Origin of the sequence: Limnohabitans sp. Jir72 (assembly GCF_003063575.1) — a bacterium.
GTDB lineage: Bacteria > Pseudomonadota > Gammaproteobacteria > Burkholderiales > Burkholderiaceae_C > Limnohabitans_A.
In genome coordinates this window covers 113,609-224,953 of sequence record NZ_NESC01000007.1, presented here as the reverse complement: position 1 = coordinate 224,953, position 111,345 = coordinate 113,609, and the positions used below count along the sequence as shown (strand labels likewise).

Below are 111,345 nucleotides of genomic sequence, written 5' to 3'. Positions count from 1 at the left end.
ACGACCGCTGGTTCCTGGACCGCATTGCAACCCACATCTTGGCTGCCGAAGGCGACAGCCAGTGGGTGTTCTTTGACGGCAACTACCAAGAATACGAAGCCGACAAGAAACGCCGTTTGGGCGAAGAAGGTGCCAAGCCCAAGCGCGTGCGCTTCAAGGCTTTGAAGTAATCAGCTGCTGTGCGCAAGACAACGGGCCCTTTGGGGCCCGTTCTCGTTGGTGGGGCTGTGCACGCACATGTCTTTGGGCGATCCCCAGTGGGCTACACGGCCAGAGTTGGTATTTGTAGGCGCCCACCCCGTGGGCGATAGGGTTTGTATTTGCAGGAGCCCACCCCGTGGGCGATAAGGTTGGTATTTGTAGGAGCCCACCCCGTGGGCGATAGGTTAGAAAGCCCAGTTAGGCATACGTCCCCCGAAAGCTGAGTGTCTGCGGAGGATCAGGCGGTGTGGGCGATGCTCGCTCTGGCTTTGTCCGCCCAGACCAGCAGGCTGTCCAGCAAGTCTTTCTGGCTGAATGAGCAGCTTTCTTCGCTGAACAGGGCGCTGGATTCCAGGCGGTCGAGCAGGTTGCCCAGCACCACGCCGAATTTGTCGGGCAAGCCCAACAGGGCCGCATCGTTTCGCCACTGTTGGATCAACACGTTTTGGGACACGGTGCCTTGCTTGCAGGCCGTGAGCGTGTTGTTCATGTGGGTCAGGGTGTCGAGTGCTGCGCTCATCGTCATGGGGCTCCTGCAAAGTCTGTGGCATTTCGAGGTGACAATCATGCCCCATGAAAACCAAATCCCTGAAACCCATGCGCCTGGAAGACATTTTGTTCAGCCAGGGTTTTGGCACCCGCCGTGTGTGTGCCGGTCTCGTTCAGCAAGGCTATGTCAAGGTGGCCGGTGAGGTGGTCACCGATGCGGGTGAATTCTTCGAACCCGAAGGTTTGATTTTCAACGTGCAGGGCACCGATTGGCCGTTCAAGGAGCACGCCTATGTGCTCCTGAACAAGCCCGCAGGCACCGAGTGTTCGCAAAAGCCATCGACTTGGCCGAGCATCTATACCTTGCTGCCTGCCCCTTTGCGCCAACGCCCACAAAAAGCCGCAGTGCAGGGCGTGCAGGCGGTGGGCAGGTTGGACCAAGACACCACGGGATTGCTGCTGCTGACCGATGACGGCAAGTTCATCCACAAGATGAGTTCACCCAAGCACCATGTGCCCAAGGTGTATGAAGTGACCACCAAACACCCGATCACCCCTGAGATGGTGGACAAACTTCTGAGCGGTGTGGTGCTGGACGATGACCCCCAGCCCGTCAAAGCCGCGGCTTGCGAAGCCGTGGGCGAGTTGCACCTGAGGCTGACCCTGACCGAAGGCAAATACCACCAAGTCAAACGCATGCTGGCGGCAGTGGGCAACCGGGTGGAAGGTTTGCACCGTTCACAAATTGGCGGCCTCGTGTTGAACGATTTGGCACCCGGGCAATGGCGCTGGTTGACCGAGGATGATCTGGCCTTGCTCAAGCCCTGATCGTTGGCACGAATGCCCCGATGGCGAGTGCTACGGCCTTGGGCGCGTCTTTGTGTGGTGAATGGCCGCAAGACGGTATCTTCAGCAATGTGGCGTGCGGCACTTTATCGGCGATGTCGTCGATTTGCGCCATGGTTCCATAGGGGTCGTCTTCGCCCTGAATGGCCAGCAATGGGGCCTGAATTCTTGTCAGTTCATCGCGGATGTCGAAAGCACGGAAAGCATCGCTCAGCCATACGTCGTTCCACTGCCAGAACGCGCAGTCCACGTTGGCGTGAAAAGGGGCCAAGCGCGTGCGCAACGGGCCGTGTTCATAGGCCTGGCGCGCAGCGGTGATGGCGCGCACTGAGATGTCTTCCACCATCACATGCGGCGCCATGACGATACAGCCTGACACGGGGTGATGGCTGGCATGGATCAAAGCGATGGTGCCGCCATCGGAGTGGCCTACCAGCAGGGGGCGAGCGATGCCCAAGGTGAGCAACAGCGTGGGCAGCACCTCCAGTGCTTCGCGGTGCATGTAGTCGGGCAGTAGCCGACCATGACGCAGGCCTTTTTCTCTGCGAGAAGGGCCGCGAACGTCCGGCGTGGCATCCGATTGACCATAACCTTGACGTGAATAGACCAATCCAGCCAAACCGAGATGCTGGCACAGCTGGGCGGGCCAATCGCGCCAAAGCGAGACACTGCCCAGACCTTCGTGCAAAAACACGAGGGTAGGTTCATGGCTTGTGGTTGGTGGCTGGATGGTTTGCGCCTCCAGTTTGATGCCGTGTACGTTGACGGTTTGATAAGAAATGACTTGCATCAGATGCCCTTGACGATGCCCGATTACACTTGAGCGCTTCTAGAAAGCTTATCGCGAGATTGTTTTGTACCGATTTTCCCGTTATCTGGGTCCACTGACCCTTTGTTTTTTCCAAATGGCCGCTTGGGCCAATTCCCCGGCACCCGTTTTCATTTTGAATTCTTTGGATGGCAATGTCAGCGTGATTGATCCGTCCACTTGGACCGAGACCAAACGCATTCCCACTGGTAAAGAGCCGCATCACCTGTACCTGACGCCCGATGAAAAGTCGGTCATTGTGGCCAATGCTTTGAGCGATTCACTGACGTTCATTGACCCGCGAACCGCACAGATTCAGCGCACGGTCACCGGCATTTTGGACCCTTACCAGTTGCGCTTTTCGCCCGATATGAAGTGGTTCGTGACGGCTGCCAACCGCTTGAACCATGTGGACGTTTACCGTTGGGATGGTCACAACGCCACTTTGGCCAAGCGCATTCAGACGGGTAAAACGCCCAGCCACATGTGGATCGACAGCAAAAGCACGACCCTTTGGGCCACGATGCAAGACAGCAACGAACTGGTGACGATTGATCTGGCGACGCAGACCCTCAAAAGCCGCGTCCAAACAGGGGCCATGCCTGCCGATGTATTCGGCATCCCTGATGACAAGACCTTGCTGGTCGGTCTCACCGGTGGCGAGGGTGTTGAGGTTTACGACGTCAGCAGCGGTACACCCCGCAAAATCAAATTGCTGCTCACTGGCAAAGGCGCTCATGCTTTTCGCGCCTTGGGCGATCGCCAGCATGTGTTGGTGAGCAACCGCGTGGCCAACACCATCAGCCAGATTGACTACAACAGCTTGCAAGTGGTGGCCGAGTTCCCGGGCCCGTCCGGCCCCGATTGCATGGACATCACGGCCGATGGCAAGTTCATTTTGCTGGCCTCGCGCTGGGCTCGCAAATTGACCGTGATCGACATCGCTTCGCGCAAAGTGGTCAAGCAGGTGCCGGTGGGCAAGTCGCCACACGGGGTGTGGACTTTGGACCATGCGCCGCGCCAATAATTGGGCGCTGGCAGCCCTGAGTTTGGCTGCCCTGAGCACGGCGGCGACGGCGCAAACCGCCGCTTGCCGTCAGCCGGTTTATTTGACGTTTGACACCGGCCACATGGGCGTGGCGCCTCTGATCGCGCAGGTGTTGCAGCGGCAGAACGTCAAGGTCACCTTCTTCGCCGCACAAGAGAAAACCCAGCAAGGCGACGGCACTTTAGGCCAGCACTGGGCGCCTTGGTGGCGCGACCGGGCGGCCGAAGGCCATGCCTTTGCATCGCACACCTGGGACCACGCGTATTGGCGTGCCGACCTTCAAGGTGCGCAGGCCGGTCATTTCAAGATTCGCCCCAGCTCGGGTGCGCAGGCCGGGCAAGACCTGCAGTGGACTGCGGCGCAGTATTGCGCCAACTTGCGCCAGGCCGCGCAGCGCTTGCAAGACATGACCGGGCAGCGGCCCTTGCCGCTGTTCAGGGCACCGGGCGGCAAGACATCGCCAGCCTTGTTGCAGGCAGCCCGCCAATGCGGTTATGCGCATGTGGGCTGGGCCGATGCCGGTTTTCTGGGCGATGAATTGCCCAGCGACAAGTTCCCCAGCGTGCAGCTCTTGCAAAAAGCTTTGTCGCGCATTCGTTCGGGCGACATTCTGATGGCGCATTTGGGCATCTGGTCGCGCCAGGATCCGTGGGCACCTGCGGTGCTGGAGCCGCTGATTGAAGGCCTCAAAGCCCGGGGCCTGTGTTTTGCCACTTTGCGCGAGCATCCGCAGTACAAGGACTGGATCGCGCAACACCCACTGCAACTCTCAGGGCATGCTGTTTCGGGACAATGACGCCCATGGAAGCATTGACCGACGCATTCGCTTTTTTGCAGCAATGGCTTTTTGAGACTGTGGTGCAGCCGCTGAGCTTTGCGCTGGGCCAAGGGAATTTGCTGGAGACGGCCTACGAAGGCACGGGCTGGTTGGTGGTCGGTTTGCTGCAGATCGCGGTCATGCTGGCGGTGATCGGGCCCATGCAAAAACGCTGGCCAGTGGAGCCGATGGCCGATGCGAGGGCGGTCAAGGTGGACATCCTCTACACCGTGATCCACCGTTTGGGGCTGTTCAAGCTGGTGATGTTCTTCACGCTGGAGACCTGGTTTGAAAACGTCTGGGGCCAGCTGCGCACAATGGGTTTGCCCACTTGGCATCTGGACCAGGTCTGGCCCGGTGTGACCGACCAGGCGGTGGTCAGCTTTGTCATTTATCTGGTGTTTTTTGATTTTGTGCATTACTGGCTGCACCGCGCTCAGCACCAGTCGGCGCCTTGGTGGGCTTTGCATGGTTTGCACCATGCGCAGCGGCAAATGACCATGTGGTCTGACAACCGCAACCACCTGCTGGACGACGTCATCACCAGCTTGCTGCTGGCCGCGGTGGCCATGTTGGTGGGTGTGGGGCCGGGCCAGTTTGTGGCGGTGGTGGCCGTGAGCCAGTTGAGCGAGAACTTCCAGCACGCCAATGTGCGCATGTGGTTTGGGCGGGTGGGCGAGCGCTTGTGGGTCAGCCCGCGCTTTCACCGCAGGCACCACAGCATCGGCATTGGCCACGAGTCCGAGTTGCAAGGGCGCAAAGTCCTGGGTGGCTGCAACTTCGGGGTGCTCTTGCCTTGGTGGGACATGCTGTTTGGCACAGCCGACTTTCAGCTGCGCTACGACGCCACGGGCGTGCGTGATCAGGTCGAGCAAGGCCGCGATTACGGCCAAGGCTTTTGGGCGCAACAGTGGCTGGGCGTGCTGCGGCTGCTGGGCTGGGCCTGATGGTTCAGTGAGCTGATAAGCTTGGCCTCATGAAGTTGTTGATCGATTCTTTTTGGCGTGCCGCCATGTATTGCCTGATGCCCCGCGTCATCGGCTTGTCTTTGCTGCCTTTGGTCCTGACGGTCGCGTTGTCGGGCTTTCTGGGCTACATGTATTGGGATGTTGCGGTCTTGACGGTTCAGCGCTGGCTCGAAGCGTCCAGTTGGCTCGAAGGCGTCTGGCGCTGGCTCGAAGGGGTGGGGTTTGCCAACCTCAAGACCGTGGTGGCACCCTTGATGGTGATTTTTTCGGTCACGCCTTTGGTGGTGGTCGTGTCTTTGCTGGCGGTCTCTGTGCTCATGACGCCGGCCTTGACCCGCATGGTCATGGACCGGCGCTTCCCGCAGATGCAGCGCAAGCAAGGCGCCAGCTTTTTGAGCAGTCTGGTCTGGTCTTTGGGCTCGGTTTTGTTGGCCCTGGGCGCGTTCTTGCTCACTTTGCCTTTGTGGCTGGTGCCGCCTTTGGCCATGTTGTTACCCGCCCTGGTCTGGGGCTGGCTGACTTACCGCGTGATGGCGTTTGACGTGTTGGCCGAATTTGCCAGCCAAGACGAGCGCCACACACTGATGGCACGCCACCGCATGCGCTTGCTGGCGATCGGCGTGATCACTGGCCTGATGGGCGCAGCGCCCAGCCTGGTGTGGGCATCGGGTGCTTTGTTTGCGGCGGCCTTTGTGATTTTGGTGCCTGTGGCGATCTGGATCTACACCTTGGTGTTTGCTTTTTCTTCATTGTGGTTTGCGCACTACGCGTTGGCCGCTTTGCAGGCCTTGCGCCACGAGCCTGTGCAGGCCCATGTAGACGAGGTTTTGCCCGCTGTGCCCTTGCACGCGTCGGCCCGTTTGGGGCTGAACCCCGATGGCGTCACGGACGTCGATCCGCGCCGCATTCCCTGATCCTTTTCAAAAAAGCATTGAACATGACGCCCACATTTGGTCTGATCATCATTGGTGACGAAATCATGTCCGGCAAACGCCAGGACAAGCACATGCCCAAAGTCATCGAGCTGATGACCGCACGCGGTCTGAGCCTGACTTGGGTGGAGTACGTGGGCGACTCGCCCGAGCGCATCACCGCCACGCTGGCCCGTGCCTTCGCCTCGGGCGATGTGGTGTTTTCTTGCGGCGGCATTGGTGCCACGCCGGACGACCACACCCGCCAGTGCGCGGGCAAAGCGCTGGGCGTGCCGCTGGCCTTGCACCCCGAGGCGGAAGGCCTTATCCGCGAGCGCATGCAAGACACCGCCAAAGAGCAGGGCGTGACCTACGAGCCTGACCGTGCAGACAATGTGCACCGCTTGAACATGGGCGTCTTTCCCCAGGGCTCAGACATCATCCGCAACCCTTACAACAAGATTCCGGGTTTCACCTGCACTGGTGCCCAAGGTGGTGCGGTGCATTTCGTGCCGGGCTTTCCGGTGATGGCCTGGCCCATGATCGAATCTGTGCTGGACAGCCGCTACGCGCAGCACTTTCAGAAAAACGTGCAGCTTGAAAAGTCGGTGATTATTTTGGGGGCCATGGAGTCCACGCTCACGCCTTTCATGGAATCCATCGAAGCGCAGCACCCAGGTGTCAAGGTGTTCAGTTTGCCCAGTGTGGATCACCCGCAGTGGGGGCGTCACATAGAGCTTGGCGTCAAAGGCGACCCTGCGCTGGCCGAGGTGGCCTATGTTCAGCTCAGGGGTTCACTGGAAAGCCTGAATTTATCGTACGGCCCAGAACTGGTGCGAAACATTTGAATGCACCAAAATGGATCATAATTGCACCATTTGAATGCATCGACTGTGCGGCTTTTTTCACAACAGGCCGCCAGAAGCCTCTCAGTCAGAGGCACAATTGAAAGCTGCTCGGATGCGGCAACTTGGGCCAAAGTTGGCACAGAAACTGCATAATCCGAACGTTCCTTGTTAACCCCTTTCCTACCAGGAGAATTTGATGGCCAAGACCGTCGCAGACGTGATGAAGATGGTGAAAGAGAACGAAGTCAAGTTCGTTGACTTCCGTTTCACCGATACCCGTGGCAAGTGGCAGCACATTACTGCGCCTGTGTCGCAGTTTGACGAAAGCAAGTTCGAAGACGGTCAAGCCTTCGACGGCTCTTCGATCGCCGGTTGGAAGGGCATTGAAGCCTCCGACATGCTGTTGATGCCCGATCCCAACAGCGCCATCATCGACCCCTTCTTCGAAGAAGTGACTTTGGTCATGATCTGCGACGTGATCGAGCCTACAGACGGCAAGGCCTACGAGCGTGACCCACGTTCGATCGCCAAGCGCGCTGAGACTTACCTCAAGCAATCTGGCTTGGGCGACACCGCTTACTTCGGTCCAGAACCCGAATTCTTCTTGTTTGACGAAGTGCGTTGGAGCACCGAGCCGAACAACACCTTCTACGCCATCGACGAAGGCGAAGCGCCTTGGAACAGCGGCACCAAAATGGAAGGCGGCAACTCCGGTCACCGCAACCGCGTCAAAGGCGGCTACTTCCCCGTGCCTCCCGTTGACAGCACGCACGACATGCGCAGCGAGATGTCCCTGATCCTCGAATCCGTGGGTATCCCGGTCGAAGTGCACCACCACGAAGTGGCTGGCGCAGGTCAGTGCGAAATCGGCACCAAGTTCTCGACTTTGGTGGAGCGCGCCGACTGGACACTGCTGCAAAAGTACGTGATCCACAATGTGGCCAACGCTTACGGCAAAACCGCCACTTTCATGCCCAAGCCCTACGCTGGCGACAACGGCTCTGGCATGCACGTTCACCAGTCCATCTGGAAAGACGGCAAGAACCTGTTCGCAGGCAACGGCTACGCTGGCTTGTCTGAGTTCGCTCTGTACTACATCGGCGGCATCATCAAGCACGCTCGCGCCCTGAACGCGATCACCAACCCCGGCACCAACAGCTACAAGCGTTTGGTTCCTCATTACGAAGCCCCTGTGAAATTGGCTTACTCTGCCAAGAACCGCTCGGCTTCGATCCGCATCCCCAACGTCGCCAGCGACAAGGGCCGCCGCGTGGAAGCCCGCTTCCCCGATCCATTGTGCAACCCTTACCTGGGCTTTGCGGCCTTGTTGATGGCTGGCTTGGACGGCATCGAAAACAAGATCCATCCCGGCGAAGCTGCGACCAAAGACCTGTACCACCTGCCTCCAGAAGAAGACAAGTTGGTGCCGACTGTTTGCTCCAGCCTGGACCAAGCTTTGGACGCACTCAACGCAGACCGCGCCTTCTTGACCAAAGGTGGTGTGTTCACCGATTCGTGGATCGACGCGTACATTGACTTGAAGATGATCGAAGTCAACCGCAATCGCGTGGAAGTGTCTCCAGTCGAGTACGACATGTACTACTCGCTGTAATCCACACCATGCGGACTGCACAGCTCAGTGCAAAAAAGGACGGCCTCGGCCGTCCTTTTTTTTGTGGCCGCAGTGCTTGGCGTGCGCCTGTCTGGGCTGCTCTCCTGTTGGGGCTGGCCACCACCAACTGTTTGTTTGCACAAGAGCGTATTTACCGGTGTGGTCACGAGTACACCAACGCCCCGCAGGGCAAGTCTGCGTGTGTGGCCATTGCATTGAGTCCAACCGTCACGGTGATTGAAGGGACGCGCCCCAACGGTGCGGTACAGGCGGTACGCACCGCTTCGGATGAGGGCACCGCCTTGGTGCCAGCCCTGCGCACCAAAACGGATGATGGGCATCTGCTGGCTTCCGTTCAGCGCGAGCGAGACGTGCAAGCCCGCGCCATCTTGATGCAAGAGCTGGATCAGGCCAAGCGCCAACAAGTGCAGTTGCAACAAGCGTACAAGGAACAGCAAGCGGGCCAGCAGACCGAAAAGTTCGTGGCGATGAAAGCCGCCATCGAGCGCAACCAGCGTGACATCGACAGCCTTCAGCGTGAGCTTTCCCGCCGACCCGTGGCGGCCAACCCTTGATCCAGAACATGTCTTCAACCGTTTCCCGTTTTCAGGCCTTTGATTTGTTGGCCACGCCCATCGCCGTGATCGAGGGCGAAGGGTGCATCAGTTTCGTCAATGCGGCACTTGAAGATGTCATGGGCATGTCGCGTCGCAGTTTGACGGGGGCTTATCTGCCCGATTTTTTTGCCGACCCACAGCCTCTGAAAAATGCGCTGATTGGCGCGCGATCGAACGAGTTTGCGGCGCTGCGCTACGAAGCCATGCTCAACCGCTTGCACCATGGTGACAGCTTGCCTGTGCACATGATCGTCGCGTCATCAGACCATGTCGATGAGGTGATCATCGAGCTGTTGCCCGTAGAGCAGCAAACCCGCCAGGAGCGCGAAGAGCGCTTGCTGGAGCAGGCCCAGGCCAACAAGGAGCTGATCCGTAACCTGGCCCACGAGATCAAGAACCCTCTGGGGGGTATTCGCGGCTCGGCTCAGTTGCTCGAGATGGAGCTGGACAACAAAGAGCTTACCGAATACACCCAGGTGATCATCCGGGAGGCCGATCGTCTGCAAACGCTGGTGGACCGGCTGTTGGCTCCCCATCGCCGGCCGCATGTGGTGGGCGATGTGAACATCCACGAAGTGTGTGAGCGCGTCCGCTCCCTCATCCTGGCCGAGTTCCCCAAGGGTTTGAAGGTTGTGCGTGATTACGACACGTCGATCCCCGAGTTTCGGGGTGACCGTGAACAGTTGATTCAGGCCGTGCTCAACATCTCGCACAACGCGGCGCAAGCCTTGGCAGAGCGCATCGCGCAAGGCGATGCACAGGTCACGTTCAAGAGCCGAATCTTGAGGCAAGTCACGTTTGGCAAGCAGCGTTATCGCCTGGCACTGGAATTGCATGTGATTGACAACGGGCCTGGTGTACCAGACTCGATCAAGGACCGCATTTTCTTCCCGCTCATTTCGGGACGCGAGGGCGGTTCAGGCCTTGGGCTGACGTTGGCGCAAACCTTTGTTCAGCAGCACCACGGCATGATCGAGTGTGACAGCGAGCCCGGTCGTACGGACTTCAAGATTTTGATTCCGTTGCCTTGAACCCAAGAAAGCCCCTCAAATGAAGCCGATCTGGATCGTAGACGATGACCAATCCATCCGCTTTGTGCTTGAGAAAGCATTGTTGCGCGAAGGCCTGCCCACGCGCAGTTTCACCAACCCCCGCGAGGTCCTGAAAGCGCTCGACTCGGAAGAAGGGCGCGATGGCCCGCAGGTGCTGGTCAGTGACATCCGCATGCCTGGCGGATCTGGCTTGGACTTGCTGACCAACATCAAGCAGCGCATGCCCGGTTTGCCCGTCATCATCATGACGGCCTTTTCCGACTTGGACAGTGCCGTCTCGGCCTTCCAAAGCGGTGCCTTTGAGTACCTGCCCAAGCCTTTTGATTTGCCCAAGGCCGTGGAGCTGATCCGCCGCGCCGTGGATGAAAGCCAGCGCGAAGACGTGGCGGAAGAAAAAATGACCGAAGCCCCCGAGATGCTCGGTCAGGCCCCGGCCATGCAGGATGTGTTTCGTGGCATTGGCCGCTTGGCGCAAAGCCATGTGACGGTGCTCATCACGGGCGAGTCGGGCTCGGGCAAAGAGCTGGTGGCGCATGCGCTGCACAAGCATTCGCCGCGGGCCAACCAGCCTTTTGTGGCCATCAACACCGCCGCCATCCCCAAGGATTTGCTCGAGAGTGAACTCTTCGGTCACGAGCGCGGTGCGTTCACCGGTGCACAGGCCTCTCGGCGCGGGCGCTTTGAGCAAGCCGATGGCGGCACCTTGTTTCTCGATGAAATCGGGGACATGCCTTTTGACCTGCAAACGCGTTTGCTGCGTGTCTTGTCGGACGGCCATTTCTACCGCGTGGGCGGGCACAGCGCGGTCAAGGCCAATGTGCGCGTGATTGCCGCTACCCACCAAGACCTCGAAGAGCGCGTCAAACAAGGGGTCTTCCGCGAAGACTTGTTTCACCGCCTGAACGTGATCCGTTTGCGTTTGCCGGCGCTGCGCGAACGCCGCGAAGACGTGCCCATGCTGGCGCGTTATTTCCTGCAGCGCAGTGCGCAGCAATTGGGTGTGGAGCCCAAGCGCATCGCAGAAGCGGCCATGGACAAACTGGGTCAGTTCCAGTTCCCGGGCAACGTGCGCCAGCTGGAGAACATTTGCCACTGGCTGACTGTGATGGCGCCATCGCAATTGATTGAGCTCAAGGATTTGCCGCCAGAGGTCTTGGCAGCGGGCTCGCCCACACCCGTGGCAGCCAGTGATGCGGCCATGGTGTCGGTGGCCCCATCGTCAGACGCAGGCGCAATGCCCGTCGTGAGTGCACCGGCGGCAGCGCCTGTGACCGCGCTTGTGACTGCCTCTGGGGGCGTGTGGGAGTCGGGTCTGGAGGAGGAGGCCTTGGCTTTGCTCCATGCTGGGCGCACCGATGTGTGGGATGTGCTCACGCGGCGTTTTGAAACCAGCTTGATTCAGGCGGCGCTGTCGACCACTCGGGGGCGGCGCATTGAAGCGGCTCAAAAGCTGGGCATCGGGCGCAACACCATCACCCGCAAGATCCAGGAGCTGGGCATCGACGAGTGATGCGCTGGCTGTGCCGCGACGAGGCGGATCAGTCCGAAAAAGGGTCTTTGAGCACCACGTCGCAGACGGGAAAAGCCACACAAGGCAGCACGCAGCCTTCGGCTTTTTCTTCGGCGGTCAGGCCAGGCCAGGCCATCTCGTAGCGCACCTGGCCTGAGGCCAATTGGCCGATGCAGGTGCGGCAGGTTCCCGCGCGACAAGAACTGGGCCATTTCAGGCCACCTTGCTCCAGCGAGTCCAGCAAAGTCTGCTCGCGCCAAGCGTCAAAGCTGCCACCATCGGGCGCAATGCGGGCGTTGAAAAACGGAGTTTCTTGGCCCATTGCGTTTCAGGTGGGGCCTTCGAAGACCAATTTCCATTGGCCCGCTTCTTTTTGCCAATAGGTGCGCAAGAAAGCTGGCTGGCGTTTGTCCTTGATGTTGGGGTCAGACATGGTCACGACCATCGTTTCTTCGCCATCGTTCCAATGCAAGACGGAGATCACATCGAGCGGCTTGGCATTTCGTTGCATGGACAGGGTTTGTGCCAGCCTTGGCCACCAATGGTCCAGATCCAGTGCATCACGCTCAAAGCGCTGGCTGTAGTAGGTTTTCAGTTTTTCGGCATCCGCGGTTTGTCGGTCTGCGATCCAACGGTCCAAGCTGGGCTTGAAATGGGTGTAGTCCGTAGGGACTTGTCCCGCAGCGATCCAGTCGAGTTTTTCGGCAATGATCACGGGGGTCATGCGCCAGCCTGGCAAGCTCAGCAGCTGCTCCATCACGGGGTTGGAGAGCACCACACAACCATCGGTGGCCTCTGGTGCCCGTGAATACTGCGCACTGGGTGTGCCGTGCAGCCAGATGCCCGAGCCGGTTTTGTTGCGCATGGCATCAACGGCATTGGGGTAATTCAGCGTCAGGGCACCAACACCAAACAGGTCGGGCAGTGATGCACCCGGCAAATTTTTCTGAATGAAATAAACGCCAACAGGCGTTTTGCCATCGCCTTCCTTGATCTTGCCGACACCGTTGATGCCGACAGAGACATAGGTTTCCTTGATCAGCTCCAATTTCAGTTGGCCATCTGAGCCCGTTCGGTTGGCGAACCAGTAAAGGCGCGAACGTGAAGCGTCGACCGCTGCAATGTACGGCTGCTGTGCAGCCAGATACGCGACTGAGGCCGGTATTTGGCTTTGCAACGCCTCTGGTGCGGGGCGCATGATGCGGCGTTTGGCTTCGAGAACCAACTCCTCCAGTCGACGCAAAGCCGATGGCCTTGCATCGGCCTCCAGGTCAACACCCTGTACGGGTTGCTGGCTGCTGATGTTCAGCAAATCGGCATAAAGCAGTTGGCCCAACTGGAAATTGGGAAATTGCAATGCCAAATTGCGGGCGGTGACCAAGGCCTGAGCGCGTTCTCCCTCGCCCAGATGCTGGTAAATTTGCCGCACCATGGTCTCTGGTTCCTTGGCGAGGACCATGCTGGGGGCGGTGTCTGGCTCGAATTGCAGCTTCCAGCGCATCGGCTCGGATGTTGACTGAAAGGTTTTTTCAACATCTGTTGGCGAATGTTCACGATCAGACATCCACCATATGGTCAGACTGAACGCGGTCACCAGCAAAGTGGGCATGGCCCACCGCAAATGCCAAGAGTCGCTGCGTTTGCGGGCAGATGGTGGCGTGGTTGAGCGTAGGAATTTCAATTCACCGTCTCACGCGTGATCAGCCACCGATCGCCTTGTTTGATCATTTCCAGTGTCTTGTGGCTATTGCCCTTGAAATTGTCGGATTCATAAACCTGCTGGAAACGGGCAGAGGCTTTGTTGCCAGAGACCTCGATTTTGAGGGCGTTGATCTCCACATTGATGGTCTTTTTGGAGACGATGCGAATTTGACGATCGCTTTCCCATTTGGCCCGTGACATTTTGTCGGGAGGGCTGAAGCTGCTGGCGTAGGCACCCAAATATCGGGCCATGTCTTTTTGACTCCAAGCCTTGGCCCACGCGGAAACGGCATTGCGGACATCGGTTTGGTCAGTTTTGGCGTGCTTTTGTTGCGCGTCCTCTTTCTTGGGCTCAGCCTTGGGGGCCTCTGCGGCTGCAGGCGTGGAGGGCTTGGCGGCGGCTACCTGCGCTGCAGGCGTGCTCGGTGTGGTTGGCGTGACCACTGCAGCGGGTACGGATGGGGACGTGGATGCTGCAGGCGCAGGTTTGGCCGATTCGATGCTGGATGCGCCCACAGGCGGCGCGGCTGACGTTGTTTGGACCTGTGCATAAACCGGGGCCCGTTTTTGCGGGTCAATGCTGCCTAACAAGGTCAATTGTGGCGCGCTGTTTTTGACTTTGCTGTCGATTTGCAAAGCCTTCGCATAGGTTTGCTTGGCGAGTTGACTTTGCACATCGGACAAATTGCGGTGTGCTGCGGCGTAACTGGGGTGTGTTTGCAGTGCTTTTTCAAGGTTGCTGCGAGACTCCTCCAGCTTGCCTTTCGCGGCGTAAAGCACGCCCAGATTGTTGTAAGCCTCCGACAAGTCCGGATTGGACTCTGTGAGCTTTTTAAAGGTTTCAATCGCTTTATCTGTTTGCCCTTGTTGGGCTTGAATCACACCTTCGAGGAAACGCAATGGCACGTCTTTGGGGGCAATTTGACGTTCTTGCTGTAGCAGTTTGAGCGCCTGTTCCAGTTGCCCAGCTTGAATGGCTTGTTTGATGTTGTCTTGTGGCGTTGGCTCGGCTCGAAGTGCAGATGAGCACGCCAAGCCTAAGACCATTTGAAACATCAAAAAAATGCTTGCAAATGAATTCTTTTGTGTCTTTTCAGGTGGTAAATTTTTATCAAACAACATAGCCAAATAAGCTTTTCTTAAACCAGAGAATTGTAGCCAGTCATTCGCCTGTTGCTTGGCAACAGTTCGCGCGCCTTCAGATTGTCAGATAAGGGCAAGAGGCAGACCATTTGGTGGGCGTTTGGAAAGCCATCCAAGTTTCTGTAAAGGGATGCGGGAAAGCCAACTCTTGTGCGTGCAGCATCAGGCGCGGGCTCAGCGCTTTGATCTCTGGCGGCGCATACAGCGAGTCGCCCAACATGGGGTGGCCAATGCTTTGCATGTGAACGCGCAACTGGTGGGTGCGGCCCGTCACGGGCTCCAGCTCGATCAAGGTGGCTGTCTGGCCCGTATCCAACACGCGCCAGCGGCTGCGGCTGGCTTTGCCGTCGGGGTGGATGATGTGGATCGGACGACGCTCCCAGTCCAGCAAGATGGGCCCGTCGATGGTGCGCCAGCCTTCTTCGTCGGGCGCTTGCTCGGCTTGCGTTTGGGCGGGGTGCCCTGCCACCACGGCCACGTAGCGCTTTTTGACCTGGCGGGTTTCAAACAAGCGGCTGAGGCGCCGTTGTGCCTCGATGCCACGCGCCATGAGCAGCAGGCCAGAAGTGTCCTGGTCGAGCCGGTGCACGATCAAGGCTTCGGGGTAAATGGCCTGCACGCGTTTGGACAGGCAGTCTTGCTTGTCTGGGCCGCGACCGGGCACAGAGAGCAGTCCGCTGGGTTTTTCGAGCACCAGCAGGTGCTCGTCTTCATGGATCGGTGTCATCGAAAACTCAAAGGGCCAGTGAGCCCGGGCCCATCAGGGCTGCAGGGTCAGGAGGGTTTGACTTTGCCGCGAGGAGCCACAAACGTACTGGGTGCCATAGGGCGGTCCGATGTGAAAGTCTTGGGCGGTGAGGTGTCTTTTTTTGGCTTCTTGGCCATTTTGTTGCTGCGTTGTTCGCCTTTGGCCATGATGCATCCTCGGTGGTCATCCCGGATTGGGAAGTCTCTGATGGTAAGGCACAAAGCCCATGAAAAATGGGGGCACGAGGCCCCCATTTGCGCAGATCAGCTCATCTGTGCGCGCAGTCAGGCCTTCACTTGACTTCGGTCACAAACTGCTCGCGTGGGCGGCGCACCTTTTTCAGGCCGACCAGCCAGTCGCCCTCGGCGCGGTAGCCCAGCGGCACGATGGCCACGCTGCGCAGGTGGCGGGCGGCCAGGCCCAAGATCTCGTCCACAGCGGCAGGTTCGAAGCCTTCCATGGGCGTGGCATCGACTTCTTCAAACGCAGCAGAAATCAAGGATGCGCCCAAGCCGATGTAGGCCTGGCGGGCAGCGTGCTCGAAATTCACCTTGGCATCGCGGCCCGGGTAATTGGCCAACAGCATCTTGCGGTAGTTTTCCCAGCCTTCGTTGGTGCCACCGCGCTCGGCGTTGGTGAAGTCAAAGTAGGTGTTGATGCGCTCGGCCGTGTAGTTGTCCCAGGCGGCAAACACCAGCAGGTGTGAGCCTTCGGTCACTTGGGCCTGGTTGTAGGCCTTGGGCTGGATCTGGGCGCGCACAGCGGCGCTGCTGACCACGATCACCTCAAACGGCTGCAAGCCGCTCGATGTCGGTGCCAGGCGGGCGGCTTCGACGATGCGGTCCACTTTGTCTTGTGGCACGACCTTGCTCGGGTCCATCTTCTTGCAGGCGTAGCGCCATTGCATTTTGTTCAGCAAATCGGACATGGTTTTTCCTTGTTGGTTTAGGAGGGATGCGTGATTGTGTCTGAAAGGCTATTCCACCTGCTGCCATGTGCCTGTTGGCAAGTCGCGCAGATGATACGGACCCACAGCAATGCGGATCAGCCGCAGTGTGGGCAAGCCCACAGCGGCGGTCATGCGGCGCACTTGGCGGTTGCGGCCCTCACGGATGGAGAGCTCGAGCCACGAGGTCGGGATGTTCTTGCGTTCGCGAATGGGCGGGTTGCGCGGCCACAGATCGGCTGGCGGTGTCACCGCTTGGGCTCGGGCGGGCAGTGTGGGGCCGTCGTTCAGCGTCACGCCCCGGGCCAGCGCCGTCATCGCTTTGTCGTCCACCACGCCCTCGACCTGCACCAAGTAAGTCTTTTCCATCTTGAAGCGCGGATCGGCAATGCGCGCTTGCAGCTGACCATCGTCGGTCAACAACAACAAGCCTTCGCTGTCGGCATCCAGCCGACCGGCCACGTACACGCCGGGCAGGTCGATGTGGTCCTTCAGGCCCTGCCAGCGACCTTCGGGGGTGAACTGGCTGAGCACGCCGTAAGGTTTGTTGAAACGTATCAGCATGTGAAAGAGTTGGCAGGTCAGAGGATGTGAGCGTAGCAGCTCATGTGGCCTGGTTTCTGCAACAAACGATTTCACCGGGGTCAGACTCAAACCACCGGGTCCTGCGGCGCAGGGCTTTGCAGCAACTGGTCGATCGGCCAGTTCAGCAGTTCACCCAGGCGGCAGACCACCCAACGCGCTTCCACGGGCGATACCACCGCAGGCTCGGCCAGCAGGCCCAGCTCGCATTGCGTCAGCACCAGCTCTTCGGTGATGCCCAAGGTGAACTGCATGTTGGCCGCTTTTTCCGTCAGCAAGTTGGCCAGGTCTTCGCACAGTTCGTAGCGCTCGGCCATCTCGCGGTGGCCAATGCTGGGTTTGATCTTGCCCGGCGGCACATACAGCGCTGTGAAGCTCTCGGGCAGGTAGATCTGGTTGCCTTCGTTCATGCCCGGCTCAGGCTTTTTTGACGAATTCGGTTTTCAGCTGCATGGGGCCAAAACCGTCGATCTTGCAGTCGATGTCGTGATCGCCTTCGATCAGGCGGATGTTCTTGACCTTGGTGCCGACCTTGACGACCGAGGAGGAGCCCTTGATCTTCAAATCCTTGACCAAAGTGACGGTGTCGCCGTCTTGCAGCACATTGCCGTTGGCGTCCTTCCAGACCTTGGCCAAGTCTGCCGCGGCGGCTTCGGCAGGGTTCCACTCGTGGCCGCAGCTGGGGCAGATCAGCAAGTTGCCGTCTTCGTAGGTGTATTCGTCGTGGCATTTCGGGCAGGCGGGCAGGGTGCTCATGGGGTTTCCTTTTCGGGCTGGAGGATACCCCATGCAGTGCCGCGCTCAGCCGTGGGGCGTGGCTTTCACGAATGCACCGCCTTGGTAGATGGCTGCGGGGTCTTTTGTATCGATCACCGGCTGGCGTGCCTCCACGGCGCTGCGGAACACGTCGGACGAGTCTTGCGGCCGGTAGCCGATGTGCTTGGCATGGGTGTTGTCCCACCAGGTGGTCTGGTTGTCCGACATGCCGTAGATGATGCTGTGGCCCACGATGGGGGCCGTCAGCGCTGCGACGATCAGGCGCTCCAAGTCGTCGTAGCTCAGGTAGGTGGCCAGCATGCGGCGGTCGCGCGGCTCGGTGAACGACGAGCCGATGCGGATGCTCACCGTCTCGATGCCCCAGCGGTCCCAGTACAGCTGGGCCAGGTCTTCGCCAAAGGCTTTGGACAGGCCGTAAAACCCATCGGGCTTGGGCGGCATGCGGGTGTTGACCACTTCGTCTTGCCGGTAAAAGCCGGTCACGTGGTTGGAGCTGGCGAACACAATGCGCTTGACGCCTTTCAGACGCGCCGCTTCGTACAGGTTGACCATGCCCACGATGTTGCCCGCCAGAATCGGTGCCCAGGGTTGCTCGGTGGACACGCCGCCCATGTGCACCACGGCGCTCACGCCGTCGAGCAAGGCCATCATCTGGTCGGCGTCTTCCAGCGCGGCGGTGTGCACCTCTTCGCCAGCGGCTGCAGCGCCCAGGTCGCGGCGGTGGCTCACGCGCAGCACATCGCAATAGACTTTCAGGCGCGGGCGCAGCTCTTGGCCCAGGTTGCCGCCTGCGCCCGTCAGCAGCAGGCGTGGGAACTTCAAAGGGGATGCGGGTGGATTGAGCATGGTGTTCTTGGCTTTCAGTCTTTGAATCGGTCGGCCAGGGCTTGTGCGCTGTCGCGCAGTACGTTCTGGTCGGCCCCCACGGCCACAAACAGGCAGCCTTGGGCGACATAGTGTTTGGCCAAGGCTTCGTCGCCCGTCAAGATGCCAGCGGCCTTGCCGCACGCTTGGATGCGGGCAATCGCTTCGTCGATGACCTTGAGCACTTCGGGGTGCTTGGGGTTGCCCAAGTGGCCCAAAGCCGCAGACAAGTCGCCGGGGCCAATGAAGACGCCATCCACGCCTTCGACGTTGGCGATCTCTTCGATGTTTTTGAGGCCCTCGATGGTCTCGACCTGCAGCAGCACGCAGATCTCTTCAGCGCTGCGCTGGGCATAGCCTTTGACACGGCCATAGTTGCTGGCGCGGGGCGCACCGGCATAACCGCGCACACCTTGCGGGGGGTAACGGGTGTATGACACCGCGTTGCGTGCCTCATCGGCGGTCTGGATGTAGGGCACCAAAAGCGTTTGCACGCCGATGTCGAGCAAGCGCTTGAAGGTCACCATGTCGTTCCACGGCGGGCGCACGATGGGCGTGGCCGTGCCGCCTTGCATGGCTTGCAGCTGGGCCAGCACATCGGGCACTTCGTTAGGCGAGTGCTCCATGTCCAGCAGCAGCCAGTCGTAGCCGCAGTGGGCCAAGATTTCGATGCTGATGGGGCTGCACAGGTGCGACCACAGGCCGATTTGTTTTTGGCCACTCAGGATGGCGTGCTTGAAACGGTTGATGGGGAAGTCCATGGGTGCTCCTTAAGCGGCAGAAGGATTGACGGGGGTCGGGCTGATTTGGAAATTGGCGGCGATTTCAAGGGCACGCACGATGCCGGAGTGGTCCCAGCCTGCGCCGCCGTGGGCCACGCAGCTGCTCATCAGCTGCTGGGTGCTGGCGGTGTTGGGCAGGCTCAGGCCCATGGCCTTGGCGCCTTCCAGCGCCAAGTTCAGGTCTTTTTGGTGCAGCTCGATGCGGAAACCCGGGTTGAAGGTGCGCTTGATCATGCGCTCGCCATGCAGCTCCAGAATGCGGCTGGTGGCCAAGCCGCCCATCAGGGCCTGACGCACTTTGGCCGGGTCGGCTCCGGCCTTGGCGGCGAACAGCAGAGCCTCGCCCACGGCCTCGATGTTGAGCGCCACGATGATCTGGTTGGCCACTTTGCAAGTCTGGCCGCTGCCGTTGTCGCCGATCAGTGTGATGTTCTTGCCCATCAGCGCAAACAGGGGCTGCACTGTGTTGAAGGTGGCCTCAGAGCCGCCCACCATGATGGTCAGGCTGGCCGCTTTGGCACCCACTTCGCCGCCCGATACAGGCGCGTCCAGGTAATCGCAGCCCAGCGCGTTGATCTTGGCCGCGAACTCTTTGGTGGCGATCGGCGAGATGGAGCTCATGTCCACCACGGTTTTGCCCACCCGGCCGTCAGGCCCGGCGGTCAATGTTTTGAGGCCTTGGGCGATGCCCCTCTCGCCAAACAACACATCGGCCACATGCGGGGTGTCGGGCACCATGGTGAAGATGATGTCGGCTTTTTGCGCGACTTCGGCGGGGCTGGCACAAGCCTGAGCGCCTTGCGCCACCACGCCTGCGGGCACGCCGCTGCGCGAAAAGGCAAAGACCTCGTGGCCACCGGCCAGCAAATGCCCGGCCATGGGCGCGCCCATGATGCCCAAGCCTATGAATCCGAGTTTCATGATGTGTCCTTTGGAGTGAATGGCCCGGGTGCTCAGCGCACCATGCAAGGCATCTTGTTGTTGAACTTCCAGCCGGGGATCAGGTACTGCATGGCGATGGCATCGTCGCGTGCGCCCAGGCCGTGCTGTTGGTAGAGCTGGTGGGCTTTCATCACCGCGTCCATGTCCACCACGATGCCCAAGCCTGGTTTGGCGGGCACATCGACGTAGCCGTCTTTGATTTGCAGCGGGTCTTTGGTGAGGAACTGGCCGTCTTGCCAGATCCAGTGCGTGTCGATGGCCGTGACCTTGCCCGGTGCTGCCGCTGCGCACTGGGTGAACATGGCCAGCGAAATGTCGAAGTGGTTGTTGGAGTGCGAGCCCCAGGTCAGGTCGTACATCTGGCACAGCTGCGCCACGCGCACCGAGCCTTGCAAGGTCCAAAAATGCGGGTCGGCCAGCGGAATGTCGACCGACTGCAGCTGGATGCTGTGGGCCATCTCGCGCCAATCGGTGGCCACCATGTTGGTGGCCGTCAGCAAGCCCGTGGCGCGGCGGAATTCGGCCATCACCTCGCGGCCCGAGAACACGCCTTCTGCGCCGCAGGGGTCTTCGGCATAGGCCATGGTGCTGCGGTGGTCACGCAGTAAGCGAATCGCGTCTTTGAGCAGCCAGCCACCGTTGGGGTCCAGCGTGATGCGCGCTTTGGGAAAACGCTCGTGCAGCGCCACCACGGCTTCGACTTCTTCTTCGCCGCGCAGCACGCCGCCTTTGAGCTTGAAGTCTTGAAAGCCATAGCGCGCCTGCGCGGCTTCGGCCAGGCGGACCACGGCCTCGGCCGTCATGGCTTTTTCGTGGCGCAGGCGCAGCCAGTCGTCGGCCTGGTCGGGTTCGCTCCTGTAGGCCAGGTCGGTTTGATTTCGGTCGCCCACATAAAACAAATAGCCCAGCATTTGCACCCGGCTGCGTTGCTGGCCTTCGCCCAGCAGGGCGCACACGGGCACGTTCAGGTGCTGGCCCAGCAGGTCGAGCAGGGCGCTTTCCACGGCCGTGACGGCATGGATGGTGATGCGCAGGTCAAAGGTCTGCTGGCCCCGGCCGCCGCTGTCGCGGTCGGCAAACTGCTGGCGCATGGCCTGCAGCATGGCGTTGTAGTGGCCAATCGGCTGGCCTTCGACCAGAGGGCGGGCGTCTTCCAAGGTCTGGCGGATTTTTTCGCCGCCGGGCACTTCGCCCACGCCGGTGTGGCCCGATGAGTCGGTCAGGATGACGATGTTGCGCGTGAAAAAGGGGCCGTGCGCGCCGCTGAGGTTCATCAGCATGCCGTCGTGGCCCGCCACGGGGATCACCTGCATGCGGGTGACGACAGGGGTGGAGGAAGGCTGGGACATGGGGTGGGATGGCTGTTGATTTGACAGACATCGTACAACCTAAACCCGCATCGGGTGATGCGTGTAAACCCTTGTCAGCGTCTTCAGTGGTGGCTGGAGGCGCCTTTTTTGTGCCGGTCGCGGCTGTTGGACAGGTGGGTGCGCATGGCCGCGCGGGCCGACTCGGCGTCTTGTGCGGCAACCGCGTTCAGGATGCTTTCGTGCTCTTGGTGCACGCGCCGCAAATAAGCCAATCGGGTGGCATCGACGACCGGCGTGGTCTCCAGTCGCGCGCGGGGAATCGACTGCGAACCCAGCGAATTCATCATGTCGGCGAAGTGGTTGTTTTGGGTGGCGCGGGCGATTTCGTGGTGAAACTGAAAGTCAGCGGCAATCGCGTCTCGGCCTTCTTCGATGGCGCTGGAAAACGCCGCCATGGCCTCTTGCATGACGCGCAAATTGGCTTCGGTGCGCCGTACAGCCGCCAAGGCTGCGGCTTCGGTCTCGATGCTGATGCGCAATTCCAGCAGGGCAATCACATCGTGCAGGGTGCTCAGTTGGCCCGGGTTGACCCGAAAAGACGGTGACTCCGATTGCGCCAGCACAAAGGTGCCGATGCCGTGGCGCGTCTCGACCAGGCCGGCCGCTTGCAGCTTGGAGATCGCTTCTCGCACCACGGTGCGGCTCACGCCAAAGCGCGCCATGATGGCCGCTTCGGTGGGCAACTTCTGGCCGCTTTGCAAACTGCCGTTTTGCATGTCGGCGCTCAACTGATCGACCAGCTCATAGGTCAAGCTGCGTGATTTGCGCTTTTCGGGGGCGGCTTGCGGGGTGTTCATCGGGTAAATACGCATTCCAGTTTGGATGGCAGGCTCTCACAATCAACTTGTACGACAACTGACCACATCGAGCCTTTGAGGCGAATGTAGCAGAACACCGCAGACCTTGGCCACTTTTTCATGAACGCCTACCAAACCATTGCCGATACACAAGACCGCGTGGGTGAATCCCCTGTGTGGGATGTCCGCGCCCAGCGCTTGTGGTGGGTGGACATCGAAGGCGCCTTCATCCGCAGCACCGTCTTGGGCCAAGCCGAAGCTGTGCAGTCGTGGTGCCTGCCAGAGCGCGTGGGTTGCATCGCGCTCACGGCGGTGCAGGGGCAATTGATCGCCGCCATGGAAACCGGCATCGCCCGTGTGACTTTGCAGGCAGATGGCCAGGTGGACATCGACTGGCTGGCCCGCATCCAACACCTCGCCCCCGGCATGCGTTTCAACGATGGGCGCTGCGACGCCAGTGGCCGCCTGTGGGTGGGCACCATGGTGATGGACATGTCTTTGGCCTCGCCACTTGGCGGCTTGTATTGCCTGGACGAGCGGGGCCTGACCGGTCCGCATGTCACGGGCTTGCTCACGCCCAATGGCTTGGGGCTCAGCCCCGATGGCCGCACTTTGTATTTGTCGGACTCGCACCCCAAGGTGCAAAAAATCTGGGCCTTTGATGTGGACGCCGCCACTGGCAGCTTGAGCCACAAGCGCTTGTTTGTGGACATGAACGATTGGCCCGGCCGCCCCGATGGCGCGGCCGTCGATGCGCGAGGGCATTACTGGATCTGTGGCAACGACGCCGGGCAGATCCACGACTTTGATGCGCAGGGCCAGTGGTGCCAATCGCTCACGCTGCCCATGCCCAAGCCGTCCATGTGTGCTTTTGGCGGTGCCGATCTGGACCAACTGTTGGTGACCTCGATCATCCCTGCACAAACCACACAAGCCACAGAAACCACGCGTGGCCGCAGTGGCGCTGTCATTGCCTTGCAGCCGGGCGTGCGTGGTTTGCCCGAGCCCGTGTTTTCCCGTTTTCCCGCAAGTGTGTGATGGTGTTTTGAAAACTTTTAACCCTGGAGACAACAACATGAAACTCAACAAATCTCTGATGGCCATGGCTGCTGCGCTGGCCTTGTCTGCGCAAGCGACCGAATTCCGCTCGGCCGACATCCACAACGCCGACGACTACCCCACCGTGGTGGCGGTCAAGCACATGAGCACCGTGCTCGACAAGTTGTCGGGTGGCAAGCACAAGATCAAGGTCTTCAACAAAGGCGCTTTGGGTTCCGAGAAAGAAACCATCGACCAGGTCAAGATCGGCGCGCTGGATTTGGTGCGTGTGAACGTGGCCCCCATGAACGGCATCTGCCCCATGACCATGGTGCCCACCATGCCGTTTTTGTTCCGCTCGGTGGACCACATGCGCAAATCGCTGGACGGCCCTGTGGGCGACGAGATCCTGAAAAGCTGCGAGTCGGCAGGCTATGTGGGCCTGGCCTTTTATGACAGCGGCGCACGCTCCATCTATGCCAAGAAAGCCATCAAATCCGTGGCCGACGCCAAGGGCCTGAAGATCCGCGTTCAGCAGTCTGACCTGTGGGTGGCCCTGGTCAGTGCCATGGGCGCCAACGCCACACCCATGCCTTATGGCGAGGTGTACACGGGCCTCAAGACCGGCCTGATCGACGCCGCAGAAAACAACATCCCCTCGTTTGACACGGCCAAACACGTGGAAGCCGTCAAGGTCTATTCCAAGACCGAGCACTCTATGGCGCCTGAAATTTTGGTCATGTCCAAAGTGGTGTGGGACAAGCTGCCCGCCAACGAGCAAGCCATGGTTCGTCAAGCCGCCAAAGAGTCTGTGGCGGTTCAGCGCAAGGCCTGGGACGAAGCCGAAGGCAAATCGCTGGCCAACGTGAAGGCCGCTGGTGCCGAGATCGTTGAAGTGGACAAGCGTTCCTTCCAGGCCGTGATGGGCCCGGTGTACGACAAGTTCATGACCACGCCTGAAATGAAGCGTGCGATCAAAGCGATCCAAGACACCAAGTAAGCGCGTCATTGGCCATCCTGATGCCCCCGGTGCAGAGCCGGGGGCTGGAGCTTTTCATGTTCACCAAATTTTGTGCAACCGTCTCCAAGCTCTGCTTGGTCTTGGCGGTCATCGGCCTGATCGCCGTCATCCTGTGTGTGCAGTGGCAGGTCATCGGTCGCTATGTGCTCAACGACACGCCGACCTGGGCCGAAGCCCTGGCCATGCTGATCGTCCTGTTTGTCACCGCCTTGGGTTTGGCCGTGGGCGTGCGCGATGCGGGCCATATTGGTCTGGAGTCCTTGGTGGTGTTGTTGCCCGAAAAATGGCAGCACCGCATCGAGGTGTTGATCCATGCGCTGGTGGGCTTGTTTGGCTTTTTGATGGTGCAAGGCGGCTGGCTCTGGGCCAGTGCCAAGTGGGGTGAGAAAAAGCCCATGCTGCCCTTGCCCGACGGCATCGACTATGTGCCGGTGATCATCGCGGGCGCTTTGATTTTGCTTTTTTCGATTGAACACATTGTTGCGCTGGTGCAAGGCAAAGTGGTCGAACCTGTTTGGGACTGAACATGGAACTCACCGTTCTTGCGCTGAGCTTCACGCTCTTGTTGATTTTGGGTGTGCCGGTGGCCTTTGCCATTGGCCTGTCGTCTGTGGCCACCATCGTCGCCGCTGGTTTGCCGGTGGCCATGGTGTTCCAGAAAATGGTGGGGGGCATGCAGGTGTTCTCCTTCCTGGCCATTCCGTTTTTTGTGTTCGCCGGTGAGTTGATGCTCTACGGTGGCATTGCCGACCGCATCGTGCGTTTTGCCAACAGCCTGGTGGGCCATGTGCGTGGCGGCTTGGGCATGAGCAACGTGATCGGTTGCACCATTTTTGGTGGCGTGGCGGGCTCGCCATTGGCCGATGTCTCGGCCATGGGCTCGGTCATGATCCCGCTCATGAAGAAAGAAGGTTACGACGCCGACTATGCGGTGAACGTGACTACGCACGCTGCGCTGGTGGGCGCCATCATGCCCACCTCGCACAACATGATCATCTTCACGCTGGCCGCTTCGGGCCTGGCTTCGGTGAGTGTGCTGGGTTTGATACTCGCGGGCTTGGTGCCTGCGATCATCTTGACGTTGTGCAATTTGGGCGCGGCCTATTGGGTGGCGGTGCGCCGCGGTTACCCAATCCACGGCAACTTCCCCGGCTGGCTCGAAGTGCTCAAGGCTTTTGGCGCCGCATTGCCTGGCCTGTTTGTGGTGGTCATCATTTTGGGCGGCATCTTGTCGGGGGCTTTCACGGCCACCGAGTCGGCCTCCATTGCTGTGGCTTGGGCCTTGTTTGTCACGGTGGTCATTTACCGCAGCTTGACCCTGCACAACTTCCTCAAGGCCTGTGCCAAGGCCTGCAAAACCACCGGCGTGGTGTTGCTCTTGATCGGCATCTCCAATGCCTTTGGTTATTTCATGGCGCTGTATGAGGTGCCGCAGATGACCGGTGCCTTGATGCAAAAAGTCAGCACCGAGCCTTGGGTCATCTTCTTGATGATCAACATCTTGCTGTTCATCCTGGGCACCTTCCTTGACATGGCCGCGACCATCTTGATCTGCACGCCGATCTTCATGCCGATCGCCATGCACTTTGGCATGGACCCGATGCAGTTCGGCATCATGCTGCTGATCAACTGTGCGCTGGGCCTGAACACACCCCCTGTCGGGTCGGTGCAGTTTGTAGGTTGCGCCATTGGCGGCATCTCGGTCGGGCAGGTCATGCGCACCATTGCGCCGTTCTACGGCGCCCTGACGGTGGCCATGCTGCTGGTGACCTATGTGCCGCAGTTCACGCTGTGGCTGCCAAATTTGCTCAAGTAAAAAGACCCGCTCATGAGTTCTACCCGCGCGCCACTGGCGATCCGCATGCATGCGGCGGACAACGTGGCCATCATTGCCAACGACGGTGGTTTGCCCGCAGGCACCGTCCTGCCCGCAGGTGTGGCCGAGGGCCTGGTCTTGCGCGACAAGGTGCCGCAAGGCCACAAAGTGGCCTTGACCGATCTGGCCCAGGGCCAGGCGGTGCTGCGTTACAACGTGCCCGTGGGCTATACACGCGCGGCCATTGCGGCCGGCAGCTGGGTGCATGAACGCTTGCTCGACATCCCGCCTGCGCGAGAACTGCTAGGCCTGCCCATGGCCACCGTGCAGCTTGCGCCTCAAGCCCCGCTGGAAGGCTATACCTTTGAAGGCTATGTCAACGCCGATGGCTTGGTGGGCACACGCAATCTGCTGGCCATCACCACCACGGTGCAGTGCGTGGCCGGTGTGGTCAAGATCGCAGTCGAACGCATCGAGCGCGAGTTGTTGCCGCTGTTCCCGAATGTGGATGGCGTAGTGGGCCTGGAGCACAGCTACGGCTGCGGTGTGGCGATCGACGCGCCGGGGGCTGAGATCCCGATCCGCACGCTGCGCCACATCAGCCTGAACCCCAACTTTGGTGGTGAGGTGATGGTGGTCAGCCTGGGCTGCGAAAAGCTGCAACCTGACCGCTTGCTGCCACCGGGCAGCTTCCCGATCCAGCCTGTCTCCGTCACTGCGAGCGAAGCGCGGCAGTCCATGGGGGCGCAGGCACTTGATCTGGTCTGCCTGCAAGACGATGCACACGTGGGCTTCATGTCCATGATCGAGCACATTGTGCAAAGCGCCCGCCCGCATCTGGCGCGGCTGAACGCACGCCGCAGGCAAACCGTGCCCGCCAGTGCCTTGGTGGTTGGTGTGCAATGCGGCGGCAGCGATGCGTTTTCGGGTGTGACGGCCAACCCAGCGGTGGGCTACATGGCCGACCTGATTGTGCGGGCCGGTGGCACCGTGATGTTTTCGGAAAACACCGAAGTGCGCGACGCGGTGGAGCAACTCACCAGCCGCGCCGCCACACCCCAAGTGGCCGAGGACATCGTGCGCGAGCTGGGCTGGTACGACCAGTACCTCGACCGTGGCAAAGTGGACCGCACCGCCAACACCACGCCGGGCAACAAGGCGGGCGGCTTGTCCAACATCGCCGAAAAAGCCATGGGCTCCATCATCAAGAGCGGCAGCTCGGCCATCTCCAGCGTGCTGGCGCCGGGCGACAAACTCCAAGCCGACCAAAAGGGCTTGGTCTTTGCCGCCACACCCGCCAGCGATTTCATTTGCGGCACGCTGCAACTGGCCGCAGGCATGAACGTGCATGTGTTCACCACCGGGCGCGGCACGCCCTATGGGCTGCAGGCTTGCCCCGTGGTCAAGGTGGCCACACGCACCGACCTGGCCCGCCGCTGGCACGACCTGATGGACATGAACGCCGGGCGCATAGCTGACGGCGAGATCACCATCGAAGAAGCCGGGTGGGAACTGTTCCGCATGATGCTGGACGTGGCCAGTGGCCGCAAAACTTGGGCCGAGCAATGGAAGCTGCACAACGCCTTGGTGCTGTTCAATCCTGCCCCAATCACCTGAGCACTTGATCACAACGAGGAGACACACCATGACACAACGCCGCCAATTCATCCAGTCCGCCGTGGCCTGCGCCGCTGCCGCCATGGCACCGGCTGCCTTCAGTCAGGCAGCGCCTTGGCCCTCCAAGCCGATCAACTACCTGGTCGCCTTTCCGGCCGGTGGCACCACCGACATCCTGGCCCGCGTGGTCTCGCAAAAACTGGGCACAGCGCTGGGCACCACCCTGGTCATTGAAAACAAAGGCGGCGCTGGCGGCAGCGTGGGCTCCGAGATTGCCGCTCGCGCGCCAGCCGATGGCTACAACCTGCTGGGCGGCACCATCAGCTCACACGCCATCAACGTGAGCCTGTACCCCAAGCTGGGCTATGACCCACTTAAATCGTTCACGCCCGTCTACCTGTACGGCACCAACCCGGTGGTGTTGGTGGTGGCGGCCAACAGCCCCTACAAAACTCTCAAAGACCTGCTGACCGCAGCCAAAGCCAACCCCGGCAAATTGTCCGGTGCCTCAGCGGGCAACGGCACCTCGCAACACCTGGCGCAAGAACTGCTGGCCTTCAAGGCGGGCGTCAAATTCACGCATTTGCCCTACAAGGGCAGTGCACCCGCCATCCAAGACGTGATGAGCGGCCAGGTGGACTTCATGTTCGACACCACCGTTGTGGCCGGTGCCCACATCCAGAGCGGCAAGTTGCGTGCGTTGGCTGTGACCTCGGCCAAGCGACTGACCGATGCCTTGCCCGATGTGCCCACCGTGGCCGAATCCGGCTGGCCTGGCACGCAAGGTTTTGAGGTGGTGTCGTGGCAAGCGCTGTTTGCGCCCGCAGGCACACCCAAGCCCATCGTGGACAAACTGCATGCTGAGATTTTGAAGATCATCCAAACGCCCGAGATGCAAGAACGCATCAAGGGCCTGGGCATGCAGCCTTCAACGCTGACACCAGAGCAGGTGCAGGCTTTTCAGAAAGCCGAGATCGACAAGTGGGCGCAGGTCATCAAGGCGGCGAACATCAAGCTGGACTGAAAAAACAATGGGGCGCTATCAAGCGCCCCAAATTAAAAAGCCCACCTGCCGCAATGGCAGGTGGGCTTTTTTGCATCAGCTGGGTCGCTTCATCTGGCATGAAGTGGGTTGGGCGCTGATGTAGGAATCCCAAGTCACTTCGGTGCGGAAGCCATAGCCGGTGTTTTCGGCGTCGTACTTCACACCCTTGCTGCCTTTTTTGGCCCAGATGCCCAGGTACAGCGGCGCTTCGAGCTGGTGGTCGTTTTTGCGCATCTTGACTTCACCAATGGGGCTCTTGTAGCTCATGCCTTCCAGCGCAAAGGCCACTTTCTTGGCGTCGGTGGATTGGGCTTTGCGCATGGCCTCGCGCAGCATGTTCATGGTGTTCCAGTGGGCGGCAAAGATGAAGTCTTCGTTGTACTTCTTCTTGTAGTCCACATAGATTTTTTCCAGCTCTGGTGTGGGGGCGTTGTGCACCCAGTTCCAGATCACGCCGACCTTGCCATCGCCCCAAGCGCCCAGTTGCGCGGGTGTGCCGGGGTTGTTGGCGTTCAAGGTGAAGTAGTTGATGTTCAGGCCAAAGTCGCGGGCCGACTTGAACATCAGCGTCAGGTCGCTGCCCCAGTTGGAGGTGATCACCGTGTCAGCACCCGATGCGGCGATCTTGGCCACATAGGAAGCAAAGTCACGCGTCTGGGCAATCGGGATGAAGTCGTCGCCCACGATCTGGATGTCGGGCCGCTTGCGGGCCAGGTATTCCTTGGCGGCTTTGGACACTTGACGGCCGTGCGTGTAGTCTTGGTTGATCAGGTAGACCTTCTTGATGTCCTTGCGGCTTTGCATGTAGGTGGACAAGGCCTCCATCTTCATCTCGCTGGAGGGGTAGAAACGGAAGTGCCAGAAGCTGCAGCGCTCGTTGGTCAGCATCGGGTCCATCGCGGAATAGTTGAGGTACACCGTTGCGCGGTCCGGCTCACGCTCGGCCAGCTTGTTGAGCGCATCCACCAGCGCCAGAGCCACGCCCGAGCCACCGCCTTGCGTGATGAAGCGGATGCCACGGTCGTTGGCGGCCTTCAAGGCGTTCAGGCTTTCTTGGGGCGAGCCCTTGTTGTCGAAATCAACGATCTCGAACTGCGGGTCTTTGGGCCCGGCCTTGGCGTTGAGCTGGATCACCACTTCGCGCAATTGCTTGAGCGAGCTTTGGCCCGTCAGGGCAAAGGGGCCCGAGAGCAGATCGACAAAGCCGATCTTCACGGTCTCGGCGGCGTGGCTGCCCATGCTGGCGGCCAGCGCGGCCGCGCACAGCGACCATTTCAGCCATTTTTGAATCTGGGGATTTCGCTTCACGTTTGTCTCCTGGTGTGGATCGGCACCCAAGTGAATGGGGCCGGTGTTTTGCTTGAAATACCCTCAAGCAGGGGCCAAACGATGATCGCAAACCGTGGTCTGCAGCGCTGTCTCTTAGGTGCGGCCGTGTGCTTGGGCTGCTGTTACGGTTTGGTTTTTGGAGTCCTTGTCATGCAAAAAAGACTGTTCAGCGCGATGTTGCCCGCATTGCTGGCACTGGCGGTTTTGCCGGTGTCCGCTCAAACCGTTTACCCCGCCAAGCCCATCAAGATCGTGGTGCCGTTCCCGGCGGGCGGCACATCCGATGTGCTGGCCCGCATGCTGGGCCAGAAGATGACCGAGAGCTGGGGCCAGCCCGTGGTGGTGGAAAACCGTCCCGGCTCCAGCGGTAACCTGGGCGCCGATTTGGTGGCCAAGTCTGCGCCCGATGGCCATACCCTGGTGCTGATGGACGTGGGCAATCTGGTCATCAGCCCGGCCTTGTTCAAGCTGCCCTTCAACGTGGCCAACGACTTTGCACCCGTGGCCATGGTGGCGTATTCGCCGCACCTGCTGGCCGTGAGCAGCAAGGTGCCCGCCAACACACCGGCCGAGCTGGTGGCCTATGCCAAAGCGCAAAAGGGCAAGCTCAATTACGCGGTGGCTGCGGGCATGGGCAGCGCCTCGCATCTGGCGGGCGTCATGTACGCACAGCGCAGCGGCATCGAGTGGGGCTATGTGCCCTACAAAGGCGGCGCACAAGCCATCACCGACTTGATCGGCGGCCAGGTGGACGTCATGTTCAACGGCATGGTCGCCACCTACCCGCATGTGAAGGCCGGCAAGATCAAGCTGATCGCGATATCGAGCACCAAACGCAACGCGCAAATGCCCGACACCCCCACCGTGGCCGAAAGCCTGCCGGGCTTTTTGACCGGCAGCTTTCAGGGCCTGCTGGCCCCGGCGGGCACACCCAAAGCGGTGATCGACAAATTGCACGCCGAGGTGCAACGCATCGCCGCCATGCCCGAGGTGCGCGAACGCCTGACCACGCTGGGTGCTGAGCCTTCAAGCATGAGTCCGGCCGAGTTTGGCAACTGGCTCAAGGCCGAGATCCCGGCCATGGCCAAGATCGTGAAGGACGAGAAGATCACGGTGGAGTGAGTCGTGCTGGGTTCTTGTTCGCTTGTTGTTCACAGGCTGCTAAGCAGCGGTAGCTGCCGGTCGTTTCCCGCAGTCACTTGTTAGCTTTTGCCAGAAGCAGTCACTCAAATTCAGTCGTCAATGTTAGGTCCACTGACCGCTTTTAGGTGACCAGCTGACACTTGCAAAGCTCTGGATCGCTTCAAGGTGATGACGGTCCGCTTTATATGGGTGCGACCGGGTACTAACGACCCATTGCGGTCATACGTAACTGCTAAGTAGCCGCCAGGATGCCCACGATAGCGGCTGTCTGATGTTGAACTAACGGGCTTACTTTCAGTTTGCTACCGGAGAACAAATTTCGACGAGCGTCCCATCTGGACATCGGACGTATGAAACGGTCTGACCCCAGGGCTTCACGACTGGCTCCTTTATTGAGGCGGCCCCCTCAGCTATTGCCTTTGCGTGTGCTACTGCGACATCGTCCGTGACAAGCGCAATCTCAATGCCCAGCGGCTCGTTGGATTTACTGGCCTTGACATAACCAGCAGGCAGATTAGAAGCACCCAGGTCATGAGTAGCGAAAGCCAGCGCGGTTGTACCGGTGTCCATTTCGCCATAGCCCGATTCGTGGACGAACCGCCTCTTCAAACCAAACGCTTTTTCAAAAAATTCCACCGACGCTAGTACGTCGGGAACATAAACAATGGTGTAGCCAAACTTCATGATGTCCTCCTGGCGCTCGACGCCAAATCCGCCTTGCCCTTTGCCGTGAACTTCCACCATGGCAGAGATTCCCCGGTGTCGATGAAGTGCTTCACGGACAACAGCGTGTAGTAGACACAGGGGTCATGTCTATGCCCCATCACGGTCTTCAAATCATTGAAAACCTTTTGAGGGTCCTTCCCTTTCAAATCGTCAGACGAATCGATTCCAATGGCCATCAGATCGGAAGCGATCGCTTTTCCGATGTTCGGTAAAGCGGTCAAATTCGTGAGCATATAGGTCTCCGTAATTTCAATTTACAAGCATTTTCACCGAACGAGGGTGCCCAAAGGCCAACCAGTCAAACGACTGCAAACAGCGGCCAAACGGAGTGGTTGGCTAATCGACATGAATTTCCGCTAATGGCCGAAGGCGTTAGTTGGCTGCCGCACCCATTTGCAGTCACTCGTATCGATACAGTATTCGCTCTGATTTGACGCAACGCAATGTGGTGCCGCCTGATCGGCTCATGCTCTGTGCTCCCTCAACTGTAGATGGGAGACCATCATGGAAACCTCAGGTACTTCTGCTCATCATGAGCCGTGGAACAAGGGAAAAATCGTAGGCCAGAAGGCCCCCTTCAAGGTGAAAGACATCTGGGCCCTACGCGTACGCTTTCAGATAGAAGGTCGGACCCGGAGCTTGCGCTCTTCAACCTTGGCATTGACAGCAAGCTGCGAGGATGTGACTTGCTTGCACTCAAGGTACGTGATGTATCCCATGGTGACCAGGTGGCCACACGCGCCATCGTCATGCAGCACAAGACCAAACACCCAGTTCAATTCGAGATCGCCGCAGTCACAAGGGAGGCGTTGCAGGCCTGGATCAAACAAGCGGCCTTGAAGTCAGATGACTTTCTTTTTCCCAGTCGGCTACACGATTCGCCTCACTTGGGTACCCGGCAGTACGCCCGGATTCTCGGCCACTGGGTAGATGAGTTGGGTCTAGATCGTTCCGAGTATGGGACCCATTCGATGAGAAGGACCAAGGCGACGCTGATCTATCGACGGACCAAGAACCTCCGAGCTGTGCAGTTGTTGCTCGGGCACGCCAAGCTGGAATCTACGGTGAGATACCTTGGCATAGAGGTAGATGATGCCTTGGAGATTTCCGAGCAAACAGAGATCTGAGCTGTCAAAGGGGTGTCCCTCGGAGGCATGGCGGCAGCCATGAGGCGTTCCCGTGTGCATGTTGCGGAAAATCAGTAAAATGCATGAAACTTCAATGAATAAACATTCATGACCGCCGCTGCCTCACTACACACCCCGTCTTTGAAGGGCGCCACTGCGCACCTGGCGGCAGGCTTGCGCGCGGGCCACGTCTACCGGCGCGAGGATTTGACTTTTCTGAGCAATGCCATTGATCGGCATCTGCGCGAACTGGTGGCCATGGGCAAGCTTCAAAAACTGGCCCAAGGGCTCTACCACGCACCCAAAAAATCCAGCTTTGGTCCACTCCCGCCTACCGACGATGAGGTGGTGAAAGGCTTTCTGCGCGACAAGGAGTTCCTGGTGTTCTCGCCCTCGGCTTACAACGCGGTTGGCCTGGGCACTACCCAGCTCTACAACCGCACGCTGGTTTACAACCACAAGCGCCATGGCGTCTTCCAACTGGGCAATCGACAGTTCGACTTCCGGGTGAAGCCACGCTTTCCCAAAAAGCTGAGCCGGGAGTTCCTCTACGTGGATTTGCTCAATAACCTGGACGAACTGGCCGAAGAGCGCGATGTGGTGCTCAGCCAGGCACGCAGCAAGTTGTCCTCCTTTGATCACAAGCGCTTGCAAGAAGCGGTCGAAAGCTACGGCAACATGGCCACACGTAAACGCTTTCGGGAGTGGATGGGTGCTTGATTTTCTCCATGACCGGCGCGACTTCGACCAATTGCTTGCGGTTGTGGCCAACGACCGGGGGCTTGATCCCATGCTGGTCGAAAAAGACTACTGGATCATGCATGGCCTGTGGGGCCTTCAGGCTCAGGGCTTTGTGTTCGAGCTCAAAGGCGGCACATCCTTGTCCAAAGGCTTTGGGGTGATTCATCGATTTTCGGAAGACATTGACATCCGCATCAAGCCCCCGGATGACTTGAGCGTGAAAACCGGCCGCAACCAGGACAAACCGGCACACATCGCATCGCGGCTGGCCTTTTACGACGAGCTGGCCAAACGCATTCGTATTCCTGGCGTCGTCAGCGTTGAGCGGGACACCTTCTTTGATGATGACAAGATGCGCAGCGCAGGCATTCGCCTGAACTATTCCCCGCGGAAGACCAGCTTATCTGGCGTGAAAGATGGCATCTTGCTGGAGCTGGGGTTTGATGACACGGCGCCCAATCGCGCTGTGACCATTTCTTCGTGGGCTTTGGAGTTTGCCCGGGATCGAGGTGTTCAAGTCTTGGACAACCGCGCTGTGGATGTCCCTTGTTATGCGCCCACGCACACCTTCGTTGAAAAACTCCAAACCATCTCGACCAAGTACCGGAGGCTGGCCGAGGCCAAGGCCTTCCCCGCCAATTTTCTTCGGCACTATTACGACGTGTACTGCCTTCTTGAGCTTCAGGAGGTGCAAGCGTTCATGCAGACTGCCGCATACCAGGAACGCAAGGTTCAGCGCTTCCGGTCCGGTGATGAGTTGGTCATTGCCAAAAATCCTGCATTCACCCTGAGTGATCCTGTGCAGCGAGACCTCTTCGCACGGGAATACCGGAAGTCATCTGCACTTTATTACCGGGGTCAGCCGGAGTTTGACCAACTGCTTGCCAGGATCAAGGCGCATCTGGATTCGATGTGACCCTCGAAATTTGGGTGGATACGTGGCCACAAGCCGTCATTTTCAGGGGTCATTTCAAGCGGCCCTTTGAGCTGTGACTGCTGTGGGCTGTAGACCGGTCACTGGATGCACTGTATAGCGAATGACCGGTTATGACAGGCGCAGAACATCAGTCTCAGCCTCGGGATGTCCGCTACCAGCCTAGAGCCGTCGGCGTGGCAATCACTGCAAAGGTCAGCTGATGGCACTCCGCAACCAGAGCGGCAAACTTGGGCTGGCAGCCGACGCGCTTTGGTGCGACTGATGCACGACAACTCATCAATTACTGCGCTGTTTGAACCCAGTTCTCTGCTTCCAGCGCAGGTACCCGTGCGAACTCCCCCATGTTGTTCGTCACCAGAACCAGGCCTTCGCTTCGAGCGTGAGCTGCAATGTGCATGTCGTTCACACCGATAGGCTGGCCGAGTTTTTCCAAGGCGGCGCGAATGGCACCGTAATGCTGCGCGGCCTTGGGGCCATAGGGCAACACTACCAAGCGACTGCAAAAGTCTTCGATAGCGGCCAGGTTCTCGCTCACGCGGCTGCTTTTCTCCGCACCGTGCAGGAGTTCGGCGAGGGTAATGGAGGAAATGGCCATGCGGCTGGCGTTGGCGTTGAAAGTGGAAAGCACCTCGACAGGTCGCCGCTTCAACACGTAGATGACGATGTTGGTGTCCAGCAAGTAACGCAGCATCACAGCGCCTCCCGCTCCGGTTGGTGCTGTGTAGCGCGCTCGGGCAGGAAGTCGTCGCTCACTGTGGGACCCTCCAGAAAGAAGCTGTCCCAAGTTTGGCCCAGAGGGGAGATGACGCGCTCGTGACCTTTGACGCGTATCTCTACCTTTTGGACACCCTCGGGTAGACGCACGTCCAAAGGCAGACGAACGGCCTGGGTACGGTTATTGACGAAAACAGTGCCAATGGACATGATGACCTCCCAAGAAAATGTATATAGCAATTGTATACGGCATCTCCGCTGCAGTCAGACAGAGATGATGGCGGAAGCAGTCACTGTCGTGTGCTGCAGACAACGGCGGCTCCCTGCCTGAAGCTGACACGCAACTCAGCTAATCGCTGAACGAATACAGCTTCACACCCACTGCACGCCCATCCCCACCAGCACACAGATGGCCAGCACCCGCATCACCGGCCACTGCCGCGCAATCAGCAGCCATGCTGCCAGTGCCGTGAGCGCCAGTGCGGGCCAGTCAGCTTGGGTCCATTGCCCTGTGGGCCAGACCGTGTGCCATGCGAAGGTGCCTGCCAGGTGCAGCACCACGCCGATCACCGCTGCCGTGATGCCTTGCAGGGGCCCGGCCAACGAGGGCATGTGGCGCGTGGCTTCCACCAGCGGGCCGCCCGCCAGGATGAACACGAACGAGGGCAAGAAGGTGAACCAGGTCACCACGCAGGCCGCCGCGATGCCGCCCAGCAACGGGTTACCCAAGAGCGCCTGGCTGTGTCCGCCGATGAAGCCCACAAATGCCACCACGATGATCAGCGGCCCGGGCGTGCTTTCGCCAAGCGCCAGGCCGTCCATCATTTGTGTGGCACTGAGCCAGCCGTATTGCATGACGGCCGCTTGCGTCACAAAGGGCAGCACGGCATACGCGCCGCCAAAGGTGAGCAATGCCGCTTGCGTGAAAAAGCCGCCCATTTGCGTGAGCGTGTGGGCCGTGCCCAGCAGCAGCGCGATGCCGCCAAGGCTGACTGCCCACAGACCCACGCCCAGCAACAGGGCGCGCACCAGGCGAGCATGGCTGTAATGGGTGTGCGCCGGTTGTGCGGTGTCGTCGTCCAGCCAGGCGGGCACGTGGGGTGCCGCGTTGGCCGCACCGTGCGACGCCGCAGCCACAGGCCGATGGCGTGCCATGCCATACCCCAACAAAGCCGCGCCCAAAATGATCCACGGGAAGGACAAGCCCCACAGCGTGCCCAGCAGCGATGCCGCTGCCAGTGCCCACAACCACGGGGCCTTGAGCGTGCGCTTGGCCATGCGGTGCACGGCTTGCAACACCAGCGCCGTCACGGCGGGCTTGAGGCCCCACAGCAAGGCCTGCCCCCAGGGGTGTTGGCCCCACACGGTGTAGGCCCAGCTCAGCGCGATCAACAGCACCAGCGATGGCAGCACAAACAGGGCACCTGCCGCCATGCCGCCTCGTGTGCCGTGCATGAGCCAGCCGGTGTAGGTGGCCAGTTGTTGCGCTTCGGGGCCGGGCAGCAGCATGCAGTAGTGCAGCGCGTGCAGGTAGCGCTTTTCCGAAATCCAGCGGCGGCGCACCACCAGTTCTTCGTGCATCAGGGCGATTTGGCCCGCCGGGCCGCCAAAGCTGACGCAGCCCAGCCAGAACCAGAACTTCAGGGCCTGCGCAAAGCTGACGGGGGCAGGGCGCTCGGGGGTGTCGGGGGTGGTGTTCATGGGGCGTTCCAGTGGTCTCTCAGTGCGAGGGCAAATGCGGGGGTGCCGCTGATGCTCAGGCTCAGGGTGATTTCTTCTCTGGGCGATGGTGATGGCGATAGAGCCAACGTTTGGTTTGAGCTGTTCCAGTGGGCGGATATCGGGGCATCGCCACCACGGATGTGCAGGTCAAAGTCCCAATCGGCGCCGTCTTCCAGCGGGCCGGGCTCTTGCGGGCCAAAGCGGTGTGCCCAGGCCAGCAGCTGCGTCACTTCGTGCAGCAGGGCGGGGGTGTGGCGTGCGGCGGGTTGGGCCAGCGCGTCCCAACAGACCACGCCTTCGCTGTCTTCGCTGCAGTCAAATTCAAGAAATTGCAAATCCATGGGGTGTGTTTCCTCCGATGCCTTGATTGTCGCTGTGGGGCTTGGCTTGTCTCGTTGGATACATTGAATGAAATTTCTGCTTAAAACTTGAGCAAAAAATGGGGTTTCAAGGGTTTTCTGTATACATCGACGGTGGTCTTGGTGGTTTAATGCGTCGAACTCACGGTACGGCACGCTGACGTTTCTGCACCCTCACCCCGTAGGTCGGCGGCTTCAGCCCCGACATGGTTGGCTTCGGCGCAGACTGCATGTCGGGGCTGAAGCCGCCGACCTACGAAGGCGCCTGCCGGGCCGGATCAACAACACACACTTTCATGAGCACATCACCCGTTCGCGCAGTGGATTCTGACTTGGCCGAAGAAGGCGGCTCCCAAGCCGTCAAGGCGCAGCAGCGCCTGCGTGAGTGGATCTTGGCCGGTGATTTGCCCTCGGGCGCACGCATTGCGGAGCTGGCTTTGGTGGATCGCTTGGGCATGTCGCGCACGCCCATTCGCGCGGCACTGATGCACCTCAGTCAAGAAGGCTTGCTGGAGCCCTTGCCCGGTGGCGGTTATGCGGTGCGCACGTTTTCTGAGCGCGAGGTGGCCGATGCGATCGAGTTGCGCGGCACGCTCGAAGGCCTGGCCGCACGCCTGGCCGCAGAGCGCGGTGTGCGTTCTGCTTTGATCAGCCAAGCGCGTGCCTGCTTGGACCAGATCGACGCGGTGTTGCAAGCCGCTTCGCTGGACGATGAAACTTTCTCGGCCTATGTGGAGCTCAATGGCCAGTTTCACAAGCAGTTGTCCGAGATGGCCGACAGCGCTGTGCTGGCCCGCGAGATTGAACGCGCATCGAGCTTGCCCTTTGCATCGGCCTCGGGCTTTGTGGGGGTGCACATCAACGACGCCCACGCACGCGACACCCTGGTGGTGGCCCAGCACCAGCACCGCCAAGTGCTGGACGCCATCGAGCGGCGCGAAGCCGGCCGGGCCGAGGCCCTCATGCGTGAGCACTCGCGCATTGCGCGGCAAAACATGCAGGTCGCCTTGCGCGACCCGGCGGCATCTGGCACGCCCGGTGTGCAACTGATCCGACCTTCCTGAACCGATTTTTAACGAGGAGATAGAGCATGCAAAAACGTCAATTTTTAAGCGCCATCGCTTGCGCCACTTTGGCCATGACCGCTTCCACGGCCATGGCGCAAGACAAATTCAAGATCGGCCTGATCTTGCCCATGACCGGTCCGTTTGCCTCTACCGGCAAACAGATCGAAGCCGCAGCGCGCCTGTACATGGCGCAAAACGGCGACATGGTCGCGGGCAAGAAGGTTGAGCTGATCGTCAAGGACGACACCAGCGCCCCCGACGTGACCAAGCGCATCGCGCAAGAGCTGGTCGTCAACGAAAAGGTCAGCGTGCTGGCTGGCTTTGGCCTGACCCCGCTGGCCCTGGCCACCGCGCCGATTGCCACCCAATCCAAAACACCTTTGGTGGTGATGGCTGCGGCCACATCGAGCATCACCGAAGCATCGCCCTTCATCATCCGCACCAGCTTCACGCTGCCGCAAGCGGCCGTGGCCATTGCCGACTGGGCGCCCAACAACGGCATCAAGAAAGTCGTGACCCTGGTGGCCGATTACGGCCCCGGCATCGATGCCGAGAAGTATTTCAAGGACCGCTTGTTGTTCAACGGTGGCCAGGTGCTGGACACCTTGCGCGTGCCCATGCGCAACCCCGACTTCGCGCCGTTCTTGCAGAAAGTGCGTGACCTGAAACCCGATGCGGTCTATGTGTTTGTGCCCTCGGGCGCAGGCGCGGCGCTGATGAAGCAGTTTGCCGAACGCGGCATGGACAAGGCCGGCATCAAGCTGATCGGCACTGGCGACATCACCGACGACGACATCTTGAACAGCATGGGTGATGTGGCCAACGGCGTGGTGACTTCGCACCACTACTCGGCCTCGCACAACTCGGCTTTGAACAAGAAGTTTGTCGCGGCATTCGAGAAGGCCAACAACGGCCTGCGCCCCAACTTCATGGCGGTGGGCGGTTACGACGGCATGCGCGTGATCTACGAAGCGGCCAAGGCCACCAAGGGCGCAGGCGGCCAGGCACTGCTCGACGCGATGAAAGGCCAAGTGTTTGAAAGCCCACGTGGCCCGATGTTCATCGACGCGCAAACCCGCGACGTGGTGCACAACATCTACATCCGCAAGGTGGAGAAGGTCAATGGCCAGCTCTACAACCAGGAGTTCTCGACCCTCAAGGACGTGAAAGACCCGGGCAAGACCAAGTAAGGCCTTCCCCCTGTAGGAGCGCACCCTGTGCGCGATGGTGGCACCGCCAACAATGGCGTTCATCCACCGCACTTCGCGCACGGGGTGCGCTCCTACAAAAAACCATTTGTACCCATCACATGTTGACCATTCTTTTCGACGGCGTTGCCTACGGCATGCTGCTTTTTATCTTGGCCGTGGGCCTGTCTGTGACCATGGGCTTGATGAACTTCATCAACCTGGCGCACGGTGCTTTTGCCATGGTGGGCGGCTACCTCACAGTGGTGCTCATGCAGCGTTTGGACGTGCCGTTCTTGCTGTGCCTGCCGGTGGCTTTTGCGGGCACGGCCTTGCTGGGCGCGGTGCTGGAGCGCACGCTGTACCGCCACATGTACAAGAAGCCGCATCTGGACCAAGTGCTGTTTTCGATTGGCCTGGCCTTCATGTCTGTGGCCAGTGTGGACTATTTGATGGGCTCGCAGCAGCAGATCATGCAGCTGCCCGATTGGCTGCGCGGCCGCACCGAGCTGTGGGACGGCGAAGTCTTTGCCTTAGGCATGGGCCACTACCGCCTGTTCATCATCGCGGTGTGCGCGGCGCTCACCGTGGGTTTGCAATACGTGCTGGCCAAAACCCGCTTTGGCAGCCGCTTGCGCGCCAGTGTGGACGATGCGCGTGTGGCTGCTGGCCTGGGCATTCGGGTGAATTTGATCTTTGCCGCCACCTTTGCCATGGGCTCGGGCTTGGCCGGTTTGGGCGGGGCGCTGGGCGCCGAGGTGCTGGGCTTGGACCCGACCTTTCCGCTCAAGTTCATGGTGTATTTTTTGATCGTGGTGGCCGTGGGCGGCACCTCGTCGATCACCGGGCCGTTGTGGGCGGCGCTGCTCTTGGGCATTGCCGATGTGGCTGGCAAGTACTACATGCCCAAGCTCGGTTCTTTCATCGTGTATTCACTGATGATCGCGATTTTGATCTGGCGTCCGCAAGGGCTGTTTGTGCGCAAGGGAGGCCGTTGACATGAAGACACTTTTGAACGCGCACAAGGATGCGCGTACCCAACTTTTGTCCGCTGCCCGCATGCGGGGCTGGGAGCCTTTGGTCTGGCTGGTGGCATTTGCCTTGCCCCTGCTGGTGCCGGGCCATGCGCTGATCGTCAACGAGGTCGCCATCGTCGCCTTGTTTGCCGTGTCGCTCGACTTGGTGCTGGGCTACACCGGCATCGTGTCGCTGGGCCATGCGGCGTTTTTGGGCTTGGGCGCTTACGCCTCTGCCTTGTTTGCCAAGCATGTGATGCCCGACCCCGTGGTGGGCCTCTTGTTTGGCACCTTTTGCGCCACGCTGCTGGGCGCGGCGTGTTCGCTCACCATCTTGCGCGGCACCGACCTGACGCGTCTGATGGTCACACTGGGCATGGCGCTGATCCTGATGGAGCTGGCCAACAAGCTGGACTGGCTCACGGGCGGCTCTGACGGTTTGCAGGGCGTGATGATGGGCCCGGTGCTCGGTCGTTTTGAATTTGATCTGTACGGTCAGACCGCCGCTTGGTATTCGCTGACGGTGTTGATGGTCTTGTTTGCATTGGCGCGGCGCTGGGTGAATTCGCCTTGGGGTGCCACGCTCATGGCGGTGCGCGACAACCCGCTGCGTGCCATGGCGATTGGCATACCGGTGCACAACCGTTTGGCCGTGGTCTACACCGTGGCAGCCGCATTGGCCGGGGCCGCAGGCGCCTTGATGGCGCAGACCACCGGCTTTGCCTCGCTCGATGTGTTTGCGCTGGAGCGTTCGGCCGACGTGATGCTGATGCTGGTCATCGGCGGCGTGGGCTGGCTCTATGGCGGTGTGGTGGGCGCGGTGGTGTTCAAGCTCATGCACGACGTGATCTCGGGCATCACGCCGCAATATTGGACGTTTTGGATTGGCCTGTTTTTGGTGGTGCTGGTCTTGGTCGGGCGTGAGCGTTTGATTCGCCCCTGGCTGTGGTTTGGCCGCGCTGCCGATCAGAAAGGTGGTGTGCAATGAACCAAGCTGTCATGAATGCACCCGTTGTGTTGAAGGCCCAGGGCCTCGTCAAACAATTCGGTGGCATCACCGCCACCGACAACGTGAATCTTGAATTGCGCTTGGGCGCACGCCATGCGCTGATCGGCCCCAACGGCGCGGGCAAGACCACGCTGATCAATTTGTTCACCGGCGTGCTGCCGCCCACATCGGGCCGCATCGAGTTGCTGGGTGAAGACATCAGCCAGCTCGCACCCCACCAGCGTGTGCGCCGAGGTCTGGTGCGCACTTTTCAGATCAACCAGCTGTTCGCCAGCATGACGCCTTTGCAAACGCTGGCCATGGTGGTCTCGCAGCAGCGGGGCTTGGGCGGGCGTTGGTGGTCGGTGCTGGGTCAAGACAAGGCCGTGGTCGAGCGCTGCGAAGCATTGCTTGAATTGTTCCGACTGACCGAAGTCATGCACCAACGCACAGAGCACCTGGCTTATGGCAAGCGCCGTTTGCTGGAGATGGCGATTGCGCTGGCTTGCGAGCCCAAAGTGCTGCTGCTCGACGAGCCGGTGGCCGGTGTGCCTGCGGGTGAGCGCGAAGAGCTTTTGCAGACCGTGGCGGCGCTGCCCGCCGAAGTGTCGATCTTGCTGATCGAGCACGACATGGACCTGGTGTTTGAATTTGCCGACCGCATCACCGTGCTGGTCAATGGCGCGGTGCTGACCGAAGGCACCCCCGAAGCGATTGCGGCCGACCCGCAGGTCAAGGCGGTGTATTTGGGGCATGGCGAGGAGGTGACCCATGGCTGAATTGTTGAAGCTAGAAAACCTGAGTGCCGGTTACGGCGAGGCCGTGGTGTTGAACGACATCAGCTTTTCGCTGGGCGAAGGCGAAACCCTGGCGCTGCTGGGCCGCAACGGCACCGGCAAAACCACGCTGATGGACACGTTGGCAGGCGCAACACGCCAGCACGGCGGAAAGATCTTTCTGGGCGGTCAGCCGCTGCACACTTTGCCATCGCACGAGCGAGCAGCTGCTGGCATTGGCTGGGTGCCGCAAGAGCGCAACATTTTCAAATCGCTCACGGTGCACGAAAACCTGACGGCGGTGGAGCGGCCCGGGCGCAACACGCGTGGCAGTCGCGCTTGGTCGCCCGAGCGGGTGTACGAGATGTTCCCGCGCCTGGCCGAGCGCAAGACCAATCTGGGCACGCAGCTGTCGGGCGGCGAGCAGCAGATGCTGGCGGTGGGCCGGGCGCTGGTGCTCAACCCGCGCTTGCTCTTGCTGGACGAACCGCTCGAAGGCTTGGCCCCAATCATCGTGGAAGAGCTGCTGCGCGCGATTGCCCGCATCACCCGCGAAGAGGGGCTGTCGGCCATCATCGTGGAGCAACACCCGCAAGCGATCTTGAAGATCAGCCACCGCGCTGTTGTGCTGGACCACGGCAACGTGGTGCACGCCAGCGATGCCCAGGCGCTGCGCGACAACCCTGAACTGCTGGACAGTCTGCTCGGCGTGGCCCGCAAGCTTTGATTTGGATGAAAGAGGCGAAACATGTTCATTAAAAACACTTGGTACGTGGCCTGCTCCCTGGACGATCTGAACGCCCTGGGCGACAAACCGCTGGGCCGCACGATTTGCAACGAGCAGATGGCGTTTTTCAAAGGCCCGGATGGCAAGGTCGCGGCGGTCGAAGACTTCTGCCCGCACCGCGGTGCGCCTTTGTCGCTGGGCAAGGTTTGCAATGGCAAGCTGGTGTGCGGCTACCACGGCCTGGAGATGGGCTGCGAGGGCAAAACCGTGCACATGCCCGGTCAGCGCGTGCGCGGCTTTCCGGCCGTCAAAGCGTTTGCCGTGGTCGAGCGTTATGGTTTTGTTTGGGTCTGGCCCGGTGACCAGAGCCAGGCCGACGAGGCGAAGATGCCGGTGTTCGAGTTCTTTGACAACCCCGCCTGGGCTTATGGCGGCGGCCTGTACCACGTCCAGGCCGATTACCGCCTGATGATCGACAACCTGATGGACCTGACGCACGAGACCTATGTGCACGCGACCAGCATCGGCCAGCCCGAGATCGACGAGACGCCTTGCACCACCTCAGTTGAGGGCGACCAAGTCATCTTGCAGCGCCACATGGAAGGCATTCAGGCCCCGCCGTTTTGGCAAATGGCCATGAGTGCCAATGGCCTTGACCCGCAGGCCAAAGTGGACCGCTGGCAGATCTGCCGCTTCACGCCGCCCAGCCACGTCATGATCGACGTCGGCGTGGCGCTGGCGGGCAAGGGCGGCTTTGACGCCGCGCCCGAGCACAAGGCCTACAGCGTGGTGGTGGACTTCATCACGCCCGAGACCGAGACCTCGCACTGGTACCACTGGGGCATGGCGCGCCAGTTCAAGCCTGACGATGCAGCGATCACGGACAAAATCCGCACCGGGCAGGGCGGCATTTTCAATGAAGACATGGAGATGCTGCAATTGCAGCAAGCCAACATCAGCAAGTGGCCTGACCGCAAATTGCTGATGCTCAACATCGATTCAGGCGGCGTGCAGTCGCGCCGTATCATTGACCGCCTTTTGGCCGAAGAACAAAACCAGGAAGTGAACGCATGAGCGCGACCGATCTCACCCAAACCCCGATTTCTGAAGACGGCAGCTTTGAGCTGCAGCTGCAAAAAAGCGGCCAGACCTTGAAGGTCAGCAAGGACGAATCCATCCTCAAAGTCTTGCAGGACGCTGGGCACGACGTGCCTTTCTCCTGCTCGGAAGGCATTTGCGGCACGTGCCTCACCCAGGTGGTGGCGGGCAAGCCCGATCACTGGGACATGTACCTGACCCCCGAGGAGCAGGAAAAAGGCGATTGCATGATGGTCTGCTGCTCGCGCAGCCAGACAGCGCGCCTCGTGCTGGACCTGTGATCCTGACGCTTGTAGGAGCCGCACCCTGTGCGCGATGCCAAGCCATTCAGTGACGGTTGCCATGAATTCCACCCTCCATATCCTGGGCATCACCGGCCCGATTTACCTGGCCATTGCGCTGGGTTATGTGTTCACCCGCCGGGGCATGTTTGTCAAAAGCGACATGCAGGTCTTTGGCAAGTTCACCCTCAACCTGGCCTTGCCGGCTTTGCTGTTCAACGCCTTGTCGCAGCGGCGCATCGGTGAAATCCTCAACGGCCATTACTTGCTGGCCTATGCCTTGGGTTCGTTTGCGGTGGCACTGCTGGGCTTGTTGTGGGCACGCAAAGTCAAAGGCCACTCCTTGAGCTACAGCAGCATGATGGCCATGGGCATGTCGTGTCCCAACAGCGGTTTTGTGGGCTACCCCATCATGCTCTTGACGCTGGGCCCGGTGGCCGGTGTGGCCTTGGCGCTGAACATGGTGGTTGAAAACTTGCTGATGATCCCCTTCTTGTTGGCCGTGGCCGATGCACAGGGTGGTCCTGCCGGTCAGTGGAAGCAGGTGATCGCGCAGACCCTGAAGAACCTGGTCAAGAACCCGATGATCTGGGGCATCACAGGTGGCTTTGTGTTCTCTTGGTTTGACTTGGCGCTGTCGGCGCCGTTGGCCCGCACGGTGACTTTGTTCGCCCAAGCCAGCATGGTCTTGTCGCTGTTTGTGATTGGCGGCTCTTTGGTGGGTCTGAAGGCCGAAGGCCTCAAGGGCACGGTCACGCAGATCACTGTGGGCAAGTTGTTCTTGCACCCGCTGGCCATGTTTGTGGTTCTGAGCTTTGTGATGCCGGTGGCCGATCCGGCTTTGCGGTCGGCCGCTTTGCTCTCGGGCGCCTTGCCCATGCTGGGCATCTTCACCATCTTGAGTCAGCGCCACGGCCACGGCACCATCAGCGCGGCGGCTTTGCTGCTCACCACCATCGGATCGTTTTTCACGCTCAGCACCTTGCTGCTGGTGTTGCAGCATCACCCGTTTTGATCAGGGCTTGAGCCACTGCTCAGCCACTTCGGTGATCAGCGCCAAAGTGGCTTGCTGCGTCAAAGTGGTGGGCCGCAGTGAGCTGACGGCGGTGTTGAGCTGGATGGTCAGCGGTGGATCGCACAGAGGCCGCACCGAGAACGCCGAAGGCCGCACCGAGCGCATGACGGCGTTGCGCGAGAGGATGGCATAACCCGCACCATCGGCCACCAAATCCAGGATGGCGCTCACGCCGTCGATCTCCAGTGCAATCTGCGGGCGGCAGCCCATGGCGGCCATTTCTGACTCCACATGCATGCGGATGGCGTTGGGCCGGGTGGGGATGACCAGGGGCAGGGCGGCCACTGCTTTCAAGGTGATGGGCGGCGGAGGCGGGTCTTCTTGCAGGCCCGGTGGGCGGGGTTGCACCAGCAGCAGTTCTTCTCGCACCAGGGGGGTGTGCTCGATGCCGGGCACCTGGCTGGGGTTGTAGAGCACGGCGATGTCCAAGCGGCCGTTTTGCAGGTTTTCCTGCATGGCGCTCGACAGGCCTTCGCTGATGGACAGTTGCGCTTCGGGCATGCGCTGTCTGAAAGCACGGGTCAGGGGTACGGTGATGACCCGCGCCACGCTGGGCGGCAGACCCAGCGCCACACGGCCGGACAAGCCGCTGCGCACCCGGCCCAGTTCTTCACGCGCTCGCTCGACCTGGTGCAAGATGCCCCGGCCGTGCTCCAGCAGCAGTTGCCCCGCCTGGGTGGGCGTGGCGCCCCGCCCATTGCGCACCAGCAGGTTTTGCCTCAGCTCCACTTCGAGCAGTCGCACCTGACGGCTGAGCGCGGGTTGGGCGATGTTCAGTGCTTGCGCGGCACGGGTGAAGCTGCCCAGCTCGGCCACGCGCACAAAGTATTCCAGCTGTTTGAGGTCCATGGGAACCCTTTCTGTGGGCGTGATTTTGTCATATCCATGGCTTGGTTATGCGAATTTGTTCTAGCTGGTAGATGTTGCAAAGGCTGGGCCTGGGCGGGGGCAGACTGCACAATCGGCGCTTGAATTCTTGTAGGTCGGCGGCTTCAGCCCCGACATGCGTCACAGCTGCACCTTGTCGGGGCTGAAGCCGCCGACCTACAGACGCCGCCCTACAAGAGACCCATCACCCAGGAAACAGACATGAGCCAAACCCAGCCCTTGATCATCGACGTGCACGGTCACTACACCACCGCCCCCAAGGCGCTGGAAGACTGGCGCAACAAGCAAATTGCGGGCATCAAAGACCCCGCGTCCATGCCCAAAGTGTCCGAGCTGAAAATCAGCGACGACGAATTGCGCGAAACGATTGAGACCAACCAGCTGGCCAAGATGAAAGAGCGCGGCTCAGACATCACCATCTTCAGCCCCCGCGCCAGCTTCATGGCGCACCACATCGGCGACTTCAATGTCTCGTCCACCTGGGCGGCCATTTGCAACGAGCTGTGCTTCCGCGTGGCGCAACTCTTCCCCGATAACTTCGTGCCTGCGGCCATGTTGCCCCAGTCGCCCGGTGTGGACCCGGCCACTTGCATTCCCGAGTTGGTCAAGTGCGTGGAGCAGTACGGCAACGTCGGCATCAACCTGAACCCCGATCCATCGGGCGGCCACTGGACTTCGCCGCCATTGAGCGACAAGGCCTGGTACCCCATTTACGAAAAGATGGTCGAGTACGACATCCCCGCCATGATCCATGTGAGCACCAGCTGCAACAGCTGCTTTCACACCACCGGCGCGCACTACCTGAACGCCGACACCACCGCCTTCATGCAGTGCCTGACCAGCGACCTGTTCAAGGACTTCCCCACATTGAAGTTCTTGATCCCGCACGGCGGCGGCGCGGTGCCTTACCACTGGGGCCGTTTCCGCGGTCTGGCGCAAGAACTCAAAAAACCTTTGTTGTCCGAGCACCTGCTGAACAACATTTTCTTTGACACCTGCGTGTACCACCAGCCGGGCATCGACCTGCTGACCAAGGTGATCCCGGTCAAGAACATCTTGTTCGCGTCCGAGATGATCGGCGCGGTGCGCGGCATCGACCCCGAAACCGGCCACTACTTTGACGACACCAAGCGCTACGTGCAAGGCACGGCCAACCTGAACGAGCAGGAGCGTTACATGGTGTTTGAGGGCAACGCCCGCCGCGTGTTCAAGCGTCTGGACGATCAGCTCAAAGCCAAAGGCCAATGACCTTCTTGTAGGAGCCCACCCCGTGGGCGATGGTTTGATGGGATGTTTGTGCATTGAACAAACGGCAAGCGTTCACAAGCCATCGCCCACAGGGGTGGGCTCCTACGAAGTCCCCAAGCGTTTGCATAGGAAGAAGAACAATTGGGGTCAGAACCCAATTACTTTCAGGAGAAAACCATGTACGAACTCGGCGTTGTTTACCGCAACATGACCCGCGCGGACCGCGCAGCCACCGACGGCTTGGCGGCACTCGGCTCGGCTACCGTGCACGAAGCCATGGGCCGTGTCGGCCTGATGAAGCCTTACATGCGCCCCATCTATGCAGGCGCGCAGGTGTCCGGCACGGCTGTGACCGTGCTGCTGCACCCCGGCGACAACTGGATGATGCATGTGGCCGCTGAGCAGATTCAGCCCGGCGACATCGTGGTCGCGGCCATCACCGCCGAATGCACCGACGGCTATTTTGGTGACCTGCTGGCCACGTCTTTCATGGCCCGTGGCGCACGTGCCTTGATCATCGACGCCGGTGTGCGCGATGTGAAAGAGCTGACCAAGATGGGCTTTCCCGTTTGGAGCAAAGCCATCAGCAGCAAGGGCACGATCAAGGCCACCGTGGGCTCGGTCAACATCCCCGTGGTGTGTGCCGGCATGATCGTCAACCCCGGCGACGTGATCGTGGCCGATGACGATGGCGTCGTCTGTGTGCCCCAAGCCATCGCAGCCAAGACGCTGGAAACCGCCCAAGCGCGCGAAGCCAACGAAGGCGAAAAACGCGCCAAGCTCGCCTCGGGCGTGCTGGGCCTGGACATGTACAAGATGCGCGAGCCCTTGGCGGCTGCGGGTCTGAAGTACATCGACTGAACGTCAACCTTAAGACGGGTGCATTGCACTGACCCGGCTTTACCCCAACAGGAGACAAGACATGACGATTCGCAAACACTTGGCGCTTTTGATCGGTACGCTGGGATTGTGCGTTTCGGCTTTGGCCCAAAACTACCCCAGCAAGCCGGTCAAGATCGTGGTGGGTTATGCCGCCGGTGGCGCGGTGGACGTGGTGGCGCGCACCATCGGCCAGAGTCTGCAGACCAGCTTGGGGCAGGCCTTCATCGTCGAGAACAAGCCCGGCGCTGGCACCAACATCGCCGTCAAATCGGTGATCACGGCCGAGCCCGATGGCTACACGCTGATGATGGCGGCCAACGCGCTGGCGGCCAACATGTCGCTGTACCAGCCTCAGCCCTTTGATGCCGAGAAAGACCTGGTGGCTGTTTCGCTGATCGGCCGTGTGCCGGTGGTCATTGCGGCCAATGCCAATGCGCCGTTTGCCAACGTCAAGCAACTGATTGAAGCGGCCAAGGGCAAGCCCAACAGCATCGCCTATGGCACACCGGGCAACGGCTCGACGCCGCACATGGCCATCGAGTTGTTTGCCCGTGCCGCGGGCATCGATTTGCAGCACATCCCTTACCGGGGCGGCTCGCCCGCGATCACCGACACCATCGGCGGGCAGTTGCCGCTGGTGGCGGTCAATGCGCTGGAAGTGCTGCCCCATGTGCGCAGCGGCAAGCTCAAGGTGTTGGGTGTGCTCAGCCCCAACCGCAGCGCCAACTTCCCGGATGTGCCGACCATGTCCGAATCGGGCTTTCCCGGTTTTGAAGCTTCGGTCTGGTACGGCCTGGTGGCCCCAGCGGCCACACCCAAGCCCATCGTGGCCAAGCTGCATGCCGAGGTGCAAAAAGCCCTGCAGACCAAAGAGGTGCGTGAGCGCATGAGCGCCGTGGGCGGCGAAGTCGTGCCCGGCAGCGCCGACATGTTCACGCAACTCATCCGCTCTGAGCGCGTGCGCTACGACAAGCTGGTGCGCGAGGCCAACATCAAACCCGATTGATTCCAGAGATTCAAAGAGAGAAACGACCATGCAATTTGAAAAAACCCCCGGCTGGCTGGACTGGTACACCGGCCCCAGCAAACCCCGCTTTCAGGTGCCCGCTGGCGCGGTGGATGCCCACTGCCACGTGTTTGGCCCCGGTGCCGAGTTCCCTTATGCGCCTGAGCGCAAGTACACGCCTTGCGATGCTTCCAAGCACCAGCTCTACGCATTGCGCGACCACCTGGGCTTTGCTCGCAACGTGGTGGTGCAAGCCACTTGCCACGGCGCCGACAACCGCGCCATGGTCGATGCGCTGGTCAACTCGGGCGGCAAGGCGCGTGGCGTGGCCACGGTCAAGCGCAGCGTGAGCGATGCCGAGCTGCAAGCCATGCACGACGCCGGTGTGCGCGGTGTGCGTTTCAACTTCGTCAAGCGTCTGGTGGACTTCACGCCCAAGGACGAGCTGATGGAGATTGCGAGCCGCATCGCCAAGTGGGGCTGGCACGTGGTCATCTACTTTGAAGCGGTGGACCTGCCCGAGCTGTGGGACTTTTTCACCGCGCTGCCCACCACCGTGGTGGTGGACCACATGGGCCGCCCCGATGTGTCGCTGCCGGTGGACGGCCCGCAGTTTGCGCTGTTCCAAAAGTTCATGCGCGAGCACCAAAACGTGTGGAGCAAAGTGTCTTGCCCCGAGCGTTTGTCGGTCACTGGCCCCAAGGCCTTGAGCGGTGAGCAAAATGCCTACCAAGACGTGATCCCGTTTGCCAAACGCATTGTCGAGGAGTTCCCCGATCGCGTGCTCTGGGGCACCGACTGGCCGCACCCCAACCTGAAAGACCACATGCCCGATGACGGCCTCTTGGTGGACTTCATCCCGCACATCGCGCCGACTGCCGAGTTGCAAAAGAAACTGCTGGTCGACAACCCGATGCGCTTGTACTGGCCTGAAGAGCAGGCGTAAACGTCCTTGTAGGAGCCCACCCCGTGGGCGATGAGACCGTTGAGGGTCCACAAACCATCGCCCACGGGGGTGGGCTCCTGCAGCAATCACCATCGACCTGAAAGGTTCAACATGGCATTAGACAAACCCTACACCGACGTACCCGGCACCATCATTTTTGACGCGGAGCAATCGCGCAAAGGCTACTGGATCAACCAGTTTTGCATGTCGCTCATGAAGGCTGAAAACCGTGAGCGCTTCAAGGCCGATGAACGCGCCTATCTGGACGAGTGGCAGATGACCGAAGAGCAAAAGCAGGCCGTGTTGGCGCGAGACTTGAACTGGTGCATGCGCACCGGCGGCAACATTTACTTTTTGGCCAAGATCGGTGCCACCGATGGCAAGAGCTTCCAGCAAATGGCGGGCTCCATGACCGGTATGACCGAAGAGGAATACCGCAACATGATGATCGCTGGCGGCCGCAGCGTGCAAGGCAATCGCTACATTGGCGAAAACGGCAGCGCCCAAGCACAGAACCAGCCCCAAGGCGCCGCAGGCAAAAAACCTTAATGGGGGCCCACCTCTTGTCTGATGACTCCAATTGATTTGAGAGAACAACACATGGCCAAAATCACCGCATCCGTTTTCACCTCGCATGTCCCCGCCATCGGCGCGGCCATGGACCTGGGCAAAACGCAAGAAGACTACTGGAAGCCCGTGTTTGCGGGCTACGACTTCTCCAAGCAATGGATGAAGGACAACAAGCCCGATGTGATCATCCTGGTTTTCAACGACCACGCCACGGCCTTCAGTCTGGACATGATCCCGACCTTTGCCATCGGCACCGCCGCCGAGTACCAGCCTGCTGATGAAGGTTGGGGCCCGCGCCCTGTGCCGGTCGTCAAAGGCCACCCCGAGCTGGCTTCGCACATTGCGCAAAGCGTGATCCAGCAGGACTTTGACCTGACCATCGTCAACAAGATGGACGTGGACCACGGCCTGACGGTGCCCCTGTCGCTGATGTGTGGCGAAAAAGACCCGGTCAAAGACGCTTGGCCTTGCCCGGTGATCCCGTTCGCTGTGAACGTGGTGCAGTACCCCGTGCCCAGCGGTCAGCGCTGCTTCAACCTGGGCCAGGCTATCCGCAAAGCGGTCGAGAGTTTCGACGAAGACCTCAACGTGCACATCTGGGGCACCGGCGGCATGAGCCACCAGTTGCAGGGCGCGCGTGCTGGCCTGATCAACCGCGAGTGGGACAACAACTGGCTGGACATGATGATCAACGACCCTGTGACCTGCGCAGCGATGCCGCACATCAACTACGTGCGCGAAGCGGGCAGCGAAGGCATTGAGCTGGTCATGTGGTTGATTGCCCGTGGCGCCATGAGTGACATCGAAGGCGGCCAAGCCACAGGCCCTGCACCCACGCTGCGTCACCGCTTTTACCATGTGCCTGCATCCAATACCGCTGTGGGCCACGCCATCCTCGAGAACAACTGATGCGCCTGGCGGGTCTGACGCAGCAGTTTTCTGGCCATGGGCCGGGCGTGCGGTCAATCGCCCACAGGGGTGGGCTCCTACAAAGCCGGAGCAACGCCCGCCATAGCCTATGGGGTGGGTTTGTACAAAGACGGAGCAACGCCCGCCATCGCCTATGGGGTGGTTTTGTACAAAGTCGGAGCAATGCCCGCCATCGCCTATGGGGTGGGTTTGTACAAAGTCGGAGCAACGCCCGCCATCGCCTATGGGGTGGGTTTGTGCAAAGACAGGGCGGCTCCCTGTAGGAGCCCACCCCGTGGGCGATGGTGGGTGTACCGAGGCACTTGGCCAAACGCCCTCGGTTTGACATCACAATCTATTCAACCTTTTGGAGAACAACATGAGCAAAACCATCAAAGTCGCCCTGGCGGGCGCTGGCGCCTTCGGCATCAAACACTTGGACGGCATCCAAAACATCGACGGCGTCGAAGTCGTCTCGCTGATCAGCCGTGACCTCGAAAAAACCAAAGTTACCGCGGCCCAATACGGCATCGGTCACGTGACCACCGACCTGAACGAGTCTTTGGCTTTGAAAGAAGTCGACGCCGTCATCTTGTGCACACCCACCCAGATGCACGCCAGCCAAACCCTGGCTTGTCTGAAAGCAGGCAAGCACGTTCAGGTGGAAATTCCGCTGTGCGATGTGTACAAAGAAGGCCAGGAAGTCCTGCGGGTGCAGAAGGAAACGGGCTTGGTGGCCATGGTGGGCCACACCCGCCGTTTCAACCCCAGCCACCAGTGGGTGAACAACAAGATCAAGGCCGGTGAGTTCAACATCCAGCAGATGGATGTGCAGACCTACTTCTTCCGCCGCACCAATATGAACGCGCTGGGCCAGGCACGCAGCTGGACCGACCACCTGCTGTGGCACCACGCCGCCCACACCGTGGACCTGTTCGCCTACCAGTGCGGCAGCCCCATCGTCAAAGCCAATGCGGTGCAAGGGCCGATCCACCCCGCGCTGGGCATCGCCATGGATATGAGCATCCAGCTCCAAGCCGCCAACGGTGCGATCTGCACTTTGTCGCTCAGCTTCAACAACGACGGCCCTCTGGGCACCTACTTCCGCTACATCGGCGACACCGGCACCTACTTGGCCCGTTATGACGACCTGTTCACGGGCAAGGAACAGCAGATTGACGTGTCCAAAGTGGCGGTGTCCATGAACGGCATCGAACTGCAAGACCGCGAATTCTTCGCCGCGATCCAGGAAGGCCGCGAGCCCAACAGCTCAATTGCCCAAGTGTTGCCTTGCTACGAGGTGCTGCACGATTTGGAGCAGCAATTGCTGGGCAATTGATGAGCACCACAACGATTGCTGAACGCAACAGCTTGCGCGTGATGGGCCTGGCGGGCTTTGCCAGCATGGCCTCCATGCGCATGTGTGACCCGATGCTGGTGGTGTTGGGGCAGGAGTTCCATGTGACCACAGGGGAGGCTTCGCTGGTGGTCTCGGCTTTTGCCGTGGCTTATGGTGTGCTGCAATTGTTTTACGGCCCGCTGGGAGATCGCTTTGGCAAGTTGCGCGTGATCTCTTTGGCGGCGCTGGCTTGTGCGGTGTTCAGCGCCATCACCAGCTTGTCGTCAGACCTCAGGCTGTTGGTGGTGATGCGCGCTTTCATGGGGGCCGCAGCGGCGGGCATCATCCCCTTGTCCATGGCGTGGATTGGCGATCAGGTGGCCTATGACCGGCGTCAGGAAACCCTGGCCAAGCTGATGGGCTACACCGTCAGCGGCATGATGGTCGGCTTGTGGTTTGGTGGTTTTGCGGCTGAACATCTGGGCTGGCGTGCTGCTTTTGCGGTGGTGTCGGCTTTGTTTTCGGTGGCGGCCTTGATGTTGTGGCGCAAGTTGCGCAGCATGCCCAAGGGCCAGACGGCGCAAGAGACCTCCAGCTTTGCGGCTTATTTTTCCAACTCCTTCCAAATGCTGCGCATCCGGCGTGTGCGCCAAGTGCTCACCGTGACAGCCATCGAAGGCGCTTTGGTATTTGGCTCCATGGCCTTCATTCCGACCCACTTGCACCAGCAGTTCGACATGAGCGTGGTGTTTGCAGGCTCGGTGATGATGCTCTACGGTGTGGGCGGCTTGCTCTACAGCCAGTTGGCGCGCCGCTGGTTGGGCTGGCTCGGGGGCGAGCGAGGGCTGGTCCGCACCGGTGCGTCGTGCATCGTGCTGGGCTTGTTGGTGCTGGCTTGGTCGCACGAGCCTGTGCTGGGCATGCTGAGCTGTTTTGCCACAGGCTTCGGTTTTTACATGCTGCACAACACGCTGCAGACCCAGGCCACACAAATGGCACCCACCTCACGCGGCACGGCTGTGACCTTGTTTGCCTGTTTGTTGTTCTTTGGTCAGTCCAGCGGGGTTTTGCTGGTGGCTGAAAGCGTAGACCGCCAATGGCTGCCTTACTCCTTCAGCCTGGCTGCAGCGGGTGTTGCGGTGTTGGGCTATTTTGTGAGCCGCTTGGTTGGGCGGCATTGAGATGCGCTTTGACCCTCGACTCAGCGTGTGAGTCGAGGGGCCGTTTGGAGCAGTTCACCCACTTCTTTTTTCCAAAAGCGTGCGTTGCCGGTGGTGCCGTGCCCGAAGGTCTCCGGGCTGCCAGGAATGATCAGGGTCTTGGCATTTTGGATGCGTGGCAAAGCTTTTTCCAGGACACCCAGCTCGGGCGGGTTGCGTTCGTCATCGGCCGAGTTGATCACCAAGACGGCGGCCTTGATTTTTTCCAGCCCCGCTGAGGGGTCGTAGTCTTTGGACGATTCCCACTGCAAGAGGTGGTCGTTGGCATCGCCTGCCAAAGGCGGTGTTAGGCGTTGCTTGAGCAGGGCATCGCCCTTGTCGCTGCTGGGCGCTATTTTTTGCAGGCCTTGGTTGCCGCCGCTGGTGGCGGTCGAATAGAACACCGAAGCGAATTGCCAGCTCGGTGGCTGCTCTTTGTAGTTGCCGCCCATCCACAGCGGATCTTTGCGGATCGACTCGGTCAGCATGCGGCGCAGCATCCAGTTGCGGCCCGACATGGCCGAGGGCAGGGAGGCCATCGGCACCGCAATGTCCATCATGTCGGGGTAGTTCATGGCCCACATCCAGGTCTGCATGCCGCCCATGGAGTTGCCCAGCACCAGGCGCAAATGGCGGATGCCTAAATGTTCCTTGACCAAGCGGTGTTGGGCCGAGACCATGTCGGTGTAGTTGTAAGCCGGGAACTTGGCACGCAGACCGTCAGAGGGCTTGCTGGATTTGCCCGTGCCAATGGCGTCCGGAAGGATCACGAAGTAGCGTTTGGCATCCAGAATCTGGCCCGGGCCAAACAACTCACCGCCAAAATTGGCACCCAGCATGCCTGCGCCAGAGCCAGTGGTGCCGTGCAAGATCAGCACGGCTTCGTTTTTGGGATCACCCAGCGTGGTGTAGTTCAAACGCAACTCGGGCAGCACCTCGCCGGTGTGGAACTTGAAGTCCTTGACGATCCAGCTGCCGCTTTGCGGGGTTTCTTGTGCTGTTGCGCTCAAGCCCATGCACAGGGCCAGTGCCAACAGACTGCGCCCGAGCGTGTGGATGATGTTCATGTGGTGTCTCCTGAAGGGAAGGACGCAATCTAGAGCATATGGCGCTGCGGCGCTGACACCAGGGTGTCAGCGCGCTGACAAGCATGATGCGGCCCAGAAAAATTGCGATCATGTGTCAGCTGTTTGCATCGCTCTCAGCGATAAGATGAGCAACTTGACCGTTGGAATTTCCTCATGACAGACCATTACGCCGTGATCGGCAACCCCATCGAGCAGAGCAAATCGCCGCTCATCCACACCGCTTTTGCCCAGGTGACTGGGCAGGACTTGGATTACACCAAGGTGCTCAGCCCCTTGGGTGAGTTTGCACAGACGGTAGATGCGTTTCGGGCAGCCGGTGGCCTGGGCATGAATGTGACGGCACCTTTCAAGCTGGACGCTTTTGCTTATGCGACCGATCTGGCACCCAGTGCGCAGATGGCTGGGGCGGTGAACGCGATGAAGTTTGAGGGGGACAAGGTCTACGCTGAAAACTTCGATGGCCTGGGTTTGGTGCGCGATGTGGTGCACAACCTGCAATGTCCGCTTCAGGGCCGCAGGGTTTTGATTTTGGGTGCAGGCGGGGCCACGCGTGGTGCCTTGTTGCCCATTCTGGCCCAGGGGCCTGCCGAGGTGGTCATCGTTAACCGAACGGTGGCCAAGGCCGAGGAGTTGGCTCAATTGGCCTGCAAGCATCAAAGCGGCGCTGTGCCTGTGCACGGGGTGGGTTACGCCGATCTGCGGGCACGGTCGTTTGATGTGGTGTTCAACGCCACATCGGCCAGCCTGACAGCGCAATTGCCGCCATTGGGCGCATCGGCCTTTGCGCCAGGGTGTCTGGCCTACGAACTGGCCTACGGCAAAGGCCTGACGCCTTTCCTGAAACTGGCACAAGAAGCAGGTGTTACGCGCTTGGCCGATGGTGTGGGCATGTTGGCCGAGCAAGCGGCCGAAGCCTTTGAGTGGTGGCGGGGTGTGCGCCCAGACACCGCTGCGGTGATTCGGCAACTGACAGTGCCCTTGGTCTGATGCACATGTCCGGCAGGCCAGCCTGCCGGGGCGGGTGACGAAGGGCTCAGACCTTTCAGTCTGTGGTCAGGCTTTGCAAACTGGGGCCGTCGGAGATGGCGGGCGCAGCAGGGGCTGACCAGCTCAGACCTTCTTGCTTGGCCCATTGCTGCATGCGGCCATCGGCCATGGCTTGGGCGATGACTTGGTTGGTGACTTCCAGCAGTTCTTTGGGGGCCGATGACAAGGTCACGAATCCCAAATTAAGACCGATCGGGCGACGCAAGGCGGCCAGCACCAAGGGCGTGTCGGCATGCTGGAGTTTGTACGCATCGTAGGCCGCAGTGGGCATCAAGAGGCTGTCAACACGGCCGCTCTCCAAAGCCGTCCATGCGTTTTCACGTTGGGACAAGGTGACCATCTGCTTGCGCAGAATGCCTTGCCGGTACACGCTGATCAGGGTGCCTGCCAGTGTGCCGGTCACAGCCCCCGGTTTGCGCTCTTGCAGGTCCATCAGTGTGTTGATGGGTGGTTGCCCGGGGGCTTGGACCACGCCCAGTGTGCTGCTCTGGTAAGGGGCGCTGGCCACCAATTCACCGAGTGTGATGAACGCGCGATCACGTTTGCGCTTGGCACCAGGGTGGTCGGGCACGCGCGCATTGGGGCGCGTGGCGGGGCCCAGGTCGGCTTTGAGCAGAGGGAAACCGCTGACCAGTTCGCACTGGCCCGAAGACAGCAAGGCGTTGACTTCTTGCGACAGGGTGGATTCTTTTTCGAATTCGGTTTCGAAGGGCACGATTTTCAGCTCGCGGCCACTGGCATCGGCCACGGCTTGGGCCAGGCGGATGTCAAAGCCAGTGGCTTTGCCTTTGTGCACATTCGATTGCGGGGGGCTGTCTTCGCTGACACAGACAGTCAGGGGTGCGGCCAAGACAGCGGAACACGCCAATCCGAGAACCGGCAACAGGCACAACTGTTGCCAGCGTATGAAACGTCGGGTGACCATCACAGCTCCTTGCCGCCGCGAGAGCCAACATAGGCCCACAGCAGGTTGATCTGCTCGGTGGACAGCGCGTCCTTGAAGGAGGGCATATTGCCTTTGCCGTTGGTGACGGAATTGAGAAAACGGTCTTGTTGATCGACCGGGAACTTGCGCAAGTCGTAAGTGGTGGTGCCCGCATTGACCATGTTGCGGCCATGGCACTGGGCGCAGGTACGGTGGAACTGCTCGCGGCCTTGGTCGACGGCGGCCGTGGTGAAGCGGGGGGCCGTTTGCGCATGGGCGGCCCCATTCAGGGCCGCCACACACACCAGTACAAACTGGAGTTTCATCATCATCAGTTCAGGGCGAATGTCCAGACCGAGCCGCCCGCTGGCACATTGGCCATGCGTTCGTCACCCAACAAGGCCCACACGCCACCGGCGCCCGACAGCACGGTCACATATTGCTTGCCTTTGTGCTCCCAAGTCACAGGCAGACCGATGATGCCCGAGCTGGTCTGGAACTGCCACAGCTTCTTGCCGTTGGTCGCATCGACCGCCATGAACTCACCCGTGGCCGCGCCGGTGAACACCAAACCACCACCTGTGGACAGGGTGCCTGCCATGCTGGGCTGACCGGGCCAGGCCATTTGCCATTTGCTCTTGCCGGTCATGGGGTCGATGGCGCTCAGGTAACCGTGCGGTGCATCTTTGGGCATGTTCACGCCACGGAAGTTCACGCCCAGATACCACTCGCCCTTTTTGTATTCAGGCTTGGCAAACTGGTAGGGCCAGCTGATGTTGAGGGTGTTGGCATACGCCAGGCCTGTAGCAGGGTTCCAGGACATGGGGGTCCAGTTCTTGCCGCCCAGCACCGATGGGAAGACTTCTTCGTCACCGCCTGCACGGATGCGTTTGGTGACTTCAGATTCGACGGGACGGCCTGTGGCCATGTCGATCTTGTCAGCCCAGTTGACCTTGACGTAGGGGTTGGCCGCCAGCAGTTTGCCATTGGCGCGGTCGAGCACATAGAAAAAACCATTGCGGTTGGCTTGGGCCAACACCTTGCGGGTCTTGCCCTCGATCTTCATGTCGACCAGCATGCCCACTTCGGTGGCATCGTAGTCATAAGGGTCGTTCGGGGTGAACTGGTAGTGCCAGACGATCTCACCAGTTTTGGGTCGAAACGCAACGACAGAGGCGATGTAAAGGTTGTCACCTTTGCGGGCTTCAGCGTTCCAGGGGCCACCGTTGCCTGTGCCCCAGTAGACCAAGTCCAGCTCGGGGTCGTAGGCACCGGTCAACCAAGTGGGTGCGCCGCCTTTCATGGCGGTGTCGCCAGGCCAAGTGTCTGCGCCTTTTTCATTGCCAGCGGCTGTCGTGTAGAAGCGCCAGAGTTTCTTGCCAGTGGCTGGGTCCCAACCGTCGATGAAGCCGCGCGTGCCGTATTCGCCACCCGCAATGCCGGTCATCAGCACGCCATTGGCGATCAATGGGGCCGCCGTCATGGCTTGACCGTCTTGGTAGTCAGCCGCTTTGCTCTTCCACAGTTGCTTGCCGGTTTTGGCATCGAGGGCCATCACATGGGCGTCGAGTGTGGTTCGGTAAATCTTGCCATCCAGGATGGCCGCGCCACGGTTCAAGATACCGCAGCAGGCCATCTTGAAGACGTCTTGAGGCAATTCAATCTCGTGTTTCCACAGCTGTTTGCCGGTCAGCGGATTGAGTGCAATGGTGGTGTTGTGCGTGGTGACGTACATGATGCCGTCGTGCACGATGGGCTGCGATTCTTGGCCTTGCGGGTTGTTCAAGCTGTAAGCCCACAGGGGTTGCAGCTTGTTCACGTTTTTGTTGTTGATCTGCTTGAGGGGGCTGTAGCGTTGGTTGTTGTAGCCCATGCCATAGGTCAGCACGTCACCAGGGGTGGCCGCATCGTTCTTGAGGGCATCGAGCCCTTGTGCTTGGGCACCTGAAAAAATCGCAGCGGCAATCAAGCCGCCGACGAGCCGGTAATTGGGGGTCATGTACTGTCTCCTATTGATGGGATGTCGCTTCACAAGCCAGGCACATGGTGTGCGAGGTGCATGCATCATTGATCCTGAATGCCCTTTTTGCACGCTCGGGATTTCCCTAGTCCGGGATTGTTCTGTTCTGGAACACCCTGACGCGGAAGCAACAACTAGCCTTTTTTCCGGCTTGGTAGTTTCCCGCTGGCTGAATGTCTCACACCCATGCAAACTCAGACATTGATTCGTGATTTGGCCTGGAGACAAGTGCACATGTTCACCCGTACATCGGGGTTGACGGCATCTGATGTCGGGAGCAACTACACCCCCTTTTTTGTCAGCACGCGCGCCCAGCGGATTGCGATGGCGCGTCAGCAATTTTTTGAAGAGGGCGTGCGCCCCACCGGTTTGGTGAGCGAGGCGGTCATTCAATCTTGGATGCGCTGTACCTCTGGGCGTCACCAGACATCTGAAGCGCTTGAGTTCAACCATGTCTCCAGCAGCCGCATGCACGCCACCTTGGCCCGAAACCAGGAGTTGCTGGCCGCTGCCAGCCAAGAGCTGGTGACCATGGAGGCGTCTTTGTCGGGCATGGAGTGCCGTGTGTTGTTGACCGATGCCCAAGGTGTCATCGTGCATGGGACGCACAACCCCCTGGCCGCGCACGAAGCTTTGCTGAGCAAAGCCACCCGGGTTGGCGTCAACCTGGCTGAATCGCGCCTGGGAACGACCGCGCCCGGTATCACCAAACACACCCACCAGGCCTGCACCGTGACCGGGGCGGAACATTATTTCAACTGCCTGCAAGCGCTGGAATGTGCTGCCGCCCCCATTCATAACGTTCAAGGCCATGTGGCAGCTGTGCTGGACATCACGGTGGAAGGGCGCAGTTTTAATTTTGACGCCGCTTCGGTGGTGGGCATGTACGCCACCTCCATTGAAAATCGCTTGCTGATGGCCCAATCGCATGAACATGTGGTGCTGCGCTTTCAGGCCAGCCCTGCCCTGCTGGGCACACCCATGGAAGCCTTGGCGGGCATCACGGCCGATGGACAAGTCGGCTGGCTCAACGGTGTGGCCTCGCGTTTGCTGGGTGTGCCCGCCTTTGCCGAGGGCCGCGATGTGGCGAGCTTGCTGGGGCTGGAACTGGCAGAGGTATTGGCCATGACCCGTCGCTCGGGTCTGCAGGCGATCCGTTTGCCCAATGGCTTGGGTGTTTGGGGCCAGGCCAATTTGCTGGCTCGGGACGGTATCCATTTTGGGCAAGCACTCACGTACACCGCTGCATCTGTATTGAAAGAGGGACCCGCAGCGACACAGGCTTTGGCTGAGCCTGTCTCGGCAAACCCTCAGACCGAATCGGCTGCGCCCAACCCGGCAGCGAATGATGACCCCATCCAGGCTCGGCTGAGTGACCATCACCACCAACTGATTGACAGCACCCTGGCCGCTTGCAATGGCAACATTTCCCGAGCTGCCCGCACACTGGGGGTGTCGCGTGGCGTGCTTTACAGGCATTTGCGCAACCAGCCCGCCGCATCGGACAAGTTGGCTTCTTCGCAAGATTGAAAACTGCACATACCAGTGCGTAACCACGTCAATGTGCGCTCGATTTTTTTGCCACGACTTAGGCTTGAGTCTGTGGGTAGACGCCAGCTGTGAAAATGGGGTTTTGATTCCTGATTCACAGTCACCCCATGCCCCGTATCCAGTTCACCCTTCCTGACCATTTCATCTTTGCCACCGACATCCAGATCTACATCAGCCACGTCAATCAGGGTGGGCACCTGGACAATGCCCAGCTGCTGACCTTGGTGTCCGAAGCGCGGGTGCGGTTTTTCAAATCGCTGGGCTACACCGAAGGCAATGTGGAAGGGCACCCCATTGTGGTGGGCGACATGGTCGCGCAATACAAGTCCGAAGGCTTTCATGGCGAAACCATGCGGGTGAGCATGATCCCGCAGGACCACAACAAATACGGCTTTGATTTGGTCTACCGCATGGAGTGTCTGGATACGGCCCGCGAAGTGGCTCGTGGGAAGATCGGCATCGTTTTCATCGACAGGCAAACCCGCAAGGTGGCGGCTGTGCCTGAGACGTTTGTTATGGGGGTGGCGCGTCTTGCTGCTCAGTGAGAGGTGTTTCACACTCTCTATGGCAAAGTGGACTCAGCCCATTTGCAATTACGCCTCTCCTTCAGGCATTGCGAGGGCAATGCGCAACAAGGATTCAACATCTGAACTGCGTATTTCAATGGCTTGTTGCCCACGCGGAACATGTTTTGTATTGCAAATGGGTGCCAGTTTTTTGATGAGTGCTTTCTCTGCATCTTCGATACGAGACTTCAGGCTTTGTGTGTTCATTTCCTTAGGCATGCTGTCGTAGCGGACGTACATAAATGTAAAACGCGAAAGTACATCCACAGGATCGGCGTCATGAGGCAAAAACACATCGTGATGCAGTGCTCCAAAAAACAGGCGCCGAAGTGGTCCCAGATTGCCGCTGTCCTTGTGAAGTAAGGATGGATCCGATGCAGCGAGAAATCCTGTAATCATCTCATGATCAAGTCCCAATTTTTTGCGCAAAGCGTTCAAGCTTGACGGTGCAATGTGCAAGCAGTTGCCGCGAGCCGTGATGGCGCCAATATGAGTCCACCAACGTGCACTGACAACATCGCCAGAAAAGTTTGCCCCTGATTTGATGTTGCCCAGGTAGCTCCCGACATAAATCAATTGATCGTCAAAGCAAAGTCCATACAAGCCTGCCCCAGCAGTGATTTCAGGTGATGTGATCACGCGGTTTTTCAAAGGCTTGGCCGTGATTTTCCAATTCAAAAATTGGACACCGGCACGGCCTTGAGGCATTTGCATCACGCTCAAAACGTCGTTCGCATTGAAAGTGGCCATATCACACATGTTCCAATCTCATGTCGTTTGGTGTCGGTAGATGAGTTGCCACCCGAGTATGAGGTTTGCCCCATGCTCGGGTGACAGAACATCACCGGTACACTTCCGTCAGGTAAGAAAATTTTCCTGCGCCATACTGAGCAATCAAACGCCGTTCTGCCTCAAAATAATCTTCTGCTTCAAATTTCACACGAAAGCTGCGTGTGCCGCCGTCTGTGTAGATGTCTGCTTCGAACTGTCGCATATCAATCTCCTGTTAAGAGGCTTCAGTATCGAGGTCATAGAAGAATAAAAATGTCTTTTTACATCGTCCATCAGCAGATATAGATATGACTGAATGGTCAACTTGATGTTAAAATTTTTAGACGACAAAAAAATTCTTCATCTTAATTCATTCTCTACTTTTCGAGACGCTTGCATGCCTGTGAAAAAGAAGTCTAGGCAAGCAATTGTCTTCATCATGAACCTGAGAATGGAGAGATTACATGACGGCTTTACTGTTGCAAGAGAGGTTTTTTGTGCGCATCTGTGTTGACGATGAATTGCTCGATGTCCTCGCAAGGAGTCCGCTGGGTCAGGCACAAACCATCATGACCATCAATGGCGAAAATTTCGTAGATGCCTTCATGCTGTTGACTGAAGATTTATTGCATTGGATTCAATGCATGGGTTCTGCCGTCGAGGTGATTCATCCGCCAGGCTTGCGGGAACTTGTCAGACAAGGACTCACACAAACCTTACACAAATACAGAGTCGTGTAGAGGCTCGCAACATTCATCAATTGGACTGAGGAGTTCCTATGGGCATGAGTAAATTTCAAATCGAACTCTTGAAGAAAATTCCAAGAGAGCCTGCACCCCATGTCACCATGAATGACATGGCTGAAAAGCTTCGTGGTCATTGGGGAAATTCCGCCACATTGGCCAGCATGCGTCGCAAGATCAGCAACAATTTACTCGCCATTGAAAAGCTTCACCCAAACAGCCTGGATAAGAAGGGGGATAAGCGAGAGCACCTTTACCGCATGAAGGCAACAGCACCCATGCTGTTGATGCCCATGAGCCAAGAGCAGATGATGGCTTTCGGCTTGTTGAGCAAGTACGGTACGGATTTGCTGACGCAGCAAGCGCATCGAGCCTTGCAGCCGTTTTTTGATGCAGCGAAAAACTCTGCAATTGATCTTGCCAAGGATGCAGGATTTGGTGTGCGTGCTTCCAAGGACTTGGGGCGTCAGTGGCTTGAAAAAATTGCTGTAGTGCCCGCAGTCCTGCCTTTTTGTCCTCCTGAAGTCGATGACTCCATCAAGCAGACGGTGCACCAAGCCTTGCTTTTGGAGCGGCGTCTGCAACTGAAGATTGTTCACTCTCCTTCGAATGAAATCGAAGATTGCCAGGTCAGCCCGCTTGCCTTGGTACAACAAGGCGTTCGCACGTATTTGATTGGTAAAAAAACCAATAAAAGCACAGCAGATCGCTTTCTGTTGAAACGAATTTTGGAGGCCAAAGAGGTCTTGGGTGTGCTGGAGACACCCAAGAACTGGAACCTTGAGAAATTTCTTGAAAAAGGGATTGGACATCCTGTGTTTCCACTGGACATCTACGGCAAGTCTGAGCACATCGAACTGAAAATTGATGCGGACTCGCAGTGGATCAAAGAGACACCTCTTGCACCCAATCCTGTCATTGAAAATTCGAAAGACGGAAGTTACATCATGAAAGTCGTGATGCCCATCACGGAGGAGTTGGTGCATTGGCTCCTCAGCATGGCATTCCATGTGAAAGTCATCAAACCAGACTATTTGGTGGCGCGACTGAAAGACGATCTTAAAAAATCTGCGGCCATGTACAAGTGACTGCAAGTTGCTGGTTTGAGGGATTCAGCGCCGCGGTGTTTTCAGCGTTCAGATTGTTCAGTCGAACGCTCAAGCATGCATCAAGACATTTTCAGTAATCATCAGTCTCTGAGGAAAGTGTCAAGAAGCGCTGGGTCGGGCTTGGTTCAAATGCAAACCGCACCTTTCCCGCAATGCCGCTGGCTTTCTTGATCACAGTGATTTCGATAATCCCTGGGTTGAAGGTATTCTTGTTGTAGCAGTCGTCGCGGTAAATAAAAAAGATAACATCGGCAATTTGGTCAATGTTGCCCCATGCACGTAAATCTTTCGTTGTGGGCCGCTTGTATGTGCGTGTTTCGATTCTTTCTGGCAGATCAGAAAGCACCAGCAAGGGACATTGGAATTCCATGGCCACGAGCTTCAAGGCCTGTGTCAGGCAGCACAAATCAGAGGTGTTGCCTGCTTCGTTCAATGGGGGGGTATTACTCATCAACTGAAGGCGGTCCAAGACGATGAGTCCCAGAGGTCCGCATTGCTGTAATAGCTGCTGCAAATGGGCGCGCAACGCGCTCACTGAAAGGCCGTGAGTTTCCAGTAAGTGCAAGTCATTCGGGCCTGAATGCTTGATAAGGCCATGGAGGCTTTGTTCCTGTTTGTCATGGCTTGTTTCGTTGTTCAGATCGACCTGATCCTGCAGGCCAATGTCGTTGACGATGCGGGAGGCCGTCTGGCCTTCATCTTTTTCCAGTAAAAAAACGGCCACTGGTAATTTTTCTGAGACAGCGACATGTTCTGCGATGTTCATCGCAAACACGGTTTGTTTCATGCAGGGGCGACCCGCCAAAACGAGCAGGTTGCCAACGCACAGGCCCTGGGTCATCAGGTCGATGTCGCGGAATCCTGTAGTGATCCCAATCTTCTGCTGTTGGTTATTTCTCATGTGTTTTCTGCAATGTTCATGATGTTGAGAAACTGTATGAATCATTTACGTTTGACTTTTCCTGCGCAGAGTCGGCCTGTTTCTGGCTCCAGGTAAAAACACCCCTCATGATCACAGGGGCTGTGATTCGGACCCCATTCCCAGACGCGACCATCGGCAGCACGGATAGTGTGTTGAATGACCTCCCACTGCAAGTGTTGAAGTACATGATTTTGGATGGTCGACTGGCGATTCAACTGCGCCATGATTTCTGAGTAGACGTCATTCCAGTGGCGGCCAACACGGGAATGCAGAAAGCGCCACAAAGGCCGCAAATTTTCATTGAACATTTTCAGCTTGTAGCCCAGCTGTCGAGAGCGCATGGGCAATTTCTTTCCAGAGAATTCGTCGCATACATCCCCGTATTCGTCAAGATGGAAGAATTTCGCTTTGCGGTAGGCGTTGCGTTTCATATTCAAATCGCGCGTGGTGGTCCACGCATGGTGATGCGCGACACGCGCCCGTTCGACAATCACCTTTTGCATATCGTTTCTCATGACAGCACCCTTCTGTTACTTCACATGATCATCCCGCATGTAGGCGACAAATATTGTCATTGCTGAAAATCATGTGCGACCTTCTGTTAAACCTGTATCGCTTCTACAGGTTTCAAAATTGCAACGCGAATTCTTTGGTTTCCCAAGACGCATTTGCAGGGGCGTTGGGTTGATTGATACGCTCAAGTTTTCATTGATGGTCGGCCCAGTCTACTGGGCAAGGGGCATGAAATTTGACTTTCTGAATCAAATCTTTGAAGAGTTTTGGGTGATGAAATTCTTCTCCGACAGTGGGTAATCTATAGGTCTCACCACAGTACGACATCCACATGCCTTACCCCATGAAAAACACCAAGAAAACTGCCTGGCAGCGCATCACGGAAACTGTAGAGCTTAAAAGCAAAACATGGGCCTTGGGGCTTGTGATTGCTGTGCTGAGTTCTACGGGCTTCGCACAAAACAAGGTCAGTCACCTGACTCGTGATTGGCTCGATTTTTCTGATCAAACATTGGGCGTTCAACTCAAATATCCGCGCCACTGGAAGGTCTGGACCCAAGGTGACGACATCTACTTGGATAAGCGATCTTCAGTGCAAAAAAAGAAGACCAAATACGCTCAAATTGACAGTGCGGACCGGGCCTTCAATGGCCGGATTCACAGTAACGATGGTTTGTACCTGCTTCATCTTTCCACGGGGACAGGTGATTTTGTCCGTGCAAACATTCGGTATTACGTTTTTGAGGGGCTTGGTAAGGACCTTCGCCTTGCCTACGGACGTTTCAACAATGAGTCCGCTGAAAAAATTCAGACCCAACAATGGTCGGGCTATGCGTCGCCCGCTATTTGCAGTACGGAGGACGCAGGCGGATTTCACGCCGCTGGCGGTATGTGTTACTGGAGCTTGATCAGTGATGGTCATAAATATGTCTTGACCGACTCTCAGCCTCTGGAGACTGACCAGGATGCAAGAAATGTTCACTTGATTGTGATGAGTATCAATTTTTTGAAGCCTAAAAAATGATCTCGATGGTCATTTTTGTGTGGATGTCTTGATAAAACTTTTTAAGCAGTGATGGGGATGGTCATGAGTTTCGAAGAAAAATTTGACGAGTTGGGGGGCAGCTCGATGAGCAGCAACCGCAACGACAGCTGGGCGCAATTGCTGCAGCAAAGTCGCTTGCTTGATCAGGCGATTGAAAAGTCGGCTGCGGAGGAGTTCGCAGGCGGAGGCGAAGATGCTTGCGCGGCTGAGGTCGAATTGGTGCTGGATGAGACTTTTCCTGGCGTTGATATTCAAGAACTTGCCTGTCACAAGCCAGCGTATGCGGCTTGGCTGCGCATTGTGTGCTTGCGCGTTTTGGTGATGACACCCGCACTTGGAAAGCTCAAGGGGCGATTCGGCTTCAATCTGGTGAAGCTTTCGCAGTTTTTGGGCATGCCCAACCTGGATGAATTTGCGCAAGCTCATACCTTGGGTCAAGTGCAGCAAACGCTGGAGCAGCATTTGCTTCGCTGGGAAAGTCGTGATGGGCTGGCTTGCCATTTTCCTGATGCACTCAATCAGAATCTCGATGCATTGACTTCACTGATTGGGCTGAGCACGCTTGAGCGTGATCTTCTCGGCTTGGGTATATTGATTCATGCGGAATCTGTCATGGATTCCTTGTGTGAAGTCATTGGCAGCGAGCTGTTGGGATATGCCGCTGAGCGAATCCTTGCGCCCATGCTGCGACAAAAACATGAAATGGTTGCCATGGCACTCAAACGTGAGGCCAAGCTGTGCACGACTGGATTGCTTTCAATTGACATGAATGGTCGCTATGCCTTGCGTCAATTGATTGATCTGTTGACCAACTCGTTTGCAGCTCGCATGCTGGTGCCACAAGAAGACATCCGGTTGTTGCTGGAAGGATTTGTCAAGCCTGTGACGGGGGTTGCATTGCAGGCAAAGGACTACGAGCATGTGCGCATTGACTTGCAGATCTGTCGCGCCGTGCTTTCCCAGGCCATTCATGAAGGGAGCAAGGGCATCAATATCCTTGTGTATGGCAAGCCTGGAACGGGCAAAACCGAATATGCCCGCATGCTCGCAACTCAATTGCATGTGCAGTTGATTGAAATCAGCCCGAACAACCTGGCGGGGGAGGCTGTGACGCCGATTCGTCGTTTGCGCAGTTACCGCATGGCCCAAGCATTTTTCCGAGACCAGCCGACGCTGTTGATGTTTGATGAGTGTGCCGAGGTGCTTCAGCAAGGGCCGTTTGCCTTGAGTGAAGACGACGAGGCCAAAGTGCCCCGTAAATCTTGGATTAACAAGATGTTGGAGAGTAACCTGATTCCCACCATCTGGATTTCCAACACGATTGCGGGTTTTGATGAAGCTTATTTGCGCCGTTTCACGGTGTGCTTTGAAATGCCTACGCCCAGCCAGGAACAGCGACTCAAGATGCTGGACAAAGCTTTTGATGGTGCCATCACCCAGCAAGTGCGCATTCAACTTGCCAAGCACATGGATATTTCTCCCGCATTGATTGAGCAAACGGCCAAGACGGTCAAAGTGATGAATGTGTGCCAGGCAGAGCGTGATTCAATGAGCATTCATTTGATCAACAGAAAACTCAAAACACAAGGGAGCGCTTTGATCAATCTGCGTGGGCAAACGGGCTTCAGCATTGAAGAGTTCAAGCCGGAATGGATCAACACCGATGTCGATCTGGAGCTTTTGCGCAACTCGCTGAACGACACGGGCAGCGGTCGTTTGTGCCTGTATGGGCCACCAGGAACAGGCAAGACGGCCTTTGGCCAGTGGGTGGCCCAGAGCCTGGATGTGGAGCATCTGGTCGTCAAGGTCTCGGAATTGATCAGTCCTTTTCTGGGTGAGACGGAACGTAACATTGCGCAAGCTTTCAGCCGGGCGAGGCAGCATTGTGCCATTTTGCAGATGGACGAGGTGGATTCATTTTTGCAGGAGCGTCAGAAGGCCTCGCATCAATGGGAGGTCACTCAAGTCAATGAAATGTTGACCCAGATGGAAAGCTTTGATGGCATTTTCATCGCATCGACCAATCTGTTTGAAAATCTGGATGAAGCCTCATTGCGGCGTTTTGATATGGCTATCAAAATTGACTTCATGAAGCCACAGGCTGCCTGGAGCATGTTTGTCAAAGTCTGCGAAAAACTTGGTATTGATGATATCGACGCCACACTGGAATCGCGAATTGCGCGAATGCGTGGTTTGACCCCCGGTGATTTTGAGCAGGTTTGGCGCCGTTGCAAATTGCAAGCAGTCCATTCTGCTGTGGCGCTTGTGCGTCAACTGGAGTTGGCGGTGGGTGTCAAAAAGGGGGCATCTAAGGGGGTAATGGGCTTCTTGAATGTGGCATAAGGCCATGCCACCCGCTTGCCCTTACGCGCAAATTGGAGATTGCCACACTATCAAGGCGAGGCAAACGGGAACGCGGTTAAGTTGCTGCTTCTGTCTTGTCCGCCCAATCCCTGTGGGCGATGACTTCTTCTGGCCCATCGAGAATAAGCACGTTCATGGGGCGATCCGGCAGATCAAGTCTGAGTGTCGATGATTCTTTGGACGTGTCATCACCAAACTTGCAAATGACATCCACATACATTTGATCCGATTCATCCGTTTGAACGGTAAAAAGTCAATTTAAAAATAAAAAATTTTTGTGCTTTATTGAATAAAATAGATTTTTTCTTAAATCACTAGATATAATTAAGAGTATTTAATTTTTTGAGAGACAGCTATGATTCCATCACTGAAGCAAGTTGCTATCGCGATTAATTTGATTTGTAAAAATAGTGACGCGTTTACCCCCAGCATGGTTCGTCAGCTCTTGGGGCGCGACTTTCCTGCAACGGAGCCGGCAACTCTCAGCGCACAAATTCAACCTCATTTACGCACTTTGCGGGAAGCTGGAATTATCATCATTAGAAAAACTCATCAACGAAGAAATCGCCCTCATCGATTGATCAATCGTGAACTCCTCATTGAAATAAGCTTGAATGACGAATATTTCACACCTATACGACTTGCCGACATGCCTTCACCTGACGAAGATCCCGAGGAGTCTGAAGATCCGAGTGCGGTTTCTCAAGATGAAACGACAAACGCCATCATTGACATGGAGCGTCGATTGATGGAACTCGAGGAAATTGTCGAGTTGATGCAGGCGAAACTCAATGCCATCGGCACTGTGCTGAGACCGTGAGAAATACCTGAATTATTTTTTTAAATAAGAAAATATTCTTCATAGTCTTGAATAATTGCATCGGTGAAGTTATTGTTTGGATATGCTTTTCCTAATGGATCGGAGTGGCCAAAGTAATTGAGTATGGAGGGGAAAACTTTGTTATTGTCAAAATCCCCATTCCATATATCATTTGCAGTGACCCAGCTTTTTTTAATGAAATCAGACTGGCTTAAAATAGCCCCTAAGTGATAAGCAGCTGGCTGAATGGTGCAAAATTTATATAAGGATTTGAAAGTTTCTGGGTCGATCAATTTTTTTTCCGTTGCTGTATAGAGCGCTTCGAGTGCTCCTACATTGGCCATACTTTCAGTGATCCATGTATATTTTCCAGAAGATTCACAGAAAAAACTCAGTGCCATGGCTGCATGTGAATACTCATGAAGAAGAACTTTTATGAATAGTCCTTGATAATCACCATTGCAATATCGTGTTGCAGCATGAAAAATTCTTTCTGGACACAAGAATATTTTTTCATTTTCTGATAAGTTAAACACAGGCCACTCATCACAATAGCATCCTAGAAATTCTGTGCTTGGTGCCGATTCAGGATTGTCGTTAAATTCGAAGGATTGTTCGAGTTGTGAGTCAATCTCTTTTGCAAAATCAATATTGTTTAATAAATAAACGGGAATTGATGAGGCGACCTCTCGCATTTCCGATCTGCATAGTATGAGTATTCTGCCAATTAAAGATAATAGATTTGTGTCAATTGGCAGTTTGGTGCTGAAATTCTTTATGTTCATGATGTGAATTTTTGATGATTTAATGAATTTGAATTTATAGGTATATTGAGAAATGATTGAGTATTAATTCTATTGCATCTTTAAAATTTAGATGGCCACCATTCGGCAGTGCTGCACAATTTCCGATAACTGAACGAGTGTTTGGATCTTGTGCATTGAATTTCACATCGCTATTTGGATTCGACTGAAATGGTTTGAAATACATTCGTTGACCTGGATTGTGTATGTTATTCAGATTGTGTATTCCAAATATTTTTACAATGGTATCTTTGAATACGAGTTGATGATTGCGTGTGGCATATGAGTTGCCAAATTTCCAATGCCATGGTCGTAAATTTATAATGCATGTACATTGATCGTCTGTGCAACCCATTTTTAATTGAAGGCATATGGATGTACCTCGTATATTCGCTTCAATTGCCAAATCTTGTTCTGATGTGAGTCCGGAACCCAGTCAGCTCAATTCTTTTGGTAAATCACCCAGGGAATTGATTAATATTTTTTCAAAATTAATTAACTGATCGGTGGATGAGCATTGGCATAATCTATTATTGTTGTTTGATGTGATTGTGTTGTTCGGCTGACTTTCAGATGTTTCAGAGTTTCTGTCATCTTGGTTTTGTGTATTGCAATTTTCTAATCCACTTTGATTATTAATTGAATCATCAGTATTGGCTATGGAGTCTTCGTTATTGAATAATGATATTGGAAGTTTGGTTGAGCCATTATATTTGGTGATTTTATTTATAATAATTACATCGGAATTACGTTTTGGCCATAATTTATCGCAGATATCATCAAGAACTCCATTTTGATTGTTCATGATGTATTTTTCATAGGTGTTTAGATCTATTCCAGGTATTTCGCTTGATATTTCTGCTATCAGTATTCGTGTATCGGAAAGATCATCCGGTGTATTTAATCTCAGCATTTGTGCGTAGCGTGAACACGCAAATATTTTCCAATTTTCAGGATGATGTACTCCTCCTGTAGTAGCTGATGTGTTCCCTACGTGAGATCCTGTTGCTTTAACTCTATGGCGCTTTATTCTGTCTGCAATATTCGCAGCTGCATCTTGGGTTGAAATGCCTATATAAATATGAGGTTCGGGTATTTCGAATGCAAGTATATATAATCCGTATTCCGGTAAGTCATTTTTTTGATTTGGTAAATAATTTAATGCATTGCTAACTGTACTATAGGTTGCACGCTCTCTTGTTGGAGTATCGCCTTGATTTGTATTGTGATAAGTTGAATGCTCCCATGAGGTTAAGTCTAATGGGATTGAGAAAATATTTTTTAAATTTTCTGGTGGGTGAAATTGCAACATGATTTTTCCTTGATTGAATTTAAAATTACTTTTTTCTCCGCGATAAAGTTTTCTTGTGTACCTGGCCCACTCGCCACCTGACTCACCGTTTACATCGTCTATTTTTTGATATTCAGACCATTTTTCAAAATTCTGGGCACCTAATAACCATTCTGGGAATTTATTAGTTCTTTGAGCAATTTTTCCAATAAACCACCTTGACCAAATGACGTGTAGTTGCCACCGAAACCATTGTCTTGGACTATGATGGCGTATTGGGCTTATGAATTGGTTTGTCCAAATAAAGCGTCATATGTAGCTACCGCATCAGCTCCAAGAAAAAGGACAGCAAGTCGCTTTGGACCATGTTCGTCATTGAGGTGTATTTCGCGCTCAAGAATTTCTAAAAATCCAAATGGATTTTTCAGGTCGGCGAAACTATACCTTGGTATTTCGTCTGCTTGAATATGCGCCTGCCATGGATGAGGGGTAATTTGATCTTGAGTCAAATGCAGTCTTGCAAAGCTATTGTAACCTTTGAAATAGCCACGTGGCCGTGAAAACTCAGCAAGTATTTGCTCTTTATTTCGAGCATAGTCAGTATAAATAAACGTATGAGCAGCATGTGGTGAGCCAAATAGTCGTATTGGTTGCCCATCAAAACCTGATTCTGTATAGAAAACAATTCGATTTTCGAAAAATTTTTCTCTTGAAAAATTTGATTTTGACGTGAAATTCCCAATCCAATCTGGTAGTTGTTCCGGAAATTTTTTTAAAAATCAATGGCTTCCATGATGACGTCTCATTTGAAATTAATTTTTTTGAAAATGGTTTTGGTGTTGAATTTAAATTTAATTTCAAAAAATCTCCTTGACGTCAATTTGCATGAAAATTGAATAAATTTTGAATTAATATTAAAATATTTTTCGAGGCCATGTGCGTTGTTAACGTAGCGGACGTACGTTGACAACAGCACGGTCCTTGTACCTTGAGAGTTTGAGTTGCACACGAACGGATGGTGGTCATTTGTGAGATAGGACAAGCTTGAGGAGTTGACTATGATCCAGAACAGACTGAATCATAGGCCTATAAAATGGCTCGGATTCAAGACATTCTCTGATGTGTTTTACGCCTGGTTAAACCGTGATGCAATTTGCACTTGAATCCGCCGTGTGATTGATGTGTTTGTGGTTCCCATGGTGTTTGATCTGGTAGAACCTCAAAATTATTTGGCACCAAGATAAGTGAAGAAAATTGCAAGATCATCACGATTCCTTATATAACGTGAAATGTGTTGAGAAATAAATTCAATGCATCGCGTAAATTCAGATTGAAATGACCACCTTGAATCCAGTTTGCATATCCTGTAACTACACCTTGTCCAGCATTCAATGGAAATAAGGTGTCGTTGATTCCATTTCCATCTGGAGCGAATGGTTTGAAAAATGGTGTTCCTGGATTTCTTATGGGCGAATTTTGACCGTAATAATTTACCAGTGGACTGCCGTGTATGTTGATGTTTTGAAAATATTGAAAATAATCATGACGCCCTCTGACGCTGTCAACTCGCGGCCGCACGTTGACAACTGCACCGTCCTTACATCTTGAGAGTTTGAGTTGCACACGGAAGGGACGTTGGTCATTTGTCACATAGGACAAGCACGGGTCGGAGGCTCCTTCAACGCTGGCGTGAGATGGCATATCAGGATAGTTGTTTGGATCAAAATAATTTCTAGCTTGTGGAAAGAGTCCTATTTGGGCTAAAGAGTGATCAAGGCCCGCAAACAATGTCTGATAGGAAAGAAGATGTAGGCTTGGCCGAATACGGTTGTTAAGAATCTTTGCATCTGGATTAAATACAAAGGTATCGACGGCGAGACACCATGCGGTTGCATGACTTGGTGTATTTATGTCTAGGCCCTTGTCGCGGACAAGGATGCGAAGATTACCGATTTGGTTATTGCCGCCAGTGTTGTTGGCCAGTTCATAGACCCCTAATGATCCCCTGATCAGAAAGTGTTCTGCTCCAAAGGCACAGGCTTCAGCAAAGGGGCCAGACCATTGGCCTAGCTTGCGCACTAATCCCTGCTGTTTGGCCGCAGCGATCAATTTTTGTGCTGTGAGTGGGGCTGTTGCCGCATCCCTTTGCGCAGCTACCCATGCGTCAATATGCCGATTTTTGGCAGATGTGGCCTGCGGCAAGTTCTCTTCACTTCGCTCACGGACATGCGCTGTCCAGCGGTTCCCCTTGCCTTTGCCAATGTAAAAACAATCATTCCATGTGGGGGCATTGAGATTGTTGAAATAGCCATAGACGTAATAGTCCCCTGGCTGATTCTGGAATCCTGGTGTAGGGGGCGGTAGGGCCACGTCACACATGCTTGCCACTGCAGTCAGAGCTTGCTGAACCAGTAGTTCATCGTCGGCGGCTGCGGCAAACAAAATTTGCTGGTGGTTGGCTATTGCCACTTGATCAATAGGACAAGTGTGGCTCGCAATGTCTCCGTTGGCGTTCTTTGTTAACAGACCGATATACATTGTTGGTGCCCTTTGAAGTTGACTGAGGTGGTTGTCGTTTGGCGATTACACAAAATCGTGTTGTGCATTGTTCTTGGACAAGGCATGGTCATCCGGGTTAACAAGCCGAGCATAAAAACTCAACAACCCCATCTCTTCCACCGTCCCGCAGTCCATCCCCCGCAGGCCCGGTGAGGCCACCACCAGCGCCAGGCACTTGGCTCTGGACACGGCCACGTTGAGGCGGTTTTTGCTGAACAGAAAGTCCAGGTTGCGGGGCAGGTTGTCGGCGTCCGAGGTCGTCATGGGCACGATGGCCACGGCCGCTTCTTGACCCTGGAATTTGTCTACCGTGCCCACGCGGGCCTGCTTGCCCAGTGCGCGACGCAGTTCGCGCACCTGCGCGTTGTAGGGGGCCACGACCAGAATGTCGTGGGGCGTGATGGGGTGCGTGGTGCCAGTGCGGTCTGTCCACTGCTGATCGAGCAGGCTGTCAAAGAGTTGTTTGATCCGCTGTGCCTCTTCCGGGGCTGACTGGCTGCGGTGTGCGTGTGGCACCGGCACATACACCACACCTTGCGGTTTCAGGGCCGGGTCGGCAGTGGCGTTCAGCACCAGGCCTTGCGCGGCGCACGCGGGGGCTGAAACCAGTCGGCCTTCGTACACGCCCTCCGAGATAGGCTTGCACACATCCGGGTGCATGCGATGGGTGGTGCCCAAAAAGATGCCTTGCTCGGCGGGCACTGTGGCATGGCCTTGCATCAGGTAATCCAGCACAGACAGACCACTGTCGCTGGGGTGGGTGCCTTCGGTGGGCTGGGGCAGTTGCATCTGGTCGCCCAGCAGCACGATGTTGCGTGCGCAACTGCCCGCAGACAGTGCGTCGGCCAGTGACAGTTGGCTGGCTTCGTCGATGAACAGGTAGTCCCATTCCTGGGTTTGCGCCGGGCGGCAAAACAGCCAGGCAGTGCCGCCTGCCAGTCGGTGCTGGGCCGGGTTCAGGTCATCGCTTTTGATCACTTTGATGCCGGGTGGCAGTGCATCGTCCGCTTTGACCACCACCGCATGCACGGGCGTGTGGGCCGCTTGGGTGCGCTGGTAGGCGGCGGCCAGCAGGTGATTGATGGCCGCATGGCTGTTGGCCGTGATGGCCACGTTTTTGCCCTCCGCAATCAAGGCTGCAATCACATGGGCGGCGGTGGTGGTTTTGCCGGTGCCCGGCGGGCCTTGAATGACCAGGTGGCTGCCATCGAGTTGGCGCACTGCATCCAGCACGGCTTCTGGTGTGGGGCTTTCGCTCAGGATGGTCTGACCGGATGCGCGCCCTGTGAGATGTGGACGCAGTTGGCTGAGCAGCCGAAGCAAGGGGCCGCCTGCCTCTTGACCCAGGCTCAGGCGCTCAATGTAGGCGTGAATGGCCGCGAGCTTGGGCGCGTCGTTGTAACGGGCTGCGGCACACACCGTGATGGTTTGGGGTGGTGCTTCTCTGTTGGCCTTTCGGGTGAACGAGACTTCTTGTCGATCTGGGTCATACACAAAGTTCGCCACCGACATGCCGTCGCTCAGGCAGGTGACGTCCGACCCGGTGGCCAGTTTGGTTTCCTGATCCGGCACACGGAAAAAGTAGCGTTTGCTAAGAGCATCTTCGGTGACTTGGCCCGTGCTGGTGAGCAAGGCCAGGCATTCCATGTCGTCGAGCAGTTCGCTTTCATCGCTGGCTTGGCGTTGGTATTGACGCCAGATGCCAGGCAGGGCGCAGCGCCAGTAAAAGCCCAGTAAATGACTCAGCAGCTCGGCGACTTTTTGCGCTTGTCCTTGCAGTTCGGCGGGCTGCCCGGCAAGCCACAGCGCCAGGGCTTCTCGGGCCTTGGCCTCAGCGGCTTCGCGTTCGATTTTGGCCTCTGTTTTGGGCTGCTCGGTCGGCTCTTGTGCTGCCGGGGAAAAGTACGGTATGCCTGCGGGCCGCAGGCTTTCGAGCCATTGGTGCAGTTGCCAGGTCGACTCGACATCGTCTTTGTTGTACGACTCGATATCGGCCAGCAGCCGTTGTTGCTCACTGGCGTCCGTGGTTTTGCGGAAAGCTTCGTACATGACAATGCTTTCGCCCGCATTGGCCACCGCGCCTGCACGGGCACCCCGGTAGTAGGCCTCGACTTTTTTGATCGAATAACTGGGCACAGCCAGTGCCAAACCACTCCCGACCACGCGGTACAAGTCCACCAGTCGGCCTTCGCGCAGCAAGCGGTCACGGAATTCGGTGCGGGTGTCATGCACGCTGGAGAGCTTCTGAATGGCTGTTTTTTCGTAGGCGGCGTAGTGGTAGATGTGGGCTTTGGGGTGTTGGAGGAGGTGTGCTTCCACAAAGTCCATGAAGGCTTCGAATGCGACTTTTTCTTCCTGGCGGTTGTGCGCCCAAAAAGGCTTGAATTTCAGCGTAGCCCCTTGGTCGGGGGCGCTTGGCGGCTGTGCATAGCCCACGCCAAACAGGTATTCCAGCCCACCGGTTTCGTGAGGAAAGCCTTCCATGTCGAAGTACAAGTCGCCCGCGTCGGGCTCAGGCAGCAGGGCAAAGCCCTTGGGTTTGTTGATGCCCGCTACAGGCTGAGATGGCGCTAGGTGGTGAATGCGCCGTTGGCCGTTGGTGTCCAGCGGCTGGCTTTGCAGCTGGGCTTGAATTTTGAGCTTGTCCAGAACGCCAATGCCTTTGACTTCACCGCTATAAGCGGCCAGCCCTTTCATGGTGGTGAAGCCGCTTTTGGCCAGTTTGTCGATTTGATCCCGCCGGATGTTGGCCACCAGGCAAACATGGTCTTGCAACTCCCATTGTTTCTGGCAGTGATCGCGCCAGCCGCATTGGCCACAGGCAGGGTTAGGCAGTGCCTCGGTGGGCGGCGGGTTGGCCATGAAGGCCAAAAAGTCCGCCTTGATCTGACGGAAATGGTGGATGTATTCGCCTGTCAGCAGCTGGGCTGTGTTCTCGGCCTGTGGCGCGAGCCCGCGTTTGCGCTTGTCCGCCTCGTCCAGCTTACCAAGCACCACATGCAAGTGGCGGGGCAAAACCCCTTGTTCCTGTTCCAGCAGATCCGCATAAAAGCACAGTTGCACCATAAATTTGGCGCGGTTGGACTTGGCCAGCTTGGTGTCGGCCACTTCGTAATGGTGATGGCCCAGCTTTGACGATCCATCCACTTTGAAAAGAAAGTCTGCATAACCCAGAAAGGGTGACTGAAGCAGGGCGGCTTGAAAGATCACTTGTGCGCCATCGCGCATGGCCTGGCGAGTGGCTTCAATCTGCTCTTCAAGTGGTGCCTGTTTGTCGATTTCGACAATCTGCAAGCCACGGTGTTTGAGGGTTTGCAGATAGGCTTGCTCATGCCTGTCGCCATAGGCTTGAACCAGGGCCATGGCGTCATCGGCAGGCGTTGGCGTCTCGTCCCAACCGCTCAATTTGCGCAAGTCGAGCTGGGTTCTGTGTTTGCAACCCAAAAACGCCACAATGTCTGAGGCCGAATAGAGAACCTGGTCATTGCGCTGTTGCATATTTAGCGATCTTTTTGGATTGCGTTTGTTTTTATCATTTTATATATCAAATTTATTTTTCGTAATGAATTGTTTTTTAATAATTTTGGCATCTTCTTCATATGCAGCACACATGGCCCGCTTCATGTTCATGAAGTCGGGATGATGGCAATGCAGGTGATCACGTCACCGCTGAAGCCAATGCAGCTCTCGTAATGGCCCTGCAACTCGAACTCAAGCGTGGAGTCCTCCGTCAGCGGTAAGCCCGCCGTTGTGCAGTTGACGGTGGCCATCAGGTTGCCGTCTTCGTTTCGGGTGATGCAATGATCCAGGTCGAAAACCTCGAAGGTCCCAGAGAATGGTGCTGAGTTTTGAAAGCGTGCGTCTGACACGATCAGCACTTGTGCGTCGTTCACTGTTTTGAGGTTGCTGGGCCGGATATTTGTTGTCATGTTGTTGTTTCTTTTGATGGCGTGAATGGTCAATTCCAGGGGGGGTGTTGCTCTCCGAGCAGAGCTCAGGGTGTTGTCGCCTTGGCGGGGTCTTCCATGAAGAGTTGCACTTCAGACATCAGGGCTTCGGTCAGGATCGGGCCAGCTTGTTGGCATGTCAAAGGCTGCAAGTGCTCGCCTGTGGCAGTTTCATCATTGATCAATGGTTTGTAGGTGCTGATCAGGTGTGACTCGGCCGATTTGACCAATTGACTGATACCTTTTTTGTCAAGTTCATGCAGTGCTTCAAGGCGAGGGGCATTCAGGCGTGCATAGACAAAGCTGAATCGCTTGAGAATGGTTGTGGGATCGGTTGTCTCAAATTCATTCCAATGCAGTGCTGCGAAATGCAGGCGATTGAATGAGCCCTGGCATCCGGCATCTTTGTGCTTGAGTGTCGAACCATTCACCAGGGCTTTCAGCATGGGATGTTTAGATCCATGAACAGTCAACAACTGTGCGATGTTGCGCGGTGCAGTGCTCAGCAGATTGCAGCGCCCTGTGATGGAGCCCACGTGGCGTGTCCAGCGGCCAGGAATGATGTCACCCGAATGCCAGATGGGGACCTGAACGCCTTTGTCACTGCCTGAAAAAGAGCCGATGTAAATGACCTGTCCGTCAAAGCAGATGGCGTAAAGTCCTGCCCCTACAAATGCAGCAGGACCACCTGGTCGGTCCATTTTGGCTACGGGACTGATTTGCCAGTTCCAGAAAGGTACGTCTGCACGCCCATGTTCCAAAACACGCACTGTCATGATGTCGGTTGCGGCATACTGGGAAATGTTGATCATGTGATTGTTCCTTGCTTGCTTTGCGAACGCGTACCCCTTGAAATGAGGCTGTCGTGATTTCGGCGGTGTGAGTGGTGAATGAAGTCACCAGCTTAATGAAGCATCAGGAATAAAAACGTCACCTTGATTCGAGTGGGGAATACCCTAATTTTTTTACACGGCCATCGTTGAAGGCGATCGCCCAAGTTCATGAATCTTGGTTTTTTGTACTGTGACCCTCATAAATTAAAAGCACCATGACCGACATCACCATTTTTCACAACCCCCAATGCAGCAGCTCGCGCAACGCGCTGGCCCTGATCCGCGACAGCGGTGCCGAGCCGACCGTGCTGGAGTACCTGAAGACGCCGCCCAGCCGCGATGAGCTCCTTGCGCTGGTGAAGCGCATGGGCGGCAGCGTGCGCGATGTGCTGCGTCAAAGAGGCACACCCTATGACGAGCTCGATCTGGGCAACCCGAAGTGGACCGATGCGCAACTGCTGGACTTCATCGCGCAGCACCCAATCTTGATTCAGCGACCAATCGTGGCCACACCATTGGCTGTGCGCATATGCCGCCCGGCCGAGACGGTGCTGGAGATCTTGCCCAAGGCGCAGTAAGCCTTGTTGAACGCATGCTTTTGCCTCGCATCGACACCCCGCGCTGCACCGGTTGCGGCTGGTGTGTGGCGGCGTGTCCACCGCATGTGTTGAGTTTGCAAGCCGATGGCTGGCGCAAGCATTCGGTGCTGCACGATGCGTCAGGCTGCACCGGCTGCAGCCAATGCGAGCGGCGTTGCCCCTTCGGCGTGATCTCGATGGTGAAAATAAAAAAGCCTGACCAGCGTCAGGCTTGATTGAATGAGCGCCGTGCTTCAGGCCTTGAAGTGCGCGCTGTCCATGACCTGCAGGTCTTTGGCCACCAGCGGCGTAAAGTCCATCTGGTCCAGCACATCGCGCTGCAGGTCGATGCCAGGGGCGATCTCGAACAGCTCAATGCCTTGGGGTGTGAGCCTGAAGCTGGCGCGCTCGGTCATGTAGAGCACTTCTTGCCTGCGCACCAAGCCTTGCGGGCCTGAGAAGGTGATTTGGTCGACGCGTTTGACCAGCTTTTTCACAGCGCCTTGCGCTGCCACGCGCATTTGGCCGTCGCCGGTTTCCAGCTTTACGCCTTTGGCCGCGAGCGTGCCGCAGAACACCACTTTCTTGGCGTTTTGCGCGATGTCGATGAAGCCGCCGGGGCCCACGGTGACGCCGCCCAAGCGGGAGACGTTGACCGAGCCTTCTTCGTCGAATTCGCCAAAGCCCAAAAAGGCGATGTCCAGACCACCGCCGCCGTAAAAGTCGAACTGCGTGGCCGCGTCCAGCATGGCGGTGGCGTTGCGGGCATAGCCAAACAGCACGCCGTCCATGAGCGTGCCGCCATAGGTGCCGTGCTCGATGGTTTGGTAGATGCGGTGCTGCTCGTTGCGCGCCGCGATCAGCTTGGCCACGGCATCGGGCACGCCCACACCGTAGTTGATGACCGGGCGGGCCTTGTCGGTGTTGAAGAGTTCCTGGTAGGCACGGCGCGCCACGGCCTGGCGTTCGCTGAAGGCCTCTTGCGAGGCCGCCAGTTCGCGGGCGTGGTCTTCGGCTTCACTGCTCAAGCGCGCCTGGCCCGTCAACTCGCCGCTGAAAGCCGGATCAAACGGGATGGCGTAGCTGGTGGACTGCTGCGGATCGACCACGATGGCATCGACCCACGCAGAGGGAATGCGCACTTCGCGGGCTTTGAGGGCGCCCTTGGGCAAGCGTTCCTTCACTTGGACGATGACTTTGCCGCCGCTGTTGCGTGCCGCCAGCGCCAAAGATTGCGCATCGAGGTTGGCCGCTTCGTGCTCGAAGCTGATGTTGCCGTCTTCGTCGGCGCTGCTGGCGCGCACGATGGCCACATGGATGGGGAAGGGCTTGTAGCGGAGGTATTCGCGGCCATCGATGGTGATGACTTCGGCCAGGTCGTCTTTGGCCGCATCGTTCATGCGGCCACCGCCGTGGCGCGGGTCGCACACGGTGCCCAGGCCCACGTGGCTGATGAGGCCGGGGCGGCCCGCGCCAATCTCGCGCATGAGCTGGCTCGACACGCCACCGGGCAGGATGTAAGCCTCGATCTTGTTGGACAGGGCCAGCTGCTGCATGGCGGGCGACCAAACCCAGTGGCCGCCGATGACGCGTTTGACCAGGCCTTCATGCGCGAAGCAGCTCATGCCTTTGGTTTTTTTGTCGCCAATGCCCAGGGCGTGCATGAGGGTGAGGTTCTTCGGTGTCTGTGTGCTCAGGAAACGTTCCTGCACCGCTTCGAACAGATGCGTCGCCTCCATCAAGCCGCCGCCACCGCCCATGAGGCCCACGGTGTCACCGTCTTGGATGAGTTGTGCCGCTTGTGCTGCGGTCATGAATTTGGTTTGCATTTTTGCCCCGTTCGTGTTGTTCAGTTCATGCCTGGGTGGTGTGCTGCATCGTGCTGGGGGGTGAGGGCCTCGGCCTCATACTGGGGTACCAGAAATCGGCCGAGGCCCTCACCCCCCATCACGATGGCGTTGTGGTTTGCACAGAGATGTTGTCTTTGCAGGTCGCAGCTTCAGCTCCGACGTTGTGGTTCGTTCCATGTTCCATGTCGGAGCTGAAGCTCCGACCTACGGATGCACCCACAGCCGGATGAAGGGGATGGGCGGCCGACGATTTTCGGTACCCCGGTATGAGGAGGCCGCCCATCCCCTTTGTCCGGCCCCCGGTGTGGCACAAAAGCCGATGCACCGGAAAGGTCAGCGGTTCACATCAAACAGCACAGCGCCTTTTTTCATCGCGCTCTTGGCGATCACACCCCGATGGATCTCGCTGGTGCCGTCGTAGATGCGGTAGATGCGGGCGTCGCGGTAATAGCGCTCGATGGACAGCTCCTTGCAAAAGCCCATACCGCCAAACACCTGCACCGCACGGTCTACCACGCGGCCCAAAGTTTCTGCGGCGTGCACCTTGACCATGGCGATCTGCTCGCGTGCGTCCATGCCTTGGTCCAGCATCCAGGCGGCGTGGTAGACCATCCAACGGGCGGCGTTGATCTCGATCACGCTGTCGGCGATCATCTGCTGCACCATCTGGAAGTCACCGATCTTGGTGCCAAACTGCTTGCGCTCATTGGCCCAGTTCAGCATCAGCTCACACACATGCGTGGCCTTGCCCACGGCGCGGGCGCCCACCTGCGCCAGGCGCACCACATTGAGCGCGCCCATGGCCAGCTTGAAGCCTTGGCCCGCTTCGCCCAGCAGGGCGACGTCTTCGAGTTGCACATTGTCAAAAAACAGTTCCAGGTGCGGCGTGCCACGCAAGCCCATCATCTTCTGGTCCTTGCCCACGGTGAAACCGGCCAAGCCCTTGTCGACCATGAACATGGAGATTTCTTTTTCGCCGGTCTTGGCCGACACCAAAAAGAAGTCGCTCCACTCGCCATCGCTGATGAAGTGTTTGGTGCCGTTGAGCACCCAGCCCTTGTCGTTTTTCTTGGCGTTGGTTTTGATGCCTGCCGCGTCCGAGCCCGCGCCCGATTCGGTGATGGTGATGGCGCAGGTGCGTGTGCCCGCCACGGCGGGTTTGAGCCAGCGATCAATTTGCTCGCCCTTGCAGTGCAGCAGGGGTTCGTACACATTGCCAAAGGCTCGGCGGATCAGGATGTCGCTGGTGTGGCCAAACTGCTCTTCGCACAGGATGCGGTCCATGTTGGACAGGCCACCACCGCCCAGCGCTTCAGGCATGTTCATGCCGTACAGGCCCAGGGCCTTGGCTTTGTCGTGGATGGCTTGCGCTTTGCTGTTGTCCAAAAAGCCTTGGTCCTCGACTTCGTCTTCGAGAGGCTGAAGTTCTTCGGCGATGAAACGGCGCACCGTTTCGATCATCATTTTTTGTTCGTCGTTGAGTGAAAAGTCCATGGTGAATTCCTTGATGTTTTTCGTTTGTCATGCCGGACTCGATCCGGCATCCAGGTGTTCATTTTTGTAGGTCGGAGCTTCAGCTCCGACACAGTGCAGCACAGCAGCTTGTCGGGGCTAAAGCCGCCGACCTACAGGAACAAGCGTCTTGGTTGGCTTGTCGGGGCTGAAGCCGCCGACCCACAAGAGCCGACTTTTCAAGCACTGCTGAACCAGCGTGCCCCAAAAAAGAAAGGCAGGCGGGAGAGTTTTTCAAAACGCGGGCACATCGCTTCAAGCTTCCACAAAGGGGCGGCTTTTGGCCAGGCATTCGGCGGCCCAGTCTTGCACCGAGGTGTTCGCTTCGCGGCCAAAGTTGACCACTTCCACGCTCACGGGCAAGTCGGCGGGCAGGGCGTCGAACAGACCCTGCACATCGATGGTGCCGTCGCCGGGCAGCAGGCGCTCGCAGCGGGCGGTGTGGACCATTTCTTCGGTGCTGAAGTTCAGACCGGCCTGGGCATCGCAAATTTGCGCGTAGTGCAACAACGCGCGCGGAATGGCGCGGATGTCTTCGAGTGTGGTGGTGGACCGGCCCACATGCAGCGCATCGACCAAGATGCCGGCGTTGGCCGGGCTGCCTGCGCCTTGCACGATGCGCAGCGCAGCGTTGGCGTCTTTCACCGCCGTCCAGGGCATGAACTCCAAGTCAGCGGTCATGCCACAAGGCTTCATGACTTCGCACAGGTGGGCGTAGTTCTCGGTCAGGCGGGCTTCGTTGGCGTCGTCCCCGGCCACCAAAATGGCCTTGGCCTTCAGGGCTGCGCCCGCGTCGTACAGCGCGTCCCAGGTGTGAGGGTCAAACTGTTCGCCGATGCGGATGATTTCCAGATCGAACACGCCCACGCCCGTGTCACGTTGCGCCGCCAGGGTTTCGCGCAGGGCTTCAGGCTGGCCCAACAGGTGCTGTTGTGGCGCGCCCACGGCGTTGGGCCACAGGCGAAGGCCCACAAAACTGTAGCCCGTTTGCGCGGCGACTTGTATCGCTTGTGCGGGTGTGCAGCGGTGCGAGCTCAGGTAGGCGAGGGAGTAGATGCGTGTCATGGGTTTACTTCAGTGGCGACACCGCCGTGGGCATGGCGATGGTCGAGACCATGTTCGTCGTCAAGTGCGCCGGGCCGCCTTTGGGCGGCCAGATGCCTTGGGCCACGGCTTCGCCGCGGATCTGGCTGCGGGCGTTCAGGCTGTCGTAGGCCCAGATGTTGGTGAAACGCAGCGGGCCGTCCAGCGCGACCATGGCCACCACGCAAGGCGAGAGCTTGTCGCGGGCGGGCACGTACTGCTCCCACAGGTCGATGGTGGGCTGCACGCCGCCGGTTTTGATGCCGTAGGTGCGGATTTCATAGACCGGGCCAGTGATGCCACTTTCGGCGCTGGGGCGCACGGGTTTCATCCAGGGGAAGCCTTTGTAGCTGTGTTGCTCCAGCGTCTGGAAAATCTCGCCGCAGCCGAATGGGCTGGCGCTTTGCTGGGTGCGTTCGCGTTCGGCCTGCAAAGCGTCCAATGTGGCAAAGCCGCGCAGCACGATCATCTGGTTGAGCACGCCGATGTCGGTGAACCAGCAGCCCAGCAGTTCGCCTTGGGCCTCAGGCGCCGTGGCAAAGGCCTGCACGTGGGTGGCGGCTTGGCCTGCGGTGCCAAAGGGCAGGTTCATGGTGGCGAGTTCGTAGTACATGGTGTTTTCTTTCGAGGTGTCGGTTGATGTGTGGGTGATCGGGTATTCACAAGTGGCAGCCGGATCGCGTCCTGCGGCGTGGTGTGCGGCGATGAAACCAAAGGTCATGGCGGGGCCCAGCGTGATGCCGCCGGCCGGGTAATGGCCGCCCATCATGCTGCTGAGGTCATTGCCTCCGGCATACAGGCCGGGGATGGCCTGGCCTTGGGCGTCGGTGACTTGGGCGTGGTCGTTCACGCGCAAACCGGCGAAGGTGCCCAAGCTGCCCATCACGACTTTGACGGCATAAAACGGGCCGCGTTCGATGGGACCCATGCAGGGGTTGCGCAGGCCGCGTCGTGTGGCGTTGATGGCGTCGCCTTGGATGCGGTTGTAGGGCGTTTCGCCTTTGCCAAAGTCGCGGTCCTTGCCGTCTTGCGCCAAGGCGTTGTAGCGCTGCACCGTGGCTTGCAGGGCTTGGGCGTCGATGCCGCAAGCGTCAGCCAATTCTTTCAAAGTTTGACCGCGTTTCAGATAGCCGTTTTTCAGCCAAGGGCCGAGCGGCATGGGCGCAGGTTTGACCGCGCCCAGACCGTAGTAGCGGATGAAGGCGTGGTCACAAACCAACCAGGCCTCAGGCTTGTGATCGGCCGGTGTCGCGGCCAGCAGGCCTTGCATGAAGTCGTGGTACGAATTGGCCTCGTTGGCAAAGCGCAAACCCTTGGCTGTGACGGCGATCAGGCCGGGCTTGGCGCGCTCGATCAGGTGCGGAAAGTGCGCCACGCTGCCGTCCTGGCGGGGCACCAAAGACACGGGGGCCAATGCCGCCGCTTGCACCAGGTCGCTCGCCACCACGCCGCCTGCGGATTCGCCCAAGCGCAGGCCGTCGCCCGTGTTGCCCCGGTTGCCCGCCGACCAGTGCTCTTGGCCCGTGGGTGCATGCGGCAGCAATTGCTGTTTGCGGGCTGGGTCGTGTGGAAAGCCGCCGGTGGCCAACACCACGCCGCAGCGGGCTTGGAAATGGACTTCACCCTCCGGCGTTTGGACTAGGGCACCCGTCACGCGGCCTTCGCTTTGCAGCAAACGCAAGGCCGGGCTGTTCACGCGAATTTGAACGCCCAGATCCAAGGCGGACTTGGCCAGCCCGCCGATCAAGGCATTGCCGTTGACCAGTCGCGTGCCCCGGCGGTGCACCAGCAGGTCACGCCCATGGCGCAGCAGCAGTTGGGCGACGTGCCAGAACGAGGCGGGTTGGTGCAGCGCATTCAAAAAATGCCGCAGCTCCGCACCCGAGGCGATGCCCATACCCCACAAGGTGGTCTCGTGCAGCGGGGGCTTGAGATCGTGCAGGCGATCGCCCAGTTGGCGGGCGTCAAACGGGGCCGCGCAGATCGAGCGGCCACCGGTGGCCGCATCGATGGTGTGGCCGTGAAAGTCGGGAATCGCGTTCCCGTCGATGAACTGCAGCGCGGTGTTCTTTCTGAAAAACTCGACCATGCGTGGGCCGTTCTTCAGAAAGGCCAGGGCGCGGGACTCGTTAAATTTCTCGCCCAGTTCGCGGCGCAGGTAAGACAGCGGTTTTTCGATGCGTTCGACCAGGCCCGCTTCGACCGCCAGCGGATTGCGCGGCACCCACATCCAGCCGCCCGACCATGCGGTGGTGCCACCGTATTGCGGGTCTTTCTCGACCACGATCACTTTCATGCCCAGGTGCGCGGCGGTGACGGCCGCAGACAGTGCGCCCGCGCCGGAGCCCACCACCAGCAGGTCGCAGTGTTCGGTTGAAGGCGTTGTAGCGTTCATCGGCTTGCGCGCATCACACCGCGTAGATCGGCTTGCGCCCATCGGTGGGCGCGGCGCTGCCGGTCTCGGCCGTGAGGCTGAAGAAGGGTGACGCGCCGCTGGACGCGGCCAGCTGTTGCGCAATGCTGAGCAGTTCGGGCGCGAGCTCGGCCATTTTTTCGGCCGTGAAGCGCACGGTGGGGCCAGCAATCGTCAGCACGCCAAACGCAGGCTGACCCGCAAAGCGCACGGGTGCGGACATGGCCGACAGGCCGGCGGTGTAGGTGTCGGTGGTCAGGCTGTAGCCGCGCTCGCGGGTTTGGGCCACGGCCTCCATCACGGCTTGCAAGCTGGTGGGGGCGGCAGGGCCGAACTGTTCCGGCTGGCCCAGACCTTGTTTGGCCACCAAGGCCAGGGCCGCGTCATCGCTGAGCGTCGACAGCAAGGCCCAGCCCGAGGACGAGCACGACAAGCGCGCATCGCTGCCCATGTCGGGGTCATAGCGCAAGCCTTGGCGCGCGCCTTGGGCGCGGGCCACCCAGGTCAGGCGCTCGCCGTCGACCACCGACAAGCGCACCAGCTCGCCAGAAACCTCGGCCAGGCGGTTGAGCAGGGGCTGGGCAATGTCCACGATGCCGCTGTTGCTCAGGTAGCTCAGGCCCATGGAGACCAGCTTGGTCGTCAACAGGTAGTCGCCGTGCCCGCGTGTCTGGCGCACATAGCCCAGGCGCACCAGGTCGGTCAGCAGGCGGTGCGTGCCGCTGCGGGGAATGTCCAGCCGGTCGGCAATGGCCGCCAGTTCCAGGCCTTCGCCGTGTTGTGAGAGCAATTCGAGGATGCTCAAAGTTCGTTCGAGTACGCCGCTCATGTGGGATTCCTTGATGCCGTGAAGGCCGGGCAGGTTTGACGTTGACCGGTGCGCGCCGCTTGCAGCAGGGCCAAAGTGGCTTGCAAAGTGCGCCAGCCGTCCAAGGCCGAGCAGATGGGGGTTTCGCGCCGCTCGGCCACTGCGCGGAAATGCCGCAGCTGTTGCACGTACACATCGATCTCGTGTACCCGGCTTTGCTCGCGCATCATTTCGTGGTGCCAGTGGCGCTCACCCTCGTAGCGCCACAGCGCCAGATCGGGCAGTGACAGCGAGGCTTGCGTGCCCGACAAAAAGTGCGACTGCACGTTCTGACGTGGGTATTGGCTTTGCTCGCCCGCACAAAAATCCCAGCACCAGGGCGAGACGGCGGTGTCCGAGACCGTCATCACGGCTTGCGTGCCAGATGCAAACTCGAACAAGGCCGAGCCGGTGTCTTCCACTTCAAAACCGCGCACCGCGCTGGACAAGCAGCCTTGCACCGCGCGCACGTCGCCGAGCAAAAACACCAGCATGTCGATGTCGTGGATCAGGTTGATCAGCACCGGCCCGCCGCCGGCTTGGCGGCGCCAGGCCACGTCGAAGTAAGCCGCGGGCTTGTAAAAATTGGCCATCACGTTGGCGCTGAGCACTTGGCCCAAGCGACCGTCCGCCACGATTTGGCGAGCCCTTTGCAAGATCGGGTTGTGGCGGCGGTGGTGACCCACCAGCACCGGCACGCCCGTGTCTTGCGCGATCTGGATCAGCCGCTCGGCAGCGGCCAGGGTGTCGGTCACCGGCTTTTCGATCAGCACCGCCAGGCCGCGCGCCATGCAGTCGGCGGCCACTTCCACATGCGTGGCGTTGGGCGTGGCGATCACCACGCCTTGGGGCTGGGTGGCTTCCAGCAGGGCTTGGTGGTTTGCAAAGGTGGGGACGTTTCGCTCGGCGCACCACTGGCGACCGGCCGCGCCCGGCTCGGCCACGCCCACCAGAGCGAACTCGGGTGTTTTCAGGATGCGCTCGATGTGCGTCCGGCCAATCACGCCAGCGCCAATCACGGCCAGAGGGAACTTTTGCATGGGGCTTTGCAGGGTGGCAGGGGTTTCAATGGCGCAAGTATATTGATTTTTGGAAATAAATTCAAAAATGGAATCAAATTCCGTTTTTATGTATCATCGCGGCCATGAACCCGACACAGCCCTTGAACCTCGACGGTGCCTCGCGCATCCATTTCATCGTGGGCGACCCGATCGCCCAGGTCAAATCACCCACGGGTGTGAGCCAAGCTTTTCAGGCCGCAGGGCTCAATGCGCTGTGCATCCCAGCCCATGTGGCCCCGGCCGATCTGGCGGTCTGGACAGCTGGCGTGTCGCTGTGCAAAAACGTGGACGGCATCATCGTCACGGTCCCGCACAAGTTCGCTTACTTTGACCTGTGCGCCACCACCTCAGAGCGCGGCGCGTTTTTGAAATCCATCAACACCTTGCGCCGCAACCCCGATGGCAGCTGGCACGGCGACATGTTCGACGGCATGGGCTATGTGAAAGCATTGGCGCTCAAGGGCTGCAGCTTGCAAGGTCAAAAAGCTTTGTTGGTGGGCGCAGGCGGTGCCGGTTCGGCCATTGCGTATTCGCTGGCCACGGGCGGTGTGCGCGAGCTGGCCATTCACGACGAAGACACGGCCCGGCGCGACGCCTTGGTGCAGCGCCTGGCCTCGCTGGGCCCCTGCCGCGTGGTCACAGGCAGCAGCGACCCCACAGGTTTTGACATCGCCATCAACGCCACACCGATCGGCATGAAAGCGGGCGATCCGCACCCGATCGATGTGAGCCGCTTCACAGCGGACATGTGGGTGGGCTGCGTGATCACCGTGCCCGCTGTGACGCCGATGATTGCCGCTGCGCGGGCGTTGGGTTGTCACACCCTCACAGGCGCTGAGATGTTTGCGCAGGTGAAAGACCTGATGGTTGAATTTTTGATGGGGGCCTGAGATGCAAGTTCTGAAGAACGGTCTGGATGGTTTGAAAGACGGTGCCGAATTTGACCTGGTGGTCATCGGTGCGGGCGGTGCGGGTTTGTCGGCGGCGGTGTTTGCCGCCATAGACGGCGCGAAGGTGCTGGTGGTCGAGCGCACCGAATTTGTGGGCGGCACCACCGCCTGGTCGGCGGGCACCACTTGGGTGCCGGGCACGCACCACGGTTCAGCAGTCAACCCCAGCGACACCCTGGCCGATGTGACGACTTATCTGAACCATGCTGTGGGCTCGCAAGCGCCAGCGGCCTTGCGTGACGCCTTTTTGAAGAGCGGTCCCGAGGCCGTGGCCAAAATCGAAGCGCAGACCCCAGTGAGGTTCCGTCCTTACCCCAAGCACCCGGACTACATCAGCGATTTGCCTGGCTCGACCTTGAATGGCCGTGCGCTGGAGCCCGTGCCTTTCGATGGCCGCTTGCTGGGCGAATTGTTCCCGCTGCTGCGCCCGCCGATTCCTGAATTCACTGTGCTCGGCGGCATGATGGTGGACCGCACCGACATCAACCACTTGCTGGCCATGACGAAGTCTTGGGCTTCGCTCAAGCATTCGGTCAGCATCCTGTGGCGGCATCTGCGCGATCGCCTGACGCATGCCCGCGGCACGCGTTTGGTGATGGGCAACGCCTTGGTGGGCCACTTGCTGCATGCCTTGTCCAAGCAAGGCACGGCGACCTTGGCGCTCAAGACCTCGGTCGATGCACTTGAGCGTGACGACAAAGGCCGCGTGGTGGCCGTGCGTTTGAGCAGCGCCACCGGCAAGGCGCGCGTGCTGGCCAAGCGTGGCGTGGTGTTGGCCAGTGGGGGCTTTAACCGCGACCCGGCTTTGCGTGCTCAGAAGTTGCCTGGCGTTCCCGCCGAGTGGTGCCCAGCCGCGCCTGGCCACACTGGCGAGGCTCTCGCTTTGTCGCGGGGCTTGGGCGCCGTTGAAGGGCAGGGCGCACAAAGCCCGGCCTTCTGGGCACCGGTGTCTTTGCGCCAACGCGCCGACGGCAGCACGGCTGTGTTCCCGCACTTTGTGATGGACCGCGCCAAGCCCGGCATGATCACCGTCAACCAGGCTGGAGAGCGCTTTGTGAACGAGAGCACTTCGTACCACCTGTTTGCGCTGGGCATGCAGGCGGCCCAGCAAGCCGTTCCCGCTTACATGGTGGCCGATGCCAAAGCCTTGCGCCAATACGGCATGGGCATGGTGCGCCCCGGTGGCAAAGGGCTGGCACCGTTTCTGGCCGATGGCTACCTGACTGAAGGCAACAGCTTGCAAGCGTTGGCGGACAAGCTGGGCATCTCGGCCGAGGGCTTGGCCCAAGCGGTGGCCGACAACAACGCCTTTGCCCGAACCGGTGTGGACACCCAGTTCCAGCGCGGCGAGACGGCCTATCAGCAAAACATTGGCGACGCCGCAGCCGGCGGCCGCAACCCCAACTTGGGCGAGATGAGCGAAGGCCCTTACTACGCCGTCAAGCTCTACCCTGGCGACATTGGCGCGGCGCAAGGCCTGCAGACCAACGAACATGCGCAGGTGCTCAATGCACAAGGCCAGGCGATTGAAGGTTTGTATGCCGTGGGCAACGACATGAACTCCATCATGGGTGGCGTCTACCCGGCCCCCGGCATCACGATTGGGCCCGGTTTGGTGTTTGCCTATTTGGCGGCGCAGCATGCTTTGGCTGCGCTCACTGCGCTCGGGTCTAACCCCTAATACGTTCGATCATCGAACGTTTTTGAGCGATCATCGAACTTTGAATGCAGGAGACCTTGAAATGCTTAAGGCATTGCCCACTACATTCCCATCACCTTGCCCTGCATGGAAAACGTTTTTTCAACCCACTGGCCGTGCATGCTGGCCTGATTCCGCCCAAGAGGAGACCTCTGTGAAAGCTACCCTGAAAACCCTGGCCGTCTGCGCTGCATTGGCCGTGTCTGGCCTGGCCCAAGCCCAAGACATCAAGATCGCCAACATCGTTGAATTGTCCGGCCCCGGCACCACCGCTGGCACCGTGTTCAAGAACGGCGTGGAACTGGCCATCAAGGAAATCAACGCCTCGGGCGGCATCTTGGGCAAGAAAATCAGCTACACCACCGAAGACACCCAGACCAACCCTGGCGTGGCCAAGGGCTTGACGCAAAAGGCCGTGGACAACGACACCTTCGCCATCTTTGGCCCCGTGTACTCCGGCTCCATCATGGTCTCCATGGCCGAATCCAAGCGGGGCGAAACGCCCAACTTCACCGGTGGTGAAGCCGCTGCGATCACGGCGCAAGGCAACCCTTATGTGTTCCGCACCGCCTTCGGTCAAAGCGTGTCTTTCCCCAAGCTGGCCAAGTTCATCACCTCCAAAGCCAAGACTTTGGCCATCGTCTATGTGAACAACGACTTCGGCAAAGGCGGTCGTGACACCCTGACCAAACTGCTGGAAGGCACCTCGACCAAGATCGTGGCCGACATTTCGACCGACGCCGGTCAGGTCGATTTCTCTGCGGCAGTTTTGAAAGCCAAGCAGACCGATGCCGACGCGATCTTTGTGTACACCAACGAAGAAGAGTCAGCCCGTGCGCTGCGCGAATTCCGCAAGCAAGGCGTCAAGAAAATGCTGATCGGTGAAACCACCCTGACCGGTCAAAAAGTGATTGAGCTGGCCGGTGAAGCCGCCAACGGCGCTTTGGCCCACGTGGGCCTGACCGTTGACGCCCCTCAGTTCAAGGCTTTCGGTGCCAAGTACAAAGCCGAATACAAATCGGAGTCGGACCACAACGGCATCAAGGGCTACACCGGCATGTACGTGCTCAAAGCCGCGATTGAAAAAGTGGGCAAGCTCGACCGCAAGGCTGTGGCTGCAGCCATCCGCAATGGTTGCTTCAGCACCAAGCAAACGCCCGGTATTTTGATGGACGTGTGCTTTGACGACAAAGGCGATCTGGACCGCGAAAGCTTCCTGATCGAGGTGAAGAACGGTCACCCCGTGATCAACGCCACCTTGCCTGCGCTCAACGCCAAGAAGTAAAGCCACCGCGTCACTGCGAGGAACGAAGTGACGCGGCAGTCCATGGATTGCCGCGCTTGTCTCGCAATGACGCCGTGGGCGAGGCGGTCTAAGGCCGCCTCGTTTTGCTTGTGACGACACGCTGACCTTGCCTGCTGCGGGTCACGATCCCCTTTCGGAGTTCATCCATGACCGACTTTTTACAACTCTTCTTCAGTGGCCTGGCCACGGGCAGCATTTACGCGCTGGCGGCTTTGGGTTTCACCTTGCTGTGGCAGGCGTCTGGCACCATCAACTTCGCGCAAGGCGAATTCGTGATGCTGCCCGCCTTCATGATGGTGATGCTGATGGGCTCGGGCCTGTCGCTGTATTTCGCTTTCGCTTTGACGATTGTGCTGTCGGTCGTGATTTTGGGTTGGCTGTTCAAGCGTGGTCTGGTGGACCCCCTGTTCAAGTACGGCATGATGCCCATCGTCGTGGCCACCATCGGTCTGTCGATCGCCATGCGCAACGGCGTGCGTGCGGGTTACAGCGCCGAGCCTCAACCGTTCCCCCAAGTTTTCCCCGACGTGATCTTTGACGTGATGGGCGTGACCTTCTCGGCCAGCGATGTCGGCAACTTTGTGCTGGCCATGGTGCTGGTGCTGGTGACGCAGGCCTTCCTGAACAAAACCGTCACCGGCCGCGCCATGCAGGCGGTGGCGCAAAACACCGAAAGTGCTTCGGTGTTGGGCATCAATGTCCCGCGCATGATTTTCTACACCTTCGCGATCAACGCGATCCTGGCGGCTGCGGCGGCCTTGCTGGTGACGCCCACGTACCTTGCCAAGTTCGACATGGGCGAGGGCCTGGGCAACAAGGCCTTTTTTGCCGCCATCATCGGCGGCTTCAACAACTCGCGCGGTGCGCTGGTGGGCGGCTTGCTGGTGGGGGTGTGTGAAAACCTGGCTGCGGCCTACATCTCGCCAGCCTACAAAGATGCGGTCGCGTTGGTCATCTTCATGGTCGTGATCCTGTTCAAGCCCCAAGGGCTGCTCGGCAAGAAAGAGGAGCGCAAAGTATGAAAAAACTCAAGCTGCTGTTGGCGCTGGTCGTTCTGGCCGCTCTGGTCATCGTGCCCAGCTTCCTCAAAAACTACGGCATCCACATGTTCACCACTTGGCTGGTGTTCATCATCGCCACCATGGGTCTGAACCTCACCGTGGGTTATGCCGGTCAGAAGTCGCTGGGCCATGCCGCCTTCTTTGGCATCGGGGCCTACACCGTGGCCATCCTGCTCAAAGCGGGGTTCAGTTTCTGGCTGGGTTTGCCGGTGGCGGCATTCATCTGCTTTTTCACGGGCTTGGCCTTGGGCTTTCCGGCGCTGCGTGTGCAGACCATTTATCTGGCCTTTGCCACGCTGGGTTTCAACACCGCCTTGTGGCTGGTGATGCGCAACGAAGAGTGGCTCACCGGCGGCACTTTCGGCATCAACAACATCGCACGCCCCAGTTTGGGTGGCATCAGCTTTGATGGCAACTTGGCTTATTACCACCTGGTGTTGGGTTTCACCATCGTGCTGGCGCTGCTCTTGTGGGGCCTGCTGCGTTCGCCCTGGGGCAAGGCCTTCACGGCGCTGCGCGACAACGCCATCCGCGCCGAGAGCCTGGGCATCGACACCCGCAGCTACACCCTGCTGAGCTTCGCGATTGGCGCGGTGTACGCCGGTGTGGCCGGTGGCCTGTATGCCTCGCAAGTGCAGTTCATTGACCCGGCTTTGTTCACCGTGGGCGCGTCCATCATGATGTACCTCATGGTGGTGGTCGGTGGCCCGGGTTATTTCCTCGGCCCGGTGCTGGGCTCTGCGGTGGGCGTGGTCTTGCCCGAGTGGCTGCGTTTTGCGCAGGCTTGGTATTTGTTCGTGTTCGGCGCGGCGGTGGTGGTGCTCATGATCTGGCTGCCCGATGGCTTGCTCAGCATCCCCGACCGCCTCAAGGCGCGCCGCCAATCGCGAGAGGCTTCGGCTGCGCGCGCTGCTGCTGGCCAAGGAGTGAAAGCATGATCCAGCCCGTCCTCAAAGTCACCAACATGAAGAAGGCCTACGGCGCGATTCAAGCCGTGGGCGGTGTGTCCTTCGAAGTGCGCCCCGGCGAAATTTTTGGCGTGATCGGCCCCAACGGCTCGGGCAAAACCACCTTGTTCAACAGCATGCTGGGCCAGATCACCCCCGATGAAGGCAAGATTGAACTCAATGGCCACGACGTGACCACGCTCGGTCCTCTGGCACTCAATCGCCGTGGCGTGGGACGCACCTTCCAGACCCTGCAGGTGTTTGGCAAGATGACCGTGCGCGACAACCTGATCGTGGCCGCTCAAGAGCACTCTGGGTCAATGTTCAGCCGCATGTTCGCGCCCTCCGACTCCGGTCTGGGTGACAAGGCCGACGCGCTGATCGACCAATTCCGCATCCGCCACGTGGCCGACAAGAAAGCCGGTGAACTGAGCTACGGCCAGCAAAAGCTGGTGGACATCGCCATGGCCTTCATGAGCGAGCCCGATCTGGTCTTGCTCGACGAGCCTTGCGCCGGTGTGAACCCGTCTTTGGTGGGCGGCATCAGCACTTTGCTCAAAGAACTGAACCAAACCCGACGAGCCGACGGGAAGTCCAGCAGCTTTGTGGTGATCGAACACAACATGGACTTTGTGATGGACCTGTGCCACCGCATCATGGTGATGGTCGAGGGCCAGGTGCTGGCCATCGGCACGCCTGACGAGATCCGCGCCAACAAACAGGTGCTGGACGCCTATTTGGGGAACTGAGATGAGCGCAACCACCGATACCTGCATCGAATTCGACAACGTGGTCGCAGGCTACAAGGATTTCATGATCCTGAACAACTTGTCCTTCAAAGTGCCCAAGGGTTCGATCACGCTCTTGATCGGCCCCAACGGCGCAGGCAAGTCCACCGTGCTGAAAACCCTTTTTGGTTTGCTCAAACCTCGCCAGGGCCAGATCAAATTGAACGGCAAGGACATCACTGGTGCCACGCAAAAAGCCTTGCTGGCCGATGGCATCGCCTTTGTGCCCCAGGGCCGCAACCTGTTCGGTCAGCTCAGCGTCTATGAAAACCTGGAGCTGGGTGGCATCACGCTGGGCATGAAGACCACGCACGAACGCATCCCGGAAGTGCTGGCGTTTTTTCCCCGCGTGAAAGAGCGCATGAACTCACGCGCCTCGGCCCTGTCGGGTGGTGAGCAAAAACAGCTGGAGATCGGCCGTGCTTTGTTGCTGCGCCCGAAGGTCTTGCTGATCGACGAGCCCTCGATTGGCCTGTCGCCCATGGTGGTGCAAGACGTGTTCAAGCTGCTGCGCAAGCTGGCTGACCAAGGCACCACAGTCCTGATGGTGGAGCAAAACGTCAAGAGCGCGCTCAAGTACTCGGACAACGCCATCGCACTGGAGTCGGGCCGTCTGGTGCTCTACAAATCGGCTGCGGAAATTCTGGCCGATCCGCAGATGGAGCGCCTGTTTTTGGGTGGTGCGCACACGACGGCTGCAACCACCGTTTGAACTTCAAAGAAGCGGCTGCGAACTGCGCGCTGCTTTCGGATGTGCCGGTGGAATGCGGCGTGATCAGCCTGGGTGACGGTTGACCAGCAGCCCGATCAACTCGGGCACCAACGCGTTGGGATCGCCTTCTTTGCAGGCGGCTTCCAAGGTGTTTTTGACCGCTTGCGCCACCGTGTGGTCGGCCTGCGTGTCACTGGCCATCTGGTTGTAATAGCTCAGGTCCTTGAGCGCGTTGCTCATGGAAAAGCGCAGACCTGAAGTGTCGCCCGTGGTCAGCGTGGGCTTGAGCCGTTCGAGCGCAGCGCCCCAGCCGCCGCCCATGGCCAGCACGTCCACAAAGGTTTGGGCATTGACGCCCGACAGCTGCGCGCACGCTGCGGCTTCGGCCAGCAAGGTCACGGTGCCCAAAGACACATAGTTGTGCAAGAGCTTCATGCGGTGACCCGAGCCGATTGGGCCGGTGTGCACGATGTTTTCAGCAAAGCACGACAAGATGGGTTTGCAGGTTTCGAACAAGGCAGCATCGCCGCCGACCAACAAGTTGAGGCGACCTTCGGCGGCTTCCTTGGGGGTGCGGGTCATGGGCGAGTCCAGAAACTGCCCGCCCTGCGCGATCACCATGGCCGCGACTTTTTCGGTGGACGCGGGCACGGCGGTCGAGCAGTCGATGACGATGGTGCCCGGGCGCATGCCCTTCAAAACGCCGTCTTCGCCCAGCAAAACGGCTTCGACCTGGGGCGTGCCGGTCACGCACAAAATGATGACATCGGATTGCGCCGCCAGCGCCTGGGGCGTGGTGCAGGTGCGTGCGCCTGTGGCCAGCAGGGCGTCCAGTGGCTGGTTGCCCGGGTGTTCCAGCACCGTCAGGCTTTGCCCGTGTTTGAGCAAATTGCTCGCGATGCCGTGGCCCATCATGCCGATGCCGATCATGCCGATTGTTTTCATGGGTACTCCGAATGACTGAAGGCCCAATATAACCATCTCTGCGCCTGCATGAGGGCTTGTCCTGATGAGTGGGTGACAGTGGCCCGCCTATACTTCAGGAATGAACCAACCGGTACATTCTGCCAAGCTCAAGCCAACCGAGGTGCCCACCGCGCGTGAGTCAGGACGCACCAACGACCCAGCCCGCACCATGGCCGAGATCTTGGCGGTGGCCACGCACGAGTTTGCGGACAAGGGTTTGACGGGCGCGCGCATCGACGAGATCGCCGCAGCCACGCGCACCAGCAAGCGCATGATCTATTACTACTTCGGCAGCAAGGATGGCCTGTATCTGGCGGTGCTCGAAGAAGCCTACCGCCGCATGCGCGCCATCGAGTCGGATTTGCATCTGGGCGATCTGCCGCCCATGGAAGCCCTGCAAAAGCTGGTGGAGTTCACCTACGACCACCACCGGGACAACGAAGACTTCATCCGCCTGGTGATGAACGAGAACATCCAGCGCGGCGACTATTTGCGCCAGAGCCAAAGCATTCAGGCGATGAACAGCAATGCCATCCAGTCCGTGCAGGCGGTGTACGACCGGGGCGTGACGCAGGGCGTTTTCAGGGCGGGGCTCGATCCTGTGGACATCCATTCGGCGATCTCGGCGTTCACCTTCTTCAACGTGTCGAACCGCCACACCTTTGGTGTGATTTTCAAGGAGCGGGCCAGCCAAGAGAAGGCCGACACCCTCAAGCGCGAGCATGTGGTGGCGCTGATCTTGCGCTTTGTCAGCCATCAAATTCCGGCATAACAGCTAGGTTTTGGGTGAATTCCATGATCAGGGAAACTACTGAGTTGATAAAACTAACCAGTTCGTACATTAACGGTAGCCCTTTCTGGAGATGCATGTGGTGAAAAAAATCATGGATGGTTACTGCTGGTTGTTGAACCAGCTGACCGCGATCAGTCTGGCGATCATGGTCGTCTTGGTGTTTGGCAACGTGGTGATGCGCTACGGTTTCAATTCCGGGATCACCATGTCCGAAGAGTTGTCGCGCTGGTTGTTTGTGTGGCTCACCTTCATGGGCGCCATCGTGGCCATGAAGGATGGCGCACATCTGGGCTCGGACACGCTGGTGTCTCGCTTGCCCGTGGCTGGCAAGAAGGTGTTCCTGTTCATTGGCCATGCCTTGATGTTGTTTGTTTGCTGGTTGTTGTTCAAAGGTTCGTATGAGCAGTCGGTCATCAACTGGGACACCACCAGTGCGGTGATGGAAGCGTCGATGGCGATTTTTTATGGCTGCGGCATGGTGGCCGCTGTGTCGATTGCCGTGATCTTGTTGCACAAGTTGTGGCGTTTGTTCACCGGTGATTTGTCCGAAAACGAGTTGGTGGGTGTGCGCGAATCGGAAGAAGAGCCGATCGATGTGCCTGCGCCTTTGAAATAAGAAGAAAGAGAAACACCATGACCATCACCGTTTTTCTCGGTTCCTTGCTCGCAGCCATGGCGCTGGGCATTCCGATTGCTTTTTCCTTGCTCCTGTGTGGCGTGGCCCTCATGTGGCACATGGACATGTTCGACGCCCAGATCCTGGCGCAAAACCTGATCGAAGGCTCCAACAGCTTTCCTTTGCTGGCCGTGCCGTTTTTCATGCTGGCCGGTGAGATCATGAACACGGGCGGTTTGTCCCGACGCATTGTCGATTTCGCCATGGCCTTGGTGGGCCACATCCGTGGCGGTTTGGGTTATGTGACCATCGTGGCCGCCTGTTTGTTGTCTGCCTTGTCGGGCTCTGCCGTGGCTGACGCGGCGGCATTGACCGCGCTGCTCTTGCCCATGATGGTCAAGGCAGGGCACGACAAAGCCCGCAGTGGCGGCCTGATCGCCGCATGCGGTGTGATCGGGCCGATCATCCCGCCTTCCATTGGTTTTGTGATCTTTGGCGTGGCCGCCAACGTGTCGATCAGCAAGTTGTTTTTGGCCGGCATCTTCCCGGGCATCGTGCTGAGCGCGGGCTTGTGGATCACCTGGGGCTGGTTGACGCGCAAAGAGCAGTTGACACCTCCCCCACGCCAGCCTTTGTCAGAAATCATGGCCTCGCTGCGCCGCGCCACCTGGGCATTGATGCTGCCCGTGATCATTTTGGTCGGCCTGCGCATGGGGGTCTTCACACCCACGGAAGCGGCTGTGGTGGCTGCGGTTTACGCGCTGTTTGTGGCGGCAGTGGTTTACAAAGAACTGAACTTCAAACAATTGGTGGAGGTCTTTCAGGCTGCAGCCAAGACCACGGCCGTGGTGATGTTCCTGGTCGCTGCGGCCATGGTGTCGGCCTGGCTGATCACGGTTGCCAATTTGCCGCAGCAGGTCATTGCCTTGCTGGAGCCATTGCTGGGCAGCCCCACCTTGCTGATGTTCGCCATCATGATTTTGTGCATGATCGTGGGCACCGCCATGGACATGACGCCGACCATCTTGATCCTGACGCCCGTGCTCATGCCGCTGGTGTCTGCTGCGGGCATTGACCCGGTTTATTTTGGTGTGATGTTCATCATCAACAATTCGATCGGCTTGGTCACCCCACCCGTGGGCACCGTGCTCAACGTGGTGGCCGGTGTGGGCCGCATGCGCATGGACGATGTGACGCGTGGCGTCATGCCCTTCATGGCGGTACAGTTTGCGGTGATGTTCCTGATGGTCCTGTTCCCGCAAATCGTGATGGTGCCGGCCCGCTGGTTCTATTGATTTTTCTTCTTGTGGTCTGACCGGGTACGCCAGGCCACAAGTTTTTGCAAGCGTACGTCCTTGACTATTTTTTGGAGACAACTCATGAAACGTGTGTTCATCAAGTCCTTGATCGCAACCGTGGCTTTGGCCGCTGTGGGCGTGGCATCGGCTCAAGACAAAACCATCAAGTTCGCCAACCAGAACACAGCCGGTCACCCGATTGTTCTCGGCATGGAAAAGTTCAAGGAAATCGTCGAGAAGAACTCTGGCGGCAAGATCAAAGTCAATGTGTTCCCCGGCGGTGCCTTGGGCAGCGACCAGGCCAACGTGTCGGCCATCCAAGGCGGCTCGCTCGAAATGGCGGCCATGAACTCGGGCATCTTTGCTGCGCAGGCCAAAGAATTCGCCATCTTCGATTTCCCCTTCATGTTCGGCTCTGGCAAAGAAGCTGACGCCGTGGTGGATGGGCCTTTCGGCAAGAAGCTGCATGCCAAACTGGAAGACAAGGGCCTGATCGGCCTGGGCTACTACGAGCTGGGTTTTCGCAACATCACCAACAGCAAACGCGCCATCAACAAGGTCGAGGACTTGGAAGGCCTGAAGTTGCGCGTGATCCCCAACCCGATCAACGTGGACTGGGTCAAGGCCTTGGGTGCGAACCCCACACCGCTGCCTTTCCCTGAACTGTACGCTGCGCTGGACCAAAAAGCCGTCGACGGCCAGGAAAACCCAGTGGCCACCATCAACGGCGCCAAGTTGTACGAAGTCCAAAAGCACATGGTCCTGACCGGTCACCAGTACAACCCCCAGTCGGTCATCATCAGCAAGAAGTTCTGGGAAAAGCTTTCAGCAGCCGAGAAGAAAATCGTGGCCGACGCCGTGACCGAGTCGGCCAAATTCCAGCGCGAGAAAGCCCGTGCTCTGGAAGCCAGCATCACCGACAACTTGAAGAAGAACGGCATGCAAGTGACCCAGTTGCCAGAAGCCGAAATGGCCAAGCTGCGCGACAAAATGCGCCCTGTGACCGCCAAGTACGGCGTGACCGTCGGTCAGGACCTGGTCAAGGAGCTGCAAGCTGAAATCGACAAGGTGCGCATTGCAGCGGCAGCGCCTGCCAAGAAGTCGGGCAAGTAATTGCACCCCAAGGCTTCGCCGCGTGTGCGGTGGAGCCTTCTTTCTTATTCATAAGGATTTGTCATGAAAGTCTTGATGCTGCACGGCGTGAACCACAACATGTTTGGCAAACGCGACCCCCAGCAATACGGCACCATCACCTTGGATGAAATCAATGCCAACTTGCAAAAGCTGGGTCAAGAGTTGGGTGCCGAGGTCGAGTGCTACCAGACCAACCATGAAGGTGACATGTGCGAGCGCATTCACCAAGCCTACTTTGACAAGGTCGACGCCGTGCTGATCAACGCAGGCGCATGGACCCACTACAGCTACGCGATCCGCGATGCGCTGGCCGTGCTGACTTGCCCCGTGGTGGAGTTGCACATGTCCAACATCCATGCCCGCGAAGAATTCCGCCACAAATCGGTCTTTGCCGAAATCGTCAAAGGCCAGATCTGCGGCTTTGGCGCCGACAGCTATTTGCTGGCGCTTCGTGCGGGCGTGTCTGCTGCGCAAGCGGCTTGATGAGCGAATCTTTTCACCCATGATCAACGGCAACACCGAACTCATCGCGCACATTGGCTACCCGACGCACACCTTCAAGTCGCCGATGATTTACAACCCGTATTTCGAATCGGCGGGCATCAACGCCGTGGTGGTGCCCATGGGCTGCAAGCCTGAGAACTATGCGCCTTTCCTCAAGTCGGTGTTCACGCTGGAAAACATCCGTGGCGCGTTGATCACCATGCCGCACAAGGTCACCACCGTGGGCTTGCTCGATGAAGTGACCGCCACCGTGCGCGTGGCCGGGGCCTGCAACGCGGTCAAGCGCCTGGCAGATGGCCGCTTGGTGGGCGACATGTTCGATGGTGCAGGCTTTGTGCGCGGTGTGCAGCGCAAAGGCTTTGACCTGACAGGCAAACGTGTGTTGGTGGTGGGCACCGGCGGTGTGGGCTGCGCGATTGCCGCCTCCCTTGCGGGTGCGGGCATTGCGGCCATCAGCCTGTTCGATGTGAACACGGCGGGTTGCGAAGCCTTGGCCCAGCGCCTCAAAACCCATTACCCCCAGATCGATGTGCGCACCGGATCGAACGATCCCGTGGACCACGATCTGGTCGTGAACGCCACCCCCATGGGTATGAACGAAGGTGACCCGCTGCCCATGGATGTTTCTCGCCTGTCCCCCGAGACCTTTGTGGGCGAAGTGGTGATGAAGGCCGAGACCACCGCATTCTTGGCCGCTGCGCAAGCACGTGGTTGCCGCACCCAGGTGGGCACGGACATGCTGTACGAACAGATCCCGGCGTATCTGGAATATTTTGGCTTGCCCACCACCACCGCAGAAGTGCTGCGCAGTGGTGCCAAGCTGAGCTATTGATTTTGTTTTTCTGCACCGCCTTTGGCGATGCGCTGTACCTGTGTTTGTAGGAGCCCACCCCCGTGGGCGATGGGGGTGGCACACACCCAAAAAACCATCGCCCACAGGGGTGGGCTCCCACAAACTGCAACTGGAGCACCGAGATGACCTTGAACAAAGTTGACCGCGAAGCCGTCCCCAACATGCCCAACCGTTTGGGGCTGTCGGGCATTGAATTCATCGAGTACGCCACCAGCCGCCCACAGGCGCTGGGCCAGGTGCTGGAGAACATGGGCTTTCGGCCCGTGGCGCGCCACCGCTCGCGTGAGGTGACTTTGTACCGCCAGGGCACGATGAACTTGGTGGTGAACGCCAGCCCCGACGATGCCCGCGTGAGCGGCACGGTGGACGGCCAGCCCGTGATTTCTGCGGTGGCTTTTCGTGTGCAAGACGCCCTCAAGGCGCACAAGCGCTGCATAGAGCTGGGCGCCTGGAGCGTGGGCAGCCATGCACAAGCGATGGAGCTGCACATCCCCGCCATCCATGGCCCGGGCGGCAGCCGCTTTTACTTTGTGGACCGTTGGCAAGAGTTCTCGATCTACGACATCGACTTCAAGCCCATCCCGACCGTGGACCCGAACCCGCCGGCACTGGCGGGCATGAGTTACTTTGGGGTGGTGCAGTACATCGGCGCGGCCCGCAGCGCCGACTGGCAGACCTATTACGAACACATGTTCGACTTCAGCAGCATTCCCGATGAAGAGCGCTTTGGCATCTTGCCCAAGGGCAAGCTGATGAAGAGCCCTTGTGGCACTTTCTTGTGGCAGTTGATTGAGCCCGAGCCTTGGATGGATGCCGATGACAGCCCCGAGTGCCTGCAGCGCATCGGCTTTGGGGTGCCCCAAGTGGCCGAGGCGGTGGCGGCGCTCAAGGCCCGAGGGGTGGAGTTTGTCGAGTCGACCCAGCTGCACCCCGAAGACCGTGGTGCGCTGACCCGCGCCGCGCTCGGTTCAGTCGCCTTCGAACTCGTTCACCAGTGAGGCCAACCATGAATTTGCTCGACGGCTACGGGATGGACACCATCACCATGGCAGGCACGCTGGAGGCCAAGCTGGCCGCCATGAAGGGCGCAGGCTTTTCTCAGGTGATGCTGATGGCGCGTGACCTGGTCACGCACCCCGGCGGCGTGAAAGCCGCTGTGGCCGCGGTGCAGGCCAGCGGCTTGCGGCCCACCGGCTTTCAGGTGCTGCGCGACTTTGAAGGCCTGTCAGGCCATCTGCACAGCTACAAACTCGACATCGCCAAGGCCATGCTCGAGATGTGCGCGGCCACCGGCAGCAAGGTCTTGCTGGCTTGCTCGTCCACCTCGCGCCACGCCACCCAAGACCTGGACCAAATTGCGGCCGACTTGAAAAAGCTGGCCATGCTGGCCGTGCCCATGGGCATCCAAATCGCCTACGAAGCGCTGTCCTGGGGCCGCACGGTCAACGAATTCCCTACCAGCTGGGACGTGGTCTGCCGCGCCGATTGTCCCAATCTGGGCATTGGCCTGGACTCCTTCCACATCTTCGCGGCCAAAACATCGCTCGACGCGATTGAAGAGCTGGACCCGTCCAAAATCTTTTTGGTGCAGCTGTCGGACTTCATGTGGCAGGAAACCCCCACCTTTGAAGAGCGCATGACCACGGCCCGCACCTTCAGGGTGTTCCCGGGCGAGGGCGTGCACAGCGAGCAACTGGCCGACTTGGTGCTGCGCCTGGACCGCATCGGTTACCGGGGCGACTACAGCTTTGAAGTGTTCAACGACGACTACCAGCAACTGCCGCTGGAAACTGTGGCCGAGCGCGCCCGCAAGAGCGCCACGTGGCTGCACCAGGACGTGTTGCACAAATCGGCACCGCTGCCCGAGTGGACGCGCCAACGCAGCTGACATTGCTGGCGCAAAGCCAGCGTGTGATGTTGGATGGATGGCTCAGGGCATGGATGTCCATTGCACCTGGATGGCGCTTGCATCGCCTGTGATCACCAACCACTGTCCCTGGTCTTGGTGCACGCTGCCATGACTTTGGGTGATGTGCACATCTGGGCGCTGCGGGTGGGGAGCATCCATGTGTGTGGGGTGCTCACGTTCGCTGACCCCTCAAAAAGTATGTAACGTATTTCGAAAATGAGCGGATTCGATGCTCAATTCGCAGCGCATAAGCGTTTCAGGGGGGTGGCTTACCTGATTACCGGTGCCTTATTGCATGGGTATATGCCCTAGGGTCTGCGCATTCACATCTTTGGGTAAGTGGACGTTTTCGCGCGCAAGCAAGACGATGGGCATCAGCACTGAGCTGATCGACCTCCTGTCATGGCATGGCAGGTGTCATACGAAAACCACCAAAGGATTTACATGTCTTACCCTATGGCTGAAAGTCCCCGTCAGAACCGGATTCTGGCCTCCTTGCCGTTGAATCACTATGCGCGGATAGCGGAGCACCTCAGGCTTGTCGAGCTCGTATCTGGTGAGGTGATCGGTGAAACCGGTGAGGATTTGGAGTTTGTTTACTTCCCTACATCGTGCACCAGTTCACTCGTGTCGCATACCCAGGATGGAGATTCGTCGGAACTGGCCATGATCGGGCGCGACGGCATGGTGGGTGTGCATCTGATTCTGGGGAGTTTGCGCATGAACCACCGTGTGGTGGTGCAATGTGCGGGTCAGGCATACCGCATGCCTGCACATGTTTTTCTGGAAGAGCTTTCGCATTGTCAACCCTTGCAGCAGTTGGCGTTGTGCTGTGTGCAGGCTTTGATTGCACAAATGGCCCAAAGCATTGTGTGCATTGGTCACCACAGTGTGAGTGAGCGGCTTTGCAATTGGTTGTTGTTCAATTCGGATGCATTGCTCAGCGTGCAACTGCATGTGACCCACGAAATGATTGCCAACATGCTGGGTGTTCGACGCGAGTCGGTGACGCAAGCGTTGGGCAAATTGCAAGCCGACGGCTGTGTGGCCAGCGGTCGAGGCAGGATATCGATTCTGGACAGGGATGGCTTGGTGACCCGTGTTTGTGAATGTTTTACGCAAGTCTCACAGGAGACGCACCGTTTGTTCGAACGTGCGGGGGGACTTTCAGACACATTTTCGTGGTCTTTGCCAGAGCGTTCAGACATCTCGGCCATTTCCGGACAAGGTTTGCAGAAATACCAAGATGCCTATGATTTTGCACCTGTGGGCTTTGTCAGTCTCGATGCGAAATGCCGTTTGCTGCAAACGAATTTGGCGGGTGCCATCACCTTGGGTATTCAGCGATCTCAAACGCAGGCGGCAGACTTTCTGAGCTGTCTGTCAGCAACCGATCGGGACATTTTCAGTGCATTTCATCAGGAGGTGTTGAGCGGCAAGTGTCGACGGCATTGTGAGGTGAGGCTGCAAGCCGGGGAGCACCGATCGGAGCGGATTTTGCGAATTGAAGCCACGCTGGGTGAAGATGGCCAGGAATGCCAACTGGTTCTGATTGATGTGACCGAGGAGCGACGGGCCTTGGCTCAAACCTTGGAGCGCGAGCACCAGCAGCAGGAGATGTTGGCCAAGCAGCCTTACATGCTCTGGTTCAAAGACCCGCAGGGGCATTTGATTTCGGCCAATGCCCGCTTGATCGATGGCGTGAACCGCACGCTGGATGAAGCCGGCCTGGAAAAACTCGATGCGCAGAACATGCCCTGGCAATTTGCAAAAGCGGCCCCCATGTTGTCGGCAAGCCCTGAGGCGTGAAGCCCTGGCGGCGTGGCTTCAAAGCAGCGTGCGCAAATTGCGTGCGGCTTCCTGCATCACGGGCAGCAGTCGGTGCAGCGCGTGGTCGGTCACTTCTCGGTTGATGGGCATGGTCACGCTGATGGCCCCGTGGGCGACATTGTTGCGGTCCAGCAAGGGCACGGCAATGCCCCGGAAGTTCAGCTCCAGTTGCTGTTCGGACACCGCCCAGCCTTGGCGCTTGAAGTGGATCAGTTCTTGGCGCAATGCGGCCTTGCTGGCGATGGTGTACGAGGTGAAGGAACGCAGCTCATGCGTGTCCAGCCATTGGTCCATCACCGCTTCGTCCATGCTGGCCAGCACCGCCAGGCCTGCCGCCGTGACTTGCACCTGAATGCGTGAGCCGGGCAGGTAGCCACTGGAGGTGTGTCGGTGGCTGTCACTGCGGGCGATGAACACCGTGTCGTCACCATCGACCACGCCCAGGTAGGCGATCTCTTCGGTGCCTGCTGTGATGCGTTGCAAAAACGGCTGCACCAAGCGCGGCAGGCGGGCAGACTCCAGATAGGCATGGCCCAGTCGCAGGATGCGCGGCATCAGCCAAAAGAGCTTGCCATCGCTGCCCACATAACCCAGATGCGCCAGTGTTTTCAGGTAGCGCCGCGCAGCCGTGCGTGTCATGTTGCAGCGCAGACCGGCTTCGGTGGCGGTCAGGCGGGTGTGGGCCGCATCAAAAGCTTCGATGATGGACAGGCCTTTTTCCAGACCGGCAATCCAGTCGCGGGCATCGAGTGCTGTGGGTTCTGTAGGGGGCAAGGCAGCTCCAAGGGTGGCGTGCGATTATCGAACATTCGTGTGCGTTGAGTCGCCGCCCTTTGGCCCCGTGATCCGTTCGGTCATGGCGTTTGCCACTAAGATCGGTGCATGAAACACCGCAAATTAGGCCCCTTCAACGTCAGCGCCATTGGCCTGGGCTGCATGAACCTCAGCCACGCTTATGGCGCTCCCGTCTCTGCCGAACAAGGTGAGCGGGTGCTGCTCACCGCGCTCGACCAAGGCGTGGACTTTTTTGACACCGCTGCTTTGTATGGCTTTGGCGCCAATGAAACTTTGGTGGGCAAAGTCCTGAAGCCGCACCGCCAGAAATTCACGCTGGCCAGCAAATGCGGCATGCAGGGCGTGGACAAAGGCGACGGCACCAAAGTGCGTGTGATCGATGGCCGCCCCGAGACGATCAAGAAAACCTGCGAAGACGCGCTGCGCCGCCTGCAGACCGAGGTGATCGATTTGTATTACCTGCACCGCTGGGACAAGAGCGTGCCCATTGAGGACAGCGTGGGCGCTTTGAGCGACTTGGTGCGCCAAGGCAAGATCCAGACGATTGGCCTGTCCGAAGTGTCGGCCAGCACGCTGCGCAAGGCCCATGCCGTGCACCCGATTGCCGCTGTGCAAACCGAATACTCGCTGTGGACACGCAACCCCGAGATCGCCGTGATCCAGGCCTGCCGCGAACTGGGTGCCGCTTTTGTGGCCTTCAGCCCAGTGGCGCGGGGCTTTTTGTGCGGTCCGCTGGACATTGCAGGCTTCGACGCCAAAGACATCCGCCGCACCATGCCGCGCTTTGCACCCGACAACTACGCGGCCAATCTGAAGCTCTTGCCCGCCTACAACGCGCTGGCGCAAGAGGCCGGCTGCAGCCCTTCACAGCTGGCGCTGGCTTGGTTGTTGCACAAAGGCGAAGACATCTTGCCGATCCCCGGCACCACCTCGGTGGCGCATTTGCTGGACGATTTGGCCGCAGTGGATGTGCAGCTCGATGCGGACTTGATGAACCGCCTGGAAGCGCTCATCAACCAAAAAACGGTGGTGGGCGACCGCTACAACGACCAGGCCAACAGCGAAGTCGACACCGAGGTGTTTGCCTGAATGTAGGAGCCCACCCCGTGGGCGATGGCCTGCAAATCTTTGGCGCGACCATCGCCCACAGGGGTGGGCTCCTGCAAGAATTCAGGTGCCCGGTTGATTCAATACGCCAGAGGGTGAACCGTACAAAAGATCAGGCGTCTGGCTGAGCCATAGGCACCGAGCTCTTGAACGCGTCCAGCTCGCTGCAGGCCTGGTCGATGGCGCTGATCAAGGGCCACCGGGCCATGTCCACGTTGAAGCGGCGTGCGCTTTCCACTTGCGGGATCAAATACACATCGGCCAGGGTGGGCGTGTCGCCAAAGCTGAAGCGGCCACGGCTTGTATCGGCGGCAATCAGGGCTTCGTAGGCGTCAAAGCCCTCGCTGATCCAAGTGCCGCACCAAGCGTTGATGGCCTCTTCGTTGGCCCCGAACTGTTTGCGCAGGGTCTGCAAAATGCGGCGGTTGTTGACGGGGTGAATGTCGCAACCCACGATGGAAGCCAAGGCCCGCACATGGGCACGCGCGTCAGCACCTGTAGGCAACAAAGCGGGCAGGGGGTGCGTTTCTTCCAGCCACTCGATGATGGCGGTGGACTGGACCATCACCTTCTCGCCGGTGTCCAGCGCTGGCACCAAGCCCTGCGGATTGACGGCCTTGAAGGCGTCTCTTTGTTGCTCATCCACACGCAGGTCGACGGCCACATAGTCGGTGGCCATGCCTTTGAGCTTGAGTGCGATGCGCAGGCGGTGCGAGGTGCTGCTGCGGAAAAAGTTGTAAAGCTTCATGGACTTCTCACGTGTTGTCATTGCGAGCGAAGCGCGGCAATCCATGCATTGTGATGGATGCCCGCGCTTGTCTTGTGCGCAGCTGCCTTACTCGGCAGCGCCAATCGTCAGCGCGACTTCGGCCACACCCGCCACGCGGCCGGTGATCTTGTCGCCCGGCAGCACCGCGCCCACGCCCTCTGGCGTGCCGGTGTAGATCAGGTCGCCGGGCTGCAGGTGGTAGTAGGTGGACAGGTCGGCGATGATTTCTCGGATGTTCCAAATCAGCTTGTCCACGTCGGACGACTGCTTGGTGGTGCCGTTGACTTCGAGGGCAATCGCGCCGCGCTCGATCACCACGCCGGGCATGGGCACGATCTCGCTGCAGACCGAGCCTTGCTCGATGTCCTTGCCCGTGTCCCAAGGGCGGCCCTTGTCGCGTGCCACCAGCTGCAGGTCGCGGCGGGTCATGTCCAGCCCGGCGGCGTAGCCGTACACCAGTTCATGCGCGTTGGCTTCGCTCACGCGGAAACCTGCTTTGCCAATGGCCAGCACCAGTTCCATCTCGAAGTGGTAGTTGCTGGTGCGCGGTGGGTAAACCACACTCGCACCGCTTTCCACCAGGGTTTGGGGCGACTTGGTGAAGTAGAAGGCTTGCTCCACGCTCTTGTCGACAGGACGGCCCATCTCGACGGCGTGCGCATGGTAGTTGCGGCCCACGCAGAAAATGCGGTTGATCGGGAAGCGTTCGGTTTGGCCGCGAATGGGCAGGGACTGAACGGCGGGGGGATTGAAGAGGTAAGAAGTCATAGGGGTGCAGGTTGAATCCATGAAAGTTGTGGATGGAACGCGTGTTGAGGTCTGTACGGGACCAGTGCCTAGCTGTGGAGAGGTTCGAGGGCCACAAGTCATCGCCCACGGGGTGGGCTCCTACCCGGAGGTGGCTCCTGTTTTTGTAGGAGCCCACCCCGTGGGCGATGTCGGCTTGAGGTGTCGAAAACCATCGATGAGCAGAGGCGCTTGTGAATGGCTGTTTCAACCCCGGTTTTCGTAAACCCCCAGCTTGCGGTGCAATGGCGATTCATCGGCGATGAACACAAACGCAGGCTGATGGGCATTCAGGTTGGTCAGCGTCACAGCTTCGTAGCCGGGCGCGCAGCAGGTGTCGGCCTCAAGCAGTGTGAAGGTGCTGGCCACGATTTGCGCTTGCACCGCGCCTTCGATGACGTGGAATACCTGTGCAGGGGAGCGCGCAGGCAGGCGCAGGGTTTGGCCGGGGCGCAGCATCAGGGCGTAAAAGCCCAAGATGTTTTCGGCATCGCCACCGGTTTCGGGGTTGGTGTAAGTGACTTGCACCTGCTCCAATGCGGCATTGTCAGCGGCCAGCGATTCGAGCGCGGCCTTGGCGTCTTTCCAGGCGTAGCGCAGCATGGGGTAGGCTTTTTTGCTGCGCTCGAACACATGCGAGGGCACGACGCCGCCACGGGCGTACTGCTTGTCGCCTTGGCCGTGCACCACGGTCTGGCGGTCGCCGTTGATGTGGTAGCTGGCCTCCATGTAATAGACCAGAGGCAGGTCCAGCACATCCAGCCAAATGACGGGCTCGGTGCCGTCGTGACCGTGCTCGTGCCACAGGCCTGTGGGCGTCAAAATCAAGTCACCCCGGCTCATGGGGCATTTCTCGCCGTCCACGGTGGTCCAGGCACCTTCGCCTTCCACCACCATGCGCACCGCATTGGGCGTGTGGCGGTGGCTGGGGGCCCACTCGCCGGGCATGAGCAGTTGCATGCCCAAGTACATGGCGGCTGAGGCCTGCATTTTGTCGAGGCCATGGCCCGGGTTGGCCAGCACCAGCACGCGGCGCTCGGCTTTTTCAATCGGGGTCAGCTCGCCTGCTTTGAGCAGCAGGGGCTTGATGTCTTTGTAAGCCCAGCAGGTGGGCTGGGTTTGCCGCGTGGGCACTTTGGGCGGCAGCACGCCGCGCAGGCTGGGCCACAGCGGCACCAGATTGAGGTTGCGCAGGTCTTGCACATAGTCTTGGGGCAGGTCTTCGAGTCGGCCGAGGTCGTTCATGTTTTTGTCTCCGTGCGATCAGGTGTTTTGTGCGGCGTCCAGGCAGTTGCCCACGTTCCAGCCGTACAGCCATGCCATTGCATCATAAAAGCGCTCAGGA

The 111,345-nt window shown here is 58.5% G+C and carries 115 protein-coding genes and 1 pseudogene (2 of these 116 only partly in view); 65 read left to right on the top strand and 51 right to left on the bottom strand.

The features are described 5' to 3' along the window. Positions 1-170: the 3' end of an energy-dependent translational throttle protein EttA gene (gene ettA, locus B9Z52_RS11835; protein ID WP_108414047.1), read on the top strand. Its footprint begins 1,492 nt before the window's first position; only the last 170 of its 1,662 coding nucleotides appear in the window; its start codon lies beyond the left edge, outside the window; the stop codon is at positions 168-170. A gap of 269 nt (positions 171-439) precedes the next feature. Here ettA and B9Z52_RS11830 read toward each other — a convergent pair whose 3' ends face one another. Continuing rightward, positions 440-721, bottom strand: coding sequence for a hypothetical protein (locus B9Z52_RS11830; RefSeq protein WP_108414046.1), 282 nt, complete (start codon positions 719-721; stop codon positions 440-442). Between the two features lie 77 nt (positions 722-798). Here B9Z52_RS11830 and B9Z52_RS11825 point away from each other — a divergent pair, with 77 nt between their 5' ends. Beyond that, the gene (locus B9Z52_RS11825; RefSeq protein ID WP_108414116.1) at positions 799-1,518 is read left to right on the top strand and encodes a pseudouridine synthase; all 720 of its coding nucleotides are present in this window, start codon (positions 799-801) and stop codon (positions 1,516-1,518) included. On the opposite strand, the gene B9Z52_RS11820 is transcribed toward B9Z52_RS11825, so the two are convergent. Continuing rightward, positions 1,508-2,326, bottom strand: coding sequence for an alpha/beta fold hydrolase (locus B9Z52_RS11820; RefSeq protein WP_108414045.1), 819 nt, complete (start codon positions 2,324-2,326; stop codon positions 1,508-1,510). The two genes, B9Z52_RS11825 and B9Z52_RS11820, sit on opposite strands and share 11 nt — an antisense overlap. 115 nt (positions 2,327-2,441) lie before the next feature. Here B9Z52_RS11820 and B9Z52_RS11815 point away from each other — a divergent pair, with 115 nt between their 5' ends. From B9Z52_RS11815 to ntrC, 9 genes are all read left to right on the top strand, one after another. Continuing rightward, complete coding sequence (locus B9Z52_RS11815; RefSeq protein ID WP_108414044.1) at positions 2,442-3,371, top strand: hypothetical protein; 930 nt, start codon at positions 2,442-2,444, stop codon at positions 3,369-3,371. Next, positions 3,355-4,188 (top strand): polysaccharide deacetylase family protein, encoded by an 834-nt coding sequence (locus B9Z52_RS11810; RefSeq protein ID WP_108414043.1) that lies wholly within the window; start codon positions 3,355-3,357, stop codon positions 4,186-4,188. Before B9Z52_RS11815 ends, B9Z52_RS11810 begins: the two co-directional genes overlap by 17 nt. 5 nt (positions 4,189-4,193) lie before the next feature. After that, on the top strand, positions 4,194-5,156 hold the full coding sequence (locus B9Z52_RS11805; RefSeq protein WP_108414115.1) for a sterol desaturase family protein: 963 nt from the start codon (positions 4,194-4,196) through the stop codon (positions 5,154-5,156). 29 nt (positions 5,157-5,185) lie between these two features. Then, positions 5,186-6,091, top strand: a complete 906-nt coding sequence (locus tag B9Z52_RS11800) for an EI24 domain-containing protein (RefSeq protein WP_108414042.1) — start codon at positions 5,186-5,188, stop codon at positions 6,089-6,091. Positions 6,092-6,114: 23 nt separating this feature from the next. Next, positions 6,115-6,936 carry a molybdopterin-binding protein gene (locus B9Z52_RS11795; protein WP_108414041.1) on the top strand — a complete coding sequence of 274 codons (822 nt, stop codon included), beginning with the start codon at positions 6,115-6,117 and terminating at the stop codon, positions 6,934-6,936. 196 nt (positions 6,937-7,132) lie between these two features. Beyond that, positions 7,133-8,548, top strand: coding sequence for a type I glutamate--ammonia ligase (gene glnA, locus B9Z52_RS11790; protein ID WP_108414040.1), 1,416 nt, complete (start codon positions 7,133-7,135; stop codon positions 8,546-8,548). Positions 8,549-8,556: 8 nt separating this feature from the next. After that, positions 8,557-9,123, top strand: coding sequence for a hypothetical protein (locus B9Z52_RS11785; RefSeq protein ID WP_108414039.1), 567 nt, complete (start codon positions 8,557-8,559; stop codon positions 9,121-9,123). Between the two features lie 8 nt (positions 9,124-9,131). Next, positions 9,132-10,196 (top strand): nitrogen regulation protein NR(II), encoded by a 1,065-nt coding sequence (gene glnL / locus B9Z52_RS11780; protein ID WP_108414114.1) that lies wholly within the window; start codon positions 9,132-9,134, stop codon positions 10,194-10,196. A 19-nt stretch (positions 10,197-10,215) separates the two neighbouring features. Continuing rightward, on the top strand, positions 10,216-11,727 hold the full coding sequence (ntrC, locus tag B9Z52_RS11775) for a nitrogen regulation protein NR(I) (protein ID WP_108414038.1): 1,512 nt from the start codon (positions 10,216-10,218) through the stop codon (positions 11,725-11,727). A gap of 28 nt (positions 11,728-11,755) precedes the next feature. Here ntrC and B9Z52_RS11770 read toward each other — a convergent pair whose 3' ends face one another. The 13 genes from B9Z52_RS11770 to B9Z52_RS11710 all read right to left on the bottom strand — a co-directional run bounded on the left by B9Z52_RS11770 (position 11,756) and on the right by B9Z52_RS11710 (position 22,379). Continuing rightward, positions 11,756-12,049, bottom strand: a complete 294-nt coding sequence (locus tag B9Z52_RS11770; protein ID WP_108414037.1) for a 2Fe-2S iron-sulfur cluster-binding protein — start codon at positions 12,047-12,049, stop codon at positions 11,756-11,758. Between the two features lie 6 nt (positions 12,050-12,055). After that, complete coding sequence (locus B9Z52_RS11765) at positions 12,056-13,228, bottom strand: murein L,D-transpeptidase family protein (RefSeq protein ID WP_158270557.1); 1,173 nt, start codon at positions 13,226-13,228, stop codon at positions 12,056-12,058. 176 nt (positions 13,229-13,404) lie between these two features. Continuing rightward, positions 13,405-14,484 carry a tetratricopeptide repeat protein gene (locus B9Z52_RS11760; protein WP_158270556.1) on the bottom strand — a complete coding sequence of 360 codons (1,080 nt, stop codon included), beginning with the start codon at positions 14,482-14,484 and terminating at the stop codon, positions 13,405-13,407. A 142-nt stretch (positions 14,485-14,626) separates the two neighbouring features. Continuing rightward, positions 14,627-15,298, bottom strand: coding sequence for an RluA family pseudouridine synthase (locus B9Z52_RS11755; RefSeq protein WP_108414034.1), 672 nt, complete (start codon positions 15,296-15,298; stop codon positions 14,627-14,629). A gap of 313 nt (positions 15,299-15,611) precedes the next feature. Further along, positions 15,612-16,247: a nitroreductase family protein gene (locus B9Z52_RS11750; protein WP_108414033.1), complete on the bottom strand. Its 636-nt coding sequence runs from the start codon at positions 16,245-16,247 to the stop codon at positions 15,612-15,614. 48 nt (positions 16,248-16,295) lie between these two features. Next, on the bottom strand, positions 16,296-16,829 hold the full coding sequence (locus B9Z52_RS11745; RefSeq protein ID WP_108414032.1) for a pseudouridine synthase: 534 nt from the start codon (positions 16,827-16,829) through the stop codon (positions 16,296-16,298). 86 nt (positions 16,830-16,915) lie between these two features. After that, on the bottom strand, positions 16,916-17,257 hold the full coding sequence (locus tag B9Z52_RS11740; protein ID WP_108414031.1) for an ATPase with chaperone activity: 342 nt from the start codon (positions 17,255-17,257) through the stop codon (positions 16,916-16,918). Positions 17,258-17,264: 7 nt separating this feature from the next. Further along, the gene (locus B9Z52_RS11735; RefSeq protein ID WP_108414030.1) at positions 17,265-17,603 is read right to left on the bottom strand and encodes a zinc ribbon domain-containing protein YjdM; all 339 of its coding nucleotides are present in this window, start codon (positions 17,601-17,603) and stop codon (positions 17,265-17,267) included. A gap of 45 nt (positions 17,604-17,648) precedes the next feature. Further along, positions 17,649-18,470: an NAD(P)-dependent oxidoreductase gene (locus B9Z52_RS11730; protein WP_108414029.1), complete on the bottom strand. Its 822-nt coding sequence runs from the start codon at positions 18,468-18,470 to the stop codon at positions 17,649-17,651. 14 nt (positions 18,471-18,484) lie between these two features. Further along, positions 18,485-19,249, bottom strand: a complete 765-nt coding sequence (locus B9Z52_RS11725) for an HpcH/HpaI aldolase/citrate lyase family protein (RefSeq protein ID WP_108414028.1) — start codon at positions 19,247-19,249, stop codon at positions 18,485-18,487. Positions 19,250-19,258: 9 nt separating this feature from the next. Then, positions 19,259-20,194 (bottom strand): 2-hydroxy-3-oxopropionate reductase, encoded by a 936-nt coding sequence (locus B9Z52_RS11720; protein WP_108414113.1) that lies wholly within the window; start codon positions 20,192-20,194, stop codon positions 19,259-19,261. A gap of 29 nt (positions 20,195-20,223) precedes the next feature. Next, positions 20,224-21,561: a glucarate dehydratase gene (gene gudD / locus B9Z52_RS11715; protein ID WP_108414027.1), complete on the bottom strand. Its 1,338-nt coding sequence runs from the start codon at positions 21,559-21,561 to the stop codon at positions 20,224-20,226. 83 nt (positions 21,562-21,644) lie between these two features. Further along, the gene (locus tag B9Z52_RS11710) at positions 21,645-22,379 is read right to left on the bottom strand and encodes a FadR/GntR family transcriptional regulator (protein WP_108414026.1); all 735 of its coding nucleotides are present in this window, start codon (positions 22,377-22,379) and stop codon (positions 21,645-21,647) included. Positions 22,380-22,499: 120 nt separating this feature from the next. On the opposite strand from B9Z52_RS11710, the gene B9Z52_RS11705 reads away from it, so the two are divergent. From B9Z52_RS11705 to B9Z52_RS11680, 6 genes are read left to right on the top strand one after another with little or no spacing between them, the layout of a single operon-like run. Next, complete coding sequence (locus B9Z52_RS11705; protein ID WP_108414025.1) at positions 22,500-23,417, top strand: SMP-30/gluconolactonase/LRE family protein; 918 nt, start codon at positions 22,500-22,502, stop codon at positions 23,415-23,417. A 37-nt stretch (positions 23,418-23,454) separates the two neighbouring features. Next, positions 23,455-24,417: a TRAP transporter substrate-binding protein gene (locus B9Z52_RS11700; RefSeq protein ID WP_108414024.1), complete on the top strand. Its 963-nt coding sequence runs from the start codon at positions 23,455-23,457 to the stop codon at positions 24,415-24,417. Between the two features lie 56 nt (positions 24,418-24,473). Continuing rightward, on the top strand, positions 24,474-24,962 hold the full coding sequence (locus B9Z52_RS11695) for a TRAP transporter small permease (RefSeq protein WP_108414023.1): 489 nt from the start codon (positions 24,474-24,476) through the stop codon (positions 24,960-24,962). A gap of 2 nt (positions 24,963-24,964) precedes the next feature. After that, entirely contained in the window at positions 24,965-26,254 is a 1,290-nt protein-coding gene (locus tag B9Z52_RS11690) for a TRAP transporter large permease (RefSeq protein ID WP_108414022.1), read from the top strand. A gap of 12 nt (positions 26,255-26,266) precedes the next feature. Continuing rightward, positions 26,267-27,871: a galactarate dehydratase gene (gene garD, locus B9Z52_RS11685; RefSeq protein WP_108414021.1), complete on the top strand. Its 1,605-nt coding sequence runs from the start codon at positions 26,267-26,269 to the stop codon at positions 27,869-27,871. A gap of 28 nt (positions 27,872-27,899) precedes the next feature. Next, positions 27,900-28,895 (top strand): Bug family tripartite tricarboxylate transporter substrate binding protein, encoded by a 996-nt coding sequence (locus tag B9Z52_RS11680; protein WP_369907907.1) that lies wholly within the window; start codon positions 27,900-27,902, stop codon positions 28,893-28,895. Positions 28,896-28,970: 75 nt separating this feature from the next. Here the strand turns inward: B9Z52_RS11680 and B9Z52_RS11675 are convergent, their stop codons facing one another. After that, positions 28,971-30,155 (bottom strand): branched-chain amino acid ABC transporter substrate-binding protein, encoded by a 1,185-nt coding sequence (locus B9Z52_RS11675; protein ID WP_108414111.1) that lies wholly within the window; start codon positions 30,153-30,155, stop codon positions 28,971-28,973. 240 nt (positions 30,156-30,395) lie between these two features. On the opposite strand from B9Z52_RS11675, the gene B9Z52_RS11670 reads away from it, so the two are divergent. Beyond that, positions 30,396-31,367, top strand: coding sequence for a tripartite tricarboxylate transporter substrate binding protein (locus B9Z52_RS11670; protein ID WP_108414020.1), 972 nt, complete (start codon positions 30,396-30,398; stop codon positions 31,365-31,367). 315 nt (positions 31,368-31,682) lie between these two features. On the opposite strand, the gene B9Z52_RS11665 is transcribed toward B9Z52_RS11670, so the two are convergent. Together B9Z52_RS11665 and B9Z52_RS11660 are read right to left on the bottom strand one after the other, a co-directional pair. Then, the gene (locus tag B9Z52_RS11665; protein ID WP_108414019.1) at positions 31,683-32,072 is read right to left on the bottom strand and encodes a VOC family protein; all 390 of its coding nucleotides are present in this window, start codon (positions 32,070-32,072) and stop codon (positions 31,683-31,685) included. After that, positions 32,069-32,347, bottom strand: coding sequence for a helix-hairpin-helix domain-containing protein (locus B9Z52_RS11660; protein WP_108414018.1), 279 nt, complete (start codon positions 32,345-32,347; stop codon positions 32,069-32,071). The genes B9Z52_RS11665 and B9Z52_RS11660 overlap by 4 nt, the downstream gene beginning before the upstream one ends. Before the next feature lie 271 nt (positions 32,348-32,618). Between B9Z52_RS11660 and B9Z52_RS11655 the strand changes: the two are divergent. The 3 genes and pseudogenes from B9Z52_RS11655 (at position 32,619) to B9Z52_RS11645 (ending at position 34,898) form a co-directional block, all read left to right on the top strand. Then, positions 32,619-33,241: pseudogene (locus B9Z52_RS11655) on the top strand (tyrosine-type recombinase/integrase). Between the two features lie 108 nt (positions 33,242-33,349). Continuing rightward, positions 33,350-33,961, top strand: coding sequence for a hypothetical protein (locus tag B9Z52_RS11650; RefSeq protein WP_108414017.1), 612 nt, complete (start codon positions 33,350-33,352; stop codon positions 33,959-33,961). Beyond that, positions 33,954-34,898, top strand: coding sequence for a nucleotidyl transferase AbiEii/AbiGii toxin family protein (locus B9Z52_RS11645; RefSeq protein WP_108414016.1), 945 nt, complete (start codon positions 33,954-33,956; stop codon positions 34,896-34,898). The genes B9Z52_RS11650 and B9Z52_RS11645 overlap by 8 nt, the downstream gene beginning before the upstream one ends. A gap of 301 nt (positions 34,899-35,199) precedes the next feature. On the opposite strand, the gene vapC is transcribed toward B9Z52_RS11645, so the two are convergent. The 4 genes from vapC to B9Z52_RS11625 all read right to left on the bottom strand — a co-directional run bounded on the left by vapC (position 35,200) and on the right by B9Z52_RS11625 (position 37,696). Further along, positions 35,200-35,610 (bottom strand): tRNA(fMet)-specific endonuclease VapC, encoded by a 411-nt coding sequence (gene vapC / locus B9Z52_RS11640; protein ID WP_108414015.1) that lies wholly within the window; start codon positions 35,608-35,610, stop codon positions 35,200-35,202. Beyond that, positions 35,610-35,843 (bottom strand): type II toxin-antitoxin system VapB family antitoxin, encoded by a 234-nt coding sequence (gene vapB, locus B9Z52_RS11635; protein ID WP_108414014.1) that lies wholly within the window; start codon positions 35,841-35,843, stop codon positions 35,610-35,612. The genes vapC and vapB overlap by 1 nt, the downstream gene beginning before the upstream one ends. 162 nt (positions 35,844-36,005) lie before the next feature. Next, positions 36,006-37,334, bottom strand: coding sequence for a chromate efflux transporter (gene chrA / locus B9Z52_RS11630; RefSeq protein WP_108414013.1), 1,329 nt, complete (start codon positions 37,332-37,334; stop codon positions 36,006-36,008). After that, entirely contained in the window at positions 37,331-37,696 is a 366-nt protein-coding gene (locus tag B9Z52_RS11625; RefSeq protein WP_108414012.1) for a hypothetical protein, read from the bottom strand. The genes chrA and B9Z52_RS11625 overlap by 4 nt, the downstream gene beginning before the upstream one ends. Before the next feature lie 314 nt (positions 37,697-38,010). On the opposite strand from B9Z52_RS11625, the gene B9Z52_RS11620 reads away from it, so the two are divergent. The 9 genes from B9Z52_RS11620 to B9Z52_RS11580 all read left to right on the top strand — a co-directional run bounded on the left by B9Z52_RS11620 (position 38,011) and on the right by B9Z52_RS11580 (position 45,869). Next, a complete protein-coding gene (locus tag B9Z52_RS11620; RefSeq protein ID WP_108414110.1) occupies positions 38,011-38,778 on the top strand; it encodes a GntR family transcriptional regulator in 768 nt (255 codons plus the stop codon). Between the two features lie 26 nt (positions 38,779-38,804). Continuing rightward, positions 38,805-39,971: an ABC transporter substrate-binding protein gene (locus B9Z52_RS11615; protein ID WP_108414011.1), complete on the top strand. Its 1,167-nt coding sequence runs from the start codon at positions 38,805-38,807 to the stop codon at positions 39,969-39,971. A 119-nt stretch (positions 39,972-40,090) separates the two neighbouring features. Beyond that, entirely contained in the window at positions 40,091-40,966 is an 876-nt protein-coding gene (locus B9Z52_RS11610) for a branched-chain amino acid ABC transporter permease (protein WP_108414010.1), read from the top strand. Between the two features lies 1 nt (position 40,967). Next, complete coding sequence (locus B9Z52_RS11605; RefSeq protein ID WP_233251936.1) at positions 40,968-41,972, top strand: branched-chain amino acid ABC transporter permease; 1,005 nt, start codon at positions 40,968-40,970, stop codon at positions 41,970-41,972. A gap of 11 nt (positions 41,973-41,983) precedes the next feature. Continuing rightward, a complete protein-coding gene (locus B9Z52_RS11600; protein WP_233251935.1) occupies positions 41,984-42,751 on the top strand; it encodes an ABC transporter ATP-binding protein in 768 nt (255 codons plus the stop codon). After that, positions 42,744-43,475 carry an ABC transporter ATP-binding protein gene (locus tag B9Z52_RS11595; RefSeq protein WP_108414008.1) on the top strand — a complete coding sequence of 244 codons (732 nt, stop codon included), beginning with the start codon at positions 42,744-42,746 and terminating at the stop codon, positions 43,473-43,475. The genes B9Z52_RS11600 and B9Z52_RS11595 overlap by 8 nt, the downstream gene beginning before the upstream one ends. Before the next feature lie 21 nt (positions 43,476-43,496). Beyond that, the gene (locus B9Z52_RS11590; RefSeq protein ID WP_108414007.1) at positions 43,497-44,549 is read left to right on the top strand and encodes an aromatic ring-hydroxylating dioxygenase subunit alpha; all 1,053 of its coding nucleotides are present in this window, start codon (positions 43,497-43,499) and stop codon (positions 44,547-44,549) included. Further along, positions 44,546-44,854 carry a 2Fe-2S iron-sulfur cluster binding domain-containing protein gene (locus tag B9Z52_RS11585; RefSeq protein WP_108414006.1) on the top strand — a complete coding sequence of 103 codons (309 nt, stop codon included), beginning with the start codon at positions 44,546-44,548 and terminating at the stop codon, positions 44,852-44,854. Before B9Z52_RS11590 ends, B9Z52_RS11585 begins: the two co-directional genes overlap by 4 nt. Positions 44,855-44,915: 61 nt before the next feature. Then, a complete protein-coding gene (locus tag B9Z52_RS11580) occupies positions 44,916-45,869 on the top strand; it encodes an AEC family transporter (RefSeq protein ID WP_108414005.1) in 954 nt (317 codons plus the stop codon). On the opposite strand, the gene B9Z52_RS11575 is transcribed toward B9Z52_RS11580, so the two are convergent. Beyond that, the gene (locus B9Z52_RS11575; protein WP_108414004.1) at positions 45,870-46,778 is read right to left on the bottom strand and encodes a LysR substrate-binding domain-containing protein; all 909 of its coding nucleotides are present in this window, start codon (positions 46,776-46,778) and stop codon (positions 45,870-45,872) included. It abuts the gene before it with no gap. Positions 46,779-47,036: 258 nt separating this feature from the next. On the opposite strand from B9Z52_RS11575, the gene B9Z52_RS11570 reads away from it, so the two are divergent. The 8 genes from B9Z52_RS11570 (at position 47,037) to B9Z52_RS11535 (ending at position 54,898) form a co-directional block, all read left to right on the top strand. Further along, a complete protein-coding gene (locus B9Z52_RS11570) occupies positions 47,037-48,065 on the top strand; it encodes an amidohydrolase family protein (protein ID WP_108414108.1) in 1,029 nt (342 codons plus the stop codon). A gap of 177 nt (positions 48,066-48,242) precedes the next feature. Next, entirely contained in the window at positions 48,243-48,926 is a 684-nt protein-coding gene (ligK, locus tag B9Z52_RS11565; RefSeq protein ID WP_108414003.1) for a 4-carboxy-4-hydroxy-2-oxoadipate aldolase/oxaloacetate decarboxylase, read from the top strand. Positions 48,927-48,987: 61 nt separating this feature from the next. After that, positions 48,988-49,953: a tripartite tricarboxylate transporter substrate binding protein gene (locus tag B9Z52_RS11560; RefSeq protein WP_108414002.1), complete on the top strand. Its 966-nt coding sequence runs from the start codon at positions 48,988-48,990 to the stop codon at positions 49,951-49,953. Between the two features lie 28 nt (positions 49,954-49,981). Then, on the top strand, positions 49,982-50,899 hold the full coding sequence (locus B9Z52_RS11555; protein ID WP_108414001.1) for an amidohydrolase family protein: 918 nt from the start codon (positions 49,982-49,984) through the stop codon (positions 50,897-50,899). 111 nt (positions 50,900-51,010) lie between these two features. Then, positions 51,011-51,448, top strand: coding sequence for a protocatechuate 4,5-dioxygenase subunit alpha (gene ligA, locus B9Z52_RS11550; RefSeq protein ID WP_108414000.1), 438 nt, complete (start codon positions 51,011-51,013; stop codon positions 51,446-51,448). Between the two features lie 51 nt (positions 51,449-51,499). Beyond that, complete coding sequence (locus B9Z52_RS11545) at positions 51,500-52,378, top strand: class III extradiol dioxygenase subunit beta (RefSeq protein ID WP_108413999.1); 879 nt, start codon at positions 51,500-51,502, stop codon at positions 52,376-52,378. Between the two features lie 379 nt (positions 52,379-52,757). Then, on the top strand, positions 52,758-53,717 hold the full coding sequence (locus tag B9Z52_RS11540) for a Gfo/Idh/MocA family oxidoreductase (RefSeq protein WP_108414107.1): 960 nt from the start codon (positions 52,758-52,760) through the stop codon (positions 53,715-53,717). Next, complete coding sequence (locus B9Z52_RS11535) at positions 53,717-54,898, top strand: MFS transporter (RefSeq protein WP_108413998.1); 1,182 nt, start codon at positions 53,717-53,719, stop codon at positions 54,896-54,898. The genes B9Z52_RS11540 and B9Z52_RS11535 overlap by 1 nt, the downstream gene beginning before the upstream one ends. Before the next feature lie 20 nt (positions 54,899-54,918). Here B9Z52_RS11535 and B9Z52_RS11530 read toward each other — a convergent pair whose 3' ends face one another. Beyond that, entirely contained in the window at positions 54,919-55,983 is a 1,065-nt protein-coding gene (locus B9Z52_RS11530) for an alpha/beta fold hydrolase (RefSeq protein WP_108413997.1), read from the bottom strand. Positions 55,984-56,157: 174 nt separating this feature from the next. On the opposite strand from B9Z52_RS11530, the gene aroE reads away from it, so the two are divergent. After that, entirely contained in the window at positions 56,158-56,991 is an 834-nt protein-coding gene (gene aroE, locus B9Z52_RS11525) for a shikimate dehydrogenase (RefSeq protein WP_108413996.1), read from the top strand. 55 nt (positions 56,992-57,046) lie between these two features. Here the strand turns inward: aroE and B9Z52_RS11520 are convergent, their stop codons facing one another. The 3 genes from B9Z52_RS11520 to B9Z52_RS11510 are packed head-to-tail and all read right to left on the bottom strand — an operon-like array spanning position 57,047 to position 59,975. Next, positions 57,047-57,976, bottom strand: coding sequence for an ABC transporter substrate-binding protein (locus B9Z52_RS11520; RefSeq protein ID WP_108413995.1), 930 nt, complete (start codon positions 57,974-57,976; stop codon positions 57,047-57,049). After that, positions 57,976-58,302 carry a c-type cytochrome gene (locus B9Z52_RS11515; protein ID WP_199222087.1) on the bottom strand — a complete coding sequence of 109 codons (327 nt, stop codon included), beginning with the start codon at positions 58,300-58,302 and terminating at the stop codon, positions 57,976-57,978. Before B9Z52_RS11515 ends, B9Z52_RS11520 begins: the two co-directional genes overlap by 1 nt. Positions 58,303-58,307: 5 nt before the next feature. Further along, the gene (locus B9Z52_RS11510) at positions 58,308-59,975 is read right to left on the bottom strand and encodes a PQQ-dependent dehydrogenase, methanol/ethanol family (RefSeq protein ID WP_108413993.1); all 1,668 of its coding nucleotides are present in this window, start codon (positions 59,973-59,975) and stop codon (positions 58,308-58,310) included. 255 nt (positions 59,976-60,230) lie between these two features. Here B9Z52_RS11510 and B9Z52_RS11505 point away from each other — a divergent pair, with 255 nt between their 5' ends. Next, positions 60,231-61,526: a helix-turn-helix domain-containing protein gene (locus B9Z52_RS11505; protein ID WP_108414106.1), complete on the top strand. Its 1,296-nt coding sequence runs from the start codon at positions 60,231-60,233 to the stop codon at positions 61,524-61,526. Between the two features lie 128 nt (positions 61,527-61,654). Next, positions 61,655-62,092 carry a thioesterase family protein gene (locus B9Z52_RS11500; RefSeq protein WP_108413992.1) on the top strand — a complete coding sequence of 146 codons (438 nt, stop codon included), beginning with the start codon at positions 61,655-61,657 and terminating at the stop codon, positions 62,090-62,092. A gap of 48 nt (positions 62,093-62,140) precedes the next feature. Here the strand turns inward: B9Z52_RS11500 and B9Z52_RS11495 are convergent, their stop codons facing one another. Together B9Z52_RS11495 and B9Z52_RS17885 are read right to left on the bottom strand one after the other, a co-directional pair. Beyond that, on the bottom strand, positions 62,141-62,863 hold the full coding sequence (locus B9Z52_RS11495) for a hypothetical protein (protein ID WP_108413991.1): 723 nt from the start codon (positions 62,861-62,863) through the stop codon (positions 62,141-62,143). Between the two features lie 91 nt (positions 62,864-62,954). Next, positions 62,955-63,107, bottom strand: coding sequence for a hypothetical protein (locus B9Z52_RS17885; RefSeq protein WP_158270555.1), 153 nt, complete (start codon positions 63,105-63,107; stop codon positions 62,955-62,957). Positions 63,108-63,348: 241 nt separating this feature from the next. Here B9Z52_RS17885 and B9Z52_RS11490 point away from each other — a divergent pair, with 241 nt between their 5' ends. Both B9Z52_RS11490 and B9Z52_RS11485 read left to right on the top strand, forming a co-directional pair. Further along, entirely contained in the window at positions 63,349-63,624 is a 276-nt protein-coding gene (locus B9Z52_RS11490) for a hypothetical protein (protein ID WP_108413990.1), read from the top strand. A 44-nt stretch (positions 63,625-63,668) separates the two neighbouring features. Beyond that, complete coding sequence (locus B9Z52_RS11485; protein ID WP_158270554.1) at positions 63,669-64,715, top strand: YafY family protein; 1,047 nt, start codon at positions 63,669-63,671, stop codon at positions 64,713-64,715. A 91-nt stretch (positions 64,716-64,806) separates the two neighbouring features. Here the strand turns inward: B9Z52_RS11485 and B9Z52_RS11480 are convergent, their stop codons facing one another. Further along, positions 64,807-65,637 carry a DnaB-like helicase C-terminal domain-containing protein gene (locus tag B9Z52_RS11480; protein ID WP_158270553.1) on the bottom strand — a complete coding sequence of 277 codons (831 nt, stop codon included), beginning with the start codon at positions 65,635-65,637 and terminating at the stop codon, positions 64,807-64,809. A 41-nt stretch (positions 65,638-65,678) separates the two neighbouring features. Next, positions 65,679-66,161, bottom strand: a complete 483-nt coding sequence (locus B9Z52_RS17670; protein ID WP_158270552.1) for a hypothetical protein — start codon at positions 66,159-66,161, stop codon at positions 65,679-65,681. Between the two features lie 353 nt (positions 66,162-66,514). Between B9Z52_RS17670 and B9Z52_RS11470 the strand changes: the two genes are divergently transcribed. From B9Z52_RS11470 to B9Z52_RS11460, 3 genes are all read left to right on the top strand, one after another. Continuing rightward, complete coding sequence (locus tag B9Z52_RS11470; protein ID WP_146182846.1) at positions 66,515-67,195, top strand: hypothetical protein; 681 nt, start codon at positions 66,515-66,517, stop codon at positions 67,193-67,195. A gap of 63 nt (positions 67,196-67,258) precedes the next feature. Beyond that, complete coding sequence (locus tag B9Z52_RS11465) at positions 67,259-69,559, top strand: ATP-binding protein (RefSeq protein ID WP_158270551.1); 2,301 nt, start codon at positions 67,259-67,261, stop codon at positions 69,557-69,559. A gap of 376 nt (positions 69,560-69,935) precedes the next feature. Continuing rightward, positions 69,936-70,400, top strand: a complete 465-nt coding sequence (locus B9Z52_RS11460) for a hypothetical protein (RefSeq protein ID WP_108413984.1) — start codon at positions 69,936-69,938, stop codon at positions 70,398-70,400. Between the two features lie 20 nt (positions 70,401-70,420). Here the strand turns inward: B9Z52_RS11460 and B9Z52_RS17665 are convergent, their stop codons facing one another. From B9Z52_RS17665 to B9Z52_RS11435, 7 genes are all read right to left on the bottom strand, one after another. Next, a complete protein-coding gene (locus B9Z52_RS17665; protein ID WP_146182845.1) occupies positions 70,421-71,185 on the bottom strand; it encodes a hypothetical protein in 765 nt (254 codons plus the stop codon). A 454-nt stretch (positions 71,186-71,639) separates the two neighbouring features. Continuing rightward, on the bottom strand, positions 71,640-72,515 hold the full coding sequence (locus tag B9Z52_RS17660; protein WP_146182844.1) for a hypothetical protein: 876 nt from the start codon (positions 72,513-72,515) through the stop codon (positions 71,640-71,642). A 260-nt stretch (positions 72,516-72,775) separates the two neighbouring features. Further along, on the bottom strand, positions 72,776-73,003 hold the full coding sequence (locus B9Z52_RS17655) for a hypothetical protein (protein WP_146182843.1): 228 nt from the start codon (positions 73,001-73,003) through the stop codon (positions 72,776-72,778). Between the two features lie 766 nt (positions 73,004-73,769). Next, on the bottom strand, positions 73,770-75,032 hold the full coding sequence (locus tag B9Z52_RS17650; RefSeq protein WP_146182842.1) for a hypothetical protein: 1,263 nt from the start codon (positions 75,030-75,032) through the stop codon (positions 73,770-73,772). A gap of 45 nt (positions 75,033-75,077) precedes the next feature. Then, positions 75,078-78,551 (bottom strand): TM0106 family RecB-like putative nuclease, encoded by a 3,474-nt coding sequence (locus B9Z52_RS11445; RefSeq protein ID WP_108413981.1) that lies wholly within the window; start codon positions 78,549-78,551, stop codon positions 75,078-75,080. 128 nt (positions 78,552-78,679) lie between these two features. Continuing rightward, complete coding sequence (locus B9Z52_RS11440; RefSeq protein WP_108413980.1) at positions 78,680-78,982, bottom strand: hypothetical protein; 303 nt, start codon at positions 78,980-78,982, stop codon at positions 78,680-78,682. Between the two features lie 65 nt (positions 78,983-79,047). Next, positions 79,048-79,812, bottom strand: coding sequence for a hypothetical protein (locus tag B9Z52_RS11435; RefSeq protein ID WP_108413979.1), 765 nt, complete (start codon positions 79,810-79,812; stop codon positions 79,048-79,050). Between the two features lie 236 nt (positions 79,813-80,048). Between B9Z52_RS11435 and arsC the strand changes: the two genes are divergently transcribed. Together arsC and B9Z52_RS11425 are read left to right on the top strand one after the other, a co-directional pair. After that, positions 80,049-80,411, top strand: a complete 363-nt coding sequence (gene arsC / locus B9Z52_RS11430) for an arsenate reductase (glutaredoxin) (protein WP_108413978.1) — start codon at positions 80,049-80,051, stop codon at positions 80,409-80,411. A 14-nt stretch (positions 80,412-80,425) separates the two neighbouring features. Next, the gene (locus tag B9Z52_RS11425; RefSeq protein WP_108413977.1) at positions 80,426-80,647 is read left to right on the top strand and encodes an ATP-binding protein; all 222 of its coding nucleotides are present in this window, start codon (positions 80,426-80,428) and stop codon (positions 80,645-80,647) included. An 18-nt stretch (positions 80,648-80,665) separates the two neighbouring features. Here B9Z52_RS11425 and B9Z52_RS11420 read toward each other — a convergent pair whose 3' ends face one another. From B9Z52_RS11420 to B9Z52_RS11395, 6 genes are all read right to left on the bottom strand, one after another. After that, complete coding sequence (locus tag B9Z52_RS11420; protein ID WP_108413976.1) at positions 80,666-82,240, bottom strand: acyl CoA:acetate/3-ketoacid CoA transferase; 1,575 nt, start codon at positions 82,238-82,240, stop codon at positions 80,666-80,668. A 354-nt stretch (positions 82,241-82,594) separates the two neighbouring features. After that, positions 82,595-83,755 (bottom strand): acyl-CoA dehydrogenase family protein, encoded by a 1,161-nt coding sequence (locus tag B9Z52_RS11415; protein WP_108413975.1) that lies wholly within the window; start codon positions 83,753-83,755, stop codon positions 82,595-82,597. A 273-nt stretch (positions 83,756-84,028) separates the two neighbouring features. Next, positions 84,029-84,838, bottom strand: a complete 810-nt coding sequence (locus tag B9Z52_RS11410; RefSeq protein ID WP_108413974.1) for a sugar phosphate isomerase/epimerase — start codon at positions 84,836-84,838, stop codon at positions 84,029-84,031. Between the two features lie 4 nt (positions 84,839-84,842). Further along, entirely contained in the window at positions 84,843-87,251 is a 2,409-nt protein-coding gene (locus B9Z52_RS11405) for an FAD-dependent oxidoreductase (RefSeq protein WP_108413973.1), read from the bottom strand. A 13-nt stretch (positions 87,252-87,264) separates the two neighbouring features. Continuing rightward, positions 87,265-88,098: an IclR family transcriptional regulator gene (locus B9Z52_RS11400; RefSeq protein WP_108413972.1), complete on the bottom strand. Its 834-nt coding sequence runs from the start codon at positions 88,096-88,098 to the stop codon at positions 87,265-87,267. After that, a complete protein-coding gene (locus B9Z52_RS11395; protein ID WP_108413971.1) occupies positions 88,095-89,156 on the bottom strand; it encodes a Gfo/Idh/MocA family protein in 1,062 nt (353 codons plus the stop codon). Before B9Z52_RS11395 ends, B9Z52_RS11400 begins: the two co-directional genes overlap by 4 nt. A gap of 104 nt (positions 89,157-89,260) precedes the next feature. On the opposite strand from B9Z52_RS11395, the gene B9Z52_RS11390 reads away from it, so the two are divergent. The 7 genes from B9Z52_RS11390 (at position 89,261) to B9Z52_RS11360 (ending at position 96,640) form a co-directional block, all read left to right on the top strand. Continuing rightward, complete coding sequence (locus tag B9Z52_RS11390; RefSeq protein WP_108413970.1) at positions 89,261-90,067, top strand: shikimate dehydrogenase; 807 nt, start codon at positions 89,261-89,263, stop codon at positions 90,065-90,067. Between the two features lies 1 nt (position 90,068). Beyond that, complete coding sequence (locus B9Z52_RS11385; protein WP_108413969.1) at positions 90,069-91,808, top strand: FAD-dependent oxidoreductase; 1,740 nt, start codon at positions 90,069-90,071, stop codon at positions 91,806-91,808. Positions 91,809-91,980: 172 nt separating this feature from the next. After that, complete coding sequence (locus B9Z52_RS11380) at positions 91,981-93,111, top strand: ABC transporter substrate-binding protein (RefSeq protein WP_233251934.1); 1,131 nt, start codon at positions 91,981-91,983, stop codon at positions 93,109-93,111. Positions 93,112-93,278: 167 nt separating this feature from the next. Beyond that, a complete protein-coding gene (locus tag B9Z52_RS11375) occupies positions 93,279-94,154 on the top strand; it encodes a branched-chain amino acid ABC transporter permease (RefSeq protein WP_108413967.1) in 876 nt (291 codons plus the stop codon). Beyond that, entirely contained in the window at positions 94,151-95,131 is a 981-nt protein-coding gene (locus tag B9Z52_RS11370) for a branched-chain amino acid ABC transporter permease (RefSeq protein WP_108413966.1), read from the top strand. Before B9Z52_RS11375 ends, B9Z52_RS11370 begins: the two co-directional genes overlap by 4 nt. Continuing rightward, entirely contained in the window at positions 95,128-95,889 is a 762-nt protein-coding gene (locus B9Z52_RS11365; protein WP_199222086.1) for an ABC transporter ATP-binding protein, read from the top strand. The genes B9Z52_RS11370 and B9Z52_RS11365 overlap by 4 nt, the downstream gene beginning before the upstream one ends. Before the next feature lies 1 nt (position 95,890). Continuing rightward, positions 95,891-96,640 (top strand): ABC transporter ATP-binding protein, encoded by a 750-nt coding sequence (locus tag B9Z52_RS11360; protein WP_108413965.1) that lies wholly within the window; start codon positions 95,891-95,893, stop codon positions 96,638-96,640. A gap of 63 nt (positions 96,641-96,703) precedes the next feature. Here the strand turns inward: B9Z52_RS11360 and B9Z52_RS11355 are convergent, their stop codons facing one another. Then, on the bottom strand, positions 96,704-97,585 hold the full coding sequence (locus tag B9Z52_RS11355) for an NAD(P)-dependent oxidoreductase (protein ID WP_108413964.1): 882 nt from the start codon (positions 97,583-97,585) through the stop codon (positions 96,704-96,706). Between the two features lie 100 nt (positions 97,586-97,685). Between B9Z52_RS11355 and B9Z52_RS11350 the strand changes: the two genes are divergently transcribed. The 8 genes from B9Z52_RS11350 (at position 97,686) to B9Z52_RS11315 (ending at position 104,692) form a co-directional block, all read left to right on the top strand. Then, positions 97,686-98,378, top strand: a complete 693-nt coding sequence (locus tag B9Z52_RS11350; RefSeq protein WP_108413963.1) for a TetR/AcrR family transcriptional regulator — start codon at positions 97,686-97,688, stop codon at positions 98,376-98,378. Positions 98,379-98,475: 97 nt separating this feature from the next. Continuing rightward, positions 98,476-99,015 (top strand): TRAP transporter small permease, encoded by a 540-nt coding sequence (locus B9Z52_RS11345; RefSeq protein ID WP_233251933.1) that lies wholly within the window; start codon positions 98,476-98,478, stop codon positions 99,013-99,015. Between the two features lie 17 nt (positions 99,016-99,032). Further along, entirely contained in the window at positions 99,033-100,310 is a 1,278-nt protein-coding gene (locus tag B9Z52_RS11340) for a TRAP transporter large permease subunit (protein ID WP_108413962.1), read from the top strand. 84 nt (positions 100,311-100,394) lie between these two features. Continuing rightward, positions 100,395-101,426 carry a TRAP transporter substrate-binding protein gene (locus B9Z52_RS11335; protein WP_108413961.1) on the top strand — a complete coding sequence of 344 codons (1,032 nt, stop codon included), beginning with the start codon at positions 100,395-100,397 and terminating at the stop codon, positions 101,424-101,426. 63 nt (positions 101,427-101,489) lie between these two features. Continuing rightward, positions 101,490-101,930 carry a type II 3-dehydroquinate dehydratase gene (gene aroQ / locus B9Z52_RS11330; RefSeq protein WP_108413960.1) on the top strand — a complete coding sequence of 147 codons (441 nt, stop codon included), beginning with the start codon at positions 101,490-101,492 and terminating at the stop codon, positions 101,928-101,930. Between the two features lie 19 nt (positions 101,931-101,949). Then, positions 101,950-102,783, top strand: coding sequence for a shikimate dehydrogenase (locus B9Z52_RS11325; RefSeq protein ID WP_108413959.1), 834 nt, complete (start codon positions 101,950-101,952; stop codon positions 102,781-102,783). 143 nt (positions 102,784-102,926) lie between these two features. Then, positions 102,927-103,802 (top strand): 4-hydroxyphenylpyruvate dioxygenase, encoded by an 876-nt coding sequence (locus tag B9Z52_RS11320; RefSeq protein WP_108413958.1) that lies wholly within the window; start codon positions 102,927-102,929, stop codon positions 103,800-103,802. 8 nt (positions 103,803-103,810) lie between these two features. Next, on the top strand, positions 103,811-104,692 hold the full coding sequence (locus B9Z52_RS11315) for a sugar phosphate isomerase/epimerase (protein WP_108413957.1): 882 nt from the start codon (positions 103,811-103,813) through the stop codon (positions 104,690-104,692). A gap of 42 nt (positions 104,693-104,734) precedes the next feature. Here the strand turns inward: B9Z52_RS11315 and B9Z52_RS17880 are convergent, their stop codons facing one another. Further along, positions 104,735-104,872: a hypothetical protein gene (locus B9Z52_RS17880; protein WP_158270550.1), complete on the bottom strand. Its 138-nt coding sequence runs from the start codon at positions 104,870-104,872 to the stop codon at positions 104,735-104,737. Between the two features lie 561 nt (positions 104,873-105,433). On the opposite strand from B9Z52_RS17880, the gene B9Z52_RS11310 reads away from it, so the two are divergent. Beyond that, positions 105,434-106,522: a helix-turn-helix domain-containing protein gene (locus B9Z52_RS11310; protein WP_199222085.1), complete on the top strand. Its 1,089-nt coding sequence runs from the start codon at positions 105,434-105,436 to the stop codon at positions 106,520-106,522. A gap of 18 nt (positions 106,523-106,540) precedes the next feature. Here B9Z52_RS11310 and B9Z52_RS11305 read toward each other — a convergent pair whose 3' ends face one another. Continuing rightward, on the bottom strand, positions 106,541-107,317 hold the full coding sequence (locus B9Z52_RS11305) for an IclR family transcriptional regulator C-terminal domain-containing protein (RefSeq protein WP_108413955.1): 777 nt from the start codon (positions 107,315-107,317) through the stop codon (positions 106,541-106,543). Positions 107,318-107,425: 108 nt separating this feature from the next. On the opposite strand from B9Z52_RS11305, the gene B9Z52_RS11300 reads away from it, so the two are divergent. Continuing rightward, positions 107,426-108,427: an aldo/keto reductase gene (locus tag B9Z52_RS11300; RefSeq protein WP_108413954.1), complete on the top strand. Its 1,002-nt coding sequence runs from the start codon at positions 107,426-107,428 to the stop codon at positions 108,425-108,427. Between the two features lie 130 nt (positions 108,428-108,557). Here the strand turns inward: B9Z52_RS11300 and maiA are convergent, their stop codons facing one another. The 4 genes from maiA to B9Z52_RS11280 all read right to left on the bottom strand — a co-directional run. After that, complete coding sequence (gene maiA / locus B9Z52_RS11295; protein WP_108414103.1) at positions 108,558-109,193, bottom strand: maleylacetoacetate isomerase; 636 nt, start codon at positions 109,191-109,193, stop codon at positions 108,558-108,560. Positions 109,194-109,280: 87 nt separating this feature from the next. Beyond that, entirely contained in the window at positions 109,281-109,982 is a 702-nt protein-coding gene (locus B9Z52_RS11290) for a fumarylacetoacetate hydrolase family protein (protein WP_108413953.1), read from the bottom strand. 225 nt (positions 109,983-110,207) lie between these two features. Continuing rightward, positions 110,208-111,245, bottom strand: coding sequence for a cupin domain-containing protein (locus B9Z52_RS11285; protein ID WP_108413952.1), 1,038 nt, complete (start codon positions 111,243-111,245; stop codon positions 110,208-110,210). Between the two features lie 18 nt (positions 111,246-111,263). Then, a protein-coding gene (locus B9Z52_RS11280; protein ID WP_108413951.1) for a 3-hydroxybenzoate 6-monooxygenase crosses the window boundary here: on the bottom strand, positions 111,264-111,345 show its end. The gene runs 1,130 nt beyond the window's last position; the window shows 82 of its 1,212 coding nt (coding positions 1,131-1,212); the start codon falls outside the window, past its right edge — the gene reads right to left on this strand; it ends in the stop codon at positions 111,264-111,266.

Bases quoted from the DNA above. Each gene is read 5' to 3' on its own strand.
- B9Z52_RS11425 (WP_108413977.1), top strand. From the start codon at position 80,426: ATGCTTTTGCCTCGCATCGACACCCCGCGCTGCACCGGTTGCGGCTGG.
- B9Z52_RS11710 (WP_108414026.1), bottom strand. From the start codon at position 22,379: ATGAACACCCCGCAAGCCGCCCCCGAAAAGCGCAAATCACGCAGCTTG.
- vapB (WP_108414014.1), bottom strand. From the start codon at position 35,843: ATGTCCATTGGCACTGTTTTCGTCAATAACCGTACCCAGGCCGTTCGT.
- B9Z52_RS11470 (WP_146182846.1), top strand. From the start codon at position 66,515: ATGAAAAACACCAAGAAAACTGCCTGGCAGCGCATCACGGAAACTGTA.
- B9Z52_RS11825 (WP_108414116.1), top strand. From the start codon at position 799: ATGCGCCTGGAAGACATTTTGTTCAGCCAGGGTTTTGGCACCCGCCGT.
- B9Z52_RS11670 (WP_108414020.1), top strand. From the start codon at position 30,396: ATGCAAAAAAGACTGTTCAGCGCGATGTTGCCCGCATTGCTGGCACTG.
- B9Z52_RS11705 (WP_108414025.1), top strand. From the start codon at position 22,500: ATGAACGCCTACCAAACCATTGCCGATACACAAGACCGCGTGGGTGAA.
- B9Z52_RS17665 (WP_146182845.1), bottom strand. From the start codon at position 71,185: ATGAACATAAAGAATTTCAGCACCAAACTGCCAATTGACACAAATCTA.
- glnA (WP_108414040.1), top strand. From the start codon at position 7,133: ATGGCCAAGACCGTCGCAGACGTGATGAAGATGGTGAAAGAGAACGAA.
- B9Z52_RS11495 (WP_108413991.1), bottom strand. From the start codon at position 62,863: ATGGCCACTTTCAATGCGAACGACGTTTTGAGCGTGATGCAAATGCCT.
- B9Z52_RS11600 (WP_233251935.1), top strand. From the start codon at position 41,984: ATGAATGCACCCGTTGTGTTGAAGGCCCAGGGCCTCGTCAAACAATTC.
- B9Z52_RS11515 (WP_199222087.1), bottom strand. From the start codon at position 58,302: ATGAAACTCCAGTTTGTACTGGTGTGTGTGGCGGCCCTGAATGGGGCC.
- B9Z52_RS11740 (WP_108414031.1), bottom strand. From the start codon at position 17,257: ATGAACGAAGGCAACCAGATCTACCTGCCCGAGAGCTTCACAGCGCTG.
- B9Z52_RS11610 (WP_108414010.1), top strand. From the start codon at position 40,091: ATGTTGACCATTCTTTTCGACGGCGTTGCCTACGGCATGCTGCTTTTT.
- B9Z52_RS11730 (WP_108414029.1), bottom strand. From the start codon at position 18,470: ATGCTCAATCCACCCGCATCCCCTTTGAAGTTCCCACGCCTGCTGCTG.
- B9Z52_RS11400 (WP_108413972.1), bottom strand. From the start codon at position 88,098: ATGAGCGGCGTACTCGAACGAACTTTGAGCATCCTCGAATTGCTCTCA.
- B9Z52_RS11770 (WP_108414037.1), bottom strand. From the start codon at position 12,049: ATGGGCCAAGAAACTCCGTTTTTCAACGCCCGCATTGCGCCCGATGGT.
- B9Z52_RS11820 (WP_108414045.1), bottom strand. From the start codon at position 2,326: ATGCAAGTCATTTCTTATCAAACCGTCAACGTACACGGCATCAAACTG.
- B9Z52_RS17650 (WP_146182842.1), bottom strand. From the start codon at position 75,032: ATGTATATCGGTCTGTTAACAAAGAACGCCAACGGAGACATTGCGAGC.
- B9Z52_RS11370 (WP_108413966.1), top strand. From the start codon at position 94,151: ATGAAAAAACTCAAGCTGCTGTTGGCGCTGGTCGTTCTGGCCGCTCTG.
- B9Z52_RS11435 (WP_108413979.1), bottom strand. From the start codon at position 79,812: ATGATCAACATTTCCCAGTATGCCGCAACCGACATCATGACAGTGCGT.
- B9Z52_RS11555 (WP_108414001.1), top strand. From the start codon at position 49,982: ATGCAATTTGAAAAAACCCCCGGCTGGCTGGACTGGTACACCGGCCCC.
- B9Z52_RS11585 (WP_108414006.1), top strand. From the start codon at position 44,546: ATGAGCGCGACCGATCTCACCCAAACCCCGATTTCTGAAGACGGCAGC.
- B9Z52_RS11530 (WP_108413997.1), bottom strand. From the start codon at position 55,983: ATGAACATCATCCACACGCTCGGGCGCAGTCTGTTGGCACTGGCCCTG.
- aroE (WP_108413996.1), top strand. From the start codon at position 56,158: ATGACAGACCATTACGCCGTGATCGGCAACCCCATCGAGCAGAGCAAA.
- arsC (WP_108413978.1), top strand. From the start codon at position 80,049: ATGACCGACATCACCATTTTTCACAACCCCCAATGCAGCAGCTCGCGC.
- B9Z52_RS11665 (WP_108414019.1), bottom strand. From the start codon at position 32,072: ATGAAGTTTGGCTACACCATTGTTTATGTTCCCGACGTACTAGCGTCG.
- B9Z52_RS11385 (WP_108413969.1), top strand. From the start codon at position 90,069: ATGCAAGTTCTGAAGAACGGTCTGGATGGTTTGAAAGACGGTGCCGAA.
- B9Z52_RS17670 (WP_158270552.1), bottom strand. From the start codon at position 66,161: ATGCAAAAGGTGATTGTCGAACGGGCGCGTGTCGCGCATCACCATGCG.
- ntrC (WP_108414038.1), top strand. From the start codon at position 10,216: ATGAAGCCGATCTGGATCGTAGACGATGACCAATCCATCCGCTTTGTG.
- ligA (WP_108414000.1), top strand. From the start codon at position 51,011: ATGGCATTAGACAAACCCTACACCGACGTACCCGGCACCATCATTTTT.
- B9Z52_RS11735 (WP_108414030.1), bottom strand. From the start codon at position 17,603: ATGAGCACCCTGCCCGCCTGCCCGAAATGCCACGACGAATACACCTAC.
- B9Z52_RS11500 (WP_108413992.1), top strand. From the start codon at position 61,655: ATGCCCCGTATCCAGTTCACCCTTCCTGACCATTTCATCTTTGCCACC.
- B9Z52_RS11695 (WP_108414023.1), top strand. From the start codon at position 24,474: ATGTTCACCAAATTTTGTGCAACCGTCTCCAAGCTCTGCTTGGTCTTG.
- ligK (WP_108414003.1), top strand. From the start codon at position 48,243: ATGTACGAACTCGGCGTTGTTTACCGCAACATGACCCGCGCGGACCGC.
- B9Z52_RS11325 (WP_108413959.1), top strand. From the start codon at position 101,950: ATGATCAACGGCAACACCGAACTCATCGCGCACATTGGCTACCCGACG.
- B9Z52_RS11440 (WP_108413980.1), bottom strand. From the start codon at position 78,982: ATGACAACAAATATCCGGCCCAGCAACCTCAAAACAGTGAACGACGCA.
- B9Z52_RS11800 (WP_108414042.1), top strand. From the start codon at position 5,186: ATGAAGTTGTTGATCGATTCTTTTTGGCGTGCCGCCATGTATTGCCTG.
- B9Z52_RS11285 (WP_108413952.1), bottom strand. From the start codon at position 111,245: ATGAACGACCTCGGCCGACTCGAAGACCTGCCCCAAGACTATGTGCAA.
- B9Z52_RS11460 (WP_108413984.1), top strand. From the start codon at position 69,936: ATGATTCCATCACTGAAGCAAGTTGCTATCGCGATTAATTTGATTTGT.
- B9Z52_RS11375 (WP_108413967.1), top strand. From the start codon at position 93,279: ATGACCGACTTTTTACAACTCTTCTTCAGTGGCCTGGCCACGGGCAGC.
- B9Z52_RS11290 (WP_108413953.1), bottom strand. From the start codon at position 109,982: ATGACTTCTTACCTCTTCAATCCCCCCGCCGTTCAGTCCCTGCCCATT.
- B9Z52_RS11755 (WP_108414034.1), bottom strand. From the start codon at position 15,298: ATGACACCGATCCATGAAGACGAGCACCTGCTGGTGCTCGAAAAACCC.
- B9Z52_RS17880 (WP_158270550.1), bottom strand. From the start codon at position 104,872: ATGGATGCTCCCCACCCGCAGCGCCCAGATGTGCACATCACCCAAAGT.
- B9Z52_RS11680 (WP_369907907.1), top strand. From the start codon at position 27,900: ATGACACAACGCCGCCAATTCATCCAGTCCGCCGTGGCCTGCGCCGCT.
- B9Z52_RS11390 (WP_108413970.1), top strand. From the start codon at position 89,261: ATGAACCCGACACAGCCCTTGAACCTCGACGGTGCCTCGCGCATCCAT.
- B9Z52_RS11420 (WP_108413976.1), bottom strand. From the start codon at position 82,240: ATGCAAACCAAATTCATGACCGCAGCACAAGCGGCACAACTCATCCAA.
- B9Z52_RS11750 (WP_108414033.1), bottom strand. From the start codon at position 16,247: ATGTCCGATTTGCTGAACAAAATGCAATGGCGCTACGCCTGCAAGAAG.
- B9Z52_RS11535 (WP_108413998.1), top strand. From the start codon at position 53,717: ATGAGCACCACAACGATTGCTGAACGCAACAGCTTGCGCGTGATGGGC.
- aroQ (WP_108413960.1), top strand. From the start codon at position 101,490: ATGAAAGTCTTGATGCTGCACGGCGTGAACCACAACATGTTTGGCAAA.
- B9Z52_RS17660 (WP_146182844.1), bottom strand. From the start codon at position 72,515: ATGTTGCAATTTCACCCACCAGAAAATTTAAAAAATATTTTCTCAATC.
- B9Z52_RS11765 (WP_158270557.1), bottom strand. From the start codon at position 13,228: ATGCGCTGGAAGCTGCAATTCGAGCCAGACACCGCCCCCAGCATGGTC.
- B9Z52_RS11540 (WP_108414107.1), top strand. From the start codon at position 52,758: ATGAGCAAAACCATCAAAGTCGCCCTGGCGGGCGCTGGCGCCTTCGGC.
- B9Z52_RS11690 (WP_108414022.1), top strand. From the start codon at position 24,965: ATGGAACTCACCGTTCTTGCGCTGAGCTTCACGCTCTTGTTGATTTTG.
- B9Z52_RS11700 (WP_108414024.1), top strand. From the start codon at position 23,455: ATGAAACTCAACAAATCTCTGATGGCCATGGCTGCTGCGCTGGCCTTG.
- B9Z52_RS11485 (WP_158270554.1), top strand. From the start codon at position 63,669: ATGAGTAAATTTCAAATCGAACTCTTGAAGAAAATTCCAAGAGAGCCT.
- B9Z52_RS11490 (WP_108413990.1), top strand. From the start codon at position 63,349: ATGACGGCTTTACTGTTGCAAGAGAGGTTTTTTGTGCGCATCTGTGTT.
- B9Z52_RS11815 (WP_108414044.1), top strand. From the start codon at position 2,442: ATGGCCGCTTGGGCCAATTCCCCGGCACCCGTTTTCATTTTGAATTCT.
- B9Z52_RS11810 (WP_108414043.1), top strand. From the start codon at position 3,355: ATGCGCCGCGCCAATAATTGGGCGCTGGCAGCCCTGAGTTTGGCTGCC.
- B9Z52_RS11315 (WP_108413957.1), top strand. From the start codon at position 103,811: ATGAATTTGCTCGACGGCTACGGGATGGACACCATCACCATGGCAGGC.
- B9Z52_RS11360 (WP_108413965.1), top strand. From the start codon at position 95,891: ATGAGCGCAACCACCGATACCTGCATCGAATTCGACAACGTGGTCGCA.
- B9Z52_RS11725 (WP_108414028.1), bottom strand. From the start codon at position 19,249: ATGGACTTCCCCATCAACCGTTTCAAGCACGCCATCCTGAGTGGCCAA.
- B9Z52_RS11365 (WP_199222086.1), top strand. From the start codon at position 95,128: ATGATCCAGCCCGTCCTCAAAGTCACCAACATGAAGAAGGCCTACGGC.
- B9Z52_RS11505 (WP_108414106.1), top strand. From the start codon at position 60,231: ATGTTCACCCGTACATCGGGGTTGACGGCATCTGATGTCGGGAGCAAC.
- B9Z52_RS11760 (WP_158270556.1), bottom strand. From the start codon at position 14,484: ATGTTTCAAATGGTCTTAGGCTTGGCGTGCTCATCTGCACTTCGAGCC.
- B9Z52_RS11575 (WP_108414004.1), bottom strand. From the start codon at position 46,778: ATGGACCTCAAACAGCTGGAATACTTTGTGCGCGTGGCCGAGCTGGGC.
- B9Z52_RS11595 (WP_108414008.1), top strand. From the start codon at position 42,744: ATGGCTGAATTGTTGAAGCTAGAAAACCTGAGTGCCGGTTACGGCGAG.
- B9Z52_RS11320 (WP_108413958.1), top strand. From the start codon at position 102,927: ATGACCTTGAACAAAGTTGACCGCGAAGCCGTCCCCAACATGCCCAAC.
- B9Z52_RS11605 (WP_233251936.1), top strand. From the start codon at position 40,968: ATGAAGACACTTTTGAACGCGCACAAGGATGCGCGTACCCAACTTTTG.
- B9Z52_RS11830 (WP_108414046.1), bottom strand. From the start codon at position 721: ATGAGCGCAGCACTCGACACCCTGACCCACATGAACAACACGCTCACG.
- B9Z52_RS11410 (WP_108413974.1), bottom strand. From the start codon at position 84,838: ATGACACGCATCTACTCCCTCGCCTACCTGAGCTCGCACCGCTGCACA.
- garD (WP_108414021.1), top strand. From the start codon at position 26,267: ATGAGTTCTACCCGCGCGCCACTGGCGATCCGCATGCATGCGGCGGAC.
- B9Z52_RS11480 (WP_158270553.1), bottom strand. From the start codon at position 65,637: ATGAGAAATAACCAACAGCAGAAGATTGGGATCACTACAGGATTCCGC.
- B9Z52_RS11520 (WP_108413995.1), bottom strand. From the start codon at position 57,976: ATGGTCACCCGACGTTTCATACGCTGGCAACAGTTGTGCCTGTTGCCG.
- B9Z52_RS11590 (WP_108414007.1), top strand. From the start codon at position 43,497: ATGTTCATTAAAAACACTTGGTACGTGGCCTGCTCCCTGGACGATCTG.
- B9Z52_RS11650 (WP_108414017.1), top strand. From the start codon at position 33,350: ATGACCGCCGCTGCCTCACTACACACCCCGTCTTTGAAGGGCGCCACT.
- gudD (WP_108414027.1), bottom strand. From the start codon at position 21,561: ATGTCCCAGCCTTCCTCCACCCCTGTCGTCACCCGCATGCAGGTGATC.
- B9Z52_RS11465 (WP_158270551.1), top strand. From the start codon at position 67,259: ATGAGTTTCGAAGAAAAATTTGACGAGTTGGGGGGCAGCTCGATGAGC.
- B9Z52_RS11350 (WP_108413963.1), top strand. From the start codon at position 97,686: ATGAACCAACCGGTACATTCTGCCAAGCTCAAGCCAACCGAGGTGCCC.
- B9Z52_RS11615 (WP_108414011.1), top strand. From the start codon at position 38,805: ATGCAAAAACGTCAATTTTTAAGCGCCATCGCTTGCGCCACTTTGGCC.
- B9Z52_RS11510 (WP_108413993.1), bottom strand. From the start codon at position 59,975: ATGACCCCCAATTACCGGCTCGTCGGCGGCTTGATTGCCGCTGCGATT.
- B9Z52_RS11620 (WP_108414110.1), top strand. From the start codon at position 38,011: ATGAGCACATCACCCGTTCGCGCAGTGGATTCTGACTTGGCCGAAGAA.
- B9Z52_RS11805 (WP_108414115.1), top strand. From the start codon at position 4,194: ATGGAAGCATTGACCGACGCATTCGCTTTTTTGCAGCAATGGCTTTTT.
- B9Z52_RS11545 (WP_108413999.1), top strand. From the start codon at position 51,500: ATGGCCAAAATCACCGCATCCGTTTTCACCTCGCATGTCCCCGCCATC.
- B9Z52_RS17885 (WP_158270555.1), bottom strand. From the start codon at position 63,107: ATGCGACAGTTCGAAGCAGACATCTACACAGACGGCGGCACACGCAGC.
- B9Z52_RS11795 (WP_108414041.1), top strand. From the start codon at position 6,115: ATGACGCCCACATTTGGTCTGATCATCATTGGTGACGAAATCATGTCC.
- B9Z52_RS11405 (WP_108413973.1), bottom strand. From the start codon at position 87,251: ATGAACGCTACAACGCCTTCAACCGAACACTGCGACCTGCTGGTGGTG.
- B9Z52_RS11625 (WP_108414012.1), bottom strand. From the start codon at position 37,696: ATGGATTTGCAATTTCTTGAATTTGACTGCAGCGAAGACAGCGAAGGC.
- B9Z52_RS11580 (WP_108414005.1), top strand. From the start codon at position 44,916: ATGAATTCCACCCTCCATATCCTGGGCATCACCGGCCCGATTTACCTG.
- B9Z52_RS11560 (WP_108414002.1), top strand. From the start codon at position 48,988: ATGACGATTCGCAAACACTTGGCGCTTTTGATCGGTACGCTGGGATTG.
- B9Z52_RS11660 (WP_108414018.1), bottom strand. From the start codon at position 32,347: ATGCTCACGAATTTGACCGCTTTACCGAACATCGGAAAAGCGATCGCT.
- B9Z52_RS11340 (WP_108413962.1), top strand. From the start codon at position 99,033: ATGACCATCACCGTTTTTCTCGGTTCCTTGCTCGCAGCCATGGCGCTG.
- B9Z52_RS11445 (WP_108413981.1), bottom strand. From the start codon at position 78,551: ATGCAACAGCGCAATGACCAGGTTCTCTATTCGGCCTCAGACATTGTG.
- B9Z52_RS11415 (WP_108413975.1), bottom strand. From the start codon at position 83,755: ATGGACTTTTCACTCAACGACGAACAAAAAATGATGATCGAAACGGTG.
- B9Z52_RS11300 (WP_108413954.1), top strand. From the start codon at position 107,426: ATGAAACACCGCAAATTAGGCCCCTTCAACGTCAGCGCCATTGGCCTG.
- glnL (WP_108414114.1), top strand. From the start codon at position 9,132: ATGTCTTCAACCGTTTCCCGTTTTCAGGCCTTTGATTTGTTGGCCACG.
- B9Z52_RS11310 (WP_199222085.1), top strand. From the start codon at position 105,434: ATGAACCACCGTGTGGTGGTGCAATGTGCGGGTCAGGCATACCGCATG.
- B9Z52_RS11355 (WP_108413964.1), bottom strand. From the start codon at position 97,585: ATGAAAACAATCGGCATGATCGGCATCGGCATGATGGGCCACGGCATC.
- B9Z52_RS11675 (WP_108414111.1), bottom strand. From the start codon at position 30,155: ATGGGCAGCCACGCCGCCGAGACCGTGAAGATCGGCTTTGTCGATCTG.
- B9Z52_RS11335 (WP_108413961.1), top strand. From the start codon at position 100,395: ATGAAACGTGTGTTCATCAAGTCCTTGATCGCAACCGTGGCTTTGGCC.
- vapC (WP_108414015.1), bottom strand. From the start codon at position 35,610: ATGCTGCGTTACTTGCTGGACACCAACATCGTCATCTACGTGTTGAAG.
- B9Z52_RS11395 (WP_108413971.1), bottom strand. From the start codon at position 89,156: ATGCAAAAGTTCCCTCTGGCCGTGATTGGCGCTGGCGTGATTGGCCGG.
- B9Z52_RS11785 (WP_108414039.1), top strand. From the start codon at position 8,557: ATGCGGACTGCACAGCTCAGTGCAAAAAAGGACGGCCTCGGCCGTCCT.
- B9Z52_RS11745 (WP_108414032.1), bottom strand. From the start codon at position 16,829: ATGCTGATACGTTTCAACAAACCTTACGGCGTGCTCAGCCAGTTCACC.
- chrA (WP_108414013.1), bottom strand. From the start codon at position 37,334: ATGAACACCACCCCCGACACCCCCGAGCGCCCTGCCCCCGTCAGCTTT.
- maiA (WP_108414103.1), bottom strand. From the start codon at position 109,193: ATGAAGCTTTACAACTTTTTCCGCAGCAGCACCTCGCACCGCCTGCGC.